Below are 115,343 nucleotides of genomic sequence, written 5' to 3' on the forward strand. Positions count from 1 at the left end.
GCAAATGCGAGCCGGCTTCCTTGTCTTCGACAGGCGGTTGAACAAGGCATCATACAAACATAAAGCGTATGGATCGTTAACACCCTGTCGTTTCGGGTGCTTCGATCCATACGCTTTTTTAAGGAAGGGGTTCTTCCCCTAATTCTTAAGATACAAACGGGAGCTTGCCTCCCAAATCTCGCCCGGCGCCAAACCGAACAGACCGATCTCGTCCGCAGGCAAGTCCGTGTTCGGTGCATTAACCAGGTTGATCTGCGGTTCAGGACAGAAAAATTTTCGGGACGCCTTGCTGTTCCATACCATCCACTGCTTATACGAGTTGCCGACATCGTAAACGAATGTTTTGCCAAGCTTGGTATCCGTCAGCTCCATGCGGTTTCTGCCGTTTTGCGGAACGGCCGTATAATGGTTGTCCATCGAATCGAAATAGGGATTCACGCCGCCCGTGCGAAGCAGCTTTTCTTCTGCCGTCAGCGCTTGGAACTTGCCGGTCGGCAGCATTCGGTCGTTCATCTCCCACCGCTCGCCAATGGTGATTCTCACGACGCAATCATCCGCCGTGCTTTCCGGGGCAAAGGGAGCATTGATCGCCGTATGGAAAGCTAGCAGGCACGGCATGCTGCTGGTACCCTGATTCCGTATAAACACATGCTGTGCCAGGCCGTCCTGATTCAGCGTGTAGCGAAGACGGAAGGTGAAGCGGTGCGGAAGCATGGCATACACCGGATGATTCTCGTCAACCGTGACGGAGACCACCACATAACTCTCAGCCTCGCTGCTGCCATAATCCTCGACACTCCAAGGGGTCGTATGTAAAAAACCATGGAGGTGATTGCCCGTCTCTTCTTCGTTTACCGGGAATTGATAGGTTTGTCCGTTCCAAGGAAACCGTCCGTCCTCATATCGGTTAGGCGGAAACAGAACAGGAATGCCGTGAACGCCCGGACTGGCTTTGAATGCTTCCATTTCGTTCTCTTCCGGCTCGCGCAGGAACCGGTAACCGCTTACGTTATCCCTGAAAGCGATGAGATTGCCTCCGATTTCAGGCAATATCGCCGCTTCATAAGGGCCATGCTGGAGCCAAACCGCACGCTCTCCCTGATACGATCCTTCATACGCTTTGTGGTTCATCGGGTGATCTCTCCTCTCAAGTGTGAACGTATATAGATTATCATACCAGTGCCCTTACTTCTATATGTTCGGGGTAGACGGGCTGACCCATCCCCCCCCTCTCACGGCCGGCCATTTAAGACGAAAGTTTGGCTTTTGAAGCGTTTGGCGGAATCGGAGCCTGGGCCGGCGGTTCGTTGGCTGCCGGCTGTTCGGCCGAAGCCAGCTCCTCATCCAGTTCCCTGGTGTACTCGGTTCTCTGCTGTTCGTTCCAGCCCAGTACGGTAGCCATATAATTGATCACGGGCACCTTCCATTTTCTCGTCCAGTCGATATGAAACAAGAGAGACCCCGTGCGACGGATAAAAAAGTCGGCCGGCTTCGATGCCATCTCGTGCTCAATGGCATACATCAGCGGAACCAATACCGACACCGGAAGCGCCGATGCCTCCGCCTGATCGGAGCCTTCCTTGGCCAAACGGAACAATTCCGCTGCGTTTGAGCCGTACATTCGCGCCCAGTGCTCGGCAAGCTTGCGGTCAATTCCTTGCGCCGCGCCGATCTCCGTCTGCTTGCGGACAAAATCCGGAAATTGGCTGGAACCGCCAACCTGACCGCCGGAAATCGGCAGATTCTTCGTTACGCTGGCGCCATATGCCTTACCGCCGCTTTCTTGAATCCGTTTCGCTACCAGGTCAACGACGGTGTCGGCCATTTTCCGATATCCGGTCAGCTTGCCTCCGGCAATGGTGATCAGGCCGGAGGGGGATTCCCAAATTTCATCCTTGCGGGAAATTTCGGACGGGCTTTTGCCTTCCTCCAGAATCAGGGGCCGGACTCCGGCCCATCCCGATTCAACGTCTGCCGGACTTAGCTTTACGCCCGGAAACATATAATGGATGGCCTTCAAAATATAATCCCGGTCTTCCACCGTGATCAAGGGACGTACGGGATCCGCCTTGTAAACCGTGTCGGTTGTGCCGACATAGGTTTTCCCGTCCCGGGGAATGGCAAACACCATCCTGCCGTCGGGCGTATCGAAGTAGACCGCCTGGCGAAGCGGGAACCTGGATTGGTCGATGACCAGATGAACCCCTTTGGTCAGCTGAAGCATCTTTCCCTTCCTGGACTTATCCATTTCGCGCACTTGGTCCACCCAAGGTCCGGCCGCATTTACGATTTTGGTGCCGGAGACGGACTTCACAGCGCCGCCGAGCATATCCCTTACCGTAACCCCGGTAATCCGCCCATTCGCATCATAATTCAGCGACTCCGCCTTGGCGTAGTTAAACAGAACCGCCCCTCTGGCGGCCGCCTCCTTCATGACCTCCAGCGTCAGCCTGGCGTCGTCCGTCCGGTATTCCACGTAATAGCCGCCGCCCTTCAGGCCCTCCTGCTTCAGAAGCGGCTCCCGCTTCAATGTCTCGGATGCGGACAACATGGATCGCCGTTCTCCCCGCTTCACGCCGGCCAGGAAATCATACACCATCAAACCGATGGAGGTACTGAATTTCCCGAAGGTGCCGCCCTGATGTATCGGCAGCAGCATCCACTCCGGAGTCGTTACGTGCGGTCCGTTCTCGTACACCACGGCCCGTTCTTTGCCTACCTCGGCCACCATGCCGACTTCAAACTGCTTCAAATACCGCAGCCCGCCATGCACCAGCTTGGTGGAACGGCTGCTCGTTCCCGCCGCAAAATCCTGCATTTCCACCAGCAGCACCGACATGCCGCGCGTGACCGCATCCAGTGCAATCCCCGCACCCGTGATTCCGCCGCCGATCACGATCAGATCGTAGGTGCCCTCTGCTATTCTTTGAAATCGATGCCCGCGGTCCAAACTTGAAAACGACTGTGACTGCTCCACATTGAATCCCTCCCAGTATGCTTTACCCTGTTTTTATCTATCGTTACCCTTCCCCAGAAAAAAGACAGCAAAAAAGAGACCACGAACACGCGGTAACAACCCCATATCATGAGGTTTCCGCGCCTAGTGGTCTCTCCAAGTCTCCAGACATCTATTCACTTATTGATCATTATACCATATAAAATGCTAATGAAAAGCCATTGCTGCATAAACGGCTTTTTTCCAGCCGCCGTATAATTGCTCCCTTGCGCTTTCCTCCATGGTTGGTTTGAAGCTTTGCCCCATGCTCCACTTGCTGCATATCTCCTCCTGATCCTTCCAGAAGCCGACAGCGAGCCCTGCCAGGTAAGCTGCACCGAGCGCCGTTGTCTCCGTAATGTCCGGCACTTCCACCGGAACGTTCAGGATGTCGCTTTGGAATTCCATAAGAAAGGTGTTGGACACCGCTCCTCCATCCACCCGCAGGGATTCGATATGAAAGCCCGAATCCTCTTCCATCACGGAGAGCACATCGCGCGTTTGATACGCAAGCGACTCGAGGGTTGCACGGATGAAATGCTCCTTCGACGTGCCTCGCGTCAGGCCGAAGACCGCCCCCCGCACATCGCTGTTCCAATACGGACTGCCAAGACCGACAAAAGCCGGCACCACATAGACGCCTTCGGTGGATGGGACCCGTCTTGCATAGGGCTCGCTGTCCTTGGCTTCGCGGAACATTCGAAGACCGTCGCGCAGCCACTGTATCGCGGAGCCCGCCACGAAAACGCTGCCCTCAAGGGCGTATTGTACACGGCCATCCAGTCCCCAGGCGATCGTGGTGATCAGCCCATGCTCGGATTGAACCGGCTTATCGCCGGTATTCATCAGCATAAAGCTGCCTGTTCCGTAGGTCGTCTTCACCATGCCTTCGGAGAAGCAGGTCTGGCCGAACAGCGCCGCTTGCTGATCGCCGGCCGCTCCGGCAATCGGAACCTCTCGCCCGAAGAAGTGATAGGATGCCGTATTGGAATATATTTCGGATGACGGCCTGACCTCAGGCAGCATGGCCTTGGGTATGTCCAGCAGCTGCAGCAGCTCCTCATCCCATTTCAATTCATGGATGTTATAGAGCATCGTACGCGATGCGTTGGAATAATCGGTGACATGCACCTGGCCGCCCGACAGCTTCCAGATCAGCCAGGTGTCGATGGTCCCGAATATAATCTCTCCTCGCTTGGCCCGTTCGCGCGCACCGTCCACATGATCGAGGATCCATTTGATCTTCGTTCCCGAGAAATAGGGATCGATCAGAAGTCCCGTCTTCTCCCTGACCGTCCCGTCATGGCCTGCTGCAATGAGCTCCTCGCATATGCCGGCCGTCTGGCGAGATTGCCATACGATGGCGGGATATATCGGTTCACCGCTCTTGCGGTCCCATACCACGGCGGTCTCCCGCTGATTCGTAATTCCGATGCCGGCAATCTGCTCCGTCTTCACGCCCGCTTCGGATAAGCAAGTCGCAATGACCGCCAGAATCGAGCCCCATATTTCGTTGGCATTCTGCTCCACCCAGCCGGGCTTCGGAAAATACTGCGGAAATTCCCTTTGAGCGGAGTGAACGATTTGCCCTTCGCGGTTAAACAGGATCGCGCGCGAGCTTGTCGTTCCTTGGTCAAGCGCCAGAATGTACTTCTCCAAGCATCTTCTCCCCTTTCTGCTTATGCATTTAACCAAAGATAACGTGCAGATGGAAACGTTGTCAAATCCATTATTCCATGAAAGAGAAGCCCAGCAGGTCCTGCAGCAGGACCGAAGCCGCACCCATTAGCTTGTCCTCCTCGCCCAGGGAAGCCAAGCCGAAAACCATGTCATCCTTCAGAATCGGCATCGCATGCCGGTCGATATATGCGCTGACCATGTCCAGCAATTCCGGATTTCCATGCGCCAAATCCCCGCCTAATATCAACGCCTCGGGATTAAACATGTTCACCAGGTTGACGATGGCCGCTCCCAAGTGCTCGGCCACTTCTTCATTCAGATCCCTCGCCAGCTTGTCCCCCTTGCGAAGGGCTTCCTTGAATACGGACGGAACAATTTTACTGTAATCCCCTCCACTCAGCTCCTGGATCAGCGTCGGCCTTCCCGTTGCGATCGCCGTAATAATGCGGGAATACATAGCAATCCAGCTGATATAACTGTCGAGGCAGCCTGCATTGCCGCATTCGCAGCGGATTCCGCTGCGATTCACGCTCGTATGCCCGAATTCACCCGCACCGCCATGCTTGCCTCTTAGGAGATGATCGTTAATCAAAATACCGGAACCAAGCCCGTCCCCAATGGATATATAGATCAGATTCGCGAACGCGTAATCGCCGAACCGGCGTTCGGCCAGCACAACGGAATTCATGTCATTCTCAACCCAGGTCCGCATTCCGTAGCGGTCTTCAAATATCCGTTTCAGCGGAACATTCGTCATCCGCAGTTTCGTGTTATAATGCACGACGCCCTGGCTGTCGCTCACAATGCCGGGGACGTTAATGGAAATGCCGACGCACCGTTCCAGGTCCTCCTGACCTGCCATGAAATCATCCATCAGGTGCAGCAGCCGCTCGATAACCGCTTCTCCCTGGAGTCCGGCTATAGGGTGCGTTTCCTTTGCGAGCACCTTCGCCTCCAGATTCATCCGGGCCAGGATCATGACCGAATTCGTTATGCTTACGGCTAACAGAAAGTGATTATCCGGATTGAATTTAAGCAGTATGGGTTTTCTCCCGCCGCTGGAGGAGCCTGTTCCAATTTCGGAAACGTAGCCTTCCCTGATCAGTTCTTGAACGGCCGATGCCACCGTGGAGGGACTCAGCTTGTTTTTTTGGCCAGTTCGATTCTCGATATAGGGCCTTCCGTACGGATCTTGTTCAGCACCTTGGACCGGTTTAGCGCCTGGATCAGCTTGTGATTGCCTTTTTTCATATTGTTCAAGCAAGTTCAACCTTTCTATGGGTTCTTCATTGTAGTGCGACTTTCTGTATCGGAAAAATGAGGTTAGAACCACTATAACATTTTCAACGAGCGGATATAAACTTATTCCATTCATCGAAATAACATACGGCGTAAGATTTGATAATGACTCTCTCATATTGTGAAAAAAAGAATTTAAAAGGATTTGAAATCGCTATCTTGAAAAATAAACAAGGTGATTATATAATCTTTCGCAATAGAAGCTGGTTATTCTGTCAAGAAAGATAGCATTGAGATGTTAACTTTTTTCGACTAATGGAATAACTATCGCTTTTTACACTCAAACACAAAGGGGGCGCTTTGGGGGATCGATTCACTTCGAACAAGCCACACGACCAACCACGCTTGATCAAAAACCATGTGAATTCAAGGAGGGTTATTTGATGAAAAAAAGAATGTCTGTCCTGATTTCGGTACTGTTCGTGTTCTCCGCCCTGCTGTCCGCCTGCGGAGGCGGCAATGCCTCCGGAGGAGATAATGGCAAGAAGGTTATCAACGTTGCCCTATGGGACGAAAATGTGCGGGACACGCTGGACAAATCCATCAAAATTTTCAATGAGAAGCATCCCAATGTACAGGTGAAGGTGACCTACACCCCATGGGCGGATTATTGGACCAAGCTGAAAACCAGCCTCGCCGGCAACAGCGGTCCCGACGTCTACTGGATGAACGGACCCAACTTTCACTCGTATGCCTCCTCCGGTCTGATCAAAGACCTGTCCCCCCTGATCGAGCAAAGCGGGCTCGATACCTCGGTTTATACCGAAGCGCTCGTCGATATGTATACCTATCAAGGCAAGCTTCACGGACTTCCTTACTTCCAGGATTCCGTAGGACTTTTCTACAACAAAGAACTATTTGACATGGCCGGGCTGCCCTATCCCGACGATACCTGGACCTGGGAAACGGTAGAAGAGAACGCAGCCAAGCTGACGGATAAATCGAACGGAATCTACGGCTATATTACGCCGATCGACAGTCAAATCGGTTATTACAACTATATTGCCCAGGCCGGCGGATTCGTGATATCCGACGATAAAAAAACGTCCGGTTACGATACGCCGGAAGCTCTTTCGGCATTCAAATGGCAGCAGAGCCTGATTGAAAAAGGCTACTCTCCGAATGCGCAGCAGCAGCTTGAAACCAAGTCGCGCCAGCTGTTCGGATCGGGCAAGGCCGCCATGTTCCCGGGAATCTCCGTCAACTCTCCGGAACTGCACAAGCTGCTTGGCGACAAGCTGGGCGTCGCGGTTCTGCCCGCCGGAAAGGAAAAGGCGTCCATCGTCCATGGACTCAGCTGGGCCATCAACGGCAAAACCAAGGTCGAGCAGGAGTCCTGGGAATTGATTCAGATTCTATCCGGGAAGGAAGGACAGGAATTGCTGGCTGACTCGGGCTTCTCGATGCCTGCTTACAAAGGCACGGAGGGTGGCTGGCTGAAATCCATTCCTTCGCTTGATCTGCAAGTGTTCGTCGACAGCCTGGAGTTTGCCGTCCCGTATCCCGTATCCCAAAAAACCGCAGAGTGGCAGGACGCGGAAGTGAAGGAAATCCAGGCCGCCTTCCTCGGCAAGAAAACGTTTGAAGAGGCGTTGAAAAATGCAGGTGAGCAGATGAATGCCATCCTTGCGACGGAAACCAATTAACGAACAGCCCTTCCAATACGGAACCTAAGAAAGGACGGTGCAGCCTGTGAGCTCTCCCATCACTGTGACCACGAAACCTCCTGAAACGACGGCCAAGCGAAAGGTCGGGAAACTTGCCTTTCACGAAGCCATGTGGGGATACATCTTCATTCTGCCTGTCGTGCTGGGCCTCGGTCTGTTCTACATGGCACCTTCCGCCGCCTCCCTGTTTCTGTCGTTTACTTCCTGGGACGGACTGACTGCCCCCCAATTCATCGGGCTCGATAACTTCGCGAATTTGATGAAGGACGACAAATTCACCGGCTCCATGCTGAACACGATGCTGTATACCATCGGTACGGTACCGTTATCCGTTGCACTGGCAACGGTGCTGGCGGTGCTGCTGAACCAGAAGATCAAGGGTATGGTCTTCTACCGCACGTTCTATTTCATTCCCGTCATCACCATGCCGATCGCGGTCGGCATGGTGTGGAAATGGTTGTACAATTCCGAATTCGGATTAATCAACCATGTGCTGGGCGTCATGAACCTGCCGCAGCCCAACTGGCTGTTTGACGAGAAATTCGCCTTGTTCTCCATTGTGCTTGTCAGCGTGTGGAGCAGCATCGGTTATAACGCCGTTATTCTGCTCTCGGGTCTGCAGGGCATCTCCGGCAGCTACTATGAAGCGGCTTCGCTTGACGGAGCGGGGACGCTGTATAAGTTCTTCCGGATTACGCTGCCTCTGCTCACGCCCAGTTTGTTCTTTGTCCTGGTCATGTCCTTCATCAATTCGTTCCAGGTGTTCGACCTGATCTTCATCATGATGGATCAGCAGACCACGATGCTCGAGTCCACCCGGACGGTGGTATACAGCATCTGGGAAGACGGATTCAAATACTTCAACATGGGGTACGCTTCGGCGCAAGCCTTCATTCTCTTCGTGGTCATTCTGATCATCACCATGATTCAGATGTACATTCAGAAGCGCTGGGTCCATTACCAATAACAGGAGGTGCGTAGACGTGACTACTTCAACCCAAGCTGAAAAAGCAAGCCGCCTGGCGGTACACATCCTGTTAGCCGTCGGGGCGCTGCTCATGATCATGCCGTTTCTGTGGATGATCTCGACATCCTTCAAGTCCTTTGCCGACTCCATGTCCGTTCCACCGAAATGGCTGCCTGTGGAATGGCATCCGGACAACTACCTTCGTGTCATCCAAACCATTGATTTCGGCACTTATTATTTGAACACCGTCATCGTGACGGTGGGTCGCACCGCGGGCCAGCTCATTCTGTGCTCGCTTGCAGCCTATGCTTTCGCCAGCTTGAGGTTCCCGTTCAAGAATGCCATTTTTCTCGCCCTCCTGGCCGTATTGATGGTACCTTCCCAAGTCGTTATGATTCCGAGCTTTGTCATCATGCGCGAGTTCAACTGGCTCGACACGTTTTACGTGCTCATCGTACCCGGCATATTCAGTGCCTTCGGCACGTTCTTGTTAAGACAGTTCTTCATGACGCTGCCGAAGGATCTGGAGGAAGCCGCCAAAATCGACGGCTGCAGTTATTTCCGGATCTACTGGAATATCTACTTGCCGTTATCCAAGGCCGCACTCGTCTCGCTGGCGATTTTCACCATCTTAGCCTCATGGAACGATCTGCTGTGGCCGCTCATTATGACGAGCTCCGAGGAGATGCGAGTGCTTTCGATCGGGATATCCAGCTTCCAGGGGCAGCATTCCACCGATTATCCGCTGCTGATGGCCGGGGCCTTGATGGCCACCCTCCCCATCATTATCCTGTTTATCTTCCTTCAGCGATACTTTATTGAAGGCATCGCCATGAATGGGATCAAAGGATAACCGACTGAATCAGCCCACCATGTAAAAAAGGAGTGTACGATAAATGTTACACGTGTTAGTCATTGGTGCAGGCGCCATGGGAAAAACCCATGCCGCCGCCTATGCTTCAATGCCGGGAGTGAAGCTTGCCGGCATTGCCGATATCCGGCTGGAGAAAGCGAGGCAGCTTGCGGACGAATATGAAGCAGGCGCCTATCGTTCGATCGAAGCGGCGGTAGAGGATTTGGGTGCAGGTCAGATCGATGTCATCGACGTCTGCCTGCCAACCCCGCTTCACAAGGACTACGTTGTCAAAGCGGCGGACATCGGCAAGCATGTCATATGCGAGAAACCGCTGGCAAGAACCGAAGAAGACGCGCGATTCATGATCAACTACTGCCATGATAAGGGTGTACGCTTGTTTGTCGGTCATGTGCTGCGCTTCTTCCCGGAATACGTGAAGGCCAAGGCGCTGCTCGATCAAGGCAGCATCGGGAAGCCTGCTGTCATCCGGGCTGGCCGCGGCGGCGGTTATCCGATCGGCTGGAACCATTGGTACAGCGATTTTGGAGCGAGCGGCGGCATTACGCTGGATGCGATGATCCATGATTTTGATTACCTGCGCTGGTGCTTCGGAGAAGTTGAGCGCGTCTATGCCAAGGGGCTGAACGGCCGCCACCAGGCTCAGCTGGATTATTCGCTGGTGACCCTTCGCTTCCGCAGCGGCGTCATCGCTCATGTGGAGGGCACCTGGGCCCATGACGGCTTCTCCATGAATTTGGAGATGGCAGGCACGAGCGGCATCATTGACTATGATAGTGCCAAGGACAGCCCGCTTCTCTTCAAATCGCGGAGCAGTGCCGCGACGATTCCCGGCGTCGCCGTTCCGGAAAGCCCGCTTGAACGCAGTCCCTATTACCGGGAACTGGAACACTTTATGTCGTGCATCCGCGACGGAAGCGAGCCGCTGGTTTCCGCCGAAGACGCCTATGAGGCGCTTCGCATCGCACTTGCCGCTCTAGCCTCCATGGCCGCAGGCGAGCCAGTGGTTATCGGGGACGCTGCGCTTACCCTCACCTCGACATGAAATAAACGCTATCGATGTATTATCTGGAGAGCCCGCAGCCTGCAGATTTTGTTGCTGGATAAGGAGGGCAAGCCTCTGCGGGATATACTTTCTTATCACTAAACAAGGAGAGAAAGCCATGAAATTGGGAGTGATCAGCTTTGCGCATATGCATGCGTTCAGTTATGCCAAAGCCCTTCTCGGAATTGAAGGCGTGGAGCTTGCCGGCATTGCCGACCCTGTAGAGGAGCGTGGCCGGAAATACGCCGAGCATTTCGAAACCGCCTATTATCGGGATTATCGCGAGCTGCTGGACCAAGGCTTGGACGGCGTCATCGTGACATCCGAGAACGCGCATCATAAGGAACACGTGCTGGCCGCCGCTGCGGCCGGGGTTCATGTGCTCTGCGAAAAACCGCTATCGACCAACATACAGGATGCACAGGACATGATTCATGCCTGCAAAGCTAACGGCGTGCTGCTGCAAACGGCATTCCCGGTGCGTTACAATACAACGGTCGTGCGGGCCAAGCAGATGATCGATGAGGGGAAATTAGGCCGCATTCTGGCCATGAAGGGAACCAACCGCGGACGCAATCCCGGCGGTTGGTTCATCGATCCGGAGCTCTCCGGCGGAGGAGCCGTCATTGACCATACCGTGCACGTCGCCGATATTATGCGCTGGATCACCGGTGCCGAGGTCAAGGAAGTGTACGCCGAGGTCGACCATCTCATCTCGGAAACTCCGATTGATGACAGCGGCATCCTGACCATGGAATTCGACAATGGCGTATTTGCTACGCTGGATTGCAGCTGGTCCCGCAACAAGGAGTTCCCGACCTGGGGCGACGTCACCCTGGAAATCGTCGGTTCCGCCGGGACCCTCAGCGTCAATGCCACCAGTCAGAAGCTGCACGTATATACCGATGAATCCGGATACCGCCATCAGGCTTGGGGCGACAGCATGGATGCCAGCCTGATCAGGGATTTCGTAGATGCCATCTCCTCCGGTGCCGCGGAGGCATCCGTTACCGGCGAGGACGGGCTTCATGCGCTAGCCGTGGCCGTAGCCGCCTACCGATCGTCAGCAGACAAGCGGACGATCGCGATGTCGGAGCTGTGATTGGATAACCGGCACAGAAGTCGTTTTCTCGTCGTATACGAGAAGACCTTCTGTGCTTTTTTTCATAGCGGATCCGTAAATCCTGGCCCAAATGAATGCTTGAATAATATGGATGGCGGGGCTATAATCACGTGTGAGTAATCGAGTTACCGGAACTTGAAGCCAACATTTTATACGATCGGGAGTGAAGCAACCTATGATTAAAGCAGGCGTGATGGGAGCGGGCGGCATGGGCGCCGTTCACATTAAAAATCTTCACGGGAACGAACATGTCCAACTGGCCGCGATATGCGATACGAATGAAGCGTTAGCCAAACAGCAAGCCGAGCTTTACGGCGCGGCATATTACACGGACGGCAGCACGATGCTGGAGCAGGAGCCGCTCGATGTGCTGTATGTGTGCATTCCGCCGTTCTGCCATGGCGACATTGAAGAGCAGGCAGCTGCCAAGGGCATTCATCTGATGGTGGAGAAGCCGCTGGGGCTGGACGTCGAGTCCGTTCGCCACAAAGCCAAAGTCATTGCTGAAAGCGGAATCATCGCCGCCTCCGGTTACTGCCTGCGGTACCTGGATACGGTGGCGATCGCCAAGGATTTTCTCAAGGACAAAAAAATCGGCATGGTCCGCGCCCACTACATCACAACGCCTGTGCCGACACCATGGTGGCGCAAAAAGGCATTGTCCGGCGGGCAGCTGGTTGAGCAATCCACGCATACCATGGACTTGGTCCGCTACCTGTGCGGCGACATCACCCGCCTGTATGCCGATATGAAACTGCTGCTGGTCAACGACATTCCGGATCTGGACATTCCGGATGTGGGCGCCATCCAATTCGTCTTGGATTCGGGGGCCGTCGGCCATATGCAAACCGGGTTTATCCAGTTCGATCACCGCAGCGGTATCGAGATCATGGGCCGGGATTTCCGGGTCGTCCTGGACGGAACCACGCTCTCCATCGTAGACAAGGAGAAGGAAGTGGTGTACCGCAGCAAGACGGACTTTTACAAAAATCTTACCAATGCCTTTATTGACGCTATTCGGAGCAATGACCCGAGCCTGGTGCTGGCATCCTACGAAGACGGCTTCAAGACGCTGGAAGTGACGCTGGCGGCCAATGAATCCGCCGAGACCGGCCAACCTGTAACGATTCAGCCATAATGCAATAAGGGCGTTCTCGCGGTCTGCAGACTTTGAGGACTCCCTTTTACTTTTCGTTTAACAACATGTTTCGTTCTGTTCATGCAGCGCAGTAAGCAGCCGCTTCACTGTCAGAGCTTCTTGCCGCTTGGTTATTGCTGGGAGCGTGAAGATGCCCGCTCCACTCTTATAATCCAAGCGAAATGTATTTTACCTCCAGGAACTCCTCCATTCCGTAATGCCCGCCTTCCCGGCCGAGCCCGCTCTCCTTAAAGCCGCCGAACGGCGCTTGCGCTGTCGAAGGCACCGGATCATTCACGCCTACTATTCCGTAATCCAACGATTCGGCAATGCGTACCGCTTCACCCAGATTTTGCGTAAATACATAGGCGGCCAAGCCATACGGACTGTTATTGGCACGCTGCACGGCTTCGTCTATCGTTTCGAAAGTGGTAATCGGCGCAAGGGGTCCGAAGGTCTCCTCGTTCATGCACTCCATGTCGTCCGTAGCGTTCATGATGACCGTGGGCTCCACATAATTGCCGCCGAGCTCGGGCAGGGCTTGACCGCCTGCCAAGACGATGCCGCCTTTCTCTTTCGCATCCTTGATCTGTCGTACGACTTTATCCGCGGCTTCCCGATTAATCAAGGGACCGATATCAACCCCCTTCTCCATTCCGCTGCCTACCTTCAATTGCTTGACAAGCTCCGAAAACTTCGCAGCGAATTTCTCCGCGATCCCTTCCTGAACATAAACCCGGTTGGCACATACGCAGGTCTGTCCCCCGTTGCGGAACTTGGAAGAAATCAATCCGGCAGCCGCTTGATCCAGGTCCGCCTGATCGGTCACGATAAACGGGGCATGGCCGCCAAGCTCCAGCGATATTTTCTTGACGTTGGCCGACGCGCCGGCCATCAGCTGCTTCCCTACTTCGGTGGATCCCGTAAAAGACAGCTTTCTAACCCGGCTGTCCTCTTGCCAAACGCTGGAAATGTCGCTGGAAGACCCGGTTACGATGTTAATGACCCCGGCTGGAATGCCGGCTTGATCCGCAAGCTCCACCAGCTTGATCGCCGTGAACGGCGTCTCGCCGGATGGTTTGATCACCACGGTGCACCCCGCAGCCAGGGCCGGCGCCACCTTACGTGTAATCATGGAGGCCGGGAAATTCCAAGGCGTGATGGCGGCAACGACGCCAACAGGCTGCTTCGTTACAATGATGCGCTGGCGGCTGGATGATCCGGGGATGGTCTCACCGTAGATTCGCTTGCCTTCTTCCGCGTACCATGCCACGAAACTGTTGGCATATTGTATCTCGCCCGCCGCTTCCTTCAGCGGTTTCCCCTGCTCCGTGGTCATAATCCTTGCCAATTCGTCCGTATGTCCCGCGATCAGCTCATGCCAGCGGCGCAGCAGCTCTCCCCGCTCGTTCGCCGTTCTGCGGGACCATGCCGGAAAAGCATCGGCGGCCGCATCGACGGCAAGCCGGGCTTCCTTCTTCCCGCCTTTGGATACGGTACCGATAACCGTGCCGTCCGCCGGGTTATATACATCCATCTGCTCCTCGGTCTCTATCCATTTACCGTTGATATAGATTTGATTTTGAAACATAACAAAAGACCTCCTAATCGATTCTTCATGACTGAGAGTATGTGATATCATGATTGACTAAACATGATTTAACTTAGGGTCCGTCCTGCCTATTATCCGATATCCACTTACCCTAATGCAAAAAAATAAAACACCGGAGCTTCGTCAAGAAACTCCAGTGCTTCCATATTCATAGCTAAGGTTCACCTATTTAACGGCTGCGTCTACTTCCGTGATCATTTCGGATACGGATGTCAATCCGCCTCCGGACAGATACCAGAAATCAGGGTTCAAATACACGATGTTGCCCTCTTTTGCGGCATTGGTTGTGTTTACAAGCTCGTTCTCGACAACCGCTTTGGCGCCTGATTCTCCTTCACCCGTGGCTACCGCTGCACCGCGGTCCACAACAAAGAGATAATCCGGGTTCATCTCAACGATGTATTCATTCGAAATATCTTTACCGTGCGTGCTGACTTCAATGTTAGGATCGACGGCACCGAAACCGAACACGTCATGCAGAATGCCGAAACGGGAGCCTGGGCCGTACGCGCTGATTTTGCCTTCGTTCGCCAGAATGATCAGGGCTTTCTTGCCGGTTGCAGTAGCCTTCTCATTCAAAGCCTTGATGTTCTCGTCGATCGTGGCAAGCTCTTTTTCAACTTCGGCTTCTTTACCGAAGATTTGACCCAGCGTATTCATGTTCTCTTTGAAGGATTCCATGTATTTGCTTGTGTCCACGCCCAGGAAGATCGTCGGGGCAATTTTGCTGAGTTCCTCGTAAGCATCCTGCTGTCTGCCGGAAATAATGATCAGATCCGGCTCGATGCTGTTGATTTTCTCAAAGTCAGGCTCTTTCAGGCTGCCCACATTCTCATATTTCTTGTCTTCGAATTTGGACAGGTATGCCGGGATATTCGCTTGCGGAACGCCCAAAACCTCAACGCCCAATTTATCCACGGAATCCAGAATGCCAAAATCGAATACGACGACGCGGGAAGGATTTTTCTTGACAGGCGTTTCACCCAGCTTATGGGTAATCGTGATTTCTTCGGATGCAGGCGGCGTTTCTCCCGCAGCATCGCCTCCAGCCGCACCGCTCGTTTTATCGTCCTGACCACAAGCCGCGAGCACAAGCGTGAACATTGCTACCATAAATAAAGCCAACCATTTTTTCATTCCTAACACCCCATTTTTTATATTTAAAATCTTTATAATTCAACATATATTTGAATTTATGGTTGAATATGTAATTCATTTTGGGCAGAGGAAACCATGCCGTCCTTTAACCAAGGCGGCCTAGTCCTTGTGCAGGGAGTGAGCTCGCTTCATCAGCTTCTCCCTGAGCCCATATCATATTTTCAAATCCCGAATCCTTGACGATTAACCGTAGTATACGCACACCCGATTGTCGTTAATCTCTTCGATCTCGATGTCCATGTCGTAGATGCCGCGAAGAACATTGCTCTGAATGATGTTCTCGGTTTTCCCTTCGCTTTCAATCGCTCCGTCCTTCAAGGCCACGATGTAATCCGAGTAGAAGGAAGCGAAGTTGATGTCATGAATCACGATCACGATCGTTTTGTTCAGGTCGGCGACAAGCTTTCGGAGAATCTTCATAATCTGTACGGAGTGTTTCATGTCCAGATTGTTGAGAGGTTCATCCAGCAGGATATACTCCGTGTTCTGGGCGATGACCATCGCGATATAAGCACGCTGGGTCTGACCGCCGCTGAGCTGATGAAGATATTTATGCTGCATATCCTCAAGCTCCATATAGGAGATGGCTTCATCCACGAACTTCTCGTCTTCCGCGTTCAATCGGCCTTGGGAGTATGGAAAACGCCCGAAGGATACAAGCTCGCGCACCGTCAGGCGGAGGCTGATATGGTTCGATTGCTTCAGAATCGAAACCTTCTTCGCCAGGTCCCCGCTTTTCCATTGACTGACCTCTTTGCCGTCCACCGTAATTTGACCGCTGTCCTTGCCCGTTAGTCTGCTAATCATGGACAGCAAAGTACTCTTACCGGCACCGTTCGGGCCGATAAAGGACGTAATTTGACCTTTCGGGATCGTAACCGACACGTTATCAACGACTTTTTTGCCGCCATAGACTTTCGATACGTTCGTAACCTGGATCATGCTTTACTCTCCTTTAGTAGCAGGTATATGAAGTAAACGCCGCCGATGAAGTTGATGATGACGCTTAGCGTAGTAGAGAACGTAAACACCCGCTCTACCACCAGTTGGCCGCCCACCAAGGCGATAATGCTAATCAGAATGGACGCCGTGATTAAGTGTGAATGCCGGTATGTTTTCATGAATTCATAAGCGACGTTGACCACAAGCAGTCCAAGGAACGTGATCGGTCCTACCAATGCGGTGGCCACCGAAATGAGAACCGCGACCACGATCAGAAGCCTCTTCACAACGTAATCATAGTTTACGCCCAGGTTGATCGCCTGGTCACGGCCCAGCGACAGTACGTTCAAGTACTTGGCAAACCGGGCAAAATACAGCAGGGTCAGCGCAACGACTATGACGGACAGGATGAGAAGCTCGGTCTTCACATTGTTGAAGCTGGCAAACATCTTGTCGGACACGTACTGGAACTCGTTCGGATCGATCAGCACTTCCATAAAGGAAGACATGCTGGAGAACAGGGTTCCAAATATCATGCCGATCAGCAGCAGGAAGTAAATATTGTTTCCTTCCCTCTGAAACAAAATCTTATATAGGATCCCGGCAAACAGGATCATCGCGCCGACATTGATCAAAAAGTTAACATTGCTGCCCAGTTTATACAGCGTGAAGGAACCGAAGACAAAGATCACGGTCGTCTGGATCAGGATATACAAGGAATCCAATCCCATCACGCTTGGCGTCAGTATCCGGTTATTCGTGACCGTTTGAAACACCGTGGTAGACAGAGCGATCGCCCCGCCGGTCAGAATAATGGCAAGAACCTTCTTGATTCGTCTTGGAAGGGCGTAATCCCAATTGCCGCCAAGATCAATGAACAGAAAGACTGCCACCAGGATGATTGCCGCCGCGGCCAACAGGCCGAGTTTGGCTTTATAAGTCATAATCCTTTCTCCTCATCAGTAAGAAAATGAATATACCGCTTCCGAGTACGCCCACGGTCAGACTAATCGGAATTTCATAGGGATAAATGATGATCCGGCCAAGGATGTCACAGAACAGTACGAACCCGGCCCCCAGCAGCGCGGTATGCGAAAGGCTTTTTTTCAAGTGGTCCCCTAAGTACAGACTGACAATATTAGGTATGATCAGACCAAGGAACGGAATCACGCCGACGGTCAGCACAACGGAAGCCGTAACCAGCGCAACGATGACCAATCCCAGGTTCACGACTCGCCGATAATGAAGTCCCAGGTTGGTTGCGAATTCCTCTCCCATTCCGGCTACCGTAAACTTGTTGGCAAACAGGTAAGCCAGAATCACAAGCGGGATACTGAGATACAGCATTTCATACTGGCCCTTCATGATCATGGAGAAATCGCCCTGCAGCCAAGCCGACATATTCTGTATAAGATCATATTTGTAGGCAAAGAAGGTCGCGACCGAACTGACGATATTACCGAACATAAGTCCTACCAGCGGGATGAAGATCGCGTCCTTGAACTTGATCCGATCCAGTATCTTCATGAAGATAAAGGTTCCTGCCAGCGCGAATACGAATGCCACGAGCATTTTGATAAGCGGGCCGCTTGTCGTAAAGACGAGCATGGCGACCAAGATCCCCAATCTGGCGGAGTCCATAGTGCCCGCCGTCGTCGGCGATACGAACTTGTTGCGGCTGAGCTGCTGCATGATCAATCCGCAGATACTCATGCTGACACCCGCCAATATGAGGCTGACAAGCCGGGGAATCCGGCTTACAAGCATAATATGCTGTTGTTGTTCTGTCATCGAGAACAGTTCCAGTGGCGAGATTTCTTTAACTCCAATAAATAACGAAATTATGGAGAGTACCACAACGGCTGCGAATAAGTATCTAATCTTCATGGCTCTTCCTTCTATGCGTATGTCTGTCGAAACCCGGCAGTCAGCAATTCCCCAACCATTCTCATTGAGATTGATTATCAATTGCGTTCTGATATGGATTATATCATTCTCATTCTCAGTCGACAAGTATAATTGAGAATGAAAATCATTTAATTTGTTCATCCAAGTATCATTTGTTCATGATTTGTTCATAATATGGAGTTTCGCCGAGATCAATTTTATATCGCTGAGGCTGAGCTGCTTAGATTCGGGGTTCCCGAAATACATACATATTGGAAGCTGATTTAATTCTCAGTAACCGGGTATAAAAAATATAAATTAACTTTCCTTCGAAGCGTTGACAATACCTCTAAGTTATATTAATATGCTAACATAATTATTATTTCTAACTAAACGTAAGTTAATGTGAAATGATAATTCAACGACAGCAATTCAACTCAACATGCATATTTGCTTGAATTAAAGGACATCTTTGTTATCAGGCTTATGCAAACATGATTACATCAGGAGGTTTTTTCAATGTCTAAAGATTTTTCAGCAGCACTTAAGCATCGTCGTTCCCATTATGCCATCAGCAAAGACCCGGTCATTTCCGACGAACGCATCCAGGAGATTGTTAATGAAGCCGTTAAATATACTCCGTCTTCTTTCAACTCCCAAAGCGCACGCGTCGTTGTACTGCTTGGCGAACAGCATGACAAACTGTGGAACCTGACCGAAGGCATTCTGAAAGAAGTTGTCGGAGACGAAGAGGCTTTCAAATCCACAGCTGAAAAAATGGGCGCATTCCGCGCTGGATACGGCACGGTTCTCTTCTTCGAGGACAATAACGTAGTTGCCGACCTGCAGCAAAAGTTCGCGCTGTATGCCGACAATTTCCCGGTTTGGTCGAACCAATCCAACGGCATGCTGCAATTCGTGGTATGGACGTCCCTCGAGGCAGAAGGCCTGGGCGCATCCCTCCAGCATTACAACCCGTTGATCGACGAGAAAGTGAAGTCCGAATGGAACATTCCGGAAAACTGGAAGCTGATCGCTCAAATGCCTTTCGGCAAACCGGTTGCAGATCCGGGCGAAAAAGAATTTGCGCCGCTTGAAGATCGCGTGAAGGTATACAAGTAAGCCGTAGCCGGCATAAGCCGCCTATCCAAGTCCAGAGGATTGGAGCAGGCGGCTTTTTTATGGTGCCCTGCCATTGAAAACCTGCCGCCAAAACGATACAATAACACAGGAAGCAGGCCTTTCGCCTTCTGATCTTCGGAAGTTCTTGGAGCCAGCTTGATTACCAACTGCATATTTGATGTTTGGCTGTACTAGGGGTGCCATGTGCTGAGAGACGGCGGGCTGCCGTTAACCCTTATCACCCGATCTAGATCATACTAGCGTGGGGAAGTGTAGCATTTATGTTTATTTTTTTGCGTAGGCATAACTGCACTTCTTCATGGGGTGCGGTTTTTTTGCGTGGACTTATACAATGGGGAGGAAAAAATTTATGAATGAGCTTGTATGCGGAACGAGCCGGATCGTGGGATGCCGGTTCTCGGTATTTCCCATGACGGATCGGTTCGTGGAAGTGATCACGGAGGCGCTTCGTTCCGTGGATTCGGAAAAGGTCTGGATCCAAACGGATGATGTAAGCACTTGTATTCGCGGACGTGCGGAGCATGTGTTTGATGTGACGAGAGCGATATTCGCTCATGCCGCGGCTAGCGGCGTGCACACGGTGTTTAACGGTACTTATTCTATCGGCTGCCCAGGCGATACGGATGCCGATGCGTATATGGACGAGGATTCGACCCGCTTAAACCACGATATCGGGGAACACGCCGATATCGAAACGGCCTGCCAATTCGCGCTTTACCCGATGGGTAGCGCCGATTACATGGATGTCATTTACGCAGAAGTGGATCGTGCGAAGGCAGCGGGCACATTCGGCGGAAGCGTTCATTACGCCAGCCGATTGGACGGGGCGTTGTCCCGGGTGTTCGGATCACTCGAAGACGCGTTCCAACATGCGATTCAATCCGACAGCAGCCATCTGGTCATGACCGCGGTGGTTTCGGCCCACAGCCCATCTCCCAAATCCAAAGCTTAAGGTCCTTTCCAACAGATAAAGGCCCGGCAAGCGCCGGGCCTTTATCGATTGCAGGCAAGAATATTGACGGTGTTTAAACCCAAGCACTCAAGATGATTACGAGCAGGATAAAGAGAACCAATATAGTTCCTACTGAATTGCCCCATGCGCCGCCGTATGCTCCGCTCATGAAGATCCCTCCTGGATTTAAAAGAATGACGTGAGTTAATCACGTTATTATCTTATTGCTTGTGGCGGGCGAGCGTCACGGCTAATGTACCCCCCTCTTTTTTTATGCAGGGCTTATTTATTCCTCATAACCGACCAGCAGCTTGCCTCCGTACGGGCTGAGCGCTTCCTCCGTCACTGCAATAAGGTCCGAAGGATCGTCCTCCCGATAAATCGCCAGAAGCGCTGCCTCCAGTCGATCCCCCATGGCTGGGCTATAGCCGTTGAACAAACGGAACAGCATCTTCCCTTCACCCGTCCACTCCCGGTTTGCCCTCAGCACGAATTCGCATAGAGTCGATGCTATTTTGTGTACCGTAAACCATTTTTCGCCTTCTCTGCGGGGACTTGTCAAGTCCAGCAAAAACTCGGTTAGCATGTAGCGGTATTCGGCAATATCGCTCGGCGACAAGGGCATGGGGCCGTAATTCAAATCACTCCGGGCATCCGCCCGAACCTCTTCTCCCTCAGGCAACGAACGCAGCACCGTACCTTCGGCGACCATCCGCTGTAAAGACGGATTCGCCGCCAGCACTCCCACGTCGAAATATTCGCGATAGGAGGATAAGGACAATATGAATATTTCCGCGATCCAGCCATGCGCTTCGATCGTCTTCCTGCTGAAGTCATGTCCGTCCCGTTCAATGACGATGATGTCCAGATCGGATTGTTCATTATATTCGCCACTGCTCGCGCTGCCGCCAAGTACGGCAAGCAAGCAGTCGGGATAATTTCGTTGCATGACGCGTATCGCTGCCTCCGTCGGTTCCAGTCTCATGGACGTTTCCTCCATTAATTCTCTCATCCGCCACAAAAAAGGGCTCAAAATATTAAATTCAACGAAAACCCCAAACGTACCTGAATCATATGGTAAATAAACGATTACCCGCATTGACGATGAAGGAAGAAGGGATAGATGAGATGAATTACATTCACATGCTCTCCAGATTAGGCATGGGCAGTGCCCACCCGGGAGGATTCGAGGCAACCCTCAGAATGCTGAAGAATTATCCCATTCAACCGGGCAGCCGCATTTTGGAGGTAGGGTGCGGAACCGGCAGAACAGCCTGCCATCTTTCGGAGATGGGTTATCAAGTGACCGCCATTGACTTGAACGAAAATATGATCAAGAAAGCCCGCGCAAGAGCCGAAGCCATGGGTATGGACGTAGAATTCCTGCAGGCAGATGTATGCGCATTGCCTTTCGAAGACAACCGGTTTGATCTGATCATGGCCGAGTCCGTCACCGTATTTACGGATACCTCGAAATCGCTGCCCGAATATTACCGCGTTCTGGATCGCGGAGGCGTCCTGCTGGACAGGGAACTGCTGCTGGATAAGCCGATGCCGAAGCCGAAGCTTAAGGAGCTGCTCGAATTCTTCGGCATTCCTAATCTGATGATGAAGGAAGAATGGGCGGGGGCCCTCATGTCTTGCGGTTTTAAGCAGGCAGAATTTTTGGAGTACAACCACTTCAACGAGCAATTAAAGGAAGAGCAAACCCGTCATCTGGATGCGTTTGAGCAGCGCGATAAAGGACTCCTGTTCGATGCTGCGCTCTGGGAAACGCTGTTCAAGCATGACCGCATGATTCTGGATAATACCGATTTTCTCGCTTCCGCCTTATTTCGTGCCGTGAAATAATCCGGCTTCATATCTATGCATCAAGAGGGGATCTGCATATGGCTATGCTTCCCCTCACTTCCATCACACTCAGTTCTTTCGACCTAATTCAACACTTTTTGTCAATTCGTTATATCTAGTTTAGCCCGTCGATGCTATAATCATGGTAAATATATCCTATGTTGTTGAGGAGGACTCATTCTTATGGCATGGTTCAACAGACTCCCTATGTCTCAAAAAATCACCGCAGCCTGTTATCTCATTGCCGCTTTGTTTGCGGTACCCATGCTGCTTGCGTTTATTCTGATGGGTAAAGCAATCATTGGCGTGGTCATCGTCGTGGTACTAACCGGGCTTACTTTTCCTCTTTCTCGTCTCATTGAGAAAACGCTTACGAACTCCTTCGCGGAAATTTCCAGCGTTTCCGCCAAAATCGCCAAAGGCGACTTCACCTTCCAGGTGGAGGAGGTTGGAGGCATGAACGATCTGAGCAGAACCTTCAACAGCATGGTGGACAAGCTTCGCAAAATATTGCAGGAAACCTCGGATATCACCCGTCAGGTGATGACGTCAAGCTCAAGCATCTCGATTAAAAACCAGGAGCTTATTCAAGTGATGAATCAAGTCTCCCTTTCCTCCAACGAGCTGGCCGTCGGCGCCAACGAAATTTCGGAAGACGTATCCGAAATGACGCACTCCATCCGTGAGATCGAAGAGAAGGTCAGCAATTATACGCATTCGACCCAAGAAATGAATACCCGGTCGATCGAAACGCTGGGACTGGTTGAACAAGGAAGGGATTCGGTAGCCAAGCAGTCTGCAGGGATGCAGCGAAACATTGATGCCACGGCCAAGGTTTCGGAATCCATCGATGCGCTGGCCCAAAGCGCCAGAGGAATCACGAAGATTACGGAGACGATCTCCGAGCTTGCCGATCAGACCAACCTGTTGTCCCTGAACGCATCCATCGAAGCGGCCAGAGCTGGCGAGCATGGCGCAGGCTTTGCCGTTGTCGCCCAGGAGGTGCGTAAACTGGCCGAAGAATCTACGTCTTCAACCCGGGAAGTATTCAATCTCGTTCGGAGCATCGAATCGGACATCAAACACGCGTCCCAAAACATCAAAATCAATGAGGAGGTCGTCAGGCAGCAGACCGAAATGATCCGCGAAGCAGAGCTTGTGTTTATGGAGATCGTAAACAGCGTGCAGTATATTTCGGATCAGATCGCCGCTTTCTCTAAGGAAAGCCAGTCCATGCTGGATAGCGCGCAGAGCATTTCTTCCGCGATTCAGAATATATCCGCGATCACGCAGCAATCCGCTGCCGGAACGGAGCAAGTGTCGGCCTCCATGAACGAAGGCATCTCGTCGATCCAGAAGATGGCTGAAGAAGCGGAAGCGATGAATAACGCCGTTTTCCGGCTGCAGAAAACCATCAACATTTTCAAATTTTAAGCAGCGAGTCAGTCTACATAAGCTCGCATTTATCGCATCTAAACTTAAAGGCCAAAGAATCTAACGAGATTCTTGGCCTTTTTATCATCCTATCTCTTGACGCTCGCTCCATAACCGCGCAAGGTTCACAAGCCGCCCTTCCTCAAATTCGGCGCGGTAAATATCAGGCAATGTCGTTCCCAGCCAAAAATGATAATCGAAGTGCTCATCATAACGCTGGAGTATGAGTGTCATGATATCGCCGTGCGTGCCGATCGCTACCCGCTTGCCTCCATATGCATTCAAAATGATCTCGAAGGCCCGGATCGCACGGCTTTGCGCGGCTTTACCGGATTCCCCTCCGGGGAAGGAGAAGGCCGGATCCTGGAACAGTTTCTTTTTGGCATCAAGGAAGGAATGTCCATGAAAATCGCCGGCCATCCGTTCTCTTAAGTCCTCCTGCTCCACAATCGGTAATCTTAAAGCGTCCGCCAATGGTTGGACCGTGTCCTTGGCGCGCTGATAAGGGCTCGACAGGATCGCGTCAATCCCTTCATCCAGCAGCATCTCCTTTATTCGCTCCGCAGCAAGCGATCCCTGCGCCGACAATCCACGAGACCGTTCCATCCCCACGATAAATGGCGATTCCGCATGTCTCACAAAATATATAATCGTCATTCTTCGATCCCCGCTTTTGGACTCGTCTCTAAATCGGGCTCCATCATCATCTCGACAAACGGCGTTAACGGCAGCAATCCCAGTGTGTCAATCGGAATCCATTGGGCTCCCAAGGAGTCTTGACCGTCACCGCCCGTTTGGATTCTAGCTTGGTCATCCAGCAGCTCGACATCATAAATTATGCCGATATGATGCAGTTCTTCCATCTGATTCGCTTCATACTGATACACGATCGTATAAGAGACGGCCGTCCGAATGCTTCCCTTAATTGAACCAAGTCCGGTTTCCTCCATAAATTCGCGCTGAAGGGTATGCTCCGGCCCTTCGCCGAACTCGATCGAGCCGCCTGGTAAATCCCACTTCCCCTTATGCGGCCCTCTCGCTTTCTGGATCAACAGGATATGATCATGCTGAATCAGTATTCCATAAACGCCGAGATGCGTATGTTTCACCATGGTCAATCCCCTCCTTTTCTCGCAGTAAAGGTCATCCATCGACTTCGGAATAGAACGTCTCTCCCATCCTTCACTTCTTGAATATCCTGCTGCACCTGCCGCCTCGTTAAGATTTCCCATTCCGAATACAGCTCGTCAAGGATAGAAAGGGCCCTTTCGGTCGACAGATTCAACTCGATTAACCCTTCTTCCTCCAAACCAGTCTCCCGATCGATTTCCTTCACTTCCGTACTCATCATGATGCAGTGAATGCCCTGGTCCACGGTTCCAGCCTGCATTTGTTTGACCTTACATACGAAGGCTTCTTCCGAGCTCAAATGCTCCAGGCATGAACAGGCAATGATGTAATGATATGACGCCTCGGTAATTTCGTAAAACTCTACGTCTGCTGCAAGTGCCTCGATGCTTGAGCTTACGCCGTACATCGCGGCATACTGCACCAGCTTGTCGATAGCCGATGGCAGCAAATCCACGCAGATGACCTGCCCGTTCGCCGATTGGATCCGCTGCGCAACCGGGATACTGTTGCGCCCGACGCCGCATCCCAGATCCAGGACCCGCATATCCGGAAACGGCAAAAAGTCCAAATGATCCAGGACCGTCTGAACGGGCTTGACCAACCAGCTCCCAGGTTCAAACAATACGGCATCTTCATACAATTTCTCGTGATACGACTTTTCCTTTTCTCGCGCACGGTCGAATATATTCAATGTTATAACCCCTTGTTTTTGCCGTTATCAGCCGCTTTCTAACAAATTCCACATAAGAATGCCTAAATCCTTGCCGAACAACGTATCTCTTACTTGGCAAACTCTTTTCTAATCCTCGATGATCGCTAAACGCGGCCACTGATTCTTCCATTGTTTCTTGCGTACCCGTTCCAAGTAATAGCTCCGCTTATCAAAGTTAGGACTTCTTCGAACCCGAAGCGCGAATAAATCCTCCAATCCGTAAGGACAGCAAAGCTCAAGCTCCCCTGCGACGTTCAGTCTGGCCCCGACCGCGGTGGCCGTCTCCGGCCAATGGGTTAGCGCTGCATGGGTCGAATGATAGGGCTCGTCTCCGTTCTTGGCATGCATTCTGGCCTGATTCTTGACCGACCATTTCGGGTTCGCCGTCGAGGTCCTTAAGTGCTGTTCCAGGGCAGCATCCCGTTCTTCGGACACATCATCCGAATCGAAGTAAACGACATCGATATCGGTATGCCGGTCCGTCCCGTCTAATCCATGCAGGATGTCCCATACATAATTTCGGATGTAACCTGCGGCAATATAACATTGCGGCAGGGCTAAATCCCGAACGATGCCCAAATCCGCCATCAATGGCTTGTGCTGCCTTATGTATTCCTTTAACCGTTCCTCTAACATGCCTTTCACCGCCCATGAATGGTTGATATGAATCCCAGCTTGCTTGTAATTGTGTCGTCTCCAGGTCCCTCACGTTTACGAACCCCGCCGAATATGCGCGAGTATGCCCCTGAGAACCTTAATCCGTGTAAAAAAGCATAGACCGCTTCACGAGGAAAACGGCCTATGCACTCTTAGATAAAACTATTATATTCCAAATAATCCCTGACTTCTAGTCCCTCCTTGTATCGGGAAGCTGCTTACACAGCCGCATCCACCCGCTCCTGCGATGCCCCGTCGCAGCGCTTGCACACTTTCAGGGCAGTCCCGTCCGATTTGGTCCGAGGATACAACAGTTTGGTCCGGGTACTCTTGCACACCGGGCATGTGCCGCGTGCGCGAGTTGGTAGGTTCCACAAGGATTTGCCTCTTTTTTGTTTTGCCATGAACAGATACCCCATTTCATAGATTCATTATCGTCACTCTTACATATATGAAAGGGTTCGGCATAACATGTCGGCAGCTCCCATGGAATCTTGCAATATATAACAAAAAGAGAAGGCATCCGTAAACGCCCTCTCTTAAGCAGCATGATTCATGTATTCATAAACGCCACAATCTCTTCCTTAGCCGGTATGGAGGATTGAGCGCCCGGACGGGTCACCGTCAATGCAGCAGCTGCGGTCGCAAACCGCAGCGCTGCTTCCGTATCCAGCCCCTCCGTGCGAGCCGCCGCATAAGCACCGATGAAGGTATCCCCTGCCGCCGTGGTATCCACGGGTTTGACGCGGAAAGCCGGAACGTTAAATCGCTCGCCGCGTGCATTTCCATAGAAGCACCCTAACTCGCCAAGGGTGATGATCACGTTGGAGGTACCTCTTCCGATGATCGATGCTGCAGCAGCCTCGGCCGAAGCCGCGTCCTCCACCCTCAGACCGCTAACCACGCCTGCTTCCGTTTCGTTTACAATCAAAGTATCCAGCAGCGGAAACACCTCGTGCGGAATCGTTCGCGCGGGGGCCGGATTCAGCCAGACGCGAACGCCTGCCTTGCTGGCCGATCGGATGACATGCTGTGTCGTCTCCCACGGAATTTCATTCTGCAGCAGCACCGCATATACGCCGTCCCAGTTCACTTCGGCGGCAACATCCTCTTCGGTCAGCCGCCCATTGGCTCCTTCCGAGAGCACGATATAGTTCTCGCCTTCTTCGTTGACCGTGATGATCGCGATTCCGGATGTGCCTGCCTTGGTGAGAACGGACGAGACGCCAACGCCGCGCTCCTCCAAGGAAGCAACCAAAGTGCTTCCAAAGGGATCCAGTCCCACGGCGCCGACCATGCTGCAATCAGCACCTGCCAAGGCTGCGGCCACAGCTTGATTTGCCCCTTTGCCTCCGGGAAAAAACTGTGCGTCCCTGCTGTGAATCGTTTCCCCCGGCTGGGGAAACTGCGCAACATTACTTACAACATCCATATTAATGCTTCCAATGACAACCAGCTTGCGCAAATTTAACCGCTCCCTTCTGTTAAACCGGCTTCGGCTCGAATGTACGGACGCGAACTTCCTTGATCTCGTTCTCGCCATCCTCCAGACAACCAAAACCGAACATGCCGTGAGCATAGGCGGTTTCCTTGCATTCCAGCACATTCTCTCCATTAATATACAAGATGAACCTGTCCCTCTCGGACACCAGCTTCAGGCGGTATTCTTTACCCAATGCCCAATCGTATTTTGCCGTAATCAAACGCTTGATTCCGAAATCCTGTTTGATAAACGATACGGAGTTCGGGCCGTCGAAGCCGGCCAGATAATGACGCATGACGCCTTGCGCCCTTGCAATAACACAATGGCTGGTGCCGGATATCGGCTTGATGGTCGCTTCAATCTCCATATCGCCGGCATAATAATTGCCGGAATAGGACGAGGTATCCCCTTCAGAGGAACAATGCAGGGCACCGTCACGCAGTTCCCATTTCCCGCGATGATGCGAGAATGGGGTGACGGAAGCGAACTCTTTGGCCTGCTTGGCAAAATCGATCGTATAGTCTGAAGCCCCCGCGATGCGGAATTGCCCGACGAACAAACTTCCGATGGCACGGTTCAAGAGCGGCGACGGGCTCTCCAAGATCCAGCCGATCTCATCGATCATGGCACCATCCGTATCCGGGATGACGAATTGCACCGCGTTCCACTCTCCGCACACGGGAGTCAACGCAGCCAAACGCACATCCTCCTGCGTATAGGTATTGCGCACATACGGAGTCAAGGTAACCGGTTCGCCTTCCCACTGATCCACATAAATGTGGGCGGATACGGTTTGTCCGCTGTAGGCCAGCGGCGCAAAGGTCGGCTTATACTTCTCATCGTTGAACTCGGCGCGCCGGTAGAACGGTTTGAAATAGATTTTGCTGCTGTCGCCTTCAACCAGTCTGTCAAAAACCACTTCCAGCGATCCTCTGCTGTCATAAACCTGTTTCGTCGAATGGCGAACGACCGGCGTTTTGAAGGAATGGCTCGTCCGGAAGCCATGCGTAGATCCCGGCAGGTCGAAATCAAAGTATACCTCGCCCTGCTTCACCCGACGAACCAGCTCTTCAGGTGCTTTCTCTCCGTTAAGACGATACCCAAGCAGAGCAAGCTCTTTGGCGAATGTCGGAAAATCCACCAGATTCAAATAGCCGGACACGCTGGAAGCCACGATGAAGTCATTGATCGGCTTGCGGTAATGATCCGGGATTCCCGCCAGACCTCCGTAAACGCCGAGGATCGTTCCCACATTGCCTGCATTGCAATCGGTGTCCCAGCCGCACATCGACGCGATCTCGACCGTGCGCGCAAAATCTCCCTCGCCATACAGAAGGGCAAGCGCGCACACGCCCGCATTCGGGATAATGTGGCATACGCCCGTATATTTATCGTATCCCCAGTGGTCCTCCAAATATTGGCGGCAAGCGCGGAAATCGGAAGGCTGCTCCCGGTGGAAGTCCATCACCGCATGGACCACGCGCGCATAGGTGGAGTCATCCGGAATCATGCGCAGGCCTTCCGCGATAATCTCATCCATGGATGAAGCATTAAAGGCTTTGGCTATGCAAGCGGCCATGAAGCGGGCGCCATACAGCCCGTTGCCGTCGTGGGAGACGCTGGCCGCTTTTTCCGCGTAATCCGCTGCTTTTTCCGCTTGCCCCGGGAACAGCAGACCCCAGGAATCGATGAAAATCTGGCCGCCGATCTGCTCCGCCATCTCCGTGCCGTTGACCTCGATCGAACCGGAACGAGGGGCCGGGATGCCTTTGCGCAGATTCACATAGGCGCGGTGCTCGGTACTGATATCCTCGCCGCCCCACCAGAACATGCCGATCCCTTCCCTAGCGTAATTGAGCCATGCCTTGCCCACATCCTCCGGCAAAAGCTCACGGTCCGTCGCATCGTCATACAGCGCGCGAATAAAGAAAACCGGACCGTTTGCGTCATCGTCGGCGGCAAAGGTTTTGTACGGCTTCACGTAATCCCGGATATCGCCGTATACGTCCCGAATGCGTTCATACGTCCAGGCTACCGGTTCGATGGGAGCACCGAGCCTTATGCCAATGTTCATGCCGATGAATCCCGCATATACCGTCTCTACATAATGTTTAGGTATCATTTGCTCTCCCTCCTGTTTCAACCATTCTTATACATCCGCTGAGTTCCAATGGCTTGCAAAAAACTATGGACTCACAATATTCTTCCGAGATTCATTGATGCGAAGATCCTCCTCGATGATCTTCGCGGCAATGCCGCTGAACCGGTCGGCGATGGCGCACAGGTCCAAACGATTTACCTTATTCAGATGTTCGATATCCTCCTTGCGGATGACCTCGCTGCCATACATGGCGCCCAGGATCACCCCGGCCATGACGCCGATCGAGTCCGTATCGCGCCCGGAATTAACCCCGTCCAGGATCGAACGGTAGTACTCTCCGTCATTGAGCACGATGAACGCCAGTGCCATCGGCAGCTCTTCAATCGACCATAGGCGGCTTGGCGTATAATGGTTGCTCGGGATGCCGACCTTGTCGATATGGCGGCTCACGTCGTCGCCCATCGGCGAATATTTAACCATGATCGCTTGCAATACCTCGATCACTTTGTCCATGTCATCCCGCTCCTGCCGCAGATCGCGCGCGGCTTGCGTCATCTCCACAATGGCAGCTTTCGTGCCGTCTTTCGCCAGGCTGATGGCGGTGCGGACAATATCGTCCACACTCACCCCTGGCTCAAAGGCCTTCGCCACGCAAGCGGCGAGCACGCCCGCGGCTTCCAGGCCGTAGCTGCTCTGATGACCCATCGCAAACAGGATGGCTTCATCATAAGCTGCTTTGGGATTGCCCGCATTAACGATCCCGATCGGGGCGATGTACATCGCCGCCCCGCAGTTCACCATATTTCCGATGCCGCCTTCTCTCGGATCGCAATTGGCCAGCACATGACGCATGAAGATGTATTTTTCCGGATAGAACAATCGGTCAATTATCAACGTTTCCTCATTCAGCTCAGGGACAAACGTCTTGCGGAACGCAATCTCCTTCACGAACTCGTTGCCCATATCATAGGCATCCAGATGCCTGCCCTCGGTAAGATACACGTTCATGAGCGCAATGGTCATCAGCGTATCGTCCGTGACAATGCCATCGCCCCTTACCCGGCCAAGCCGGACGTCGGGGGGCAGGTCCATCTTATGCCATCTTGTCATGAGGGATTCCACGCGTCCGTACTTGGACTTGATCTCCCCGTACGTCAATTTCTCGATTGGAGCTCCCATTGCGTCTCCGAGCGCGGTGGATATCACCACGCCCCTCACCCGGTCACGAAACGAAGTCATAGTTATAGGCTCCTTACTTGATGTTGTCGTTGGCGTATTTCGTTATCTCTGCTCCGCCTGCAGCATTCCAGGCTTCAACGAATTGGTCGAATTGGGACAAGTCCTTCTTGCCTGTAATAAAGTCCGTCGAATATTCCTTGTACAGATTGTTCATCGCATCCCAGTTCGCAATGAATTGCTCAGGGATGATGAAATTATTGTCTTCCGTGTAGAAATCGCCAGCCATTTTCAACGATTCGGTTCCAGGCTCACCCAAAAGCGGCGTTTTCAAAGGCGTCTCGGATTGGATCTCGGTCGGCTCCCAAAAACGCGCATACCATTCGCTGTAGTATTTCTCGTTCAGCTCGATCTTGCCGTCAACGACCTTATAATGCTCGTCTTCGAAACCGAGACGGTCCAGCATTTGCCCCTTCGGACTTGCAAGGTAATCAAAGACCTTGAACGCCACGTCTTTATGCGGAGACTGGGAAGAGATCGCAAGTCCTCTGGATTCCTTCGTCACGTCGGTTGCCCCGAAGCCCTGAGCTTCACCCTTGGCAGGCGGCAGCACGATCAGGTTAGCGTCATCTCCGCCGAGCTCCTGCATTCTTCCGTCGTACAAATCGATGATTTTGCCGGCTGTGCCCGTAATAACGGCAGCTTCTCCTTTATAGAAGGCATCTTCCTTCGTATCCCACTGCTTCGTAATGAATTGCGGGTCGAGCAGCCCTTCCTTGTAAAGCTTGTTGTAGAACGTCAGCTTTTCTTTTTCCTTCTGGGAAACCTTGGAGTATTCATAAGTGCCGTCGTCCTTCTTAAGCCAGGTCGTATCCAAACCGAAAGCCGTATTGAAAATGAAATTGATCTCGGCAATATCGCCTGCTGCCGTCAGCGCGTAACTCGGCTTGCCTTCACCCGGCTTCTTCTCCACCAATTCCTTGAAGAAGGCGTAATAATTGTCGACGGTCGGATTCTCCATCAAGGCTTTAGAGCTCTCCATGGCATTAAACCAGTCGGCCCGGATGACCGGGGTCTTCGGTGCGAGCGGTTTGATCCACAGCAGATACGGATAGCTTGCCATCCGCGTTTGGTTATGCGGCTCGATGATATCTTTAATGTAAGTGGATTTTTCAATGTAAGGCGTCAGATCCTCCAGCAGGCCTTGTTCGGCAATTTGCTGGTCGCCGCCTTGGAAGTAGATAATATCCGGAATGGTTCCGCCCAACAGCAGCAGATTCAGGTTCTCGGCATAACTGCCCTGTGCCAGATCCACAAGCTCGAATTTCACGTTCAAGCCTTCGTCTTCGGCCAGGGATTTCTCCAAGGTCTCGAAGAATTTAACGGAAACGGGATTCGCCGTTCCTTCATCCTTGTACACGATCTTCAGCGTAACCGGATCACCGCTTCCTTCAGGCTGCGCGGTCCCGGGCTCGGTCTGGCCCGCTCCCGGCGTCTTCGAATTCGATGTACATGCCGACATGACCATAACCAGCATGGCAACGATTAATAACAGGCTTAATTTTTTCATGTTCATCTTTCTCCCCTTTTTTGAATTTGAACATTCATGCCTTAAGTTAAGCTGCCTTCCTTAGCTTAATCCTTGACTCCGCCCTCCAGTTCGCCTTTGGCGTAATATTTCAAAATGAACGGATATAGGAATAACAGCGGCACAATCGCAATCATGATCGTACCTGCCTGCAGGGAAGCGAAATCAAAATTGATCGAGCTGTCGAACATGTTCTGGTTCCCGATCAGGGACGTATTGTCCTTACGGACAACAAACTGTCTGAGCACGACCTGCAGCGGCCATTTGGTCGGGTCCGAAATATAGAGCGTCGCCCGGAAATATTCATTCCAGTGATACACCCCGTAGAACAAGCCCAAGGTCGCCAGCCCCGGTTTGGAGAGCGGCAGGATGATGCGGCTGTACAAGCGGAAATGGCCTGCGCCGTCGATTCGGGATGCCTCCAGAATCTCCTCCGGAATGTCCTGAATGAACCGCATGAGAATAAAGAGATAGTATACGTTGATCGCTTTATACAGGATCAGCGAAGTTAACGTATTCATCAGTCCGAGATCCTTCACGAGCAGGTATTCGGGAATCATGCCCGGCTCGAATACCATAATGACGATCAGGAAAAACAACACGACCTTTTTCCCGATAAACTCGGTTCGGGCCAGCACGTACGCTGCCATGGAGGTCAGCAGCAGATTCAGGAATGTGCCTGCCACGGTAATCCATACCGAATTCAGAATACTGCCCGTGATCAAGGGATTGGACAACAACAGCTGGTAGTTGATCGTTGAGAATCCCTTCGGTATGATGTCCAGACCGCCCATCAGATGGGCTTTGCCGGGGTCGGTCAGAGACAGCGCCAGCAGATTCAGGAGAGGAACCAAGACCATGAGCGTAAATACAAACAACATCAGATAAATGACGATTTTGGAAATTTCAAGCCGTCTCATCGTAAATCCCTCCTTTACCAGACGCCCTTGCCCGAGAAGCGCTTCGATATGAAATGCGTGCCCAGGATGAGAATAATGCCGATCACGCCCTTGAACAGGCTCGCTGCGGTTGCATAAGCAAACTGCCCGTTTCCGATACCGATCCGGTACACATACGTGTCCAGAATATCGACCACGCTGATGATGGAATCGTTCATAAAGTTAAACACCTGATCGAAACCAGCATTCATGAAGAAGCCCAGATTCAGAATGAAGACGGTTACAACTGTGCTGTATAAATGAGGAAGCGTGATGTACCTCATCTGCTGCAGCCGGGTCGCCCCGTCGATCTTGGCTGCTTCATACAATCCTGGGCTGATCTTCATGATGGCTGCCAGATAAATGATGGAATCCCAACCCGCGCTTCGCCAGATTTCGGAGAATACGAGCACCCAGCGGATATGCTCCTTGCTGGTCATGTAATCCACGGATGGCAGTTGAAAGAAATTCGCAATCAGATTGACTCCGCCTTCGGCTGGGTTCAAGAGACTGATCCAGATCCCGGCAATCACGACCCACGACAGGAAATGCGGCAGATAAACCACGGATTGCACATATTTGCGGTATTTCGAGCTCCGAACTTCATTAATCAAAAGCGACAGCATGATCGGAATCGGGAACACGAATACGATTTTCATCAAACTGATGATGATGGTATTCTGCAGCACGCTCGTGAAGGCGGGAGAGCTGAACAATGTCTTGAAGTGCTTCCACCCGACCCACACATGATCCCCAAGAATCCGGTAATCCTGAAAGGCGAGTTTCATGCCGTACAGCGGAATGATGTGAAAAACAAAAAAGTAGAGCAGAGGCAGCGACAGCATCGCGTATAATACCCAATCCTGCCTTAAGCGTCTTAACACCTTCATGGGTTACCCCTCCTCCCCGTGTTCGATGGATAACTTCATGAGGGGAGCATGCTGCTGGGCACCGTACACGTCGCGGTCGCCGACGCTGCCCGACGATATGTCCCGCGACATCGTGATCTTGAAACCCAGCGCCTGGTCGAAAAACACCAGATGATGAATCTGCTCCTCCCGTATCTGATACAGCTCGCATATGGTCCGTTTCGATATGATGCCGGACTGTTTCACTCTGTCATATTGCTCCTTGGAATCAAACAACACGTCTAATGTAATTTCGAAGGGGCCCGAGTTTTTGCTTCGCAGCACCTTCGCCAAATCGCCGAGTTGAGTCATGGTTTGATCCTCCTTATCGATGCTCTATACGAAAAGCATTATTTTTCATTTCCATCAGGTGGTAGACGGAGAATTCATACACAGGACCGAACTCGATGTCGCTTGGCGCGAACGGAAACGCGAGATTTCCTGCCGTTGATTTCCGGCCTTCGTAGCCGTAGTGCAGGAAAGTGGAACGCACCGTCGCGCAGATGCTGTTTGCCAACTCCTGCGTCTTGGCCACCACTTCGAACATGACGCCGATCTCGTGCCCGTCGAACGACTCGGGCTCCTTGCTTCCGAGTACGCCGTTCTTGCCGTAGTTGTAGAATTGAATCCGATAATCCGATTCCGGAATTTCCCGGTAATATTCCCGCGCCTGGTTGCGCACATAATCTTCAACCTCTTCGAGCTTCCCGATGAGGATTGGGTCCCGGATCCCGGCGACCACGAAGGTTCGATACGCGACGCGCCTTGCGCCTTCCAGTTTGATGAAATATTTCTCCGCCGGAAGGTACCTGCTGCCCGTCACGCGAACGACGCCTTTCTCCACTTCCTCGAATCGACAGTTCTCCAAATCAAGCGTAAATCCGGGACCATGCAGAATATACGGATGTTCCTTCTCATAGAAGGTATGGGCGGCAACGCTGGTCGGGCTGCACGTCCGGTTCGGGTTAAGCGATTGAACGGTAAACGAATCATCGCTTATCGTGCCAAGAATGCTATCCTTGGTTGTGCCAGGTTCGGCGCATAGTGCGCCGCATTCCAATATTTTTCCCAGATGATAGGATAGCCCCGGGTCCTTGCCATGATAGATCCCGATCGCCGCGAATGGGGACGGATCATAAGCCCGGCCGCATACGATAATGTCTCCGCCTTGTTTAAGCGCTTCCACAATAGGTTCGTGTCCCATCTGAGCAACGATGCTGTTCGTGGAATCAATTCGCTCCCGGGTCAGTGGCGGTATGTTCGGGCTCAGTCCCTTGATTCTTCCTTCTTCGCTTGCCAGATGGATTTCCTCCTGCGTAAAATCCGCCCAGATAACGGACACTTTGGCCTGAAGACCCCGCTCATCCAAAATCTCATCAATGATATCCAGCGTCCAGTTCACATGGGTCCTTGCTCCCGAGCCGCCGGCCGATCCGATGATAATCGGAATTTTCCGAGGCAAACCCTGGGTGATCATGATGTCCAAGTCTTTCTTAACCGCGCGCTTGCTGACGATCGAAACGCCGGCGCCCAGCTTATGCGGTCCGCCATCCGTAGATCCTGCATCCACGACGATGCCGTGCAGTTCAAAGTCCATTCCGTTCATAAAGGATTGTTCAGGAAAGCCATATCCCAGCATGCCGCAGGGTGATAGAATTCGAATGTCTGTATTCATCTGCAGTCCCTCTCTACCCACATATTCACCCATGACCATTGGATAATTGGATTATCCAATTTGTGCTAAAAGGGGTGCATTTTCCCCCTCTTAAACATGAATGTGGTTTTTCTGTATGTTTTCTTTAACCCGGCTAAGATGGTTCAGCAAAGCCAACTTCGCTTTTACCGGATCCCGTTCCTTAATGGCTTGCATAATAAGTAAATGTTCTTCGTAGACCTCGCTCTTTCGCCCCGGTATCTGCGCTGTTTTGCTCAGCGTCCGCTGAAGCAAATCCATATGCAGTTCAATCATATTGACAAGGACCACGTTATGCGTGGCTTTGGCGATCGACAGGTGAAATGCCTGATCCGGCTTCGAGCGATCCTCCGCGTTCTGATCGATCTGTCCCCATGTCGCGAAGGCGGCCTCAATCTCGGCAATATCCTCATCGGTTGCGCGCTTTGCCGCCAGCTCCACGATTCCCGTCTCGAACAATTCCCGCGCCTCTAACAACTCGATGATGGTAGCGCGTTCAATGTTGTCCAGAATACGGCTGCGATCCTCGGCAACGTCCAGTGCCTTGCTCAGGAAACGTCCGCCGCCCGGTCTGGCTTCAATCAATCCTTCGCGCTCCAGAATACGAAAGGCTTCCCGCAATGTTCCGCGGCTAATGCCGAAGGACTGGGCCAACTCCCGTTCTGTCGGCAGGACATCACCCGGAGCCAGATTCCCTTCCAGAATCAGATTCTTGATCTGTTCGATAACATCCTCGTACACCCGATGATATTTAATCTTCTTAATGGTCATATGACTACCCTCTCTATCCCTACTTGCGCAAACGATAATTGGGTGATCCAATTAACCGCACGTTTAGCATAAACGCATCTGAATAGGCTGTCAAGCATTAAAATAGCGCTTTCATCGATAGAATTACGGTAGTTTTGACCTATAAGGCAGTAAAAACCGGATAATTGGGTCACCCAATCATCCGATCTTTTGGACGCTTGAGTGCCTCGAGATGGTGATCCATGGGACATAATAAATAACCCCGCTGTGGACGAAAATCCATGACAGGGTTTGTGCTCTTAGACTTCAAATTTATGACTGCAATCTCCGTTTGGTCCGTTGCCATCTTATATAACCATATAAGCCGCCCAATAGTACGAAGCCTCCGATCGCTGCTGCTGTTTGCCACCCGCTGCTCCGCTCCATCATTCCAAACGTTACCTGGGTCTGCAGGGTTTCTATCCGTTCATATTGCTTGGCCAGATCCAGATCCTGCGCATGTCTCTGTGTTAGCACCATCCCTTGCAGCATCATAAATGCAAAATATCCTATATATATCGCTGCGGCAAACAGCACGGATTCCATCGCCAGACGTTTACGCGTCAATATGATCCCCACCTCTCTCGTTCTAGTTTTCTAACCAATACCACCGTCTTTATATCCATTTCACAATCTCACTGATGACATAAGCCGCCGGAATGATCACGAGCTGGGCCAGCATCGTTCCGAAAAACCGCGAAACCATCAGCATCGTATACACCTTGCCCAGCTGTTCCCTCGCTTCCTCATTGCGGGTGGCTTTGTCCGTAATCAAACCAAGCTGGGGATCGATAAATATCGTTAAGATAATCGTTGCAATCCCGTTGATCAGTCCGGACGCTTGGGAGGCCATGGTGCTGTACTGGGGCACGAGATGTGCGGCATACAGGGATGCCAGGACACCCACCGTGTAAAAAGCCGTAACCACGATATTCAGCAAAATGAACCGTTTAGGTACGCCTAAGTAGCGAAACTGGCTCCACTTCAAATTCGGCTTCCTGATGTAATGCCGTGTATTCTTGAGCTGCCCAATGGTCACGCTCGATACAAGCTTCGGGATGGATCCGGCAACCTCCAGTTTACTGATAATGCGGCTGAACAGATTGACGAAGGTAGGAAACAATGCGATCGCGACAATCGTACCGATGGATGCGGCCAGCAATATCGCCCTGAAATAGGTGAGCACGTCAAACGAAGGATCCACTTTTGCATAATCTACGAATTTGCCCGTCAGCGGAGCTTGAACCAGGTTGGACGTTCGGGAAACCAGCACAATGATTCCGGTCAAGGATAACGCCACCGCAATTTTGTTCAACTTCACTCCGGCATATCTCGCAGAGTATGACAACGTCTCCGCCGTATGAATAATCATCGTCAGGACAAACACAACGATCAAGCTCTGTATCATAGAGGGTTCCTCCCCACCTGAGGTGCAGGCTAAGTCGTACCATATCATGTCATCGATTGAATCTGCAGTCTGTTTCTCCCTATATGTCTATCGCATTTACGGCCGGATTAGTACGTGCCCTCCCTGTTCTTGAAGCATGAATGCCGTCCGGTCATAGATCTGCTGCAATTGCTGCCGAGTGATCAGGCTTGCGTTATGTTCAAACGTCACATGGAACCGTGAATTACGGGCGGCAACGTATTGCAAATAGGCGTAGGCTTCTCCATAGTCCGCATCATGATCATGCTCCGGCAGCACCGGCAGATGATGCGTGAACTTGTCATTCTCGTATAATACGTTACTGTAATGGACCAAATAAATCCGGGACGCCATCCGATCGAGAAACGGGTATGGGTCAAAACCTTGAAAGGCCCTGCGAGCTATATCAAGCCTGGCCGTATCCAGCACAAACCCGATGTCGGGATAAGCATGAAAGCTATCGATCAGCACATCCCCGTAATCTCCAAAGAAATCATGCTCTAGCACGATGCGCTGCCCATAGCGAAGCTGGAGTTCACAGAGAAACTCGAATAACCGCTTCGACATTTCCCGGAATTTTCCTTTGCCCAATTGGTTGTAATTGTAACGATCCTCGGGGCCAGGAAGTCTCGGGTACGGCGTGAAAGGCTCCTGAAAGACCGGATAAAACGGATAATGAAAGAGCATATAATCTGCCCCCACACTGGAGGCTAACTGAACCTCTGCCGAGATTTGTTCAAGCGCTTCCCGAAAGACCTCGGGTTCGGGTGCATTGACTTGAGGCAACCGATATCCCGCTTCACGAAGAATCGGGGCATGAACACCGAACGCGATTCGCTGGTTACTGCAAAAATCGCTAACCTCAACCAACGCCTCCCGATTCGGAAAGCCGCATATTTCCATCCCGCTAATATGCTTATCCGCAAGCCGTTCCCATCGATCTTCCGTAAACTGATCCCACATGCCTATCTGTAAACGGCGCTGAGTCATGTGCTCAGCTTCTTTCGAATAAGACGAATTTGCCCGCGATGGTTGATCTCGTCCTCAAAGACGTGGAACCACATAAAATAGTAATTTGCTTGCTTGTTATACCAGAATGGCTGCTCGATATAAAGCCATTCATCCGTAACCGACCGGAACAAGTCGAAGGTCCGGTTTCGGACTTCGTTTAACCGCTCGATATAATAATCGAGGTCATGGCCTCGTATTGCGGCTCTGCCTTCATCGCCCAGATTGAGGGCGGGCCCCCATTTCCGCAGCTCATCCTGGCTTAATTCGCGCTCTTCGAACGTGCTGGCCTGATAGGCATATTCCACGGCGGCAGCATGCAGCAGCAATGCACCGATCGAATTCCCCCCTTTTTCTGCGACGAAATCGAGCTGCTCCATGGTTAAACCCTTGACCTCTTGCAGCGTCGTGAACCTGGCATAATTCATCATCGACAGCAAGCGGCTAATATCCGGTGAATAACCGGGAAGGTCCGCGATGAGCAAATGCGGGTCATTCTGAAACATGTCCATCACCTTCGTTTCTTGGTTCTATGTACTTTCCTTACCGGGGCCGGCACGGAAATCACAACTCAGCCTGCCTTTATTCGCCCAAACCTATTTTAACATTATTTCCCTCCCGCGTATCCCGTTTCCTTCAGCAGATCACAATGTACATCGTTCAACGCACTCGCGTGGTGATATGCAAGAGGATAACGAAACGTGGGCCTCCTCCGGAACGGAGGAACCATGCATTAGTTTAAACTGCTGCTGCATCGATAATAATGGAACTAGAGGGTCTATGTCCGAAACTTGTCGCCTGAACAGGGGGATTCACATGTGGAAAATGGTGCTTTCCTACATTCCGGATTGGAAGGTTTTTATGCAAGGTTTTATCGCTTTTTTGGTTCCATATATCATCTCAAGGTTCTTTAAATGGGTTCATCACTCAAAGGAAGACTGAGGAAATGGCAGGTATCCACAATGAAACAACATGACCATGAAAATAACAAAACATTGGATCCCGCTCAAAGCTTACGAGAGCGTTTTACGGGAAAATTCGCCTTGGATCTTGAACTGGTGAGAAACGAGATCGGCCATAACTCGGATGTGCGCATTAGGGAGTTTTACATTGGAGGCACTGGCATTTGTGCGGCCATCATATTCGTAGACGGATTGTCGGATAAAGAACTCATCGACAAACACATTATGAATTCGCTTATGGCGAGTTTCTTCGAAAAAAATGATCAGGATCCATCCCTTGTGCAAGGAGTCATCTCAAAAGAGTTTATTAAAAATCAAGTTCTTACCATTAGTGAAGTAACAGAAGCGCTTCATGTTCATGATTTGGTGTCCAAAATATTGACAGGTTCGACTGCACTGTTAGTGGATGGCGTGCAGAATGTGCTCATACTCGGTACAACCAAAGGGAAATCGCGCAATGTTGAAGAACCGTCATCGGAGCCATTGGTTCGAGGTCCGCGGTTAGGTTTCACGGAATCGTTAAGTGATAATACCGCCCTTTTACGACAGCATGGAGACAACACCAACTTATCCATCATCAAGTTTCAAGTAGGAGAACGTTCAAAAAAAGAACTTGTCATCGCCTATATCAAAGATATGGCGGATCCTGCCTTGGTGGAAGAGGTGCAGGAAAGAATCAAAAAAATCAATATAGATGATGTACCGGAATCAGGCTATGTGGAGCAGCTCATCGAGGATAATTATCTCAGTCCTTTTACACAAGTACAGAATACGGAACGTCCCGACCGTGTTTATAGTGCCTTGATGGAAGGACGAGTTGCCATCTTGTTGGATGGGACGCCTTTCGCTTTAATCGTTCCGGTTTCATTAAGTATGATGCTGCACTCACCAGAAGACTATTATGATCGCTGGTTGCCGAGTTTTCTCATTCGCCTATTACGTTATTTCGCGGCCCTTATATCGCTTTTTGGTCCCTCCTTGTATATTTCGTTTGTCTCGTTTCACCAAGGGCTGATCCCTACTAAACTGGCCTTATCCATCATGGGCACGAGGGAAGGCGTACCGTTTCCCGCCATAATCGAAGCCCTGATCATGGAAGTGGCCATCGAGATTCTGCGTGAGGGTGGTTTGCGATTGCCTAAACCTATTGGTCCGGCCATGGGTATCGTTGGCGGATTAGTCATAGGGGAAGCAGCCGTACAAGCGGGGATTGTCAGTCCCATTATGGTGATCGTGGTGGCATTGACTGCCATTTCTTCGTTTGCCGTCCCTCAATACAGCGCTGGAATTACGTTTCGCATGCTTCGATTTGTAGCCATGTTTTTCGCTGCTGTCTATGGATTGTACGGGGTCGTTCTGTTTTTCCTTTTCCTTTGCAGCCATTTAGTAAGGTTGAAGAGTTTCGGTGTTCCCTTTATCACTCCGGTCGTTCCTTATCGAGTAAGTGATTGGAAAGACTTTATGATTCGAATGCCGCTTCTGAAGATGAAACGCTTTCGGAAGGCGATACATAAGAAAGATTCCATCCGCTAAGGATAGCTCTTTATGAAAGGAAATAAAACAACATGATGGGTAGTTCAAAGGGCCAAATTACGAATTTGCAGGCAGCGGTTATCCTCGTCAATTATATTCTTGCAGCCGGGATCCTCACCCTCCCCCGCACTTCCGTGGAGAAGGTGCAAACACCCGATGTGTGGATCACCGTTATTTTGGGCGGGCTCATCGCCATGCTCGTAGGGCTGATCATCGTGAAATTAAACCAGCGATACCCCGAAAAAACCTTCTATCAATACAGCCAAGAAATTGTAGGAAAATGGATGGGCGGGTTCCTCAGTTTACTTATTATCGGTTACTTTTTTACACTTTCTGCATATGAAGTCAGAACGATGGCAGAAGTAACCGGCCTTTTTTTGCTGGAAGGTACCCCCACCTGGGCCATCATCCTTCCTTTTATGTGGATAGGTCTTTATCTGATCATAGGAGGAATAAACACGATCGCCCGTTTGTTCGAAATCATATTCCCTATTACCATCGTCATTTTTTTACTGGTTGCCTTTTTGAGTTTAGGCATATTTGAGCTGGATAATCTCCGTCCCGTGTTAGGATTGGGAATTGTCCCCATGCTAAAGGGAATAAAGACAACCGCTCTCGCTTTTTTAGGTTCTGAAATTATGCTGCTCCTTGTTGCGTTTATGAAACAGCCGGACAAAGCCGTAAAAGTCGTTCTAGTTGGCGTATTCATCCCTTTGCTCTTTTACGTCATCACCGTTGTTATGGTCATCGGAGCCCTATCGATCGATGGGGTGGTCACGAGTACATGGCCTACGCTGGAGCTTATGCGAAGTTTTGAGATCCCCGGTTTGATCTTTGAACGGTTTGAATCTTTCTTGCTTGTCATATGGATTATGCAAATATTCACGACCTTTACCATTACCTACTATGCGGCTGCTCTAGGGCTGGCCCAACTCTTCAAAAAAAAGATTCACCCATTTGTATATGGCTTGGTTCCGATTATTTACGTCATTGCCATGGTTCCAAAAAATATCAATGACCTATTTAAACTTGGGGATATGGTCGGCAATGTCGCGTTAGTATTATTTACCGTACTGCCGGTCATCTTACTTCTAGTATCGAGCGTGAGAGGTGGAAAAGCTTGAAGCACATGACGATACGAACCCTCTTCAGTGCGCTGTTGGTCCTTACGCTCCTACCGCTTACTGGATGCTGGAGCAATAAAGAAATTGAAGATTTGGGCCTCATTGTAGGTACTTCGTTGGATTTGGAAAAACAGGAGGAGTCTCGGGAAGAGTCTGCGGGACGAGCAGGGGGGCCTCCTCGCCGGGATCGAATTACGATAACCAATCAATTTGTCACCGCAGAGACAACAGGCAAAGGCACAAAAACCGGTTCTTCACCACAAAAAGCTTATAACAACGTTTCCGAAACAGGAGATACGATCCTGCCGACCTTACGCAATATGGTTTTAAGAATCGAAAAGCACGCATTTGCCGAGCATTCCAAAGTGATTATTGTTGGCGAGGATCTTGCACGCACCTTGGATCTGCAAAAGATCTTGGATTTTTTTATCAGGGAACAGGAGATGAGGCCAAGCGGACTCCTTCTCATCGCTCAGAACCGTGCGAGCAAAACGCTAGAATCGAAAAAGCCGATGGAAATTCCAGCGTTTAAACTCGTTGAAATGACACATGGTCACGAAAGAACCACCAAGATTTTACCCCCGACTACACTGACCAAGATTGAGGGGAAGCTGCATTCAGGGACCAGCTTTCTTTTGCAAAATGTCGTCTCGTCGTCGAATGGAGACATAAAATTTTCAGGAGCTGCCGTCATTGAAGGGAAAACGAAAAAACTACGCGGTTTTTTGAATGAACAGGAAATCGAAGGCTTAACGTGGATAACCGGAAAGGGGAAAGGCGGTTTGGTTAAAAGCGTGGATAAAAAGACGGGCCAGCCTATTATATACGAAATATTGTCTATGAAAAGTAAAATTAAACCTCATGTTGATGGAAACGACATCTCGTTTAATATAGAAATTGAGTCTGAAGGAAGAATCGCCGAGCATTGGGTGGTTTCGGAGAAAACTATGGAAACTGAGTTTTTGAAAAGAACGGAAAAAGCGATTGAAAAAGAGGTTGAGCGTTTGGTAAAGAATGCACTCGATAAAATTCAACATGAATACAAAACAGACGTTTCCGGTTTCGGAAACAAATTGAGAATCAAGTATCCTCATATATGGAAGACAGCCAAAAAAGATTGGGATCAAACCTTTAGCGAGGTTCCGATCAAGCATGAGGTCAAAATAACGATCAAAGATTATGGGACGTCCGATGAATGAGTCCGCTGTATATTCTTCTTCATCCCAATGGTGAATCGCCGAAAGCCCAGTTTCTCGTAATAGGGTTCCAGACCTTCCTCACACATTAGTTGCGGGAAGACCCGGGACTTCTCGCAATGTTCAACCAATCGATGAAGAATCTGTCGGCCAATCCCTCTGGACTGATAATCCGGATGTACGCCTAATCCGCATATAACGCCTGTGATCACCCCGTCGGAAATCACGCGTCCCATGCCCACTAATTTCTGTCCTTCATACGCATAGACGGCATACCAGCTATGCAAGCACATCGTTTTCAATTCGGTAACGGACAGATGAATAGAGTTCCAACCAAGCGAAGCGTACAGAGCCTCCAGTTGCTGAAAATCCTCTGGGGGCTCTGAGGTATAGAACACAGTTTGTTTCATACAATCACCATCCTTTAGGATATGGTTACCGGGTATGCCATCACGCTCATTAAAGCATTCTCCGCCTGAGTGGAATCGAGGCGGCTGTATTGAACGAACACAGGTGCACTGCTTATAACTTCCATGGCATAGGGAATACCCGAAGGAATGCCTTTCCCTTCGTCCGTTTGAAGCGAGCTGGTCCGTATGTGCTTGGTTCTTCTTGCTTGCACGATGGTTTCCATTCCCAGCAATGGATCTCGATCCTCGAAGTAAGCATGAATCGTAACCACTACGTCCTGCTCGGTTAAGTTCAAAACACAGACGGATTCATGACTGGTTAGTTCTCCGCTGCTTTCGGGAGGGATATACCCGTCGGGAATAATCCATTGTTGTTCACCTTTTGACATGCGTTTCGCTCCTCGCTCGTATGATTTAGGGTGTTTTGAATAGATTCGCTGCGGGCGCCGAAGTTCCTCTTTTTCAGGAAGGGACCCGGCATGTTACCGCAGAAACAGGGACAACGGCTGGAGTCCAAGATTCTTCAAAGCCCCAACCACCATATCGGCCAATTGGGCCGCTCCGCGCTGTTGAAAATGGGTATTGTCCATTACGCCCTGCGGGAAACGAAGAAATTCCCCCGGCCTTCCCCACATAAACACGGATTTGGTCCCTTCCGGACCCAACCGGTTAAAATACTCCAGACTCAGCGCCGCCAAATCGACCAAGGGCACCTGCTCCTCCGCGGCCAGCTCCCGAACGGCCGTAATATAATCGCCATGCGTGTCCTCCAGCCTTCCCTTACCATCAAAATAGCGGCGGTGAACAGGGGTAACCAGGATCGGAGTCGCCTGTTTCTCCAGGCAAACGTCCACGTACCGTCTTAAAAACTCCCTGTATGTCGAGTTAGGTTCCGTATACCTTCCCTCGTCGCGCTTCTGATCGTTATGGCCAAACTGAATCAGCATATAATCATGGGGTTTCATCTTCTCCCGGATTTGCTCCAGGATTCCCTCCGCAATAAAGCTCTTGGAGCTTCGGCCGGAACGTGCATAATTGCTCACGGCCGCATCCGCTTTTATGAATGCGGGCAGCATTTGCCCCCACCCGGCATAGGGATATCCGTCCGCAGGCTGGTTTGTTACCGTCGAATCCCCAGCCAGAAACACCTGGCACGCATGCGGTGCAGGCAGCACTTCCAGTGCGTTAATTCGGGGAGCCCGCCCAGAAAAGTACAATACGATTTTGCCTTGAACCGCTGGCACCGTCATACTGTAACGTTCAAAGTGGCCTGCCGGGATGAGTTTCCCATCCAGCAGCATCTGCCCTTCCGTCCCCCGAATGGAGGTTTCCGTATCAAACCAGGCATCGCCCATCAACAAATGCAAAGTGTACAGGCCATCCGCCACATCGACCTGATACGCAGCATTCAGCGGTATGATAAAATCACCCGTTAATACCACTTCCCCCGCCCGATTCGCGGGGGAGACATTGGATAGGGAATGGAATCCGTAGCCAAGCTCAGGACTATATAAGGTCTCAGCGGTTATTTTGATATGTTCATGGCCTGGCGCTTCCGTACCGAAATCGAATTTATACATGTTTTGCAACGAACTTCACCTCTCCCGGTCGAATTTCATCTAAGTCCATTATGGAACGGTAACCGCCGAACATACATTCAAATAACCGTCCTCCATGTTCAAATAACCGACTAATTAAAGAAGCGCCGCCCCGATTATCCCGGGTGTCGGAATAACCTCGCACGTATTGACAGCGTTTACAACCCGGTACATAATGTGTACACAACATTTTAGGACCAGCGCAAGGAGACGTTGCCGTGCAAAAATGGATGACGATCTATAAAAATATGAAAATCAAAAATAAGCTTTCCCTTCTTATCAGCCTAATCGTTGCCATGGCATTTGCGTTCGCCGTCATCGTCCAGCAGTATGCCTTCTCCATCTACGACGAGCAGCTGTACCTCAAATCATCCCAAGTCCTTCACCTGTCTTCCTCCGCGATTGAGTCAGAGCTCGAACGGGTCGAACAGCTATCCTTTAATATCATTACGGATACCCAGATCCAGAATATATTGCGTTCCATCGCCGGGAGCGAATCCGATTATGACAGGCTCATCCTCCGGCAGCATTTGGTGGACCGCCTCCTGAATTATGTAGGCTCCGAGCCCATGCTTTACTCTATTCACCTGATCGATTCATATGACCATCAACAGGACGTCGGCAGCGTCGTCCCGATTGATCCTGCCAAGAAGGAACGGATTCTTCAGCTTGCCGGGGACGCGGATGGAGAAGAACGCTGGATATACCCGGACGAAAGTGATCCGGCTCTTCTGCTTTCCCGGGAAATAAGATCCTATTCCGGCACATTATTCGATCTTAACTACTTGGGCACCATCATCATTCGCATCAATATGGACAAAATCGTTCGGAAATCTGCCGGAGGTGAAGGCGACCTGATCGTGACCTCGGGTGCGGATGTGATCTATCCCGCAACGCCGCACTTCGATCCGGCGGTTATTCAATCCTCCCTGTCATCCGGAAACGGGTACCTTACCCGGGAAATCGATGGCCACACCTACTTCATTGCGCATAACCGATCGGGCAACACGGGCTGGACATATATGAATGTCACGCCGTTTAACCAAACCTTCAAGCAAATCATATTCATTAAAGAGCTTGTCATCATCGTTTTCACCGTTATTTTCGCGGTTGCGATTCTGCTCGGCATCAGGTTCAGCCGGGGGCTGACACGTCCTATCGAAAGTCTCATCACCCGGATGAAACTCGCGGAAAAAGGAAACTTTGCGGAAGCCAACGTGCTGCCTCAGGACGCAGCTCCCGTCGCCATGAACGAGCTGGGACTGCTGCATCGCACTTTCCGTCTCATGATCGAGCGAATCAACGCCCTCATTACCGAAAACTATTCAAACCGGCTGTTGATCAAAGAGACCGAGTTTAAAGCGCTGCAAGCGCAAATCAATCCTCACTTTCTGTATAACACGCTGGAATCCGTGAACTGGCTGGCGAAGATGAACAAGCAGTTCCAAATCTCCGACATGGTGCAGGCTTTAGCCTTCCTTCTCCGAAACTCCGTCAGTTTGAAGGAGCCTATTCTGACATTAGGGGAAGAATTGGAGATCGTCCGAAACTACGTCATCATACAAAAATTCCGGTTCGAAGACCGCTTACAATTTACACTGGATGTACAAGAGCAGGATCTGCACCGCAAAATACCCAAGCTGTCCCTTCAGCCCCTGCTCGAAAATGCAATTCATTACGCGCTGGAGCCATCCGTTGACCCTTGTCGAATTACGTTGTCCTGCAAGGAGACGCCTTCCGCATTCTGCATCATCGTCGAGGATGACGGTCCCGGTATGGCGCCGGATACCCTGACGCGGCTGCGAAACGGCGATTTGGCCACCAGCGGCAACGGAATCGGACTGTTAAACATCGAAGAACGGATCAAGCTGGCTTTTGGCGACCATTACGGTTTATCCATCGACAGCGGACCGGGTCTTGGAACCCGCGTGATTCTGTCTTTACCCAAATAACGGAGGGATTCGAATGTACAAAGTACTGCTCGTGGACGATGAACGGATTATTCTGGACGGCATATCTCAGATGGTGGACTGGTCGGCATACCGAACCGAGCTGGCGGGTACCGCCCAGAACGGAATTCAAGCGTATGAAAAAATCGTCAGGGAGAGCCCGGATATCGTCGTTTGCGACATTCGCATGCCCGGGCTCGATGGTCTGGAGCTCGTTGCCAAGACCTACGCCTCCCATCCTCATATCAAATTCGTGCTGCTGTCCGGCTTCGGCGAATTCGAGTATGCCAACCGCGCCATGCAATACGGCGTGAAGCATTACCTGCTGAAGCCGACCGACGAGGACAAGATCGGTGGAGCGCTGAAAGAGGTCATCGACGAGCTGACCCAGGACCGGAACAAGGAAACGTTTGTCCAGGAGATGAAGGACCGGCTCCGGAAGGTGCTGCCCCATGTCAAAGAACAGGTGCTCAAGGAGTTTGTCACCAACAAGACCTATGGGCGCCATGATCTGGAGGAGTACCGGAGCCTGTTCGAATACGATTTCGATCAGCCTGTGCGTCTTCTGCTGTTCCAGCTGGAAGGCTCCGTCGAATTCGAGCATCAATTCGCCGTGAAGAACATCGCCGAGGATCTGCTGGACACGACGCTGCTGAGTACGACGATCGGGCAGCAGGTCCTGGTGCTGATCGAGGACCGTAACGATCAGCAGCGGCTTCATCAGCAGCTCCAGGATATCCGCTGCACTTTTAAACAGTATTACAAAATGGACGTCACGATCGCGATCAGCAATCCCGGGCCTGTTACCCAGGCGCGGAGGCTGTACCGGGATACGCTGCAGTGCCTGAACTACCGGTTCTACCTGGACGAAAGCGGAATGATCACAACCGAGGATACGCTGCACGTCGGCGGTTTGGAAGGAAGCTTCGTCCTTGATGAGGAGCGGCTGTGCATGCCCGTCCGATCCGGCCATCGAAACGAAGCGGAGCTTGCCCTGACCGAGTTCGTTCAGGAACTGAAGCGTGCGCAGCTGAGCATCGAGATGACCAAATCCTATATCATTCAGCAATACGTATCCCTCATCCGGCTGACCGATCCGGACCAGATGCAGGAACGTTACGCACGAATCCCGGAAATCGCCGAGATGAGCACGCTCCAAGCAATTCAAGGCGTACTGGAAGAAACGGTTCGGGAAATCACGCTGCGAAACTTTGAACGGAACAAGGTCCAATACAATGCCATCGTGCGCAAGGTGGTGGAGATCATCGAGAACCAGCTGGGCAACTCGGAGCTTACCCTCAACCTGGTGGCAAACGACATGCTGTATATGAACGCCGACTATCTTGGCAAGCTGTTCAAAAAGGAGACCGGCGAGAAGTTCTCCAATTACGTGATGAAACTTCGGATGAAACGCGCAACCGAAATGATGCTCAGCGATCCCGATATCAAAATTTTTGAAATGGCGGAGCGGCTCGGTTTTGGCGATAATCCTCAATATTTCAGCCAAGTGTTTAAGAAACAGATCGGCTGCACGCCCTCCGAATATATGAAAAAGAGCGATTAACTTGTACGTACATCTCTGCTTTTTAAACAAACTGCACGGTTTTTTTCCTTACTCTTTCCCCTCGAAAACTAGATAATTGGGAATGTAAGCACTAACATTTGAAGCATTGATTTGTGGTCCATCAACAAAGGGGAGGAAATGGAATGAAAAAAATGTTAAACGCGGTCCTGATGTTTTCCCTGATCGGAAGCTTGATCGGCTGTTCGGGCGGCGGCGCTGCTGAACCGCCGGCAAACGGCGGAACCGGAACGGAAACGCCGCCGGCGGCTGCAAGCGATAGCAAGGATCCGGTCAAGCTCCGCATTGCGTGGTGGGGCGGTCAGTCCCGGCATGATTATACCTTGAAGGTCATCGAAATGTATGAGTCCCAGAATCCGCATGTCACCATTGAACCTGAATATGCCCCATTCGATGACTATTGGAAGAAGCTTGCTCCCCAAGCGGTGGCCGGCGGACTTCCGGACATTATCCAAATGGACATCTCCTACCTGAATCAATATGCAGGCCGGAATCAGCTGGCGGATTTGAAGCCGTTCACCGAGAGCGGCGAACTGGATGTCGCGGACGTCAGCGAGAATGCGTTGAGCGGCGGTGAGGTCAACGGCAAGCTGGTTGCCATGAACCTCGGCGTGAACGCACTCCAAACCACGTTTGACGTCGAGACGATGAAGAAGAACGGCATCGATATTCCGTCCAAGGAATGGACCTGGGACGACATGGACAAAATGGGGGCCCAAGCCAAAGAAAAAGGCCTGCAAATCGGAGGTTTTGCTTACCGGCATGACGTCTTCTTCCCGTACTATTTAAGAACCATCGGCCAGAAAATGTACAGCGCTGACGGCAAAACGATCGGGTACAGCGACGACCAGCCCTTTATCGATTACTTCACCCGCTACCAGAAATGGTACGACAACGGATATATCCTGTCTCTCGACAAGGAAGCCCAGAAGAAAGGCGTAGCGGAAGAGGATGAAATCGTCCTTGGCAATTCCATCTCGGGCACCGGCTGGTCCAACCAGTTCCTTGCCGTGGCCAATCTAGTAACCGACCGTTCGCTGGAGCTGAATCCGATGCCGGGTCCCGGAACGAAGGACGGTCTCTTCCTGAAACCTTCGATGTATTTTTCGGTCACCGAAACCTCGAAGCACAAGGAAGAAGCCGCCAAATTCATCAGCTTCTTCATCAACGACATCGAGGCCAACAAGCTGATCAAGGGCGAACGGGGCGTTCCCGTGTCCGCCAAGGTAAAGGAAGCGCTGAAGCCGCTCCTCTCCGAGAACGAAGCCAAAATTTTCGACTATGTCACTTGGGCTGAGGCCAACAGCACGCCAGGAGATCCGCCTAATCCGATCGGTGCGGTAGAGATCGAGAAGCTGCTGCGAGATCTCAGCGAACGCATCCTGTTCAAGAAAATCTCGATCGAAGATGCCGCGGCCGAGTTCCGCAAGGAAGCGAATGCCATCTTGGCCAGATCTCAGCAGCAATAACCAGGATACGGCTAGACAAGGCATCTCCCGCACGTCTTTCCCGTGCAAGAGATGCCTTTTTACATCAGTGACCCCTGCACGGGGCGCAACCAAATCTGAATCGTAGGGGTTGAAAATTATGAAGAGGCTCCGTGAGAACGAGCACATCACCGGTTACGTGTTTTCAGCGCCGTTCGTTCTTGGTTTTCTCATCTTTACCTTATATCCAATCCTGTCGTCCCTGTATTATTCGTTCACCAATTACAATCTGATGGAAGCGCCGAGATGGCTGGGCCTCGGGAATTATGAGCGGTTGTTTCTGGAGGACGACAAGATCGGCAAGTCCTTTCAGGTCACATTCACCTATGTATTCGCCAGCGTTCCCCTGCGCCTCATATTCGCCCTCTTCGTTGCCATGATTCTGAATACCGCAACCAAAGCCGTTGGGCTGTACCGCTCCGCCTTCTACCTGCCTTCCCTCATTGGGGGAAGCGTGGCCGTGGCCATCATGTGGCAGCAGATCTTCGGCGACAAGGGACTCGTGAACTCTGCCCTGTCCCTCTTCGGAATCCATTCCACGACCTCTTGGATCGGGAATCCCAGCACGGCGCTGTGGACGCTCATTGCATTGTCCATCTGGCAGTTCGGCTCTTCGATGATTATTTTTCTGGCCGGCTTGAAAAATATACCGAAGGATTACTACGAAGCCGCCAGCGTGGACGGTGCCAATGCGGTCCATCGCTTTTTCAAGATTACGCTGCCTATGCTCAGTCCGATCATTCTGTTCAATCTGACGCTCCAGACGATCTCGGCGTTCCTGACCTTCACCCCCGCCTACATTATTTCCCGCGGCGAAGGCGGCCCGCTGGATCAAACGCTGCTCTATTCGCTCTATTTATACCGCAAGGCGTTCTCGCATTTTGAAATGGGTTACGCGTCGGCTCTTGCCTGGATCATGCTCATTATCGTCGGTGTCCTGACCTTGCTCATCTTCAGATCATCCACCCGCTGGGTTCATTACGAGTCGAAAGGAGATTGACGGTTATGACCAAATCCAGACGTGTTCTCTACCATACCCTGGTCGGATTATTCGCCCTCGGCATGACCTATCCGATTCTGTGGCTGGTCGCCAGCTCGCTTAAGCCCAATCATGAAATATTCACGACGGCTTACAGCCTGATTCCGAGCCGGCTGGAGTTCTCGAATTATGCTACGGGCTGGAAGGGATTCGCCGGGACCACCTTTGGCACCTTCTTCAAGAACTCGTTCATCATTGTCATCATCTCCACCATCGGGGCCGTCGCCTCCTCGGCGCTTGTCGCCTTCGGATTGGCTCGGACCAAGTTCTTCGGACAGCAGTTCTGGTTCGCCTGCATGATGATTACGATGATGCTGCCCCATGACGTTGTGATCGTCCCGCAATATGTCATGTTCGCCAAATTCGGCTGGCTGTCTTCCTTCAAGCCGTTAATCGTTCCCCAATTCTTCGGCATTCCGTTCTTCATCTTTCTGATCATGCAGTTCATCCGCACGATTCCGAAGGAACTGGACGAAGCCGCCAAGATTGACGGATGCAGCAAGTACGGGATCTTCTTCCGGGTCGTTGTGCCGCTGATCGTGCCCGCTCTCATTACATGTTCGATTTTCTCCTTCTACTGGAGATGGGACGATTTCATCAATCCGCTCATTTATTTGAACAATCCGGAGAAATATCCGGTGTCACTTGCCTTGAAGCTATTCCTGGACGGGGAATCGCTTAATAACTGGGGCGGCATGTTTGCCATGGCTACCTTATCGCTGCTGCCGGTCGTCATCGTCTTCTTTATCTTCCAGAAATACATCGTGGAAGGGATCAGCACGACGGGATTAAAAGGGTAATCCATACACATAGATTCAATTGAATATGAAGGGAGTTTCTCATCATGCCTGCACTTGTATTTGATGATCAACAGATTGAGAATGTCATAGACCGCGTGGTTGACCGGACCTTTCGCATGGATTTCAGCTGGGATTGGCCGGGCGGGGTCGCCTTTTACGGGGTATGCGAAGCCTACAAGGCCACCGGCAAAAAGGAATATCTGGAACAGCTGAAAGCCTGGGTCGACGAAAATATGGAAGAGGGGCTGCCCAAGCTGTCCGTCAACGGCGTCTCCATCGGCCACTCCCTCCTGACGTTGTACGAGGTTTATGAGGATGAGCGGTATATCGAAACGGCGAAGGAAATGGCCGAGTATCTCACGCATGATGCGCTGCGTTTCGGCAATGGCATCTTTCAGCATACGGTGAACTCCGAAACGTATAACTTTCCGGAGCAGGCATGGGTCGATACGATGTTCATGGCAGGCTACTTCCTGCTTCGGATCGGCGTGATGCTGGACCGGGAGGATTACTTCGAGGATGGCTTGAAGCAGTATCACGGCCATGAGGATTGCCTGCAGGATCCCGTCACGAATCTGTATTACCACGGCTGGGACAACATCGCCGGCAACCATATGTCAAGTGTCTTCTGGTGCCGGGGCAATGCCTGGGCCGCCATCACGATGGCTCGTGCCCTGGAGCTTGTGCCGGTCACGCATCCGTCCTTCATGATCATTGAAGGCTCGCTGCGCGACCAGCTCAGCGCCCTGGTCCGGCTGCAGCATGAATCCGGCCTGTGGCATACGATTACGACCGATCCGCAATCCCCGCTGGAAACGTCCGGCTCGGCCGGCATCGCCGCCGCCTTGCTGACCAAAGGACGCATTTATAATAAATACACGCAGAAATCGATTGACGGCATCTTGGCCAAAATCGCCGAGGATGGTACCGTAACGGGTGTCTCCGCGGGAACGGCCGTCATGAAGGACGCCGCAGGGTACAGAGGCGTGCCCGACAAGCGAATTCAAGGCTGGGGCCAAGGATTAGCATTGACCTTTCTTGCGGAAGTGCTGAAGATCAGAAATAACCCTTATTGATTAAATGGGATATAGAAAAGGCAGGATGGAGAGGATCAAGTTCGCCTCTACAGCCTGCCTATAATGATTTTGCACCTTACAAGCGAATGGTATTGATTAATAATGATAAACATGAACCGACTGCACCCGATATACTTTCATCCCATATCATTGGTTTAGTCTCCCTGTCTCCCATCGCTAATCTTCACGATTACGCGTCTACGCTGTTTATTCATTCTCCCCTGTCTCGTCTTCTCCGTTATCCTTAGCTTGATCTTCGGTTTTCTTCGGATGCGGCGTTCCGTCAAGTCCGTAGACTTCGTCATAAGCGTCGAATATCTTCCTCGCAATCGGCGCGGCGCTTTGCGATCCGAAGCCGCCTTCCGGCACAACGACGGCCACCGCCAGCTTCGGGTTATCTCGCGGAGCAAAGGCGATGAAGACGCCGTTATCAATCTTCTGCCACTTTCCATTCACTTTAGCCTCCTGCTCGGAGGTTCCCGTTTTCCGGGCGAAGTCATATTTAAAATCATCAAAGGCTGCGAGACCCTGCGTATTCATCCCCCGCTTAATGGTCTGCCAGTACGTTTTAGGGAATTCGACCTCATTCAGGACCTCGCGCCCGAATTCCTTGACCACGTTGCCATCCTGATCCGTGACTTTGCTGACTAGCTGAGGCTTGACCCGCTTGCCTTCATTCGCCAGCATGACGGTGTATTGAGCAAGCTGTAGAGGGGTGTATTTACCCTGCTGACCGAAGGAAGCGTAGGCTAACGCCGCCAGATTACTTCCCGCTGCTTTTGTATCGGTATAATTTTTCAGTCCTTTATGCTCGTTGGGCAAGCCGCTCCCCGTTACGACGCCAAGACCAAACTTCTCCATATATTCATCCCAGACCGTAACGCCCTTCTCCCCGCCATACTTGCTGACTAGCCTTTTGCCAATCATATCAATCATAAAAGCATTCGAGGATTGCTGAATCGCTAACTGCGGTTTGATGGGTCCGTTTCGATGACCGCTCGAGTTGGAAATTCTCGTTTCGCTTCCTTCCCGACCTATGGTGGCGTACCCTTGATCAGGATAAGTGTCATTAATGCCAAATAACCCCTCATTAAGCCCGATCAGCACCGTCAGCGGTTTAATGACGGAACCGAGAAAAATCATGGACTCAAAGCCGTTTCCCGAGCGACCTGATCCATAGATCGTAATCGTGCCGTTTCCCGACGCGTCCACGACATCCTGCGTAATTTTGCCTCCGCTTTCCCATATATTCGGATCGTAATCCGGCATGCTGGCCATCGCGACCACATGACCGGTATCCACCTCCATGGCCACAGCGTATCCGGTTACGGCATCCTTATGAAGCTTTCCCGATACCGGATGAGTATGGAGATATTGGAGCTGATCCATGATGGCCTGCTCCGTAGCAAGCTGAATGTCTTTATGAATCGTGGTGTGAATATTATGGCCTTTTTCCGGAGCGACCATCGTCGGAACGCCATCCACCATATTCTGCGGATTGATCGGAATACTGAGATACCCGCTCTGACCGCGCAGTTCTTCCTGATACATCCGCTCCAAACCGTCATACCCCACCGATTCTTCCTCCGTGTAGATCATGCCGGGATTATCCTGATCCTTGTTGCTCTGATCGATATCCTCATATACTTTTACGGATTTAGAACCTTTGAACTTCCTTAAGTATCCGATTGTCTGAACGGCCACCGTATCCGGATCATAATGCCTTACATTCTCCTCCACGATCTGGATGCCGGGAAACTTGGCGCGGTTCTCCATGAAATAAGCGATCTCTTCCTTCGTCAGATCGGATTTGATGCGTCTGGGCTCATAACCATGCTGCTTGTTATATTCCAAATCCAGGTCGTCCATCACTTTTTTTACGGTCACCGGTTCCAAGTTCGGATCCCCATATTTGTTAAACGCCTGGACAAGCCGCTTCGCCATCTCCTCCGCTTCCGGCCGGTTTTCTTTTCCTTTGTCCGTCTTCTTGCTGTAATCCTTCATGAGCGTGATATATAAAGAATTTGAAGCCGTTGAGTATGCAAGCTTGGTGCCGGACGCGTCGATGATGGACCCCCGGATCGGCTGCAGCGGGAAATGCTTCTGCTCCCCCCCGGTTTCCTGGCTTGCCAGCTCCGGTCCCTCCACGAACTGTAATATGGCAAGGCGAACGATAATGACGCAAAAGATTAAAAATGCGCTGAAAAAGAAAATATTGATCCGTCCATGGAATTTACGCCTGGTTTCTGATTCATCCGGTACGTCTTTATAAGGTTTAAAGCCGATCACATTGTCTACGCTCCTTTGTTATATGGTTTAATCCAGCCAAGTCGGCAAATGCGGGTTGTTCTCGAATTCGAATATTCTCTTCAGCTGCTCCCTGGTATTCCGTTCTTCGGATAACGGCGGCAGTTCGTCCTGAGGGAAAAAACCGACCGCGGACGTTTCGGTCCCCACGCCTGCGGCTCCGCCCGTAATGTCGCACTGAATGAACATTTTGTACACGTGGAAGGCCGATGGCGGATGGTTATGAAATTTCTTATCCAATACGGCCAGCAGCCTCCCTGCACGCACGTCGTAGCCGGCCTCTTCCTTCACTTCCTTCACCACGACCTCCGCAGGGGATAAGCCGATGTCCGCCCATCCTCCCGGCAGCGCCCAGGCCCCGTCGGCCTTTTCCTTAACCATCAGCAGCTTTCCGTCTTGAAAAATAACGCCGCGGACATCCACCTTCGGCGTCTGGTATCCGGTTTCACTCGCAAACAGCGTACGGATCTTCTCTTCGCCTGCTTCGGTATACTCCTGCATGATCTGGATGCTAAGCTCCCTCAGCTGCTCAAACCGTTCCTTGTCATAAACGTCCCTCGTATACTCCAGTCCGGCCTGGCTGATGGCCTGCATCTCCTTGGCCCACGCTAACCATTTTATTGTCATAGGTTTCATCCTCTTCAAAGAAACTCATAATATATAACGCCTGCTATCCGTGATTGGTTTATAATGGAAGTGCCTGATTTCAAAATTATAACATATTTTCTAGCAAGTTATGAGACAAAGGATATAAAGGGGGGACAGCTGGACATGAAAAAAATGCGGCCGGTGTTATACATTTTTCTTCTAATCATGGTGTTCGGTACCGGGTACTACATCGGATCCAGATCGGAGAACGTAATACCGATCTCGAAGGAAAATGCCCGCAAAGCCATTCAAACCCTGTGGGTGAAGGCCGCCGAACCTCCGCTGCCCAAGGTAAGCATTGACGGCACCGAGATCCATCTGCAACGTGGCGGTTATTCCTGGTGCAACGGGGATAACTGCGCGACGACCGATGCGGCCCGTCCCAGGCTCGAGGATATGACGCCGGTTGTGGTCCAAGGCGGTGCCGACATTCAATCGACGCCACCCGACGGAATACATGGCTTCACCATCCTCAACCTGACGGATTCAGGTAACGATGGATATACCGTGCCGGCGAAAGCCGGCTCGTACCTGTACGAAATTCACTGCACATGGCCTCTGGATCAAGGAGAAGCCAGCTTTTATTTTGCGGTGACGGTTGAATAGACGTGCTCTGGATCGATTAACCAAGCATTTCCGCATCCGTCTGTCCATAAAAAAGAAACAGCCCGGCGCCAGGGCTGTTTCTTCGTTTCCATTATGAATTCGTTGTTTTCTTCTCTTCCCTTTGATTCGTACGGATTAAAGCATACGCCAACTGTCCGACCATTCCGAGGAACAAGCCCGTCCCGACGACGATGTAAACCATGGTGAAGGTTTTTCCGAGCGCCGTCTGCGGCACGAATTCCGGATGCCCTACCGTGCTCAAGGTCACCACGCAGAAATAAAGGGCATCCAGCACCGACAAGCCTTCTTGCCTGGTATAAAACATCGTGCCCGATAACAACATGATGACGATTAGCACAAACAGCGCCATGAAATACCGCTGTTTGAACGCTCGAAACAAACCGCTGAGGAGACGTTTTAACGTTAACAAAAAAGAGATCATCCGAGAACCGTCCTATTCTATATCTGGAGTATATGTTGCATACATCACATACACCCTATTATATCAGCGTTTATGCTTCGCGCCCATCGCTACGGTTGAACGGAAAGAATTTTCCCTTCGGCATCGATGCTTCGAAATATGAAGCCGCCGGTCTGGTCGGCAGGCAGCTGTTCATAATGGATGGCGTAGCCTTGCTCCACGTCGATTTCCATGTAAATCCCGGACAAAGCCTTCACCTGTTCCAGATCTTCGATCGGTTTATCGTCCCAGGGCTCATTGGTGACGATGATTTTCTTGCTTTCGGGTTCCGACGTCTCCACTGCCACCAGGGTGTCATAGATGCCGTCACCACGATGACTGGCAGACCAGGTTCGTACAAAAGGTTCATCTTCGGACTTGGGTTCCAGCGCGACCTCGTTCGTAATCTTATGCAGCAGTCCCCATTTGCTCTCCAGGACGTTGACGGTCTTAACATGGCCATCTTGCCAGACGATCAGCTTATGATGATCCTCTGACTTCTCGTACAGCTTATCCCCGGTATACGCAGGGTGAACGCGCCGTATCGCCTGCTCTTCATTGTATACATAGCCGTCCAGGAACAGCGGCAGGTAGCTGATGACGACCACAACGGCGGCCAGTATGAGAAACATGGCTTTTTTCAAAACAACAGCTCCTTGTCATCCTTGTGGAACGCGGTTCATCTTATCCGGCCGATTAGCCCTGAAGGGCAAGCAGCTCCCGAATTTCCGCTTCGGACCAGCTTGGAAGCGACTCTTCCCCCGGCTGAACCAGCTCCTCGATCAGATCCTTTTTCTTCTGCTGCAGAGCCACCATTTTATCCTCGATCGTATCTTGAGCAACGAAGCGTATGACCTGCACAACCTTCTTCTGACCGATACGGTGGGCCCGGTCCATCGCCTGCTGCTCGACAGCCGGATTCCACCACAGGTCATACAGGATCACCGTATCGGCCCCGGTCAGGTTGAGCCCCGTTCCGCCTGCCTTCAGCGATATCAGGAATACCTCGCGTTCCCCTTCGTTGAAGCGTTCGCACAGCTCCACCCGCTCCGATCCCGGCGTCTGTCCGTCCAGGTAAAAAAACGGAATCCCCCGATATCCCAGCTCTCCGGCGATCAGGTTCAGCATGCCTGTAAACTGGGAGAATACCAGCATCCGTCTCCCCGCAAGACGACATTCCTCGATCGTTTCCAGCAGCTGCTCAAGCTTGGCCGAACCGCCCTCGTAGCCATCCACGAACAGAGCCGGGTGACAGCAGATCTGTCGCAAGCGGGTAATGCCCGCCAGGATGCGGATCCGGTTCTTCTGGAAACCGTCCTGAGCCAAATGCTTAAGCGTCTCCTGCCGCAGTTTCGCAAGATAGGCGGTATACAGCTTCTTCTGTTCGATCAGCAGGCCCGAAGCCTGAATCGTCTCGATTTTCTCCGGCAGTTCCTTAAGCACGTCCGATTTCAGCCTGCGGAGCAGGAAGGGACGCACCCGTTTCACCACTGCTTCTTTAGGCAGTTCATGAAATGCTTTTCGATCTCCGAAAAGCGCCGGGAAAACGGCATCGTAGATGGACCATAATTCCTCCAGGCGATTCTCGACCGGCGTGCCCGTCAACGCAAACCGATAACGGGCATGGAGCGTTTTTACGACCTGAGCCGTTTGCGTCGCGTAATTTTTGAAGGCTTGGGCTTCATCCAGGATCAAGGTTAAGAACGGCAGCTTCGCATATCGCTGGATATCCCTGCGGAGGAGCGGGTAAGAAGTGATGACAACATCCGCTTTGCCTATATTCTGGATCACCTTCGCGCGCTCGGACAGCGTGCCATCGGCAATGACGGCCTTGATCTCCGGCGCAAACTTCTTAAGCTCGTTAAACCAGTTATAGAGCAGGGAGGCAGGAGCCACAATGAGCGCGGGTTCTTTACGCTCCCGGATCTCAGGCAGCAGGGACAGAATGAAAGCGATACTCTGAATGGTTTTTCCGAGTCCCATATCATCGGCCAAGATGCCGCCGAAGCGGTAATGGGCCATCGTCTTCATCCACTGGAAGCCAAACTTCTGATAATCCCGGAGAACCGTTTCCAGGCTGGCCGGCACGGCAAAGTCCAAATAATCCGGATTCTTCACATTCTGCAGCATCCGGCGCAGGGAACGGCCAAGCTGGACCGATGATCCCGAATCCTCCCAATCCAGCAGCTGAAGTCCTTGGACCGCCGGCAGTTTAAACCGCGTCCCCTCCCCTTCGTACAGCCAAGGTCCCACCCGGTTCATTAAAGCAACCATGGCCTGGAACTCCGCACTTTCCAGCGGAAGCAGCGCTCCGTTTCGCAGCCGGTGATATTTGCGCTTTTCTTCGAGCGATTTGACGATTTCCCGGATTTCGGCTTCGCGAATGCCCTCCATGTCAAACTTCAGTTCTAGCCAATCCGTCCGTTCATCGACCTCCACCCGAACCTTGGCTCCCATCGGTTCAGTGAGCACCCGCTCCTTCACCGCCGTCGTTGCATAAACAACCAGCAGCTTCTCCAGCTGCGGAATCGTATGATACAAAAATTCATATTCGGCATCCTCGTCATTCATGAAGAAACCGCCGTCAGTCCTGGCAAAAGAGGCGTTCTCCATGAGCTCCAGAATCCGCTGCTCCGTCTCTCCATCGCGAACGAGAATCGAGCTGCTGCTTCGTTTGGCGCGGTGTCCCTCCAGCGGATTGATGATGATGTCGCCGTATTGAAATTCGAGTCCGGCCAATAGCCGGCCGCGGACACGGTCCAGAAACAGCTTCGCTTTTAAAGGCGTTTTGACGATGCGGTCGGACACGGTCTGCGCCACATGCACGCTGCCCAGTTTCATCAGCCCCGGTACCACCCGCTCCATGATGGACTCCATCATCTCCGGCTGTATCCGAATATGCGGTGTGTTGGAAGGTTCAAGCAGCAGCTTCATCTCGGCGAGCCTTTTGCAAGCATCCATCTCAAGCTGTATCAGCCTGCCATCCGCAATGACGACCCCGTACCCCTCCAGCACGGTCATCCGCTCCAATCCATCGATCTTCATCAGATAGTGATCATCCGCAGCCTCATCGAACTCGAATTGCAGCGGGATCGGTTCCTGAGCGAACTCCAGCTTATCCGTCATGATTCCATCCATCGACAAGAGGGCACGAACCGAAGAATCGAGCGCATCCCGTACTTGAGGCCAAAAGGCAGGAGGAATGATCAGCATTCGGTCACCGTTCCCCTTTTTGCCAAGCGGAGCGTAGATGTTCACCGACTGTTGATACATGCTCTCATGATCGGAAATACGGATCAGCTCCTGCAGAAGCGTGTCATCCTCCTTTTTGAAGCTGTGCACCTCCGGATCGTAGGTGAAATTCTTCGTGAACACGCAGGCTGCGCCACGTTTCACGCACGCTAAGAACTCCCGAATCCGCTGTACGATGTACAAGCGTTTATTCCCGACTCGCAGCTCGACGCCGAACAGGTATTTCCGGTCCCCGTACGGATATAGCTTGAAAATGCACTCCATCTCCAGAACCTCTCGGGTATCAAAGCGGGACGTCGCCGCAGCCCTCCGACCTCCGGAATACGTGAACAATCCGAGCAGCTGGCTGCTGAGCAGCGCATCCCGTTCTCTCTCGTTCGAGCTTCCGCCATATTCCGGCGAGTGCCGGGGCGTTAACTGTCCTTCTTCCATGTTCACGTTGGCGGAAGGATGTAATAACGATGGAAAGGGGCGCATGGGAGCCTCGACCGTTTGTTCAATATCCCGTATGTTCAGGAGGAGTGCCGCAATATGCCTGCACCGCTTTCGGGAAAATCCGTAATCGATGCAGCTGCATTCCGTGTATACGTCCCCGTTCGAGTCAATCTCCGCATAGGCGATTCCCGACTCCTGATCCTTCACTTCAGCCTCGTATTTTCGAGCGTCCGGATCCTGCTTCAGCATCGATACATAACCATCTCTATATAAAACCCCGCCGCGATCGTAGGAGGTTTTTCCGCACAACAGTTTGATCACCCGTTCGGTCAGCTGGTAACCCATAACCACATTCCTTTCTCTATTGCCTGTTAAAAAACAGTATACCATTTTCTCATATCTTCAAAAAAAAGAACTCGCCGCTACGGCAAGTTCATGCGCTCTTTGTCATCGACTTTGGTCAATCGATCATAACGCTTGTTATTCCCATTCCATGCCCCGTTGGATATGATGAAGCCGACCACGATATAAATGGGAAAATAATAATAGTATCTTGTTACAAAATGTTCCGGGGTAAATCTGTCCTGATCCAGGAGCCAGGTCGCGGCAGCCCATACAGCATATAAAAACAAGCCGTGAGCCAGTCCTCGGGAAAATACGAATTTGCCTTTTCCCTTCCCCCGGATCTGCGTCCACCTGCGATAGAATCGCGCATCTCGCTCCATCCGATCCCTCCGCTTCAAGGTTTAGATACGTTTGTAATACAGCACCGTTCCGGCAAGCTCACCGTTAGAGGATATGGCATAATCGGGTATAACTCCAGCTTGGATGTAACCCAGAGACTGATACAGCTTGTTGGAAGGGTCCCCCTCCCGGGTATCTAAGACCAATAGGGTTCTGCCCTCTGCCTTGGCTTTCGGCTCCAGATGCAGCATCAGCGTTCTGCCGATACCTCCGCGGCGGGAAGCCGGATCTACCATCAATTTCGCCACCTCAGCCCGGTGCCTTCCATTCGCTTTCGTTGCGCACTGCAATTGAACCGAGCCGATCATCTTCCCATCCTGCATGGCTGCCCACAGGGTAACCCCTGGGCCAAGGGCATCCTTCCAGTAAGCGGAAGCTTCATCATAAGACAGCGGAGCTAAGAATCCCACCGATGCCCCATCTTCTACAACCCGAATCAATAATTCCGTCAATTGATGATGCGTGTCGGTTTCTAATCGGTCGACCTCCACAATCGTAAATTCCTGATTCATGATCGGACACTCCCTCTCTCATCTATTAAACCCATTCTATCCGTTCTGTTGCCATATGTAATCATGTTCTGCAAAGTCAAGCCATGCCGCGCGCTCAGATTCCCTTATCGTTTCAAGATGTCGGCCAGCGCTTCATTCAGCGTATCGTATGCAAAATGAAAACCTGCCTTGCAAAGTCTGTCCGGAATCACCCAGCGGCTCTTCAGCACGAGTTCCGTTTCCGTACGTATAAGCCTGGCCCCCAGCTCAAGCAGCCATTTAGGCGACGGCAATCCCATTCTGCGATTCAACGCAAGCCGAAGCTGCTCCATCAGTTCCTTGTTCGTCACCGGATAAGGAGATGCACCATTAAAAACCCCGCTCAGCTCTTCCTTCTCCTGCAAAAACAGAATCATGCGATACAGATCCTCCACATGGATCCAGCTGAACCTTTGCTTACCCGTACCTTGGACGCCGCCGAGCCCGAATTTTACCAAGTTAACATAAGGCGTCATGACACCGCCGCCAGGTCCCAGCACAATGGCAATGCGCAGGGCGATTTGCCTCGTCTGAGGCAATCGGAATGAGAAGAAAGCGCGCTCCCATTCCTTGGCAACCTCGACGGAGAAGCCTTCGCCGATCTCGCCCTGCTCCTCCGTCATCGGCTTATCTTCGGCATGGCGATAAATCGTGGCCGTGCTGGAATTAAACCAGGTACGCGGAGGAATACGGCAGGCCTCGACGGCGCTGCCGAGTATGTTCGTTGTCTCTGTTCTCGATTTCAGAATAAGCTCCTTGTTGTTTTCATTGTAACGGCAATTAACGGATTTGCCCGCTAAATTAATGAGCATATCCGCCCCCTCCAGGGCAGCGACGATGGCTTCGCGATCGTTCCATGCGATATGACCCTGCCGTCGGGAGATTATAAGTACCTGTGCTTGCTGCTCATTCGTGAATTTTTTCGCAAGATAAGTTCCGATAAAACCAGTTCCACCAGCTAAAACGATCTTTTTCATAGAATAGAATCAGCTCATTTCTCTATGTTTTATCCACGTCATATACTCCATTTGACCATCGTTTCTTCCAATATACCATTTTTTCAATAGAGAATAAAAAGAAAACACCCTCCTCATAGAAGGTGCTCCATTCATACGAAACCTACTTCCTTGGCATCGAAAACAAATACGTGGAGAAATCACGGTTAATGTAATCCTTAAAATGCCTCTTGTCAGCTACGGGAAAACGATCCAGTTCCTCTGTTGTCCACTCGCTCAGATGGGTCTCGAACTCATTGCCGTATTCAGCGCCCTGCGGCCAGTCTGTTCCAATCGGAATATTAAGCAGGACAAAGCGGGATTTTTCAATGCAGGTCTGCAGCAGGACGAGCGCCCGCTCTTTTGTAAAATGCTCCAGAACGTCACCCAGAATGATTAAATCGAATTGTCCCGGCTGGACCTGCGTTTGCAGATGATCGTAAGCATCCGCAACGTGGATTTTATTATAGAAGCATTCGTGGTAGGTATCGATATTGACAGGGTAAATCTCGATTCCTTCGATCCGCGTGTTCCAATACGCGCGAAATACGCGTCCTTCCCATACGTCCAAATACTCCCGGCAGATCATGCCCCAGCGGCCAAAACCTACCCCGATATCCAGAACGGACTTGGGAGCTACATAGCGGATCAGATCCACGCAATACGATAAATTCTGCCAGTTTGACGTCCCCATTCCCATACCTCCATTCGGAATCTTAACGCCCCAAATTCATCATCATATTCATCATTCGATTCATGACGCTCCCCGGCTCTTCCATTCCAACCTAATCCAGTGTATTCCTGGCCTTCCATTCCGGACTCGTCAGTTAACCATTTTCGTTGCACACATTTCGCTCATAAACAAAAAAAGATCCCCGAAGGGATCTATCCATTTAATAATGAGGTGATATGATTCTTCATGAACTGATAGCTGCCCTGATCATCCTTCTTCGCATAGAAACGAAGCCCGTCCAGCGCCCGAAATAGCTGATAGCACAGCAGCCTTTCTTCAAAATAGGGAATCTTCTCGCCTTGCTGCTCCATCGCTTCCTGCAGCCGCTTGGGAAATCCCAGCATCGGATACCACATATGAATAACGGAGACGTCCATCATGAAATCGCCGAACATGGCCATCTCCCAATCCACGATACCGGTTACGTTTTCGTTCTCTCCAAGCATGTTGCCCAAATGGAAATCACCATGGACAAGATAGCGCTCCGATGGCGAATAGCGAACAAGTTCAATCATCGTTTGGTAGATCTCTTCGAAAAACGCTTTTTCCAGAAAACTGTGCTCATACAGGCTCTGCCATCCATGGTAGAAACCTTCTTGCTCCGCATCGAATACAGACGTCAGGTGGTCCAGCCATGAACGATGAGCAGCCTTGCCTTCCGGAGTAATCCACCCGAAGCCCTCATGGGACTCTCCGGTAGGGGTCTGAAGGATCCGCATGAATTGCTGGACGATGTCGGGAACCAGCCCTCGAATTTGTGCCGGCTCAAGAGCGCTTATCGGCGTACCGGGTACTTTATCCGAGATCGAGTAATGGATATTCCCCACGCTTCCGATCTTATGGATTCGAGGAATGGGCAAGGATTGATCACCGTACATACTGTAGATTTTGTTTACTTTATGAAGGCTGTCCCCATTATCCTTAAAATGAATGACATAATCGGCATCGCCCTTACGATAACTGAATACCTTGCTTAATTCTCCCATCTCGATGGGGGTGACATTCAGCACCGTCTCTCCTTCAATCTGCTGGAGATGGCTTACCGCCTTATCCAAAGTCATCTCCGGCTTGAATGTCTTCATAACCCTTGCCCCTCCTTCGTCTCCGTATTCAGGTTCCTGGACGCATTCCATCTTCGATATAACAGAGGAAACAACTCATACAGATTACATGAGATACTTGATGCGGATATATGGATAGCAGAACCCGTCATGCCTTTATTCATGCTCATGAGCTTCCTTTTCCAGGCGGGATGCCTGGACATCAAAAGTTCAGGATCATATACATCGATCCCTATAAACTTCTCATTCTTAATCTGATAGATGTGAATGTTCTTGATTTCGCTCCACGCGACGGCTCCGGCGCTCGCATAGGAGGATCTATCAACGATTCCCTCCCGATGGATCAGAAGTGCAGGCTCCGATTGAACAAGCTTGACGATGGAAAACACCAGTCCCATGCCAAAAAACAACGCGCAAATGATTCCAACTAATACGATAAAGATGTTGCTCGAGGTTAACCCTCCGTACACTAACCCGCTGCCTACCAACACAAATGCCAGGGAACCCACCAGCATTTTGGTCACCTTGGGATAAATCTTGATTTCTTCTTGTTCCTGCATAGCTTGCACTCCCTGTTTCTATTTACAATATCTAGAGGATATCATCCGATCGTTATGAATCATAGCTAACCTCGAATTCTTTAACGAATACAGCCGTACCGGAAATATAGACGTCCATGGTCTCTTCAAAGCGATTCACTTGAACATCGACTCTACCGTCTTTCCCCATTTCCTTGCCTTGTTCAACGATAAATCGTGCGGAGAGGGCCTCGGGATTCAAATAGGTTAAATAGTAAGCTCCCATTACGCCTGACGCGGTTCCGGTTACCGGATCCTCGACGGTGCCTGAGTACGGTGAAGAGAAATGTCTGGCATGCATGAACGAAGACTCGTCGATCGTTTCCAGGCAAAAAGGGTGCAGAGAGGCTTTCGGATTGTCCGTTAATATATCCGGGAACATGGCATTATGAGGCACCATCCGCCTAAACGGCTCCAGCCCCTTAATCGGTACCAGCAATGTCCAAATCCCTGTGCTTCCATATACGATCGGCATTGCGAAATCCAAATCCTCGCGCTGCAGGCCCATGGATGATGCCAGGCGGTCAACATCTCCCTCAAAGGGCAGGAATTGAGGATGATCCTGCTTCATCTTCATGGTTAGCTTTCCCTGAGCATCCTGAAATTCGATCGGCAAATTGCCCACTCTTGTCTCAATCCACACGGTTTCTTTGTCAGGGAGCAGCCCCTTGGTCTTCAAGGCATACATCGAGGCCATGGTGGCATGGCCGCACAAATTCATCTCATGTCCGGGCGTAAAATATCTTAATCGGACATCTGCTTGCTCCGATTTTAATATGAAGGTCGTTTCATTGAACCCTACGCTATGGGCGATGGCCTGCATCTCCTTCTCTGTCAACTCGTCAGCGTTCAAGACCACGCCGGCAGGATTACCCATATTAGGCTGTATGGAGAATGCATCATAATGAAGTACGTTGATGGATTTCATGTCCTTTAGTTCCTTCTTTCAATAATGACTTAAATGGAGAACAAAATTTGAGAAGATTTTACCATTGGACATGGGTTAAATCCAGACCAAATTTACAATCAGCAGCCTTCACCCGGCAAATTTCGTTCCGCCGGTCCCGTTGCACGACACGTGCAAGCAAAAAAACGGTCTATGTGACCGGTTCTTTATAGAGAAATGAGCTTGATGATGCGATAATTCGTCATTTTTTGATACGCACGGGTTCAATTTGGCGCTCAACGGTTCATTTCGTAAGCCGACCTGAATATATATCTGGCATATTCTTTGGAATGGACTATACGCGGGGGTGATGTATTGATCGCTATCAGCCTATGCATGATCGTAAAAAATGAGGAACATCATCTGAACCGCTGCCTGTCCCGGATAACAGACATCGTGGATGAGATCGTCATTGTGGATACAGGCTCCACCGATCGCACGAAAGAAATCGCCCGGTCCTTTCAGGCGGTCGTTTATGATTTTGAATGGATCGACGATTTTGCGGCTGCGCGAAACTTTGCTTTTAGCAAGGCCAGCCAGGACTATATCCTGTGGCTCGATGCCGACGACGTGCTGCTTGAAGAAGACCGGATGAAACTAATAGCGCTTAAAGAAAACCTTACGCCCGACATCGATTCCGTGACCATGCTCTATCATTTGAGCTCGGACGAATTCGGCAATGTCACCTTCCGTCTGCGGCGCAATCGTCTTGTCAAACGAAGCCGGGCTTTTCGATGGATCGGGCCCGTCCACGAATATTTGGAGGTGTACGGTCATGTTCTGAATAGCGATGTTGCCATTACCCATCTCAGCTCGAATCATGATCCGGACACCGGCCGGAATCTCAGAATCTATGTGCAGCGCGAGGCAGCCGGCGAATCGTTCACCCCGCGGGATCTGTTCTATTATGCGAATGAACTAAAGGATCACCGTCTTTTCGAGAAAGCGATCGATTATTACGAACGATTCTTACATACGGAAAAAGGCTGGGTCGAGGATGTTCTCTCGGCCTGCAGCAGGCTGTCCGATTGCCATCACGAGCTCGGAAACGGGCAAGCCGCATTTGAATCCTCTCTCCGATCCCTGCAATATGCGCCGCCGCGGGCCGAATTCTGCTGCCGCATCGGTTACCATTTTCTCGAGAAAAACCAATATGATACGGCCATCTACTGGTATAAGCTGGCTACCGAGCTTGAGCTGCCTCCGGATTACATGGGATTTCATAATCCCTCCTTCTCCACATGGCTTCCCCATCTGCAATTGGCCGTTTGTTACGACCGAATCGGAGCTTATGCGCTTGCCAATCAGCATAATGATAAGGCGCTTGCCTACCGACCGGGCGATGAGACGATGCTGGCGAACCAAGAATATTTTCGAAACAAGCTGCAGGAGCTTCAGCGTGACGATGAGAGGCAGAGCTCATGACGACCCAGGGGCGAAGACGCGTTTTGATCGGCAGTCCTGTACGGCAGAAACCGGAGATTCTGGACCATTTCCTTACCTCATTGCTGCGGCTGGAACAAAATTCCCTGGAGCTGTGCTACTTCTTTATCGATGACAACAACGATGAATTATCCAGCGCCAGATTGAGCCGATTTATGAAAGAAGTTAACCGGGTGGTTATCCACAGCGCCCATACGCCTGATGATCACGAATATATCCGCGACGAGACAACCCATTATTGGAACGATCGATTGATTTGGAAGGTAGCCGATTATAAGAACAAGATCATTCAATATGCGCTTGACTTACGGTTTGACTATCTGTTTCTGGTCGATTCGGATTTGCTGCTGGCACCGCAGACCCTGATTCACCTCATCGCCACCGACAAAGAGATCATTTCGGAAATCTTCTGGACCCGTTGGCAGCCGGACTCACGTCCCCAACCCCAGGTGTGGCTCAAGGATGAATATACCCAATACGAACAACAGGCGGGCGAAACGTTGGACGAAGCCCAAAAGGAACATCGCTATCAACAATTCGTGAGCCGGTTAACGGAGGCCGGCGTGTATGAAGTCGGCGGACTCGGAGCTTGCACTTTAATCAGCCGCCGGGCTCTTGTGCGCGGGGTTAACTATAAACCTATCTACAATTTGTCCTTCTGGGGAGAGGATCGGCATTTCAGCATTCGGGCGGCTGCGCTGGGGTTCACCTTGTATGTAGATACGCACTACCCGGCTTACCATATCTACCGTGAAAGCGATCTTCACCATGCCGGACTGTTCCTGAAGGCTACGGATAAGACTACATCCATCCCCGAGGTTACGCGAAGCTGTTTCGAGGAACGAGAAGAGGGCTGTCTCAGCCCCATTGATGCGAATCGCCGCAAGGCCCGCCCATCGCTCACCCTGACGATGGTTCTGAAGAATGAAGGCCAACGCTATCTGCGGCAAGCGCTTGAACGGCATCGGGACTACATTGACCAAGCCGTTATTATCGATGATGCAAGTACGGATAACACGCTGGATGTATGTATGGAAGTTTTGAAGGGAATTCCGCTGCGTCTTATCAGCAACGAGGCATCCTTGTTTCACAACGAGGTTGAGCTGAGAAAGCAGCAATGGCGCGAAACTTTGAACGTTCATCCCGAATGGATTCTGAATTTGGATGCGGACGAATGGTTTGAGTCTTCCTTTACGGCTGAGCTTCCTTCCATGCTGAAGCAAAACGAGTTCGATTTGTACTGCTTCCGGCTTTATGATTTTTGGAACGAAACCCATTACCGGGACGATGAATTCTGGAGCTCGCATAAAACCTATCGCCCTTTTCTTCTGCGTTACCGTCCCGAAATGAAGTATTGCTGGAAAGAGACGGCCCAGCACTGTGGAAGGTTCCCGGCGAATGTATTCGATCTTCCCCACCATCTTTCAGCTATTCGCCTTAAACATTACGGGTGGGCCAAACCGGAATACAGGCTGGAGAAGCTCAAGCGTTATCGTCAGCTTGATCCTGAAGCGGAGTTCGGCTCGAAAGAACAGTACGACTCCATTCTGGATGAATCGCCTGCACTTGTTGAATGGATGGAATAACGAATAACCATAAGAGGAAGCGATAGAATTGAAAATCATTCATACCCTGCCCTTATTCATTCGGGAGAGCTCGCGCAAGAATGATTTACACATGGCCAGCCTGGCGTTAAGCAGTCTGCAGCGTTCCCGGGAGCATAGGACGGTTCTGTTTAATCAAGGATGCCTTACGAATGAAGAGCTGCAAGAATGGCTGCAAACGTCAGGCCTATCCGGTGTTATTCTCGGGAACGGAGCGAATATCGGTATCGCTGCCGCCAGGCAAGCCTGTTTTGAATTCATATGGGAGCACTTCCCTGAAGCGGGGTACATCTCCGAAATTCATGTCGACATGCTCTTTCCTCCGGATTGGCACGAACCTCTTCTTCGTTATCTGGAATGTAACGACGAACCTATGGTATCGCCCGGCATCGTTACCTCAACCGGAGAACTGCAGCCCTTGGGTGAGTTCATTGTTCTTCCGAAAACACCAGGTGAGCTCAGCGAAACGCTCCAGCGGCTGTCAAGAAAAGGGATTGCGGATGGATTCGTGCATCCGGTCGTTCACCGTGCGGAAGCCCTTCGCCATATTGGAGGTTATGATACTCGATTCTTATCCGGCAAGCAGGGCTATGAGGATGACAGTCTGCTTCTGGGCATGCGGTATTATATGGGAACCCGCACGGCATGGAGGCCGAAATGCTGCCTGGCCTCCTGGGTATACCATGCAACCATGGCCCAACGCATGTCGATGCCGGACAAATACATCGAATTTTCCATGAACGAGACTGGCCTGTTTCATCAATACGGGGCGTACGGATTGAGAGAACTGGCTGAGATTCACAACGGCTCCGGTGAGTTCCACCAGCTGTTTCGCAAGTACACGCCAGAACACAAAGGGGTGACCGAATGATATGCTGCCGGATGAACGCCAGAAGAAGATTTGGGATCAGCTATGGTCCCGGGAGGTATCCTATCACTGGGATTCACTAAGCCAAACCATCTACGATAAGATCATGGAGGTTACAGGAGGCATCGAAGGGAAGCGCATACTCGAGGCCGGTTCCGGAACGGGCAAGATTTCGCTGCGCCTGGCTGCTGAGCATGCGGAAGTGACGCTGGTCGACTATTCCGAGAATGCGCTGCACAACAGCCGGAGCGCCTTTTATAGCGCGAAGGTTCCGGGCACCTTTGTTCTCTCCGATATTAGGGAGATGCGGCTTCCTGACCAGCACTTTGATCTAACCTGGAATGCGGGGGTGCTGGAGCATTTTGAGGAAGAAGAGCGGATCGCGATATTAAGAGAAATGAAACGGGTTACCAAGCCGGGAGGAACGATGCTGATCCTCACCCCTTTTGCGGAATGTTTGCCGTATCGTGCGGGTAAAGAAGCCGCCGAACAGCTGGGCACCTGGATGTATGGCACGGAGCATCCCGCCTCCACGCTCAGAAATCAATTTGAGCGGTGTGGTGTAACGTTGATCGAGGAGAGCAGCATCGGCTTTTTGAACAGTTTGGATTTTCTTGATTTCATCCGGGATTCCCAGACCGTCAAGCATTGGCTGACGATGTGGTACCATAGACTCCCTGAATACGAGAAGCGCAATGTGCCCGGATACCTGCTCGTCAGCGTTGGAACGGTTGGACCGTTACCCGAGGCTGCCGAGCGGCAATGCACGCAGCCTCTTGATGATGATCTATCGCCTGACGAGAAACTGTCCCGTGCCCAAACGATTATCTCTACCTATCATGCCAAGCGGAATGGGAGCCACTATCTGTCTGTTTATAAGGATGAAGAAGCCAGCTACTGGTACCCGCTGCTTCCGATCCTGGACTCGTTGCTTGTGCACCGGGGCACCCGTGTACTGGATATCGGCGCTGCTTACGGTACGCTGCTAATGTACAGCGTATTGTCCGGAGCTCAGGCATACGGCTTGGATCACATGGCGGATTACTGGTCCGTGGAACTGGAACAGGACTACGGGATCCGGTGGAGTCAGTGCAATGTAGAAGCCGAGGATATTCCGGGAAACGAACGGTACGATATCGTTCTCTTTACGGAAGTGCTCGAGCATATGAATTACAATCCGATACCGGTTCTCCGGAAAATCCATGACAAACTGATGCCTGGCGGAAGCCTGCTCATCTCAACGCCGTGGAAACGGCATTTTGCGCCTGCTCGTCACGATCCTGATCTCCTCGATATGCCTTACTACCGGATAGGAGACGGTTTTGTTGATGCCGAGATGAAATATTATTCGATCGATGAAATATATGTACTCGCCGAAGCGACGAATTTTCAGGTGAAATCGCTGGAGATCTATAACGGCCATATACTTGCCTGGTTTCTGAGAACGCAGCAGCCTGGAATTTGACCTTATCCCGCTTTACCCAGAAAGATTCTTATGAACAGACAACAGCCCGGCTCATCTTTAGAGCCGGGCTGTTGCAGCATGCTGTCCTAACTATTTCACAGAGACGGTAATGGTTACGGTCTTCGAATTGTACTGCCCCTTAATGCGGGCGGTTCCCTTCGCGATCGCTTCAATGCGTCCATTCGTTACTTTGGCCACGCTGGAGTTGCTGGTTGTCCACACGGCGGTGTCCCCAACACTCGTTTTTGCGCCGGTATCATATTCGGCCGTAACCGTTACGGTTTTGACGTCACCGGGCTTCAAGTTCAGTTTCTTCTCGCTGGCGATCAATTTCGTCATCTTCGGAACCACGTTTACTTTAACGGTGACTTCTTTGCCTTGGTATGAACCCGTAATCGTTGCTTTACCCTCGGCAACCGCTTTAACGGAGGTTCTGGATACCGTTACGATCGCGGTGTCCGAAGAACTCCAATTCATCTTGGATGAGAGCGAAACCGTTTTGCCGTTGCTGTAGTAGCCTGTAACTTTAATCGATTTGGATTTCTTGATGTTGAGGTCAATATTCTCCGGGTCTACGACAAACTTAACGACTTCCTGTTCAACCACGACCGGAATCTTGACCTCTTTGTTCAAATATGTGCCTTTCAGCGTTGTCGAGCCTTTCGTTAAGCCCTTGATCGTACCGTCTTTAATGACAGCCGCAGATCCTGTCAGCGACCATTCGATGGAAGAGGTCACATCGCTCTCTTCGCCATCCTCGAATACGGCATTTACTTTCGGCAGCGCGTTGCTTCTGCCTATAACCAGCTGATACTCCTCTACATCCGGCAGCAGCACCAGCACTTTTTCGTTAACCGTAACCGGCAGCGTCGCTACTTCTCTGGAACCGATCTTACCGGTGATTGTTGCTGTACCGGCATCGATGCCTTTGATTTTGCCGTCTTCGGTCGTTACCACATTCTCATCGCTTGATGTCCAGGTCACCGCACTGCTGAAATCCTCTTCCTCGTCGTCCAGAAGCGTTCCCGTCACCTTAGGGAAGGATTTGGATTCGTCTTTCAGCACATCCACCTTCGTGTCCTCTGTTTCAAACTTGGTTACCGTCGGATACACCTTAACGGTAAATTCTTTGCTGATTCCGAGGTAGCTCACCTTGATGGTGGAGGTTCCCTTAGCTCTTGCCGTAATCACGCCACCGTTGACGGATACCGCCAGCGGATTGGATGAGGTCCATTCCCCGGCCACGTCGATGGATTGGGAAGCCGCATTACGAACCTTGGCTTTTACCGTAATCGAATCGTTCATAAACAGAACCGGATTCTTGACGAAATCCGTCTGATCCAGTATCAAAGCTTCATATGGATTGCGCACATACACATCCAGCTTGGCAGTCGAACCCAGATAGCTCACGCTGATCGTGGATTTACCCAATGCCACCGGCTTCAGCTTGCCATCCTCAACCGTTGCTACGGAAGTGTTGGACGATTTCAACTCTATCTTGTCCGTTACGTCCGTACCTGCATCGGTCTCCGACTGCTTGGCGAACACTTTAAGATCCACAGGCGCATCACCGACTAGCAGCTCCTGATCCTCACCCGGAACGATCGCAAGCTTTTGGTAAGGAGCGACGACTTTGACCGTAAAGGAAGCTTTGAGCCCTTTGTAATCCGCAGTCACGGTTGCGCTGCCCAGTCCTACGAGGGTCAGTTCCCCTTTGCTTACTTTCACTACGCTGTCATCGGAAGTGGTCCACTTCGATTCCGTTGTCACGTCGTTCGTTCCGTCAGCCAGTGCTTTAACGGTTAAACCTTCCGTTCCAAGCTTATGCTCCACTTTATCCGGCTGATCCAGCTTGAACTCGTCGATGGCAAATTTGACGTCGACATCAATCGTTTTGATTGCGCCTTTGTATTTTGCCGTAATACGAGCCGTACCCTTCTCCAGCGGAATAATGAGACCGCCGTCAACCTTTACGATCCTCGTGTTGGACGAAGTCCACGTCGTCTCATTGGTTACGTCCTTCTTCGTGGAAGATCCTTCAATGTTAGCCAATACGCGAAGTTGTTCCGTTGTTTCATTAACGGTTAAGTAAATTTTGCTCTCGTTCGTATCAAATTCAATCGATGTTACGTCCCCGGAGGCGGCGAATACGCTGGTTGGAAAAACCATCGCCAACATCATCACAACGACAAGAAAGATCTTCGTTGTCTTTCTGTTTAAGCTCATTTATTTCTCTCCTTTGTACCTTCTGTCTCGCAGGCTTTTTTTCCAGTCTATCTGTATATCGACAGTCCCGGATTAAATCGTTACCTTCTGAAGCCAAAATGGGCACAAAGTAGGATATTTTCCCATCTGCGGTTGTTCATTAAAATAAACTCCTCAGCTTAGTTGAATGAGTTTAACATTGTTCCACAGATAATGGATGCCTGAGTAAATCGTTAAGGCTACTGCGGCAAGCATGAGCAATTCGTCCACTTGGACCATCCTGATGAACGTAAACGGAGCGTTATCCAGCAATACCGCTGCAATGGCTGTGACTTGAAGGACCATTTTCAATTTGCCGAGCCTATCAGCAGACAATGCGATTCCCTGCTCGGAGGCGACCATCCGAAGTCCCGTAATGACGAACTCCCGGGCGATGATGGCAACGGCGATCCAAGTCGCAACCATGCCGGATTGAACCATCATAATTAAGGCGACCGATATGAGCAGTTTATCTGCGAGCGGGTCCAGCAACTTTCCAAGGTTCGTGATTTGATTCATTTTCCGTGCAATGTAACCGTCCAGCTTGTCCGTAGCCGATGCAAGAATGAACACGCCCAGCGCGATGTAGGTTCCATAAGCATGAATGAATCCGAAGAAGCGGCTGTTCTCGGTCAACCATAACGGATACTCGGCAAAAAATAAAATAAAGACGGGAATCAATAATATTCTGGCTATCGTTATGCGGTTGGCAAGGTTCATCGGCTCATCTCCTCGATCTGCAATTGGAATCGTTCCTTCCCCCAACTATTCGGTATCGTAAAAGGTCATGTGCTCTTTATCCGCTCGGTAATAGTCCAGCCTGTCCTGCAATCCGCCCGTATGAAACTCGAACATGTGGCCGTCCGGATCCAGGAAGTAAATCGACTTCTTATCCTTCTCGTCCCTTGCCCTACCCGGCAAAATCTCCACTTGGAGCGATTGAAGGCGAACCAGCGTCGGTTCCACATCCTGCTCATCGATGGTAAATGCAATATGCGTATAGGTTCTGTTTGCCGTGGTTCGGTCCACGTCTTCTTCGTTTAGAGCAATCCACAGCCCGTTCAGATCGAAATAAGCCAGCTTTCGCCCTCTGACCAGAAGCTTGGCTCCAAACACGTCCCTGTAAAAAACAATGGACCGTTCCAAGTGCGAAACCGAAAAGCAGAGATGGTTAATGGCCTGCAGATTCATTGTTCGGCGGCTCCCTTTCTATATAGATTCAATGATGTCCAGCACATGCAGCGGTTGACGGATCTTCTCATACCCGCTCTCCATAAACGTATTGTACCAATAGGCGTGATATGGCATTAATTCGGCACTGCCCGCTCCTCTCAGCTCATCTGAACCGCCATCCCCGATAAACAGGGCTTCCTCCGGTCTTACGGATAAGCGCTCACAAGCCAATCGATAGATTTCTGCATTCGGCTTGGCTACCCCAACCTGATAAGAGAAGATAACGTCATCGAAGTAGGGGGCCAATCTGCTCTGGCCAAAAGAAACCACCTCTTCTTCCGAGCAATTGCTGATCAAGCCCAGCCTCAGTCCCCGTTCCCGCAGAAGTTCCAGCATCCTGCAGATCTCCTTCGAGATCGTATGGAAAGGAATTTTCTTCTCGCTGACTCTCGACTGATATAGAAATTCCACGTGTTCCTGAGGATAGGGCAAACTGCGAGATTCCAGAATGTCGCGGATCACCGAATGATAGTCGGGAAAATGCCCATTCATTCTGCGCTCCGAACGAGTGCTCCACTCCTGTTTAAACTCTGCGTCTGATAGCCCGAGTCTATCCATATAATCATAGGATCTCTTAGATACCCGCTTGCCGTCTGCAAACTCCGTGATTAACGTCTCATATAAATCGAAGAACACCGCCTCGACTGGCATACCCTCCGCTCCCTTCGTTAATCGGCGAGACCTGCCGCCTGTGGTATTCTGGCCGGATACCGCCTAACCATTTCCTCCAGAACGTGCCCTGTCTTTTCATCCCATATCTCGCTTAATTCAAACGTCCCCTCTTCGAAAAACAAAGGAAACCTTCGTTTAAACCAATCCTGCATGGGCAAATTCAACGCCTCTTCTCGATCCACCCATAACAGTTCCCCTTCGGGAGGATGCTCAAGCAGCTCCCCTTCAAAGGAAGTGGCCAAATAATTAAATACCATGTACCGAAGCCCCGTATTCGGTTCACAGGATTCTTCAAGACCTTTATAGATGATGTCCTTCACAATCAAGCCGGTTTCCTCCCGAACCTCCCGAATGGCTCCGTTTACAATGCTTTCCGGAAAATCCACCTTGCCGCCGGGGGCAATATATCCGGGGAATCCTTTGTCATCCGGTCTGTTCATCAGCAAAATTCTGCTTCCGTCTTGTATCATGCACATGGTGTACAGCTTCACTTCGGTCTGCAACCTCATCCCTCATTCCTGTCCGATCTGCTTGGTTATAGTATACAACCCCAAGCGCTGGAAGACGATACGATGGACGGAGATTCATGTATATCTGTTGCCACTATTCACCGGTTGTTAATCCTCGTCAAAAAAAGGCCGGAGCAGCTTCTGCTCCGGCCTTAACGGCAATGTATGATCCACCTGGTTGGATCTTCGCTTTACGCGGCCATTCGCATGTCGGCCGAATACCCGCCATACATCATATAACTCGCGGTCGGCGATTGAACCTCCATCGGAGCCATGCTTCCAATGGCCGATGCCCCGCTGCTGTTCCATTGAATCAGCCTAACGACAGCTTCGACATCCCCGGATTGGTATGCCTCTGCCAATGCCTGAAGATTCAGGGTCATCTCTGCCTCTTCCGGCATAGCCAATCCAAGCTCCTCTTCCTCCGGGTTCAACGATTGCAGCACCTTTTGAGCTCGATGAAGGGCCGCTTTTACCGCTCCGTCCGTCGTTTGCAGCATATTCGCGGTTTCCGAAATGGAATATTCGTACACCTCACGAAGCAGCAGCACCGTTCGCTGCAGGGGAGACAAATGTTCCATCAGCCATTGAAAGGCGAACTCGATGTTCAGCTTGCTGTCCTCGTTCGAGGCTTCTTCTTTAGGCAATACGTGCTCCAGCTTCTCATCCAGAATTCGTCGATAGGTTTGATCCCGGCGGACCCGGTCAATCCATGTATTCTTGGCGATCCGAATCAGGAGAGCTTCGGGATTGGCATGGCTCCGCTGCTGCAAATGCTCCAGCGCCTTGATCCATGTGTCCTGCACCAGATCATCGGAATCCCATGAGGAGTTTGTAAGGGACAGACAATACCTGTGCAGGGCAGCATTCAGCTCCGCCAGGCCCTGGTCGGCCGCCGTGGTGGCGCTCGGTCGATAGATCGTCATCGGAATCCAACTCCTTTCCACATCTCGGTAGGATATCTTATAGGTAAACGAATGAAGCGTGCTTTTCGTTACGCTGTCATCAAAAATATATTTCGTGGTTTCTTTCGTATCTTTTGCAGCGGTCTCTTCGTTTACTTGCTGAATCACGAAAACCTTACGAAGATGGAGGATGAAACCATGAATTTTGTTCCTTATGTTGTTGAACAAACCAACCGTGGCGAACGATCATACGATATTTATTCCCGGCTGCTGAAGGATCGGATCGTGTTTGTGGGCGCAGCCATCGATGACGCCATCGCCAACAGCATTATCGCGCAGCTGTTGTTTCTTGCGGCCGAGGACCCCGAGAAGGATATCCATATGTACATCAACAGTCCGGGCGGCTCGGTATCGGCGGGCTTTGGCATTTACGATACCATGCAGATAATCAAACCTCAAGTCAACACCATCTGCACGGGATTCGCCGCATCATACGGTGCGATCCTGCTGCTGGCTGGCGCCAAAGGCAAGCGCCTCGCTCTGCCGAACAGCGAAATTATGATCCATCAGCCGCTGGGCGGTGTACAGGGGCAGGCCACCGATATCGCTATTACGGCTAAACGCATCCTGAAAACCCGTGAGAAGCTGGCGCATATTATATCCGAGCGCACAGGTCAGTCCGTCGAACGCGTCGAAAAGGATATGGAGCGGGATTATTTTATGTCGGCGGAAGAAGCGAAGGAATACGGGATCATTGACGACATCGTCACCAAACTGTGACGCTATCCGATGAATGCCCATGATCCGATTAACCCCGATACTCTATTTTATTCACAAGGAGTGAACCGTATATGCTGAAAAATTTGCTGAATCAGGAAGTGAGCATCTATTTTACGGATGGAAGTTATGTGCGAAACGGCACGCTGGAGGAAGTAGGCGAACAATTCATCCGATACAAAGATGAATATGAGATGCTGTACGTACCGTTAACCGCGATCCGCTACGTTTCGGTGAATACCAAGGAACGGGACAAACCGAGAGTGGGCTTTGCGCCAACTTCTTGATAAAACAACAAGAACCGCATGGGCTCTTAAGCTCATGCGGTTCTGTTTGCATCATGCTTTATTTTGTCTACTATGAATGAAACCATGCGCTGTTTGCAGACCTCGTTCTGCTCCCTCTGATGATGGCCGATAAATGCCAGCGCATGAACGACGGAGTAAAAATCAATCAGTGTCCGCTGTTCCCGGTCCGCTCCCCACTGCCTGCATAACGCCTCTACGTAGGCCATTCCCCGGTCTCCGATATCAGAGACCACCGCCGTTTGGGTGAGGGCAATCATGTACAGCGGGTCTCCATAACAGACCCAATCGAAATCCACGATACCTTGCAGCGTGCCATCGGACACAATCACGTTCTTGATCGTGAGATCATCCAGGAAACAGACAGGCTCTATGCGGTCGAAATCAGGCTCGTATCGCCGCTTGATGTGCTGCAATTGAACGATGATGTCCGGAGCAACCTCACCGGTTATGTTGCCGATATGATCGCGGATATCACGATCGATGATCTCCGCCCAGGATGTAAAAGGCCCCTGCTCTCCGATCGGAACCCATCCGAATCCGGTGCCCAAGGGAAGCTCGGACACCTTGCGCTGGAAAACGATGATCTGTCCGGCGAGATCGTCCAATTGTTCATCCGTCATGCCCTCAAGCTCATATCGCAGATCACGGCCCGGAACATGCTCCAGTATCATGTAAGCATAGGGGACCTTCTGAAGGGACACATCCGTTCGAATCACACTTGGCACCGGCAAACCCAGCGATGATAGGATCGCTATGTTGTTTGCAGTATGCTTCAGGACGTCGGGCTTGCGATTGGTTCGTAGAATGATTTGCCGGTCCGGAAATGTTACGCTGTACACCTGATTGGTATGGCCGAATGACATGGGCTCGACCTTAAGCGGCTGAATGCCGTATACCTCTGTCATCAACTCTTCGACGTTCAACTTGAACACCTGCCTTAACGGTTACTGATTCGCCTCCCGGATACGTCCCAGCTGTCTGATATGCAGGGTCTCGTGTATCGCTATAAAGTGGGCCCACTGTGCAGCATTCAGCTCGAATCCATACGGGTGAAGATCGTGCAGATCATTCGTATTTCGCTCGGCCAGCTTCGTTATGATCTGCTTCGTTGTTTCCCGTACTCGATTCAGCTTATCCATCGCTTCATCATAAGATAATACACCGGTGGGCATGGCCTGTTCAGGGGCTTTAATCTTTTTGCCGATGATGCCGCTGGTGGACAGAATCTCGCTGACATCAGTCACTTTTTCTTCCAATGGCTCTGAGGGCTGAACGGGTTCCCGCTCAAGCATTTGCTTCAATTGGTATTGAATCATGGTTTCAAGCTTCCCCAGATGCTCTACAATCTCGGTTACGCTCCAACCGTTGGGAACCTCGCGCAACCCCTTGTCATCCGGACCGAAAGACTCAAGCACCTTCGTTAATTTCTGACGAACCTGATCCATGTAAGGCACGATATCCTGGAATTTCACCATATTTACATCTCCTTGTAAGTCGTATCGCTATATGTCTATATAAACACAGTGCTTTCCTTTATATCACTCGGTTCCGGACCTGTTCAAAAAAGCACCACTTACAGTCAACGATCGAAAAAGCCCCGTGATTCGCTGACGATGAAAAAAGTTGCTTCGATTCACACCTCTTCATAATGTTCTACAACAGGGAACGGATCGTAAAAGTGATGCAGCCGTTGTTTCCAGTCCTGATATTCCGCGGATTCCCGAAAACCTATCGTGTGATCCTCCAGGGTCTCCCATTTCACCAGCAGAATGTACTTATGATCATCCTCCAGGCATCGCTTCAGCTCATGATGGATGTAGCCCTTCATCTTCGAGATGATTCCTGACGCGACTTGGAAATTCCGTTCAAAATCCGCCGTTTGTCCCGGCTTTATCTGCAGCATGGCGACTTCGAGTATCATACAAGCTTCCCCCTTTGTATTTAGTTAAGGTATTACGGCTTTTCTATCCTTTATACTCAAGCTCAGGAGAAGCCTGGAATGCAAAAACGCCATCCTCATCCGTCTCCAGACGATAAACCTTCCGAACCGCATTCAGGTTTAACCCGCCATAAATATGCGGATACAGCTGATTCAGCTCATATAAATCCTCAAATATGATCTCCGCGTCCACTTGATCTTCTTGAATCCCCAGAACGAGCAGATCGGTTCTGCCTGTGTAAATTGTGTTAGCTACGCCGCTGACTTGCGCCTCGGTCGAGCAGTGAATAAATCGGTCCGTCTGCAGGCTTGGCGGCTCGTACATGTCCTTACCTTGCGCTTCCATCCATGCTTGCTTCGAAATAATATGATAGATCATTCCGTCCAGTCTCCTCCGTCTATTTTCCGTTAATCTTGACACACTTGCGATAGAAAAACCAGATCCCTGATACGTGATTTCAAGGTGACCTGCTTTTCGGATGAACTATAAAAGAAGACATCCTTCAAGATGTCTTCTTCACTATCGTATATCGGTCCTCGTCAAAATCCTCGTAGGTTACGGTGTAGACGGATTCCCCCAACGAGGACGCCAGCTGTCCATTGATAAAAACGGCGCATGCCTGCTCATCAATGCCGATGCCGTGACGCACTTTCCCTGTCTTCATTCCCAGCAGCAGGTTGGACTGGTCGTCCCACTCCGTATAGTGAACGCTGATCAAGACATTTGAGAACAGCCCTACGCCTTGCTTAAACATCATGATGCCTTGTTCATTATCAAGCGGGGATATCAGGCATGTCTCCGGAAGAATTAGGGCACCTGCCGAATTGCCGGCAATCGGAACGCCATTCTCATAGCGGTCGATTAACAGCTCTTTAAAAGGCCCCGTCGCGAAATAGTGATGGTATTTCTCCGTGTTACCCCCGCCAATAAATATTCCCGTGGCCCATGACAGCACCTGCTCAGCGTGTCCCATGTCCAGATTCCCGTCTTCATCGGGAACGATCACTCTCACGTTCTGGGTCATTCCCGCTTCAGTCCACATCTGCTGAAACAACGGAACATAATCCTCCCAACCCGGCCGGTTCATGATGCACAACGCAATCCTGGCATGAGAACCGCCCGCTTGCTCTAGAAACTGTCGATTCGCTTCGGCTTGAAAGGAATGTCCACCGAGCAAAAATAGATATCGATCCTTCAAGATATCCCCCCTTACTTTTTCTTTCGCGGATCCCGTTTGTAAACAGAATACAGCAGTACGGATATAAAATAGATCGGCAGCAGGATGATGCCAATCACGGCGCTTAACAGAACGATGGATAGCTGGCCGCGCTCAGCGATATCGTCATAATTCATATAACCGTATACAATCCAGACCAGCCAAACCAATGTAACGGCATAACCTATTTTATAAGGTAATCTCACAGCATCAATCACATCCTAGAAGTTGTTTGCTTGACACATTCATAAACATTTCGAATACAACATCTCAACAAACTCATGTTGATTCCGTTCCATCCATTCTTTTCTGATCATAAGTTGCTTCAACATAAGTTGAAAATAGGAGGTGATGTTCCTTCCGGCCAAATGCTGTCCGATATAGATGCTTAATAACGAAACATAATATAACTGCATGGTATAGGGAATCCAATCGATCTCTGCACGGGTTAACCTCATTTTTTTTCGATACTCATCTAAAAATAATTCGACCTTCGTCAAGGTCTGGTCCTCATGCTGAAGAAGATGGTTTAGACAGATGGATAGTTCCCATATCCGTATGTCCCTAGCGGCAAAATCAAAATCCAATACACCACTCATCTCCCTGGACTGGGGATCGATCAAGAGATTAAAAACTAAAATATCATGATGGACCATTTGCTTTGGCAGTACATTCAATTCAGGTGCACGGTTAAACCCACATTCATAGTATCCTTGCAATACAGCTATCTGTTCGGCATCAATCTCAAATGGAGGGCATACCAAAAACTCATTAATTTTCGTCTGATTGGCTAGAGAATGGAGGTTGTAAAAATCATGGAACGCAATCGCAGGATAAGCTACATCAACGGAATCCGATTCGAATTGTTGAAGAGCATATGATATTTCCCCAACTGTCCGCCCATAACTAAGGACATCGGACATGCTGGATAGGTCAGGAACCTCTCCTTCGATAAACCGTGTCAGGGAGCCCAGGGAACCATCCGATAGAACCACGTAATTGGCATCATCCTTACTGGAAACGAAACATGGAATATCAAACGATAAGCAACAACTCTCCAGATAGGCTGTTAGTCCAACCTCAAACCGTAATCTCTCTTCATTCTTTGTGTGACGATTGTATATTCTCGCGACGTATTTCTTTTGGTTCATTACGACAATTCGGGAATCATTCGTCATGCCGAAAGGCACGGTCTCGATCGAAGACACAGGGCCATGAAAATAATGCTGTAACAGCTCCTGAAATAAGTGTTCCAATATCTATACACCTCTTTTCTGATCAGCGCGCTCCCCCTATGATCGATCTTATAAAACCCCATCCTGATTCATGGTCTCACTCAGCAACTGCCCCTCCATTCGGGGAATTTTTTTTGGGGGGGAGTTCCTCATGCAACATATTTCTCTGACGATCATTAGACGCCTTGCTCCTCCCTATAATGACTGACATCCCCATGCAGAAGGATGGAAGGGACGTCATCGGTCAGCTCGATCTTGCTCAGGCATGTCGGATGGATGTAAGGCAGATCCCACAGCCGATCCAAACTTCTCCCCTCAAAATAAGCCATTAACAGCTTAACCACCACGGTATGCGTGACCAGCAAAATACGAGAGCCCGGATTTGAAGCGACGATTTCGTTCAGCTTGTTAACCGCACGCTCTCTGACCTCGAGAAACGTCTCACACCCCTCGACACCGAACAGCTCCGGATGATTCCAGAAATGATCCAACTGCTGAGGATACATTTCGCGGATCCGTTCCTGCATCTCTCCTTCCCATCCCCCCAGATTAATCTCTCTGAATTCATCACATGCCGTAATTTGCACATTCCGGTTCCCCTTGATGAGCTCGGCCGTATGGTATGCCCTTGAACTGGTACTGGAGAAGATGAAATCAAATGGTTCATGCTGCAAGGCTTCGCCGAGCCATTCCGCTTGCTGAATGCCCAGCTTCGTCAGCGGCGAATCCATATGACCTTGAAAACGATGCTGCACGTTCCACTCGGTTTGTCCGTGTCTGACAAGATAAATGGTGGTTGTCTCTTTCATGTTCCTTCCTCCCTACCTAGTGAGTCATCGTCGATTACTCTAAGCGGTCACCTTGTCGTATGGCATAAGCCAGCTTGTAAAGATCCGCGATATCCTGCCTGCCCGTCTCCTCCAATCGCTTCACGGCTTCCTCCAGTTCAACCGCCTCCACTGCGATGACCTGCTCCCCATCCTCGGGATTCAGCGGCTCCCCAACGATGCGTACATCCCCGTACCCAACCAATCGGACAAAATGAGGATGGGGAATATGCGGCCGATAAGGTGTCTTGCTGCTGGACTCGCAGCGAAACTGGCCAAAGACCCGGTATGACTCGAGTTCTGCGCCTAGCTCCTCCCTCACTTCCCGCCGGAGTCCCTCGATATAAGCCTCGCCAGGCTCCAAGGTTCCGCCAGGAAGCTCCCAGCTGCCGTCCGCTATCTGAAAAATAACGCAGCGTTCCCCGGCGAATGGAATAATCGTGACATTGCTGACCATCGATTCATCGAAATCTTCGCCCAGGGCAAACCGGGCTCGCACCACGCCCCAATGGATATCATTCGATAGGGCCGGATACAGGGTTAGATCCGTGCTTTTTCTCATAAGCGTAATCCTCCAGCCTTGCAGATATTCATGCAACCTATGTAGCGTTGTAGTCGCGGACCATAAGCACCTGCTCCATCGAGCTGGCGAACCCAAGCGCCTCCAGCACATCCACCAATTCCTTATGCGAAGCCCGGATATTGAATGCGGATCGCTTGCAAGTGGAACCAGGCTGCATCATCTCGAGCGCTGCTGCCTTCAACACGGCTATGGCATCCCGGTAACCAGGAGCGGTTTCGCAGCGGAACAGCGTGGTCGCCTGCAAACGGCCCGCAGCATCGAACGCACGCTTAAACAAACCGTAGCCCACAAGTTCTTCCCCTTCATAAACAAGCACGCACTCGCCGTCCTTGATACTGGCAGCGTCTGTCTGCCAGACTTCGCCGGATCGATAGAAGTCTGCGGAGGCGGCCTCCGCGGCTAGGCCTCTGACCAACGTAAACGAGGTCGACGCTTTCTGCTGATCCTGCGCCTCTAACGATTGTTCATTTGTCATGATGAGCAGCCGATCGATGATTTCATATCCGACGCTTTCATAGAGGCGAATCGCGGCCGCATTCGTGCTGATCGCCTCTAAATAGGCACGACGCACGCCCTGCTCCTTATAGAGGGCGTCGTTTTTCTCCATCATGGATCTGCCGATTCCTTTGCCCCGGAAATTCGGAGCTATTGCCGTCCCTCCGTTACGCGCAATGGTTACGCCGTCATCCAATCGAAAACTGTTCATGACGATGCCGGCCGGTACGCCATCCACGTAACAAGCGAGTGAGCGCTCCAAACATAAGCCATCATTCCCGATCCGGGCAATGAAGCGGTCCAGCGGCATGGAAGCGTTCACCATATAGCCTTCAAACGAGAGATTCCACAGCTCGGATACTTCCCGAATCGGAAGCTCGCTTAACGGTTTGTACGTAATCATGTTCTTTATTCCTCCTGGTATATGGGCATTAAATAAGTGTGGCACATTGGGAGATGCTTACTATGAAAAACATGCAGGAAACACCTGGGTATGTACCCACTCGTGTGCTCCTGCATGTCTTTGCATAACTTATTTCGATTTAAAGAGCTGCATCGTCCACGCTGTCCAGCCAAGCTTCGATGCTGCCGATGACGGAAGTGACGCAGCCATCCTCGAATGGAGAGATCAGGCCTGCCACCTTCACCAGTTCAGTGAAGGATTTGCTGCCGCCTTGACGGCAGAGGTGCAGATAATCCGCCCATGCCGCGGATTGGTCCTCGTGCATCTTCTTCCAGAATTGGAATGCACAGATTTGAGCCAGCGTATAGTCGATATAATAGAACGGCGAATTGAAGATATGTCCTTGTTTATGCCAGAAGCCGCCTTGCTCCAGATACGCATTATCATCATAGTTCCGGTGCGGCAGATATCTCCGCTCGATTTCACGCCATGCCTGTTTCCGTTCGGCCGGCGTAGCATCCGGATTCTCGTAAACGAAGTGCTGGAATTCATCAACCGTTACCCCGTAAGGAATGAAGATGAGTCCGCTCGCCAGATGGTCGAAGCGGTATTTATCCGCCTCGTCCTCAAAGAAGCGGTCCATCCACGGCCATGTGAAGAATTCCATGCTCATGGAATGGATTTCGCATGCCTCATAAGTCGGGAATCCATACTCCGGTACCTCGAAACCTCTGCTCTCGTACACTTGGAACGCATGACCGGCTTCGTGCGTCAGCACGTCAATATCGCCGGAAGTCCCGTTGAAGTTGGAGAAGATAAACGGTGCGCCGTACTCGCTGATATAGGTACAGTATCCGCCGCTCTGCTTGCCTTTTTTGGCAACCAGGTCCATAAGGCCGTTCTCCTGCATGAAGGTGAAGAACTCGTGAGTTTCCGGAGACAATTCCTCGTACATCTTCGCGCCGTTGTTCACGATCCAATCCGGGTCGCCCTTCGGCGTGGCATTCCCCGATTTGAAGGAAAAATTCTCGTCGTAGTACAGCAGTTGATCCACATCGATCCGCTTCTGCTGACGTTCTTTCAGCTTGGACGCAACCGGAACGATATGCTCCAGCACCTGGTTCCGGAAATTAGCCACCATCTCCGCATTGTAATCCGTGCGGGCCATGCGAGCATAACCCAGCTCCACATAATTGTTGAAGCCAAGCTTCTTGGCAATCTTGGTTCTCACCTTGACCAGATCATCATAGATGCGGTCGAAGGTGGCTTCGTTCTCGGCCATGAAACCGCTGGAAGCCTCCATTGCGCGTTTGCGCATATCGCGATCCGTCGATTGCTGGAACGGAATCAGCTGCGACAGGGTGCGTTCTTCGCCTTCGAACTGAATTTTTGCAGAAGCGATCAGCTTCGCATATTCCGTCGTCAGCTTGTTCTCCTGCTGCAAATCCTCGATGATCTCAGGGCTGAAGGTTTTGAGCGATAGCTCAGCCAGCTGAAACAGCTGCCGTCCCCATTTGTCCTCCAGTTGGGCTCTGAATTTCGAATCCACGAGGGCCCGGTAATAATCCGTTATGTATTCCTGGATGACCGGTCCGTTCTCGTCGAAGAAATCCTGCTCTGCCTTATAGAACTCGTCGTTCGTATCAATCGAGTGACGGATGTACACCAGTTGACTCAGGGTATCCATCTCGCTGCGAAGTTTGTTAATACGGGTCATCGCCTCATCCTGTTCCTCGTACGTGCCGGCGGAGGTGAAGGCGTTCAGTTGTTCCTTGAACTTTTGCTCAAAAGCTTTTACGTCGGGGCGTTCATAGCGATACTCGCTGAATTTCATAAGATACACCTGTCCTTTCCAAAATAAAAAATGCATCCTGGCGTTTGATCGCATGGCTTCAAATCACCAAACTATATGTAAATTCTATATACAAATCCGAATATCCTTCACAGTCTATGAAATTCTATACACCCCGATTGGTTACGTCATGATCTTAAGTCCGATGGCTGAAGCGAGAATCAAAGCGATGAAGAACATACGGCGCCATTCCTTCGGTTCTCCAAACGCGAACATCCCCAGCAGCGTGCTGCCTGCTGTCCCCATTCCCGTCCAAATCGCGTAGGCGGTTCCCATGGAAATGAAATTCATCGCATACGTCAGCAGCAGGAAACTGGAGCCAAGCGAACAGGCTAAAAAAACGTAGGATCCCAAGCTGCGGTGCAGGGTTACCCGTCTTAAAGCAATAACACCCAGAACCTCGCACAACCCGGCTGCAATCAGAGCGATCCATTCCATTAGATGCCACTCTCCTTCGCTTGACGATCCGTATCCTTCGTGACCAGCTTAAGCCCCAGCACGCCTGCGGCCAGCATGCCAATCAGTAGGAGCTTGACGGGATTCGCTTCCTCGCCAAACACGAGAATCTCCGCCAGCACCGTGCCGGCTGTGCCGAGTCCTGTGAAGATCACATAGACCGTGCCGATGGGAAGCTTCGCCGCGGAGTCCAAAAAAACTTTAAAACTGAATACGATCGATGCGATGGTGATGACCCACTGCCACCATACATCGGAATGTTTTAAACCGGATACCCAGACAACCTCCAGCGCTCCCGCCAATAATAAGAGCCACCATGCCTTCTTCATCCCCCAACATCCCTTCCACTCTGTATTTGTTTAAATCGGTTTATGATGTCGTTGTGATTGTAATCCAAATTTGGCATGCCGTATAATGATCATTAATAATGATGTCATCATTTTTAGTGATGCCTGAAGGAGAGAGGAAGGTTTAGATGGAGCTTACCGATCTGAAGGTTTTTCTGAGGATTGCCGATGAAGGAAATATCACCCGCGCCGCGGAGCAGCTTGGGTATGTGCAGTCGAATGTAACGGCCCGGGTCAAAAAACTGGAGAATGAATTGGGGGTTCCCTTGTTTAACAGGCACTCCAATGGAGTAACCTTGACGGAGAAAGGGCGTATGTTCCTGGACTATGCGTGTACCATCATCAACCTGTCCGAAGAAGCGGTGAGAGCCGTGCAGGAACAGCCGTATCCAAGCGGTTCATTAGCCATTGGCGTCGTGGACACGGTTCATTGCGGGCACTTCATTCAATCCTTGTCCGACTATCAAACCATGTACCCTGACGTCACGCTGTCGCTGTTGACTGGCAGCTCTTCGGAGCTGATTACTCAAGTTCTGAACTATCAGCTGGACGGGGCTTTTGTGACAGGAACCATTCCGACAAAGCTGGCAGCCGATTATATTGAAGAGGATGAAGTCATGCTGCTGACCAAATCCAAAGAGCAGCCCTTTCCCGATCTTGCGGTGACCAAATGGGCCGTAGCCCCCGCGGGATGTCCGTTTCGAAGCGCCCTTGAAGCATGGCTGCTAAGCGAAGGCATTCCGCTAACCAATACGATAGAGGTCTCCTCGTTGGAAACCCAGCTCAGCATTGTACGGTCAGGACTTGCGGCTGCGCTGCTTCCCAGCTCCGTCTTAAGCGGAGAATATGCCAATATGGGCAGCTATCAGGTCCCGGAAGCCTTCCGGCACACCTCGACTAGCCTGGTCCGGCGCAACGACCGGTTCAGGAACAAGGCGTTTTCTGCTTTTGCCGAGCTGGTTAAGGTCAATTTTGAGATGAAGGAAAGATCATGAGTTATACGTAGGCCTGAACATCACCATGACATTTATCCAGCGTGAGATGCAGTCGATATTTTTCCTCTTGAACAAATCGTCTGGCCGTTGAAATGTTTCGTAATGTTCATCTCAAGCCTAATCAATATTCCCTGCAGCTATAAGCTCATCCATTTTGAACAGGGAATGCAAAGTAAGACCGGCTTCCTCCAGTCTCTGTCTTCCTGCCGGATTACGTTCAATGACGCAGATGACATGCTCGACGACCGCTCCAGCTTCTCTCAATTCGTGAACGCTTAACAAGATTTGTCCTCCGGTCGTCACCACGTCCTCAATCACACATACGCGTTTACCCTTAATGTCCGAACCTTCCGCCAATTTGCAGGTGCCGTATTCCTTTGCTTTTTTTCTTACAAATGCGGACGGAGTGCCTGACTTCAAGGATAGCGCAGTTGCAATCGGAATTCCCCCCATTTCAAGTCCTGCTAACACTTCCGTATCTTCAGGAATAAGCCCGACCAGCTCCTCAGCTACTTGGGCCAGAATAGCGGGATCTGACTCAAACAAGTATTTATCAAAATACTCATGAGACGTTTGACCCGAGCGTAAAGTAAAGGTTCCCGTTAAATGGGTTACATCATAGATTTCCTTTGCCAAGTTCAACGTCATCATGGTCCTCCCAGTGTGGATATGATCGTATTAATTCCCGCCAGTTCCATCTGCTCCTCGATATAATGCGCAACGCCATCCAGCTCATTCGAGTCGACAATATGATCAGCCAGGTGCTGGATTGTCTCGTGCGCATTCCGGACCGCGATCCGGGTGCCTCCGGCCTCGAACAGGCCGACATCATTGATGTGGTCGCCGAACACCACCGTGTTCTCCAGATCAATCCCCATGTGGGCGGACCATAATTGGAGGCCGCCTCTTTTGTTTGCTTTGGCATGGCTGAATTCGAGGAAGTAGTGGTTGCGAATGTAATAATCCGGCATCATATGCGCATGAATCACGTCGCCGTATAATGCCGTGACCTCTTGCCGAATCGGCTCCAATTCTTCATGTAATCCGATGTAGGTAAGAGCCAATGTCCGGTAATCCGGCGGACACTTCAGGTTCTTCACTTCCAGGAACCGCGGATCATGGGGGCGGCCGGCATAGAAGGTCATCTCTCCCTCTCTGCGCAGCGTCTCATGCAGAACACGCTCCCGCTGGTCCTTATCGAGCGAGAAATAAAAGGGTGTAATGCCGTGCTTTTTCCCAACGCCGATAATCTCATTCGAAATGTCGCGCTCCAGCCAGTATCCATCCACAACGGTTTGATTCGACCCGTCATATATCAAAGCGCCGTTATATAGAATCACGGGGTATTTCCACGGGATATCCGAAACGACGCTCTGAGCGCTAATATAACCGCGGGCAGTCGCAAACGTGACGATCAAGTCCCGCTCCAATGCATCCGTGACAACGTTCATCGTATAGGGTGATAAGGTTTGATCCGATCGCAGAAGCGTCCCGTCGAGATCCGTAATATATGCTCTTTTTTTCATAGTGAAGCAGTCCTCCTTCGCCGTCGGTATGTGACAAAACCCAGCCTTAGAATAGCTCATGCCAAGACTGGGCCATACGTGTGAGTTAGACGTCTTCCATGATTATACAACTTTCGAGATGAAGATGGTAAAGCTTAATTGCTTATTTCGCTTCAATGTACGTTTATTTCTGAGCCAGGACTGTTAGCGCAGCATCGGGAAGGCTTCACCGCTCGGAATGAAGGCCCCCACCGGGCAAATGAGGCCGTTGAATCCTATTTGCTCGAGGAGCAGCGAATCGGTAGAGTATCGGAGTTTGTTAAACCGAGATCCGCTGCGGACATGCTGCTGGGAAGCTGCTATCAATATGCTTTTCAACTAAACTTTCTAGGCCTCCCCTTGTCCGATGAAGATCAGAATGAGTATGTACATCGGGTGTTGGATACATTGTTTGCAGGCATTGGGAACGAATGAACGGAGAGTAGGCATGACTTGCCCTTTCTTTGGTCCTTACACACCGAGAATCAGGTATCCCAGTGTCATAAATAGAAAAAGAAATAATAGCAGCACGGAGTGACCTACAATGGCTGTAATACCGATTCGTGATAGTTCACCACGAGTAATGCTAATGAGTGCCAACAGAATCCCCACTGGCGACAACAGAAGAATCGACGCATACGACAGTCCCTGTAAGGGAGTGCCTGCCTCCGGCGGAAACATGAAGCTGTACAGCGTGAACAAGGTGATGCAGATAAATAATGTCAGAGACACATGGGACAAATACCATCTCATCACGTAACCTCGGCCAGCATGCCCGACAGAATACCGGCTCTGCGAACGACCCCAGTCTTTTGAGGAATTTCCCTTATAAAACTCAGCATAGGGTTGGCACCTCCGAAAATTATTTAGTGATACGCGGCTGAAGATACCCCACGACTTCTTGTATGTCCTGAATCTCGGCAAACGGAAAAACTCCCATGCGGTTCATTCTCGCGATGTCCCCACGATATGCGATAAATGGAATTCCGGCGCTCTCGGAGGCCTTGCCGTCCACCCAGGCATCTCCGACAGAGAGCCACTCCTTTGGCGAAGTGTGCGAAAAATGCTGGAGTACCGCCATATATCCATCCGATGCAGGCTTTAATAAACCCATGGCTTCCCTGCCGATAATGAGATCGAAGTAATGAGCAATCCGGTTCTCTTCTAATGCAGTCATCGCTGCTTCTATCGCATTGTTCGTCACGATAGCAAGATGCAGCTGTCCATGTAATTGCTGGACGAGCTCCATAGCTCCATCTTCAAGTTTTGCTCCCATCATTCCTTGGATTTCATGTTCCTTGGCAATATCCCACATCATACAGCTCAGCTCTTCCGACAGCTGCCCCGTATTCATGGCTTCAGCTATGATGGTTGAGGTGGTATGGGTATCCATGGACAGGCCTGGGGGCAAAATGCTGTGATCGCACAAAAAGGCATAGATATCCCGCTTCATTGCACCAAAATCAATGCTGGAATGCAGCAGCGTGTTATCCATATCAAAGACAATCCCTTTTATCTTAAACTCGATATCTAATCAACTCCCGTCATGGTAACGCCATGAATGGCTGCTCCGCTAGGTAATCCTGACTTGGGTATGGCGACCAAGGATGTGACGCTTGCCTGGCCGGGGTAACCCTCTGTCACATCATCCTCATATGAAGCTAAAGTGATGTATAGATGATTCTTTTGATCCCCTATCTTTTGGTCGGTCATCTTCAAGGATGCAATCCGAAAACCTTTTGCCGAAGGAAGCTGCCCACCGCTGACCAACAGATAAATTTCCTGATCCGTTTCCTTAAGCACCCATCCGCCGGGAGCTCTATTTATGCCGTCATCATAAAGCTGTTGAATATCCGGATCAAGGTGCTCAACCGAACGGTGCTCCCAGGTGAATTCCGGAGCCGTTTTGGTATATAGGAGCTGCGTGTACGGAACTTGCATGTATTTGATCTCAGCGGCTTTGCGCGCTTCCTCCATCACAGTTTGTGCTTCTTTGGAATCATTACTTCTCTGCCCATGGCACCCAGCCATCAATAACATTGCAGCAATCATGGTGAGCATTAGCCTTCTGCTGATACTTTCTCGCATATCCTTGTTAACCCCTTCATTCCCTAGTCATAGACAACTTCCGTACCGGCGATAAAATCGTGCAGGGAACGCTTATCCTCGCGCAGCGCAACCATAAAGATGCTCACAATAATTCCAATTCCAAGGGTTAACGCATACACGATTCCCGCCACGAGGTTGCGAAGCAGCATCGTCCCGAGGCCCGGCGGCTCAAGAAAATCGAATTTGCGAATACGAATGCCGCACATGCGCTTACCGATCGTATACCCATTCCAGTACACTGGCACCAGGATACCGTATAAACCGAAGATCAAGTTACTGATCGGCTCGTTCTCATAATTCCCCGTGATAAGTCCAGCTATGATCGTTAGCGGAAGCGACACAATAAGTCCATCCAGAATGTTGGCTCCTAGCCTGATCCAAAAGCCGGCCACTTGGTTATCGGTCATCTCGACTCCCCCTTAAATTCACTCCATACTCAAAAAAAAGACTTCCTGCCGACACTTCATTTGTTATGAGGCGGATCGAATTCCTTCCAGTTCTTCTTGATCTTATTCAAATCTTCCGAATGCCATCTGCCGATACTCGGACCTAAGAAACACAAGATGCCGACAATCAGGCTGATCCAGCTTAATACCAACGGGCCTTTGCCTACATAGGTCAACATCGAATCAAACATCTCTTTGCTCCATGACGTCAGGTTGGATCCGAATATGGCAGCTGCCAGATACCGCATACCATACAAGAACACCGATATGCAGATAAAGATCATACCCATCGCTTTATGGTTCATAGAACGCCTCTTTCCACACAACATTTTCCAAATCCCTGATATCATTGTAAGCTTCGGTGCTTGATCGAACAATAGTTTTTCCACTTTTCCCCATGCCGTTGTCATCAAACGAAGGAGTAAATAACCTTAACACGCAACAACATTCGCGATACAAAAGAAAGGAATGACCTCCTACGTTGTAGTGAAGCCATTCCATTCAATTCTGCTTGTTATACACTATTGTGCCGTTGGCCGGAATATGCAGCTATCCGCTCCTCCATTTCCTGACGACTCCCAGCAAACCATAACCAAGGGTAACGCCGATCGAGTTCAACATAAAATCATCCACATCCAGACTGCCCCGCCTTGAGATCAACTGTATCATTTCGAGCAAGAATAACCCGGTCAAAAAGAAACCCAGCATTTTACGGAAGCCCACCCGAAATGCAAGCGGAATCAGCACTCCAAAGGGTACAAACACAGCGATATTTCCAACCATATTGATCAGGGAATCCATCCCGCGAATGGGAAAATAACTGGCCATCGTCGAGAATGGCACCAGGTTGTAACTGTATTCCGGTTTCTTTATCCTTCCGAATCCCCAGATCATCCAGTAAGACAACAACATGGTATAGCCGAGAAGGAGAATGTGGGCAGTTAATCTTATATGGGATTTCATCTCAGGTCTCCCCAGCAATTCACGAATATTTGTCCAAGACAAAATCCTCGATCATTTCAATATTTCTGCGATCCATAGCATACTGTCTGATGTGTTTCTTAATATTCGGATACAAAATAATGTCGTCCAGCTGCTCGAGCGGTATCCATTTCACATCGGTTTGATTCGGATCTGGCGCAGCCGGAAGCTTCGGAAAGGACCCTTCAAGCGGATAACATTCGAACACGATGTATAACGTATGGATGCCCGATATGTTATCTCTGGACTGTTTATGCGGAGCATACTCGTACACGAATGCGACAGGCCCCACCTGCGCCTCCAGCGTGGTTTCCTCACGCAATTCCCTCAAGGCTCCCTCCACGATCGACTCCCCCGGCTCGGCCCCGCCCCCTGGCAAATTATAATGCAATCCGTTCTCATCTACATACTCGACTAATAACACAGACTCATCCCTCAGAACCAAGGCTGTCGGTCTCACTCGTATGTGGTACGTCATCATAACCACCTCTCCCGGCTTACAAAAAACGGCCGAACGTACTTGATCTGTCTATCATACAATCAACGCGGCCGATATGGAAATATGATGTATCCTTTCCTCAGTATCTCGCTAGTCAGTATATCCCGTGTTTGTTCTGCTATCATTCACGTTCGATCACTATCATCCAGTCTCACGTTTTCTCCCGTTTCGCGGGAAACATTCGCCGCCTCCAGAAAACGAACGATCTCCAGCGTTTCGGACAAGGGAACATCGGAAACGCCCGTCGTGAACATCTTCATAATCTGATCCAGCAGACTGGCGTAATATGGCTTGGGGTGCTTCATGATGTCCACGAAGCTGCTGGCCTCCGCGCGATGAACGGTCAACCCGAAGCGGTCGTTGCCTGCCCGATTGCCCCGTATCGTTCCGATTCTCCCGTCTTTCCAAACCGCCGTTAACACTTCATGCCGCTCCGTTGCGGCTACATGGACGCTTACGCAACCGGGCCCGAGAACGCGGTACAGCATTTCAGCCGTATGAATGCCGTACCAGAAAAATCCCGGCTGCGTAGGTTGAAGGGGAAGCGGTCCCGCGCAATCCACGCCAATGATATCATCCACTCCGCCGCGAGCCAATTCATCCTGTAATCCTTGCGCATACCGGAGAGATGAGCAACTCATAACGGTTACCTGATACTGCTCCGCTAATTCGGCAATTTCCCTTGCATCCTTACTGCTCACCGCAAACGGCTTATCAATAAAAACCTGTTTGCAATAAGGAGCAATCGCGCGAAATAAAGACAGATGCGACCTTCCATCCACCGCTTCCAGCATGACGGCATCGACCTGTTTGGCCACGTCTTCCGGACTCTCCAATATCTCCGTTCCCCATGCCGCGAGTTCCTTCGTATACCCCTCCACCCGGCTTATGCTCAGCTCAAAGTCCGGCGACCCTCCGGGAAAAGCTGCCGTCACCCGTGCACCTGGAACGTGATATGGATGCGACTTGTCATGGAGCATTTTCGAAAAAATGGAAACATGGGATGTATCCAAACCAATCATACCGATTTTCATAGTCATAAGTTCATTCTCCTTTACCTTCAGCATTTTAGATGATCTCGCTGGCTTTTCCATTCGCTACATGACTAAGGATATCCAGCAGCCGGACAAAGGCTTTTCTTTCACCCATCATATCATCCTGCACGACTAAAGGACGTGACTTTAATTCGTCTTTTAACCTGCACCTGGACCCAATACTAAAAGACCGCCTCCATCTGTCAACCAGATGAGAGGCGGCCTTTCACATTTGCTTATAAATGTGTTATGTAATTGTATAATGCGCACTTCAATATGCTAAGGCTCCATCCTCCACTTGATCACGAAGAAGCGGTTGGCCATAGCCACGATAGCGAACACGATGGCAAAGGTAATAAAACCAGAGTCGATCAGGCAAGCAACGGCGGTCGCAAATATGAGAAATTCAATAAGCAGCACGACGGCAAGCGGCAACTTGACTTTTGCCTTCGGCTATATGGTCATGCCCCAGATGACGGCTGTCAGCAGCGGCAGTCCAATCCCGAGAGCTACCTGTGCCACGAGTCCGGAACCAAAATGGAAGCCCCAGTAACCTATCGAAAACAACAAAATCAATTCCAATATAAATCGGAGGGCGAGATTCAGTATTTTGAACATCGAGGAACACCTTCCGTTTCATGTCATGCACCTATTTATACTACAGGCATTAAAGCTCGATTTGCTCCAAATGATGGAGCAGGTGATCGACATAATCGTTAAACAACCACTCCAGCGTGACCTCCGTTTTATCGGGCAGCACGCATTTCTTCTGGAAGTCGGATGAATCGGCTCTTTGCATGACCCGCAGAATCATCCGGTTAACCTGCTGCCACAGTACCAGAACATCCGCTTGATTATATCGATTCTGATAATCGTTCACCTGGACCCAATCGTTCTGCGCGTAACCTTGAATCGCAATAGGGTAGTCCGACACCAATATTTTTACAAACCGGATATGGTTATTGACCGCCGAATCGCATAGATGGCCCAAGATCTCCTTTTTGGACCATTTATCAGGCGTAAGCTTCAGATTGAATTCCACCTCGTCGATTGCCGTTACAATTTCCGTTACTTCAGAAATCAAGGATTCCAGCTTCATAATGGATTCCATGCATTTTTCCTCCTTCTCGTTCATGATTCTATTCGTGTAATCGGCAGGCCCATGAAATCACTGTAATGCTTAGCCGCCTCCCGAAACGCCTCTTCTCGATGGCCCAACGGAGAGAACGGGCTTAACGTGATTTCGATGCCGCTGCGCTTGATCTCCCGCTTCCAGATACCGACCACTTCTCCTCCAGCGACCATGATGGGTTGGAAAATCCCGTTGCGAAAGGGAGCGATTTGGGCATCATGCTCTGACTCGATAATTGCGCTGCGATCCTTGTACCCCAAGTAATATTCATCAAAACCCGGAAGCAGAACCACCGAATCCGTATCAGCGGACGCGGCCGACCCAGCAACAGAGCTCCAGTATTCCGTGCCGTTGACAAAATCTAAACGAAGATCTGATTTGACTGCCTCAAAGCCTCGTTTAGCGTCCGTCAGCGTCAATCCGACCCACCATGCAAAATCCTGAACCGTTGCGGGCCCGTGTCCTGTAAAATAGCGGAGCGCAAGCTCTGCCAGCGATTCTTCTAGCGTCAGCTCCCTTAAATTCGGGACCCACTCATCGAGCAGCACGAAGCTTTGCTGTTTGCCTTCATGCGGGCCGAAACAGATCATGCCGGTCCGTCCCAAATATCCGAGAATGTAGTAGCCGCGTCCATTCTTGGTGCTGATCCCCGCATCCTCGAGCAGCTCCATTAGTCTGGGACGGGATACGGGCGTACAGCCACTCAACGCATCGCTGATTAGCGTCCTGCACCGATGGAGCGTACTTCCGTCAAGCTCAAGTTCGGCCTGCTTCTTCTTATCATTCGTAAGAAAACGCGATTCCGTCAGCTTCAACATCCACTTGGTATCCTCGGCAGGCACGAAGAAAATCGTTCCACGCATCGGCCAAGTCAGCACGATTTTGCGATCGTTCAGGGCCTGCTCCACATCGGATAGTTTGGCGGACTGCGCACGTAGACCGATTCCCCATACCGCTTGGTGGTAATCCTGTGCCTGAACAGCGCCTAATTCTCTTACAACTTCTACCGGGCTCACATGCTTCATCCCTGTTATGCGCTGATTGTAGAGCCGTTGATTCGCTATGGTTTGACTTAGCACATCCATACACTCTCCCAGGCCATGAATATTGTTTCGTCGAAAAGCTATGATTTCAAATCCGGAATGGACATCCAGGCCCGATCATTCTGCCAGCTCACCTCGACCGGCGTCTCAAAGAACGAGGTCAAATTGCCGCTGGTCAGCATGTCACGGGAACGCCCCTTCCGGAAGACAGTGCCCCGGCGGATGAGCAAGGAGTGTGAGAAGATCGGCAGGATTTCTTCGATATGGTGGGTAACGAACAGCAAGGTCGGCGCATCGGGTTTTGAAGCCAGAGCCGTAATGCTGGACAGCAGCGCTTCCCTCGACAGAAAATCCAGTCCGTTACAGGCCTCGTCCAGTATCAACAGCCTTGGAGAAGCCATAAGGGCCCTAGCGATCAGCAGCTTCTGCTTCTCCCCTTGCGAACAAGTTTCATATGTACGACCCAGCAGATGAATACAATTAAAATCCTTCATCAGCTGCTCGGCCTGTTCCCGGTCAGCTTCATCCACCTTCTGATATAGGCCGATCGAGGCGTGTTTGCCGCTAATCACGACATCTAGCGTGGATTCGCTCGGCCGGATTCTTTCCTGCAGCGAGGAGCTGACCCAGCCTATCGATTTACGCAATTCTCTTAAATCCACCCTGCCAAAACGATGCCCGAGCACCGAAACCGTACCGCTGGTCGGCCAGATGTAACCATTAATCATATTTAAAATGGTGGTCTTCCCGGAGCCGTTCAGTCCGAGCACCGCCCAATGCTCCCCTTGCTGCACGGTCCAATCCACGCCTGTAAGAACGGTCTTTTGCTCCCTTCTCCAGGTTACGTCATCCAGTTCAATCATCTTGCTCATTGCTGCTCCCTCTCCTTCTTCAATCTGCTGCGCCATTTCGTTTCTCTTTTCAAGGATTATACCAGCAATTACATATTCCTCAATAAAAAGATGAAATCCAGCCTTGTGATCAGCTAGGCTCATTGATTTGATAATCTACTTCTGCTCGTTCTTCTCTGGAGATTGAATTTGGGAGAAGACATTCCTATATAGTGGAGGTATGTAAACATGCTACTAATCGATCAAGGCATTGCCATGCTGAAAATTTCCGCAGCCATGATGGGACGCATCGAAACGATCCACCCGACATTCCTCTGGGATCATCAGAATTTGGTGCTTATCGATTCCGGCTATCCCGGCCAGTTCCCGCTGATTCAGGAGCAGATATCGGACTGCGGCTTTTCTGTTCAGGATGTAAGCAAAATTATTATAACACACCAGGATTTGGATCATATCGGCAGTTTGCCAGCTATCATCCAGCACTGCAAACAAGCCCCGGAAGTGTACGCCAGCGAAATCGAAAAGCCTTATATCGAAGGCGATACAAGGCTTGTCAAATTATCGCCCGAGGCTATCGCGCAAGCGCTGGCTTCGCTGCCGGATAACGTGCCGCTGGATTGGAGGAACGCGTTTAAACACATGCTGGAGAACCCGCCCACGTCACCCGTGAACCGCATGTTGCGCGACGGCGAAGAGCTGCCGTTTGGCGGCGGTATCATCGCGATCCAGACGCCGGGCCATACCCCCGGCCACACCAGCTTATACCATATACCGAGCAAAACCCTGATTGCCGCGGATGCGCTGAACGTCAGGGAGGGACAACTGATCGGGCCGGATCCGGCAGCCACTGTCGATTTGGCGTTAGCCCGGCTCTCCTTGCAGAAGCTCACCCACTATGACATCCGCAACGTGATCTGTTACCACGGCGGGTTATTTACGGACAATCCCAACCAGCGCATTCGTGAATTGGCTTATGTTTAAGCGTTTGTCGGTCCACTGTCGATCAAGAAGACCTCACTTCACTTCTTTCGTTCTTCTGTCCGTCGATCCAGCTAATCTCAAGGTGCCACGTATACGTGCCGCCGGCCGGCACTTCGGCCGCTGCCTGACGATGCATGGCATACGAGAGATCATCGAGCAGCCCCGTCGCAGGCTCCAGCGCAAGATGGTACTGTCCCTGATAGCCGCCATAGTTCGCCCAAATCGCTAAATAAGGCACCTGCTCTTTAGGAAACGTCATGCGGAGTCCTTCTTCCGCAACCGGATCGTAAATGGAAGCTTGCCCATCCGGCAGCTCGCCAGCAAAATAAAACTTCTCCGCCGATGCTTCTAGCCTGCTCTCGGTTCGATTCAAGCGGATATGGGGCTTTTCATCCCATGGCTGCGGCCATTTCCGAATATCGCCGGATTCTCCCAATCGACCGTTCGCCGAGTACGATACGATGATCTCCCTCAGCTCGTTGGGAACGATAATCTCTGCGCCTTCATCGATCTGAAACAACGGATGCGCGGCCCACAGGAAACAGAACGGGAACGGACACGGATTATGAACGGCATAATCGATCCGTAGGGTATCTTCACGGGGGAAGGAGTAGGTTTTGCGCAGCTGATAAGGTATTCGGATTCCCTGCACGCTGCAGTGCAGCTGTTCTTCCTCGGTGTGCGCCTTCCATGGAATGGACCAGACCTCGCCATGATCCGGAAGCTCCGTTCCTTCCCATGGATACGCGGGATACCGGCAGTCATTGATCGTTGGAAACATTTCGTCCCACCCGCTGCCGTCCCGCTGTCCAAAGGAGCTTGCATACCCGTTCGTTTCCAGAGCTCCAGCAGGCTGCACCAGCCATTCCCGGCCAGTCTTTCGATTGCGAAGCGAGATGACCCTGCTTCCGAGTTCAGGCACCAGGACCATCTCCATCACCTCCGTGCGCCCTGTCCAAACCTCATATCCATCCAGCATCCCTTTGCTCCAGATCATCTTCGTCATCCTCCTCCGTTGTAGTCAAGGCATTACCCGGAATGCACAAATGCTCAAGGACCGTTCATAACGGCCCTTGAGAAGGAAGTGTCAATCTCTTACGTCAACCTCTTGCAAAGCGACAAATGCAACGCAGCTCCTTGATGGTGAGACTCCAGCTGCAGCACCTCGCGGAACAGCTTCTCCGCGGACTGCCGGTCACCGAGACCAAGATGCCCAAGCCCCATCATGTAGCGGCAATGAATTTCGTTTCTTCGGTCCAGATCTTCATCAAACACCAGAAAGTCCGGCAGCGATACGGCAAAGTAATCGATGCTCTGAGGCTCGAATATATGCTTCTCCCCGTAATCGATCAGCTTGTTAAACCGGCTGCGGGCTTCATTCTCTCGGCCCAGTCTCCGCAGCGCGGCCCCTTGATAAAAAATCATGTGCGGCGGCTGATCGTTGTAATACATCGCGCTGGCCGGCTCATCCAGCCCCTCCGAGGCTTTCATGAAGTACGCCTCCGCCTCTTCGGACCGGCCGAGCCCTTCGTATGCGCAGCCCAGGTAATAGTCGATGTTGTTCTCCTGCGCTCCCGTGAGCTTCCCTTCATTGATGTTGAGCGGATATTGCTTGGCAGTAAGGAGCTGCTCTATGGCTTCCTCGCAGCGATGCTCCCGAAGCAGCTGCTTCGCCAGCTCCACCCGGGCCAACACATACTGGGCCGGAACCTTGCCCTCGCCGCCTTCCCATGGGTGAAAGTTGCGTTTCAGAATCAATGCCAATGCCTCCTCATAACGATTCAGCGTATTGTGCAGCGTCAAATATTCCAGATATAAATCGTCACGCTGCTCGACCAGCTCCATGTGCTCCTCCATCCCTTTCAAGCGATCGGCCGGAGCATGACCGAGCTTTTTATACAGCTGGTCCAGCTCGTAGAAGACCCTGGCGTCCGCCGGATTCAGCGAGAAGGCGATTTGCAGGGATGCCAATGCTTTATCGCGGTCCTGCCTCTTGTTATAGTAAGCGAGCGCCAGATTCCGATGCGGCGTAGCGAAGCTGCCATCCAGAGCGACGGAAGCTTCCCAACTGCTTATGGCTTCATCGTAACGCTTCTTGTCGTACAGCAGATTCCCTAAGTAGTACATCGCCTTCGCATCCTGCGGCTGTATGCTGAGCGCCAGCTTTAACGTCACGTAGTCATGCAGGGAATTCGGGAAACAGTACGACGGATCGGCTTCCGAGGCCAATCGGTAGCAAGCGGATGCCTCTTCCGCCCGGTTCATCTTCATGAGTGCACTGCCTTGGTAGTAATAAACCATCGGATAGACGGCAGATGCCGCACGGCGTTCGAGGCGCTGCAGCACATTCAAAGCGTCGCCATATTGGCCTGCATCCGCATAGTCCTGAGCTATGGCGATATAGTTGTGCGGATTATCGCGCAAGAGCTGGGCAAGCGATTCGTAAACATGCCGGCTCTTGTCCCCTTGATTCCGTTCTTGATATACGGCTGCCAGCTCGTTCATCGCACCCGCATCCATGGGATCCAGCTTGAGCGTTTCCTCAAGCCATGACTCCGCATCCGCCAAGCGTCCCAGCTTTCTTAAGACAACGCTCTTGAGATGCCGCGCCTTATAATTACGGTACTGGGCAGCCAGGGATCGTTCGATCAGCTCGAACGCCTCCTCATATTCCTGCTTCTCGCAGGCAATCTGGGCTATAGCGAGATAGCCGGCCCCTTGCCAAGCCCCCGACCAGACCGATTTGTACAGATAAGCGTACGCTTCATCCAAACGTCCCTGCCACTTCAAGGCTTTGCCCAAATGATAGAACGGTTCGCTGTCATAGGGCCGGGCGTTATGGCGGGTCAAGGTTTCAATGGCTTTTCTAAAATAAACCTCACTCTGCGTAAAGCACCCTCTGCGCAGCAGGAGCAAACCATAGGCATTGTTCAGCCTTGCGTCTCCCGCATCGCGCCTTAGACCTTCCACATAATAGGCTTCCGGTTCATAGGTTGCGTGCCGATACTGCTCCAGATGCTGCCCTGCCAAGAACAGCGCTTCGGTATTCTTCAGCTCCTCCGGCTTGCCAATTGCCGTAGCCGGGTCCGGCGTTCGCTCCAAGGTACGCGGCTTGGGCTGGTAAGCGACCAGCTCTTTGCCGTCCGCAGCGAATACCGCCACCCGCACATCTTCTTCCCTGACGCCGGGATCAAGTTCGATCTCGGCCTGGAAGGTGTCGGCCGGCGCCAGCTTGACTTTCCGTTCCAAATAGGTGCGTCCCGCTCCGGTCACCAGGATGCGAGCCCCTTCCCTAACCGAGGTGGCATAGACATGGACAACGGCCTTATGGTCGTGAACTTCGAGATTTACGGCGGCGTCAATGGACGCGTTCTTCACCAGCCCGATGTCTTTATAGGGCATGAAGTACTGTTTGAAGCTTTTCTCCTCATACGGCGCCAGCCAGGTGAAATCGGGCTGGTTATCGGTATACACGCCGGTCATGAGCTCAATGTACGGACCGTCTTCGTCGGTCAGGTTGCGATCCCAGGCTTGGCCGAATTCGCCGTGCCCCCACGTCCACTGTTTTTTGCCGGGAGATATATGTTTATTGGCGACATGCAGAATTCCCGCTTTCAAGCCATGGTCGTATCCGCCGACGAAATCGTAATCCGAATGATAGGCCATATAGGAGGTCGGAACGGGAATGTTGCGGTACATGGAAATATCGACGCCCGCCGAATAGTCCTGCTTATAATACGTGCCGGTTGCAATCGGAAATTTGGACACGTCCCGCTTCCCATGGTCGAACACCGCATGAACGTCCGGCGGAAATACGGACTGGGTATGATCGTTGACCGCTACGGCCGGATTCGCCCACCACAGAAAGGTCTGCGGCTCCGAAGTCCGATTGTACATTTGCGCCTGAATTTCAAGATACGCCTTGCCCGGATACAGCGTGAAGCCGGTAGACACCTTCGTGCCGTACATCCGGTCGATCTCGCCGACCCATACCGTCTTGCTGCCATCCGGGTGATCCGTTAAGCTCCACTCCACCTCGCCAAAGGTGTTCGGCCGGTGATGCTGCGGCCAGTTGAACTCGATCCCTCCGGATATCCATGGACCCGCAAGGCCCACCAAAGCCGGCTTGATCACTTGATTGTGGTATACAAAATCATAGTTGTTGGTTTTATCGATAGCCCGGTAGATGCGGCCGCCAATCTGCGGCATGATCTGAATCTGCACGTACTCATTTTCAAGGAAAATGATCCGGTAGGGCTTCACTACTTTCTCATCGTAAATTTTATCGATGACCGGCAGCGGATAGACACGCCCCGAGCTCCCCTGATATACCCGTTTCTCCAAAAACATCGGGTTCAGGTCCGGCTTCCCCACTTCATACGTGGGAATCTCCACGGTCTCTTCCCGAACGCTCACTTGCAGCTGTTTTGTCATGATTCGTCATCCCTCCATTGATATCAGCATTGGCTGCTTCATGTCTCTATTTTATAAGCACGTCTGCACGCAGAGCCATTGACGATATCATGTTCATGATGGATTATATTCTGATTATCTTGCCCTCCATCAGGTTGACAAGGCTGCCGTCCCGATTCATAGTAAAGCTATGGATACCATACGAAAACCAGACGGATTCGAGTCCCAGAAAATCATTGTCCTCCCGGATCATATTATGAAGGAGGCTGCCCACCATCCGCTTGTTGAACCGCTGCACATAACCGACATCGGATACTTTCCGCGTGCGCTTCATCACTACAGGGAACGCCCGGAGGGCAGTGGCGCGTACATCTTAATCTACTGCGTGGAGGGGGAAGGCTGGTACCGGTTGAACGGCGGCAAAACCTATTCTCTGCTCAAGGGGCAGGCGGTTGTCATCCCGCCGGATACGCCGCATGAATATGCTTCATCGGAGTTTCATCCCTGGAGCATTTACTGGTGGCACATGAAAGGGACGCATGCAGGTTTATTGTTCGAGGGCTTTACCGGCGCAGCCGAACCCGCCATCGTTCCGGTCGACCAATCAAGGAGCATCGTGGAGCTGTTTCAGGAAAGTTACGAGCTGCTGCAAAAAGGGTATACGCTCAACCATATCATCCATGTCTCGCAGTTAGCCGGCCACTTGGCGGCCGTCATCCGCCTCGCCCGGCTCCAACCGCAGCGGGGGCAGGATCAGCATAATAAGCATGACATGGAGCAGACGCTTCGGTTCATGACCGAGCATCTGGAGGGCCATGTGAGCCTGAAGGAGCTGGCGGCCTACGCCAATCTGTCCATTCCGCACTTCACCTTCCGGTTCAAGGAAGCGACGGGCTACTCCCCCATTGATTACTATCTGCGGCTCAAAATCCAGCGAGCCTGCCAGCATCTGGACCTGACCGGCCAGAGCGTCAAGGAGATCAGCCACCGTCTCGGCTTCCAGGACCCCTACTACTTCTCGCGGCTGTTCAAAAAAATCATGGGAAAATCCCCTTCCGAATACCGAGATACCCGGAAGGGGTAGGCCCCTTATTGCCTCTTAGCTGCAGCGCGTTATTCGTAACGTCGCTGCTTGTTCTTTTTTGACGTCGTTTCCTCGAAGGGACCATGCCCCTGCACTTTCTCCCGAACTCGCTCCTTAATCATTCAATAATGAAAGAATTTGTGCATCTTTCGCCTACAGGCCCGATTTCCATCAGGATACAATGGGAGCTATCAATAGGCGAGAGGTGATTAATCATGAATGCACAAACGGTACAGTCGTCGGACAAGGCCGGACTGTACAAGGGCATGAAAGCGGTTGCCAAAACACTCAAAGGGCGCTGGAACGCGCCGATAGCCGGCTACCTGTTCATCGCCCCCTGGCTGCTGGGCTTTCTTATTTTACAGCTGTGGCCCATTATCCAGTCCTTCTATCTATCCTTCACCGAGTATTCGCTGCTGGAGCCGGCCCGCTGGATCGGGCTCGAGAACTACCAGGATATCGCTCAAGACCGGCTCTTCTTCAATTCGCTGAAGGTGACATTTCTGTACGTGATCGCTTCCGTGCCGCTGAAACTGCTGGTCGCGCTGGTTGTAGCCCTGCTGCTGAACCGGAACATCCGGGGCATATCCTTCTACCGGACGATCATTTACCTGCCGTCCCTGATCGGCGGAAGCTTGGCGGTGGCCGTGCTGTGGCGCAATATTTTCGGCTTGAACGGCTTCATTAATCAGCTCGCGATATGGGTCGGAATCGCCCCCAAAAACTGGATCGGCACCCCCTCCACCGCCCTCGGCACCCTGGTGCTGCTGACGGCCTGGCAGTTCGGTTCATCGATGATTATTTTCCTTGCCGGTCTTAAACAAATCCCAAGCGAGCTGTATGAGGCTGCCTCCGTGGACGGGGCCTCTCCGCTCCGCAAGTTCATCCGGATTACCTTGCCCATGTTATCCCCGGTCATCCTGTTTAATCTGATCATGGGCATCATCAACGCATTCCAAATGTTCACTTCGGCTTTTGTGGTCACGAATGGAGGACCGGTCAATTCAACCGAGATGTTTGCCCTGTTCCTGTACAACAAAGCCTTCGGATCACTGCAGATGGGCTATGCCTCGGCCTTGGCCTGGATACTGCTTGTTATCATCGGCATCGCCACGGCCCTTAATTTTATCGCGTCCAAATACTGGGTCTTCTACGAAACCGAAACGGAGGGCCGCAAATGACAGGTGCTCATAAAAAACAAAACTGGCTGGTCCATGTGCTGATGATCGCATTCTGTTTTGTGATGTTTTATCCCGTGCTTTGGTGGATCGGTGCCTCCTTCAAATCGACGCCGGAAATCAGTCTGCCCACTCTGTTCCCAAAAGTATGGTTGTGGCAAAATTATACGGAAGGCTGGATGGCGCTGCCCAAGTATACCTTTACACGCTTCTTTATGAACAGCCTCAAGCTCAACGTGGCGACCACGATTTTACACGTCATTTCAGCCAGCCTGGTGGCTTTCGGCTTCGCGAGACTGTCCTTTCCGCTGAAGGGGTTATGGTTTTCCATCCTATTGATGACCCTGATGCTTCCGGGACAAGTCACGCTCATCCCGCAGTATACGATGTTCCATTCCTTCGACTGGATCAATACGTATCTGCCGCTGATCGTCCCGTCGGCCATGGGCGGAGCGTTCTTTATTTTCCTGATTGTCCAGTTCATCCGCGGCATTCCGCGGGAGCTTGATGAGTCGGCAAAAATCGACGGCTGCACCTGGTTCGGCATTTATCTGCGCATCATCATGCCGCTGACCCTGCCGGCACTCATCACGGTTACGATTTTCTCGTTTATTTGGGGCTGGGACGAATACTTTGGGCCTCTGATTTATCTGAACACCGTGGACAAGTATACCGTCCCGCTCGCGCTCAGGATGTTCATCGACTCCCAGTCGGCCGTTCCGTGGGGGCAGCTGCTTGCCGTATCCCTGCTCTCCGTTCTGCCGCCGGTGATCATTTTCTTTCTGGCGCAAAAGCATTTCGTGGAAGGGATCGCCACATCCGGGCTGAAAGGTTAAGGTTCAGAGCGGTAAACGGATAGCTGTGCCGCGTTATTTCCAGCTCTTCTTCAGGTAACGGTTAAGCCGGGCAATCGCGATCATCCGGCTTCCGCCATCATGGGCATTGAGGCAGCATTGCGAATGCTGTGTCCTCATGACTTCCAAAGGAAGGAGAAAACGCATGAATCCGTTTCGCACGTTCCGCATCGATTACGTTTTTTTCTTCAGCTTTGCCGGTTATATCGCGATCCTCATCACGATTATGATGATTGTCAGCTATCGGTTCTCAGCAGATGAGCAGGCGGACAGCGCCTCCAAGTACCAACAGGCGGTGCTGCAGCAGCTCAACAAACAGCTTACCGACCAGATGAGCGCTGTGGAGCAAACCTCGCTCGCCGTGTCCATCAACTCGCCTCTGGTCAACTATGTAACGATGAAAGGAGATTATTATGAACGCAAGACGGCCAGGGACGAGCTGAACCGGGATTATTTGGCGCCGATGCTGAACAGCTCGCGCTCGATGTTTTCCTTTCAGATTTATATGAGCGATCCGCTTCAGGTCGATCCCAACGCCAACATTCAGTACCTCCCGCTCGCCTCGGCCAGCCGGGAGAGCTGGTATCCGGCCGTCGACAAATCCGATTTTCTCTGGATCGGCCAGCGGGAGGTCGGTTCGCCGCAGGGAAAACAGCAGGTGATCAGCTTTGTCCGTAAAATCACAACGCTGGACGGTGTGAACCGGGGAATTCTGATTATCAATGTCCGGGTTAAATTTCTGCGGGAAATTCTGACGGAAGACAACTCCTCGGCCAGCCGGCTGCTGCTCGACTCCGGCGGCCGGATGATCATGCACACCCGGATTGCTCCGCCGCCCGGGGAAATCAATGCCATCCTGGAGCGGGTCAGCGGGGACACCGGCCATGCGCATCAGCTGCTGGCCGCCGCCGGCTCACTGCCGGAGAAGAACATGCTTACCGTGTGGTCCCGGACGTCCCCGGGCAGCTGGATGCTGGTGGAGCTTACGCCCTGGAAGGAAATCACCAGCGGGAGTGTCCGCCTGGCGTGGACAATGGCCGTGGTGGGAGCCGCCGCCATTCTGCTGTCCCTATTCTTCACGTTGTTCCTTTCCCGGAATTTCACACGGCCGATCCGGAGGCTGGTTCAGCTGATGCAGGCGTTCAATCCAGGGAAGCGCGGGCAGCCGCTGCCGACGGAATACCGCAACGAATTCGGCAGCCTGTTCAGCGGCTACCGCAAGCTCACCGAGCGGATCGAAACGCTGTATCAGTCGCTGGAGCAGCAGTATAAAGCGCAGCGCGAAGCGGAGATTAAGGCGCTTCAAGCGATGATTAACCCTCATTTTCTCTACAACACCCTGGATCAGCTGAACTGGATGGCGCTTGAAGCCGGCCAGGAGAAGATCAGCCGCGTGCTCGAGCTGATGGGGCAGATGTTTCGCATCGGCCTGTCGGGCGGCGAATCCATGATTCCGATTCAGGAAGAGCTTCTGCATGTTGATTGCTATCTGAGAATCCAACAGTTCAAGTGGGGCGAAGGATTGGAATGGCACATCGATTGCCCGAAGGAAGTACAGCATCTGATGATTCCGAAGCTGACCCTGCAGCCCTTTGTGGAAAATGCCATTATGCATGGTTTTCATGGCAGACGCCAGGGCCAGATCCATCTGACTTGTGCGGTAGAAGACCGAGGCATCCGGATTTGGATTCGGGACGACGGCATCGGGCTGCGTAAAGACTGGAAAACGCGAAAACGCCATCCGACGGGCGGATACGGCATCCGCAACGTCACCGAGCGCATTCAGGTTTTTTTCGGCCCGCCCTTTGGCGTTTCGCTTCGCAACCGTACCGATGCGCCAGGCACCGAAGCGGAGATCTATTGGCCCAAGCTGAATCAGCAGCGCAATCACGAAGGGGGAAGAATACATGTGGACCATCGCAATCGTGGATGACGACCGGCAAGTGCTTGGCGGCATGTCTCGGCTGATCCCTTGGGAGCAGCTCGGAGTAAGGCCCGCCGGGGAGGCCATGGATGGCGAAGAAGGACTGAGCCTGATTGAAGCAAGCCAACCCGACATCGTCATCACGGATATTTATATGCCGGTCATGAACGGCCTCGACATGATCGAACAGCTCCGTAAGCAGCAGTACACCGGCAAAATCATCATTTTGAGCGGGTACTCGGATTTTGACTACGCTCGTAAAGCGCTGCGGTTACAGGTCGACGATTATTTGCCCAAGCCGGCCTCACCGACCACGATCCGCGAGGTGCTGCAGCGCGTCACCCGCGAGCTTGCGGAACGCCGGGCGCTGGAAGACAGGGAGAGGGAGCTTCAAAACCAACTCATGGAGTATGAGCCGTATCTGGAAAGGGAATGGGTCAAATCCGTCCTCACCGGAGGGACTTCCTCCCCGTTGACGGATCCCTCCCGTATGCTGGAGCGGCTCGGGTGGAAGAATGCCCAATTCATGATGCTGGCCTTGGAAATCAAGCGGCAGGGACGCATGGAAGGCATCTCCGTCCGGGATTGGCACCTGTTCCGTTTCGCCGTAGGCAACACGGTGGAGGAGCTGGCCGGGCAGGACGGGCTGCGCAGCTATTTCCTGGAGCTGCATAGTCACCATATGGCACTGCTGCTGTATAAGCCCCTCTCCTGGCCGACGGAAGCGTTCCGCTCGGAAGTTCTGGCGCTGGCAGGGCGAATCATTTCGTCCGTGCATCGATTCCTCAAGGTCAAGCTGCACATCGGCGCCGGTCTTCGCAAGGACGACTGGCTTGCCATCTCCGACTCCACCGAAGAAGCGTTTCAAGCACTCGCCGAGCGTCGCGAACCGGATGTCGCCCTTCCCTGTGTCTACGTATATAACGAAGGCGGCTTCCGGCATACGGCACCCCGGAACGTGCGGCCGGTGCGATTTTTCCAGGAGATGACCGACGCCGTGCGGACCTTTGACGAGCCCAGAGCGCTGCTGGCGCTGGACGACTTCTTCCGCAAGGACAGCGGCGCGGCTCAGCTCCAGCCCGACGAGCTTGCCGCCATCGGAACGCAGCTGTTTGCCATCCTCTCCTTTACCCTGTACGAGTCCGGCATCCGGCTCGACGATGAGATATCCCTTACAGGCTTGACCAAAGAACTGGGGCAATTGGAAGATGCCCAGCAGTGGAAGGCATGGATAGCGGAAAAAGTGAACCGAATCTGTTCGCGTTACACGCCGAATGAAAACCTCAAGCATAAGGAAACGGTCGATTATATCATCCAATACATTCATGAGCATTACGCCGAGAACATCCATCTTCAGGATGTGGCCGACCAGGTCTATATCTCCAAAAACTATCTCAGCACCTTATTCCGCCAGTTTACAGGTGAAACCTTTGGCGATTATCTAACCAGGGTGCGAATGGAAAAAGCCAAGAGCATGGTGCTCGAGAAAAAGCTGCTGATCGCCGAAATCGCCGAGCGGGTCGGTTATCGGAATGTTCCGTACTTTACCACCCTGTTCAAAAAGCATACCGGACGCAGTCCCACCGAGTTCCACAAAGCCTAAACGGATAGTCCCGTTTACTCCTGGCGACTGAGCATCTCGCCCCCCTTCATTCGATCATCGTAAAATACTGAAATGATTTGTTGATTTGTCCCCTACGAGCAGGACCCTGGACTTGGTACGGTAAAGGAAGAAGATCAGTTACTTAAGGGAGGTTCATTTCCAATGAGAAAATCATGGCACCGTCTCGCCGCCGGCGCTGCGGCTGTGCTGTCACTGTCCCTGGTTCTTTCCGCCTGCAGCGGGATCAAGAAAGAAGAAACCGGATCTGCGGTGTCGGGAGACGGCAAATCCATCAAGCTCCGAATCATGTGGTGGGGCTCTCAGGCCCGGCATGACGCAACTCTGAAAGCGCTTGATCTGTACTCTGAAAAGCACCCGGGTATCACGTTCGAACCGGAGTATCAGTCGTTCGACGGGTATCAAGACAAGCTGTCGACCCAGTCCGCGGGGAAAAACACGCCGGATATTTTCCAAATGGATGCTGCCTGGTTCAACGATTGGGCGTCCAGCGGACGGCTGGACGATCTCCCCTCCATTCCGGCGGACCATATCGATAAGGTGCTGCTCGAGACAGGCACCTACCAGGGCAAGCTGTACGCAATGCCGCTTGGCAACAACGCCTGGGGCATGGTGTACAACAAGACGATGATGGACAGCCTCGGCGTTCAGCCGCCGAAGACATGGGACGAATTTTTCGCCATGGCGCGCGACCTGAAGCCGAAGCTGGCTAAGGACCAATACCTCACGCGGGACCTGACCGCGGATGGCGCATTCTACATGTCGTATCAGCTGAGCATGGGCAAAGGCTTCTCCATGAGCAAGGACGGAAAATTCCATTATGACGAGGCTACCTGGAAGGATTGGATGAACAAATGGGCGGAGCTGCGCAAGGACCAACTCGTAACACCCCCTGACGTGACCGTGTCGGATAAAGCGCAGGACGCGCAAATGGACCTGCTCATCCAGGAAAAGATTCTGCTTCGGGGCGCGCATGCCGCGGAATTCGGCGGAACGGATGCCTTAAAACCCGGCGTGATGGCGTTAACGACCCAGCCGGGGGGAACGCAGGCCGGCGGCTGGCTGAAAGCCTCCATGTACTGGAGCGTCAGCCCCAACAGCCAATATAAAGAAGAAGCGAAGGAGTTCATCGACTGGTTTGTCAACAGCGAGGAAGCCGGAGAAATTTTGGGCACTTCGCGGGGGATTCCGGTCAACAAAACCGTAGCCGATGCACTCCAGCCCAAATTTACGGACGTCGATAAAAGCTCCCTCGGCCTGATTAACGAGGTGTCCAAGGACGGAGCCGCATTTGACCCCGGCCCCGGGAATAAGGGCGGCTGGGCCAACTTCACGAAGGAATACGATAACATCACGCAGTCGATCATGTTCGGTAAAATCAGCATCGACGAGGGCTGGGACCAGATTGTCAAATTGAGCAAAAGCCTGGAGTAATCCATGCCGTTAAGCTGTTGTTTTTGTTTGGATAGAACCGCCACGCGGAAGCGGTGGCACACCAAAAAGCACCTGAACGTATCGGGTGCTTTTTCTCGCGATCTAATATCATGCATAACATTGAAGTTAACATGGAAGGCAACGGCAAAAAAACGCCGCATTGTCTATTAGACAACGCGGCGCTTTCTATTTTAGGATATCTTATCCCTGTTTCAGAATGCGATACACCAAGCTGTCAAAATCCCCGCGCAGCGGCAGCTCAACGCCGATGTTCATGAGTGCCCTGCCGCTCCACGTACCTTCAAGCCCCTCGATGCCATACGACTGATCGGCTTGCAGTCCGGTCAGACGCAGTCGCGGCAGCGGTTCGCCCAGCTTCTGGCTGTGCAGGAACGCAAACAGCACGTTGTCGCTGCCGTCTTCGCTGCCGTACTGCACAGCCGTTACGCCTTTATGCCGAATCGAGTCCAAGCGATACTGACTGCCGAACTGAACCAGATGGCGAATGGATTTATACTGTGCCACATATTCGGCCGATTCCGCAATCAGCTCATCGCTCCACTCATTCAGGTTGGAGCCGATGCCGAGCGTTCCCATCATGGCGCTGTGGAAGCGGTATTTGAGGGAGACCTGTCTGCGATTCATCCCTGTCGGCGACTCCGTCACCCAGCAGGTCATCATCCGCGGAGCATACGTGTACGAGAAGCCCTCCTGAATGCTGAGGCGATCAAAAGCATCGGTGTTATCACTCGGCCAGGATTGGTCGGCGTATCGGAAGATGCCAAGATCGATGCGTGCTCCGCCGCCGGCGCAGGTTTCAAACGCCACATGCGGGAACTTGCGCCGCAGCTCCGCCCAAATCTCGTACAGGCTCTGAACGTGGCGAATCCAGATTTCCTTCTGACGGTGAAGCGGATGATCCTTCATGCCGGGTTCGGTCACCGTCCGGTTCATGTCCCATTTAATGAACTTGATGTCATGCTGCTCCAGCAGGTCGGTCATAAACTGCAAAATGTAAGCCTTAACCTCCGGCTTCGAAATGTTCAGCAGCAGCTGATTGCGAAGCTCCGAGCGCTCCCGCGTCTCGAAATGGTACACCCAATCCGGGTGCTCCCGGTACAGGTCGCTGTCCGGATTGACGGCCTCCGGCTCCACCCAGATGCCGAAATCCATGCCGAGCTCATGCACCTTGTCAATCAACTCGCCGAGACCGTTCGGGAACTTCTCCCGGTTCACGAACCAATCGCCTAGCCCGGCGCGATCATGGTTGCGCCCGCCGAACCACCCGTCGTCCACAACGAACAATTCCACACCCAAACGCGCGGCTCTTTCGGCCAAAGCCATTTGATCGTTGGCATTGACATCGAAGTATGTTGCCTCCCAAGAGTTATACAGGACAGGTCTCGCTTCGCGGCCCGGCAGAACATCCGAATATTGATAGCGATGCAGCTGCCGGCTCATCCCGCCAAAGCCCCCGCTGCTGTATCCCCCGACGAAGCTTGGCGTATCGAAGGCTTCTCCCGCTCCCAGCACCCACTCGCTGTCGAAATCGTTGATGCCTCCGGTCACCCGGACATGCTCGAACACCGTCCGCTCGGCCGTGATCTTCCAGTTCCCGCTCCAGGCCAGCGCGCCGAACCATACCTGCCCCGCCGACTCCGTGGCGAGACCGTCATCCATCGCAAACCAAGGGTTAGCATGGCTGTCCGTAAAGCCCCTGCGGGATTCCAGCACCTTCTTTCCTTCGGTGAGAAAGGTGCTGCGCAGCTGAAATTCGCCTGACCATTTTCCCGTCACGTGCGTGAGGCGGTAATCCGCCAGATAGGGGATGACCCAAGCCGCGGATTGCGCATTTTCCAGCACGATATCCGCCTCGCCGCGGTTGACGATCCGGGCCGAACGTTCGATCAGGTCGGACTCGGGAATCGCCCGGTAGGACAGCTCCACTTCCAGCGGATACGCTTCATCCTTCATGACGATGACCAGCGTCTCCCTGCCTTCCGTCTGCAGCGTGCGGTGCCCGGCATAACGAACCGCCAAGTCGCGCACGCCATCCGGCATGCGGACCTTCAGGCTGGGCTCGCTGTATTTGACGCCGCCCCAGAAGCTGTATTCCTCCACCTCCGAATGGACTTCCGCGTCAAACGAGCTGTGCGATCTGGGCCCCAGCAGCGGCGCCGCGTCTTCGATCGCGATGGACTCTCCCCAGTATAGATGCTGCAGGTTGCCGCTGTCGTTGATGCCGAACAGATAGGAGCTGTTATCGGTTTGTATCGCAAACACGCGAAACTGTTCTTGGTATTGAATGGTCACAGAATATCATCCTTCCGATTCGTGTTGATCTGGTTTATGCCTGCGCAAGAAAAAAAGGAGGAGTCAAAAGACGAAGCATCTTTTGACTCCCCTTGGT

The 115,343-nt window shown here is 51.5% G+C and carries 116 protein-coding genes, 1 pseudogene and 1 riboswitch; of the genes and pseudogenes, 35 read left to right on the forward strand and 82 right to left on the reverse strand.

The window, feature by feature from the left end; all coding sequences use genetic code 11:
- Positions 1 to 138: 138 nt before the first annotated feature.
- From HMPREF9412_RS02735 to HMPREF9412_RS33555, 5 genes are all read right to left on the reverse strand, one after another.
- Entirely contained in the window at positions 139 to 1,131 is a 993-nt protein-coding gene (locus HMPREF9412_RS02735; protein ID WP_009589912.1) for an aldose 1-epimerase, read from the reverse strand.
- 115 nt (positions 1,132 to 1,246) lie between these two features.
- Positions 1,247 to 2,977, reverse strand: coding sequence for a glycerol-3-phosphate dehydrogenase/oxidase (locus HMPREF9412_RS02740; protein WP_009589973.1), 1,731 nt, complete (start codon positions 2,975 to 2,977; stop codon positions 1,247 to 1,249).
- Between the two features lie 186 nt (positions 2,978 to 3,163).
- A complete protein-coding gene (glpK, locus tag HMPREF9412_RS02745) occupies positions 3,164 to 4,654 on the reverse strand; it encodes a glycerol kinase GlpK (RefSeq protein ID WP_009590054.1) in 1,491 nt (496 codons plus the stop codon).
- A gap of 70 nt (positions 4,655 to 4,724) precedes the next feature.
- Positions 4,725 to 5,801 (reverse strand): ROK family protein, encoded by a 1,077-nt coding sequence (locus tag HMPREF9412_RS02750; RefSeq protein ID WP_254663986.1) that lies wholly within the window; start codon positions 5,799 to 5,801, stop codon positions 4,725 to 4,727.
- A gap of 11 nt (positions 5,802 to 5,812) precedes the next feature.
- Positions 5,813 to 5,935 carry a hypothetical protein gene (locus tag HMPREF9412_RS33555; RefSeq protein WP_302621987.1) on the reverse strand — a complete coding sequence of 41 codons (123 nt, stop codon included), beginning with the start codon at positions 5,933 to 5,935 and terminating at the stop codon, positions 5,813 to 5,815.
- Positions 5,936 to 6,357: 422 nt separating this feature from the next.
- Here HMPREF9412_RS33555 and HMPREF9412_RS02755 point away from each other — a divergent pair, with 422 nt between their 5' ends.
- The 6 genes from HMPREF9412_RS02755 to HMPREF9412_RS02780 all read left to right on the forward strand — a co-directional run bounded on the left by HMPREF9412_RS02755 (position 6,358) and on the right by HMPREF9412_RS02780 (position 12,788).
- Positions 6,358 to 7,620 carry an ABC transporter substrate-binding protein gene (locus tag HMPREF9412_RS02755; RefSeq protein ID WP_009589846.1) on the forward strand — a complete coding sequence of 421 codons (1,263 nt, stop codon included), beginning with the start codon at positions 6,358 to 6,360 and terminating at the stop codon, positions 7,618 to 7,620.
- Positions 7,621 to 7,666: 46 nt separating this feature from the next.
- Positions 7,667 to 8,608, forward strand: a complete 942-nt coding sequence (locus HMPREF9412_RS02760; RefSeq protein ID WP_036671097.1) for a carbohydrate ABC transporter permease — start codon at positions 7,667 to 7,669, stop codon at positions 8,606 to 8,608.
- 16 nt (positions 8,609 to 8,624) lie between these two features.
- On the forward strand, positions 8,625 to 9,461 hold the full coding sequence (locus tag HMPREF9412_RS02765; protein ID WP_009589889.1) for a carbohydrate ABC transporter permease: 837 nt from the start codon (positions 8,625 to 8,627) through the stop codon (positions 9,459 to 9,461).
- A 43-nt stretch (positions 9,462 to 9,504) separates the two neighbouring features.
- Positions 9,505 to 10,527, forward strand: a complete 1,023-nt coding sequence (locus tag HMPREF9412_RS02770) for a Gfo/Idh/MocA family protein (protein WP_009589793.1) — start codon at positions 9,505 to 9,507, stop codon at positions 10,525 to 10,527.
- A gap of 118 nt (positions 10,528 to 10,645) precedes the next feature.
- A complete protein-coding gene (locus tag HMPREF9412_RS02775; protein WP_009590008.1) occupies positions 10,646 to 11,629 on the forward strand; it encodes a Gfo/Idh/MocA family protein in 984 nt (327 codons plus the stop codon).
- A 196-nt stretch (positions 11,630 to 11,825) separates the two neighbouring features.
- On the forward strand, positions 11,826 to 12,788 hold the full coding sequence (locus tag HMPREF9412_RS02780) for a Gfo/Idh/MocA family protein (RefSeq protein ID WP_009590016.1): 963 nt from the start codon (positions 11,826 to 11,828) through the stop codon (positions 12,786 to 12,788).
- Positions 12,789 to 12,954: 166 nt separating this feature from the next.
- On the opposite strand, the gene HMPREF9412_RS02785 is transcribed toward HMPREF9412_RS02780, so the two are convergent.
- The 5 genes from HMPREF9412_RS02785 to HMPREF9412_RS02805 form a co-directional block, all read right to left on the reverse strand.
- A complete protein-coding gene (locus HMPREF9412_RS02785; RefSeq protein ID WP_009589958.1) occupies positions 12,955 to 14,379 on the reverse strand; it encodes an NAD-dependent succinate-semialdehyde dehydrogenase in 1,425 nt (474 codons plus the stop codon).
- Positions 14,380 to 14,565: 186 nt separating this feature from the next.
- A complete protein-coding gene (locus HMPREF9412_RS02790; protein WP_009589901.1) occupies positions 14,566 to 15,537 on the reverse strand; it encodes a siderophore ABC transporter substrate-binding protein in 972 nt (323 codons plus the stop codon).
- Positions 15,538 to 15,741: 204 nt separating this feature from the next.
- Positions 15,742 to 16,500, reverse strand: coding sequence for an iron ABC transporter ATP-binding protein (locus HMPREF9412_RS02795; RefSeq protein ID WP_009589818.1), 759 nt, complete (start codon positions 16,498 to 16,500; stop codon positions 15,742 to 15,744).
- Entirely contained in the window at positions 16,497 to 17,444 is a 948-nt protein-coding gene (locus HMPREF9412_RS02800; protein WP_009589942.1) for an iron chelate uptake ABC transporter family permease subunit, read from the reverse strand. Before HMPREF9412_RS02800 ends, HMPREF9412_RS02795 begins: the two co-directional genes overlap by 4 nt.
- Positions 17,434 to 18,387 (reverse strand): ABC transporter permease, encoded by a 954-nt coding sequence (locus HMPREF9412_RS02805; RefSeq protein ID WP_009589824.1) that lies wholly within the window; start codon positions 18,385 to 18,387, stop codon positions 17,434 to 17,436. The genes HMPREF9412_RS02800 and HMPREF9412_RS02805 overlap by 11 nt, the downstream gene beginning before the upstream one ends.
- Before the next feature lie 519 nt (positions 18,388 to 18,906).
- On the opposite strand from HMPREF9412_RS02805, the gene HMPREF9412_RS02810 reads away from it, so the two are divergent.
- Positions 18,907 to 19,509, forward strand: a complete 603-nt coding sequence (locus tag HMPREF9412_RS02810; protein WP_009589776.1) for a nitroreductase family protein — start codon at positions 18,907 to 18,909, stop codon at positions 19,507 to 19,509.
- A 183-nt stretch (positions 19,510 to 19,692) separates the two neighbouring features.
- Positions 19,693 to 19,795: riboswitch (TPP riboswitch) on the forward strand.
- Between the two features lie 84 nt (positions 19,796 to 19,879).
- The gene (locus HMPREF9412_RS02815; protein ID WP_009589863.1) at positions 19,880 to 20,482 is read left to right on the forward strand and encodes a YkoF family thiamine/hydroxymethylpyrimidine-binding protein; all 603 of its coding nucleotides are present in this window, start codon (positions 19,880 to 19,882) and stop codon (positions 20,480 to 20,482) included.
- Positions 20,483 to 20,555: 73 nt separating this feature from the next.
- Here the strand turns inward: HMPREF9412_RS02815 and HMPREF9412_RS31905 are convergent, their stop codons facing one another.
- Both HMPREF9412_RS31905 and HMPREF9412_RS02820 read right to left on the reverse strand, forming a co-directional pair.
- Positions 20,556 to 20,651, reverse strand: a complete 96-nt coding sequence (locus tag HMPREF9412_RS31905; RefSeq protein WP_015736424.1) for a hypothetical protein — start codon at positions 20,649 to 20,651, stop codon at positions 20,556 to 20,558.
- A 117-nt stretch (positions 20,652 to 20,768) separates the two neighbouring features.
- Positions 20,769 to 21,467 carry a nucleotidyltransferase domain-containing protein gene (locus tag HMPREF9412_RS02820; RefSeq protein WP_036671101.1) on the reverse strand — a complete coding sequence of 233 codons (699 nt, stop codon included), beginning with the start codon at positions 21,465 to 21,467 and terminating at the stop codon, positions 20,769 to 20,771.
- Between the two features lie 143 nt (positions 21,468 to 21,610).
- Between HMPREF9412_RS02820 and HMPREF9412_RS02825 the strand changes: the two genes are divergently transcribed.
- Together HMPREF9412_RS02825 and HMPREF9412_RS02830 are read left to right on the forward strand one after the other, a co-directional pair.
- Positions 21,611 to 22,333: a class I SAM-dependent methyltransferase gene (locus HMPREF9412_RS02825; RefSeq protein ID WP_036671102.1), complete on the forward strand. Its 723-nt coding sequence runs from the start codon at positions 21,611 to 21,613 to the stop codon at positions 22,331 to 22,333.
- A 183-nt stretch (positions 22,334 to 22,516) separates the two neighbouring features.
- Positions 22,517 to 23,767, forward strand: a complete 1,251-nt coding sequence (locus tag HMPREF9412_RS02830; RefSeq protein ID WP_009589820.1) for a methyl-accepting chemotaxis protein — start codon at positions 22,517 to 22,519, stop codon at positions 23,765 to 23,767.
- A gap of 84 nt (positions 23,768 to 23,851) precedes the next feature.
- Here the strand turns inward: HMPREF9412_RS02830 and HMPREF9412_RS02835 are convergent, their stop codons facing one another.
- The 18 genes from HMPREF9412_RS02835 to HMPREF9412_RS02915 all read right to left on the reverse strand — a co-directional run bounded on the left by HMPREF9412_RS02835 (position 23,852) and on the right by HMPREF9412_RS02915 (position 39,883).
- A complete protein-coding gene (locus HMPREF9412_RS02835) occupies positions 23,852 to 24,424 on the reverse strand; it encodes a histidine phosphatase family protein (protein WP_009589890.1) in 573 nt (190 codons plus the stop codon).
- Positions 24,421 to 24,879: an NUDIX hydrolase gene (locus HMPREF9412_RS02840; protein WP_009589975.1), complete on the reverse strand. Its 459-nt coding sequence runs from the start codon at positions 24,877 to 24,879 to the stop codon at positions 24,421 to 24,423. The genes HMPREF9412_RS02835 and HMPREF9412_RS02840 overlap by 4 nt, the downstream gene beginning before the upstream one ends.
- Positions 24,880 to 24,881: 2 nt before the next feature.
- A complete protein-coding gene (locus HMPREF9412_RS02845) occupies positions 24,882 to 25,589 on the reverse strand; it encodes a class I SAM-dependent methyltransferase (protein ID WP_009590037.1) in 708 nt (235 codons plus the stop codon).
- Between the two features lie 108 nt (positions 25,590 to 25,697).
- On the reverse strand, positions 25,698 to 26,246 hold the full coding sequence (locus HMPREF9412_RS02850; RefSeq protein WP_009590047.1) for a nucleotidyltransferase family protein: 549 nt from the start codon (positions 26,244 to 26,246) through the stop codon (positions 25,698 to 25,700).
- A 239-nt stretch (positions 26,247 to 26,485) separates the two neighbouring features.
- On the reverse strand, positions 26,486 to 26,671 hold the full coding sequence (locus tag HMPREF9412_RS31910; protein WP_074961828.1) for a hypothetical protein: 186 nt from the start codon (positions 26,669 to 26,671) through the stop codon (positions 26,486 to 26,488).
- Between the two features lie 149 nt (positions 26,672 to 26,820).
- Positions 26,821 to 27,732, reverse strand: coding sequence for a ribokinase (gene rbsK / locus HMPREF9412_RS02855; RefSeq protein WP_009590049.1), 912 nt, complete (start codon positions 27,730 to 27,732; stop codon positions 26,821 to 26,823).
- 19 nt (positions 27,733 to 27,751) lie between these two features.
- Positions 27,752 to 29,872 carry an ADP-ribosylglycohydrolase family protein gene (locus HMPREF9412_RS02860; RefSeq protein WP_009589811.1) on the reverse strand — a complete coding sequence of 707 codons (2,121 nt, stop codon included), beginning with the start codon at positions 29,870 to 29,872 and terminating at the stop codon, positions 27,752 to 27,754.
- Positions 29,873 to 29,935: 63 nt separating this feature from the next.
- On the reverse strand, positions 29,936 to 31,090 hold the full coding sequence (locus HMPREF9412_RS02865; RefSeq protein WP_009589899.1) for an ADP-ribosylglycohydrolase family protein: 1,155 nt from the start codon (positions 31,088 to 31,090) through the stop codon (positions 29,936 to 29,938).
- A gap of 13 nt (positions 31,091 to 31,103) precedes the next feature.
- Positions 31,104 to 32,597 (reverse strand): extracellular solute-binding protein, encoded by a 1,494-nt coding sequence (locus HMPREF9412_RS02870; protein WP_036671103.1) that lies wholly within the window; start codon positions 32,595 to 32,597, stop codon positions 31,104 to 31,106.
- 65 nt (positions 32,598 to 32,662) lie between these two features.
- A complete protein-coding gene (locus tag HMPREF9412_RS02875; RefSeq protein WP_009589953.1) occupies positions 32,663 to 33,535 on the reverse strand; it encodes a carbohydrate ABC transporter permease in 873 nt (290 codons plus the stop codon).
- A 14-nt stretch (positions 33,536 to 33,549) separates the two neighbouring features.
- Positions 33,550 to 34,443, reverse strand: coding sequence for an ABC transporter permease (locus tag HMPREF9412_RS02880; protein WP_009589957.1), 894 nt, complete (start codon positions 34,441 to 34,443; stop codon positions 33,550 to 33,552).
- 3 nt (positions 34,444 to 34,446) lie between these two features.
- The gene (locus HMPREF9412_RS02885; protein WP_009589826.1) at positions 34,447 to 34,773 is read right to left on the reverse strand and encodes a DUF4387 domain-containing protein; all 327 of its coding nucleotides are present in this window, start codon (positions 34,771 to 34,773) and stop codon (positions 34,447 to 34,449) included.
- A 13-nt stretch (positions 34,774 to 34,786) separates the two neighbouring features.
- The gene (locus HMPREF9412_RS02890) at positions 34,787 to 36,136 is read right to left on the reverse strand and encodes an acyclic terpene utilization AtuA family protein (protein ID WP_036671104.1); all 1,350 of its coding nucleotides are present in this window, start codon (positions 36,134 to 36,136) and stop codon (positions 34,787 to 34,789) included.
- A gap of 90 nt (positions 36,137 to 36,226) precedes the next feature.
- The gene (locus tag HMPREF9412_RS02895) at positions 36,227 to 36,925 is read right to left on the reverse strand and encodes a FadR/GntR family transcriptional regulator (protein WP_009589963.1); all 699 of its coding nucleotides are present in this window, start codon (positions 36,923 to 36,925) and stop codon (positions 36,227 to 36,229) included.
- A 291-nt stretch (positions 36,926 to 37,216) separates the two neighbouring features.
- Positions 37,217 to 37,510: a hypothetical protein gene (locus HMPREF9412_RS02900; RefSeq protein WP_254663987.1), complete on the reverse strand. Its 294-nt coding sequence runs from the start codon at positions 37,508 to 37,510 to the stop codon at positions 37,217 to 37,219.
- Between the two features lie 49 nt (positions 37,511 to 37,559).
- Positions 37,560 to 38,351, reverse strand: coding sequence for a lipid II flippase Amj family protein (locus HMPREF9412_RS02905; RefSeq protein ID WP_009589794.1), 792 nt, complete (start codon positions 38,349 to 38,351; stop codon positions 37,560 to 37,562).
- A gap of 96 nt (positions 38,352 to 38,447) precedes the next feature.
- A complete protein-coding gene (locus HMPREF9412_RS02910; RefSeq protein WP_009590023.1) occupies positions 38,448 to 39,359 on the reverse strand; it encodes a TIM barrel protein in 912 nt (303 codons plus the stop codon).
- On the reverse strand, positions 39,356 to 39,883 hold the full coding sequence (locus HMPREF9412_RS02915; RefSeq protein WP_009589904.1) for a DinB family protein: 528 nt from the start codon (positions 39,881 to 39,883) through the stop codon (positions 39,356 to 39,358). The genes HMPREF9412_RS02910 and HMPREF9412_RS02915 overlap by 4 nt, the downstream gene beginning before the upstream one ends.
- A 456-nt stretch (positions 39,884 to 40,339) precedes the next feature.
- On the opposite strand from HMPREF9412_RS02915, the gene HMPREF9412_RS02920 reads away from it, so the two are divergent.
- The 3 genes from HMPREF9412_RS02920 to HMPREF9412_RS02930 are packed head-to-tail and all read left to right on the forward strand — an operon-like array spanning position 40,340 to position 44,195.
- Entirely contained in the window at positions 40,340 to 41,872 is a 1,533-nt protein-coding gene (locus HMPREF9412_RS02920; protein WP_009590001.1) for a spore germination protein, read from the forward strand.
- A gap of 32 nt (positions 41,873 to 41,904) precedes the next feature.
- The gene (locus HMPREF9412_RS02925; RefSeq protein WP_009589869.1) at positions 41,905 to 42,996 is read left to right on the forward strand and encodes a spore germination protein; all 1,092 of its coding nucleotides are present in this window, start codon (positions 41,905 to 41,907) and stop codon (positions 42,994 to 42,996) included.
- A 5-nt stretch (positions 42,997 to 43,001) separates the two neighbouring features.
- Positions 43,002 to 44,195: a Ger(x)C family spore germination protein gene (locus HMPREF9412_RS02930; RefSeq protein ID WP_036671119.1), complete on the forward strand. Its 1,194-nt coding sequence runs from the start codon at positions 43,002 to 43,004 to the stop codon at positions 44,193 to 44,195.
- Here the strand turns inward: HMPREF9412_RS02930 and HMPREF9412_RS02935 are convergent.
- The 3 genes from HMPREF9412_RS02935 to HMPREF9412_RS02945 form a co-directional block, all read right to left on the reverse strand.
- A complete protein-coding gene (locus HMPREF9412_RS02935) occupies positions 44,174 to 44,602 on the reverse strand; it encodes a GNAT family N-acetyltransferase (protein ID WP_009589798.1) in 429 nt (142 codons plus the stop codon). The two genes, HMPREF9412_RS02930 and HMPREF9412_RS02935, sit on opposite strands and share 22 nt — an antisense overlap.
- A gap of 14 nt (positions 44,603 to 44,616) precedes the next feature.
- On the reverse strand, positions 44,617 to 44,991 hold the full coding sequence (locus HMPREF9412_RS02940) for a sensory rhodopsin transducer (RefSeq protein WP_009590050.1): 375 nt from the start codon (positions 44,989 to 44,991) through the stop codon (positions 44,617 to 44,619).
- Positions 44,992 to 45,084: 93 nt separating this feature from the next.
- Positions 45,085 to 46,191 carry a rhamnogalacturonan acetylesterase gene (locus HMPREF9412_RS02945; protein WP_009589880.1) on the reverse strand — a complete coding sequence of 369 codons (1,107 nt, stop codon included), beginning with the start codon at positions 46,189 to 46,191 and terminating at the stop codon, positions 45,085 to 45,087.
- A gap of 227 nt (positions 46,192 to 46,418) precedes the next feature.
- Between HMPREF9412_RS02945 and HMPREF9412_RS02950 the strand changes: the two genes are divergently transcribed.
- From HMPREF9412_RS02950 to HMPREF9412_RS02975, 6 genes are all read left to right on the forward strand, one after another.
- The gene (locus HMPREF9412_RS02950; RefSeq protein ID WP_009589804.1) at positions 46,419 to 48,152 is read left to right on the forward strand and encodes a cache domain-containing sensor histidine kinase; all 1,734 of its coding nucleotides are present in this window, start codon (positions 46,419 to 46,421) and stop codon (positions 48,150 to 48,152) included.
- A gap of 13 nt (positions 48,153 to 48,165) precedes the next feature.
- On the forward strand, positions 48,166 to 49,713 hold the full coding sequence (locus tag HMPREF9412_RS02955; protein ID WP_009590041.1) for a response regulator: 1,548 nt from the start codon (positions 48,166 to 48,168) through the stop codon (positions 49,711 to 49,713).
- Positions 49,714 to 49,856: 143 nt separating this feature from the next.
- The gene (locus HMPREF9412_RS02960; protein ID WP_009590006.1) at positions 49,857 to 51,200 is read left to right on the forward strand and encodes an ABC transporter substrate-binding protein; all 1,344 of its coding nucleotides are present in this window, start codon (positions 49,857 to 49,859) and stop codon (positions 51,198 to 51,200) included.
- Between the two features lie 118 nt (positions 51,201 to 51,318).
- Positions 51,319 to 52,218, forward strand: coding sequence for a carbohydrate ABC transporter permease (locus HMPREF9412_RS02965; RefSeq protein ID WP_009589786.1), 900 nt, complete (start codon positions 51,319 to 51,321; stop codon positions 52,216 to 52,218).
- 5 nt (positions 52,219 to 52,223) lie between these two features.
- A complete protein-coding gene (locus tag HMPREF9412_RS02970; RefSeq protein WP_009589991.1) occupies positions 52,224 to 53,057 on the forward strand; it encodes a carbohydrate ABC transporter permease in 834 nt (277 codons plus the stop codon).
- Between the two features lie 44 nt (positions 53,058 to 53,101).
- Positions 53,102 to 54,133, forward strand: coding sequence for a glycoside hydrolase family 88/105 protein (locus tag HMPREF9412_RS02975; RefSeq protein WP_009590052.1), 1,032 nt, complete (start codon positions 53,102 to 53,104; stop codon positions 54,131 to 54,133).
- Between the two features lie 207 nt (positions 54,134 to 54,340).
- Here HMPREF9412_RS02975 and HMPREF9412_RS02980 read toward each other — a convergent pair whose 3' ends face one another.
- Positions 54,341 to 56,422 (reverse strand): peptidoglycan D,D-transpeptidase FtsI family protein, encoded by a 2,082-nt coding sequence (locus HMPREF9412_RS02980; RefSeq protein WP_009590013.1) that lies wholly within the window; start codon positions 56,420 to 56,422, stop codon positions 54,341 to 54,343.
- A gap of 27 nt (positions 56,423 to 56,449) precedes the next feature.
- On the reverse strand, positions 56,450 to 57,067 hold the full coding sequence (locus HMPREF9412_RS02985) for an NUDIX hydrolase (protein WP_009589905.1): 618 nt from the start codon (positions 57,065 to 57,067) through the stop codon (positions 56,450 to 56,452).
- 144 nt (positions 57,068 to 57,211) lie between these two features.
- On the opposite strand from HMPREF9412_RS02985, the gene HMPREF9412_RS02990 reads away from it, so the two are divergent.
- Positions 57,212 to 57,694, forward strand: coding sequence for a hypothetical protein (locus HMPREF9412_RS02990; RefSeq protein WP_036671105.1), 483 nt, complete (start codon positions 57,212 to 57,214; stop codon positions 57,692 to 57,694).
- Positions 57,695 to 57,785: 91 nt separating this feature from the next.
- Here the strand turns inward: HMPREF9412_RS02990 and HMPREF9412_RS02995 are convergent, their stop codons facing one another.
- The 10 genes from HMPREF9412_RS02995 to HMPREF9412_RS03040 form a co-directional block, all read right to left on the reverse strand.
- Positions 57,786 to 58,136: a potassium channel family protein gene (locus tag HMPREF9412_RS02995; RefSeq protein ID WP_009589965.1), complete on the reverse strand. Its 351-nt coding sequence runs from the start codon at positions 58,134 to 58,136 to the stop codon at positions 57,786 to 57,788.
- 89 nt (positions 58,137 to 58,225) lie between these two features.
- The gene (locus tag HMPREF9412_RS03000; protein WP_009589840.1) at positions 58,226 to 58,798 is read right to left on the reverse strand and encodes a hypothetical protein; all 573 of its coding nucleotides are present in this window, start codon (positions 58,796 to 58,798) and stop codon (positions 58,226 to 58,228) included.
- Positions 58,799 to 58,850: 52 nt separating this feature from the next.
- Entirely contained in the window at positions 58,851 to 62,186 is a 3,336-nt protein-coding gene (locus tag HMPREF9412_RS03005; protein WP_009589895.1) for a DEAD/DEAH box helicase, read from the reverse strand.
- A 77-nt stretch (positions 62,187 to 62,263) separates the two neighbouring features.
- Positions 62,264 to 62,566 (reverse strand): hypothetical protein, encoded by a 303-nt coding sequence (locus tag HMPREF9412_RS03010; protein WP_009589791.1) that lies wholly within the window; start codon positions 62,564 to 62,566, stop codon positions 62,264 to 62,266.
- Between the two features lie 21 nt (positions 62,567 to 62,587).
- Positions 62,588 to 63,097 carry a GNAT family N-acetyltransferase gene (locus tag HMPREF9412_RS03015; RefSeq protein ID WP_009590012.1) on the reverse strand — a complete coding sequence of 170 codons (510 nt, stop codon included), beginning with the start codon at positions 63,095 to 63,097 and terminating at the stop codon, positions 62,588 to 62,590.
- Positions 63,098 to 63,201: 104 nt separating this feature from the next.
- The gene (locus HMPREF9412_RS03020) at positions 63,202 to 64,092 is read right to left on the reverse strand and encodes a TIGR01777 family oxidoreductase (protein WP_009589995.1); all 891 of its coding nucleotides are present in this window, start codon (positions 64,090 to 64,092) and stop codon (positions 63,202 to 63,204) included.
- A gap of 142 nt (positions 64,093 to 64,234) precedes the next feature.
- Positions 64,235 to 64,804: a methyltransferase domain-containing protein gene (locus HMPREF9412_RS03025; protein ID WP_009589841.1), complete on the reverse strand. Its 570-nt coding sequence runs from the start codon at positions 64,802 to 64,804 to the stop codon at positions 64,235 to 64,237.
- Between the two features lie 191 nt (positions 64,805 to 64,995).
- Positions 64,996 to 65,925 (reverse strand): phosphotransferase family protein, encoded by a 930-nt coding sequence (locus tag HMPREF9412_RS03030; protein WP_009589984.1) that lies wholly within the window; start codon positions 65,923 to 65,925, stop codon positions 64,996 to 64,998.
- Positions 65,922 to 66,464, reverse strand: coding sequence for an STM3941 family protein (locus HMPREF9412_RS03035; RefSeq protein WP_009589892.1), 543 nt, complete (start codon positions 66,462 to 66,464; stop codon positions 65,922 to 65,924). The genes HMPREF9412_RS03030 and HMPREF9412_RS03035 overlap by 4 nt, the downstream gene beginning before the upstream one ends.
- A gap of 52 nt (positions 66,465 to 66,516) precedes the next feature.
- A complete protein-coding gene (locus tag HMPREF9412_RS03040) occupies positions 66,517 to 67,410 on the reverse strand; it encodes a PhzF family phenazine biosynthesis isomerase (RefSeq protein ID WP_009589835.1) in 894 nt (297 codons plus the stop codon).
- Positions 67,411 to 67,743: 333 nt separating this feature from the next.
- Here HMPREF9412_RS03040 and HMPREF9412_RS03045 point away from each other — a divergent pair, with 333 nt between their 5' ends.
- From HMPREF9412_RS03045 to HMPREF9412_RS03060, 4 genes are read left to right on the forward strand one after another with little or no spacing between them, the layout of a single operon-like run.
- Positions 67,744 to 68,853, forward strand: coding sequence for a glycosyltransferase (locus tag HMPREF9412_RS03045; RefSeq protein ID WP_085981254.1), 1,110 nt, complete (start codon positions 67,744 to 67,746; stop codon positions 68,851 to 68,853).
- Positions 68,850 to 70,457 (forward strand): glycosyltransferase, encoded by a 1,608-nt coding sequence (locus tag HMPREF9412_RS03050; RefSeq protein ID WP_009589902.1) that lies wholly within the window; start codon positions 68,850 to 68,852, stop codon positions 70,455 to 70,457. The genes HMPREF9412_RS03045 and HMPREF9412_RS03050 overlap by 4 nt, the downstream gene beginning before the upstream one ends.
- A gap of 28 nt (positions 70,458 to 70,485) precedes the next feature.
- A complete protein-coding gene (locus tag HMPREF9412_RS03055) occupies positions 70,486 to 71,346 on the forward strand; it encodes a hypothetical protein (RefSeq protein WP_009589801.1) in 861 nt (286 codons plus the stop codon).
- A gap of 1 nt (position 71,347) precedes the next feature.
- A complete protein-coding gene (locus HMPREF9412_RS03060) occupies positions 71,348 to 72,808 on the forward strand; it encodes a methyltransferase domain-containing protein (protein ID WP_009590045.1) in 1,461 nt (486 codons plus the stop codon).
- A gap of 90 nt (positions 72,809 to 72,898) precedes the next feature.
- Here the strand turns inward: HMPREF9412_RS03060 and HMPREF9412_RS03065 are convergent, their stop codons facing one another.
- From HMPREF9412_RS03065 to HMPREF9412_RS03090, 6 genes are all read right to left on the reverse strand, one after another.
- Positions 72,899 to 75,034: an Ig-like domain-containing protein gene (locus tag HMPREF9412_RS03065; protein ID WP_009589988.1), complete on the reverse strand. Its 2,136-nt coding sequence runs from the start codon at positions 75,032 to 75,034 to the stop codon at positions 72,899 to 72,901.
- Between the two features lie 153 nt (positions 75,035 to 75,187).
- The gene (pgsA, locus tag HMPREF9412_RS03070) at positions 75,188 to 75,772 is read right to left on the reverse strand and encodes a CDP-diacylglycerol--glycerol-3-phosphate 3-phosphatidyltransferase (RefSeq protein WP_009589943.1); all 585 of its coding nucleotides are present in this window, start codon (positions 75,770 to 75,772) and stop codon (positions 75,188 to 75,190) included.
- Positions 75,773 to 75,817: 45 nt separating this feature from the next.
- The gene (gene fosB / locus HMPREF9412_RS03075; RefSeq protein ID WP_009589881.1) at positions 75,818 to 76,243 is read right to left on the reverse strand and encodes a metallothiol transferase FosB; all 426 of its coding nucleotides are present in this window, start codon (positions 76,241 to 76,243) and stop codon (positions 75,818 to 75,820) included.
- 18 nt (positions 76,244 to 76,261) lie between these two features.
- Positions 76,262 to 76,936 (reverse strand): HAD family hydrolase, encoded by a 675-nt coding sequence (locus HMPREF9412_RS03080; protein WP_009589930.1) that lies wholly within the window; start codon positions 76,934 to 76,936, stop codon positions 76,262 to 76,264.
- Between the two features lie 17 nt (positions 76,937 to 76,953).
- The gene (locus tag HMPREF9412_RS03085) at positions 76,954 to 77,466 is read right to left on the reverse strand and encodes an 8-oxo-dGTP diphosphatase (RefSeq protein WP_009589845.1); all 513 of its coding nucleotides are present in this window, start codon (positions 77,464 to 77,466) and stop codon (positions 76,954 to 76,956) included.
- A gap of 191 nt (positions 77,467 to 77,657) precedes the next feature.
- Positions 77,658 to 78,392 (reverse strand): RNA polymerase sigma factor, encoded by a 735-nt coding sequence (locus HMPREF9412_RS03090; protein WP_036671122.1) that lies wholly within the window; start codon positions 78,390 to 78,392, stop codon positions 77,658 to 77,660.
- A gap of 162 nt (positions 78,393 to 78,554) precedes the next feature.
- Here HMPREF9412_RS03090 and clpP point away from each other — a divergent pair, with 162 nt between their 5' ends.
- Both clpP and HMPREF9412_RS03100 read left to right on the forward strand, forming a co-directional pair.
- Entirely contained in the window at positions 78,555 to 79,151 is a 597-nt protein-coding gene (gene clpP, locus HMPREF9412_RS03095) for an ATP-dependent Clp endopeptidase proteolytic subunit ClpP (protein WP_083829901.1), read from the forward strand.
- 71 nt (positions 79,152 to 79,222) lie between these two features.
- The gene (locus HMPREF9412_RS03100) at positions 79,223 to 79,435 is read left to right on the forward strand and encodes a hypothetical protein (protein ID WP_009590043.1); all 213 of its coding nucleotides are present in this window, start codon (positions 79,223 to 79,225) and stop codon (positions 79,433 to 79,435) included.
- A 32-nt stretch (positions 79,436 to 79,467) separates the two neighbouring features.
- Here HMPREF9412_RS03100 and HMPREF9412_RS03105 read toward each other — a convergent pair whose 3' ends face one another.
- The 13 genes from HMPREF9412_RS03105 to HMPREF9412_RS03165 all read right to left on the reverse strand — a co-directional run bounded on the left by HMPREF9412_RS03105 (position 79,468) and on the right by HMPREF9412_RS03165 (position 88,792).
- Positions 79,468 to 80,379 (reverse strand): phosphotransferase family protein, encoded by a 912-nt coding sequence (locus HMPREF9412_RS03105; protein WP_009589946.1) that lies wholly within the window; start codon positions 80,377 to 80,379, stop codon positions 79,468 to 79,470.
- A 21-nt stretch (positions 80,380 to 80,400) separates the two neighbouring features.
- Positions 80,401 to 80,931, reverse strand: coding sequence for a DinB family protein (locus HMPREF9412_RS03110; protein ID WP_009589928.1), 531 nt, complete (start codon positions 80,929 to 80,931; stop codon positions 80,401 to 80,403).
- A 158-nt stretch (positions 80,932 to 81,089) separates the two neighbouring features.
- Complete coding sequence (locus HMPREF9412_RS03115) at positions 81,090 to 81,377, reverse strand: antibiotic biosynthesis monooxygenase family protein (RefSeq protein ID WP_009589843.1); 288 nt, start codon at positions 81,375 to 81,377, stop codon at positions 81,090 to 81,092.
- A 43-nt stretch (positions 81,378 to 81,420) separates the two neighbouring features.
- Positions 81,421 to 81,774 carry a DUF952 domain-containing protein gene (locus HMPREF9412_RS03120; protein ID WP_009589936.1) on the reverse strand — a complete coding sequence of 118 codons (354 nt, stop codon included), beginning with the start codon at positions 81,772 to 81,774 and terminating at the stop codon, positions 81,421 to 81,423.
- A gap of 124 nt (positions 81,775 to 81,898) precedes the next feature.
- Positions 81,899 to 82,594 carry a cyanophycinase gene (locus tag HMPREF9412_RS03125; protein ID WP_009590022.1) on the reverse strand — a complete coding sequence of 232 codons (696 nt, stop codon included), beginning with the start codon at positions 82,592 to 82,594 and terminating at the stop codon, positions 81,899 to 81,901.
- Between the two features lie 11 nt (positions 82,595 to 82,605).
- On the reverse strand, positions 82,606 to 82,818 hold the full coding sequence (locus HMPREF9412_RS03130) for a hypothetical protein (RefSeq protein ID WP_009589787.1): 213 nt from the start codon (positions 82,816 to 82,818) through the stop codon (positions 82,606 to 82,608).
- 39 nt (positions 82,819 to 82,857) lie between these two features.
- Positions 82,858 to 83,868: a phosphotransferase enzyme family protein gene (locus HMPREF9412_RS03135; protein WP_009589874.1), complete on the reverse strand. Its 1,011-nt coding sequence runs from the start codon at positions 83,866 to 83,868 to the stop codon at positions 82,858 to 82,860.
- A gap of 155 nt (positions 83,869 to 84,023) precedes the next feature.
- On the reverse strand, positions 84,024 to 84,656 hold the full coding sequence (locus tag HMPREF9412_RS03140) for a histidine phosphatase family protein (RefSeq protein WP_009589931.1): 633 nt from the start codon (positions 84,654 to 84,656) through the stop codon (positions 84,024 to 84,026).
- A 34-nt stretch (positions 84,657 to 84,690) separates the two neighbouring features.
- On the reverse strand, positions 84,691 to 85,236 hold the full coding sequence (locus HMPREF9412_RS03145; RefSeq protein ID WP_009589986.1) for an NUDIX hydrolase: 546 nt from the start codon (positions 85,234 to 85,236) through the stop codon (positions 84,691 to 84,693).
- A gap of 37 nt (positions 85,237 to 85,273) precedes the next feature.
- Complete coding sequence (locus HMPREF9412_RS03150) at positions 85,274 to 86,155, reverse strand: GNAT family N-acetyltransferase (RefSeq protein WP_009589970.1); 882 nt, start codon at positions 86,153 to 86,155, stop codon at positions 85,274 to 85,276.
- A gap of 139 nt (positions 86,156 to 86,294) precedes the next feature.
- Positions 86,295 to 87,989, reverse strand: coding sequence for a M3 family oligoendopeptidase (locus tag HMPREF9412_RS03155; protein WP_009590014.1), 1,695 nt, complete (start codon positions 87,987 to 87,989; stop codon positions 86,295 to 86,297).
- Between the two features lie 141 nt (positions 87,990 to 88,130).
- The gene (locus HMPREF9412_RS03160) at positions 88,131 to 88,445 is read right to left on the reverse strand and encodes a DMT family transporter (RefSeq protein ID WP_009589782.1); all 315 of its coding nucleotides are present in this window, start codon (positions 88,443 to 88,445) and stop codon (positions 88,131 to 88,133) included.
- Positions 88,445 to 88,792 (reverse strand): DMT family transporter, encoded by a 348-nt coding sequence (locus HMPREF9412_RS03165; protein ID WP_009589879.1) that lies wholly within the window; start codon positions 88,790 to 88,792, stop codon positions 88,445 to 88,447. Before HMPREF9412_RS03165 ends, HMPREF9412_RS03160 begins: the two co-directional genes overlap by 1 nt.
- Positions 88,793 to 88,938: 146 nt before the next feature.
- On the opposite strand from HMPREF9412_RS03165, the gene HMPREF9412_RS03170 reads away from it, so the two are divergent.
- The gene (locus tag HMPREF9412_RS03170; RefSeq protein ID WP_009589997.1) at positions 88,939 to 89,805 is read left to right on the forward strand and encodes a LysR family transcriptional regulator; all 867 of its coding nucleotides are present in this window, start codon (positions 88,939 to 88,941) and stop codon (positions 89,803 to 89,805) included.
- Between the two features lie 117 nt (positions 89,806 to 89,922).
- Here the strand turns inward: HMPREF9412_RS03170 and pyrE are convergent, their stop codons facing one another.
- From pyrE to HMPREF9412_RS33630, 3 genes are all read right to left on the reverse strand, one after another.
- Positions 89,923 to 90,456 (reverse strand): orotate phosphoribosyltransferase, encoded by a 534-nt coding sequence (gene pyrE / locus HMPREF9412_RS03175; RefSeq protein WP_036671106.1) that lies wholly within the window; start codon positions 90,454 to 90,456, stop codon positions 89,923 to 89,925.
- Positions 90,453 to 91,331 (reverse strand): HAD family hydrolase, encoded by an 879-nt coding sequence (locus HMPREF9412_RS03180; RefSeq protein ID WP_009589769.1) that lies wholly within the window; start codon positions 91,329 to 91,331, stop codon positions 90,453 to 90,455. Before HMPREF9412_RS03180 ends, pyrE begins: the two co-directional genes overlap by 4 nt.
- Before the next feature lie 183 nt (positions 91,332 to 91,514).
- Entirely contained in the window at positions 91,515 to 91,688 is a 174-nt protein-coding gene (locus HMPREF9412_RS33630) for a hypothetical protein (protein WP_368072370.1), read from the reverse strand.
- On the opposite strand from HMPREF9412_RS33630, the gene HMPREF9412_RS03185 reads away from it, so the two are divergent.
- Entirely contained in the window at positions 91,608 to 91,784 is a 177-nt protein-coding gene (locus HMPREF9412_RS03185) for a hypothetical protein (RefSeq protein WP_368072368.1), read from the forward strand. The genes HMPREF9412_RS33630 and HMPREF9412_RS03185 overlap by 81 nt on opposite strands.
- A 36-nt stretch (positions 91,785 to 91,820) precedes the next feature.
- On the opposite strand, the gene HMPREF9412_RS31915 is transcribed toward HMPREF9412_RS03185, so the two are convergent.
- From HMPREF9412_RS31915 to HMPREF9412_RS03245, 12 genes and pseudogenes are all read right to left on the reverse strand, one after another.
- Positions 91,821 to 92,102, reverse strand: a complete 282-nt coding sequence (locus HMPREF9412_RS31915; RefSeq protein ID WP_009590007.1) for a hypothetical protein — start codon at positions 92,100 to 92,102, stop codon at positions 91,821 to 91,823.
- A gap of 109 nt (positions 92,103 to 92,211) precedes the next feature.
- Complete coding sequence (locus HMPREF9412_RS03195) at positions 92,212 to 92,877, reverse strand: HAD family hydrolase (protein WP_368072369.1); 666 nt, start codon at positions 92,875 to 92,877, stop codon at positions 92,212 to 92,214.
- Positions 92,878 to 92,879: 2 nt separating this feature from the next.
- Positions 92,880 to 93,410, reverse strand: coding sequence for a hypothetical protein (locus tag HMPREF9412_RS03200; RefSeq protein WP_254663988.1), 531 nt, complete (start codon positions 93,408 to 93,410; stop codon positions 92,880 to 92,882).
- A gap of 50 nt (positions 93,411 to 93,460) precedes the next feature.
- Positions 93,461 to 93,865: an RDD family protein gene (locus HMPREF9412_RS03205; protein WP_009589894.1), complete on the reverse strand. Its 405-nt coding sequence runs from the start codon at positions 93,863 to 93,865 to the stop codon at positions 93,461 to 93,463.
- A gap of 56 nt (positions 93,866 to 93,921) precedes the next feature.
- Positions 93,922 to 94,209, reverse strand: a complete 288-nt coding sequence (locus HMPREF9412_RS03210; protein ID WP_009589954.1) for a hypothetical protein — start codon at positions 94,207 to 94,209, stop codon at positions 93,922 to 93,924.
- Positions 94,210 to 94,453: 244 nt separating this feature from the next.
- Positions 94,454 to 94,867: a VanZ family protein gene (locus HMPREF9412_RS03215; protein WP_009589876.1), complete on the reverse strand. Its 414-nt coding sequence runs from the start codon at positions 94,865 to 94,867 to the stop codon at positions 94,454 to 94,456.
- Between the two features lie 19 nt (positions 94,868 to 94,886).
- A complete protein-coding gene (locus HMPREF9412_RS03220) occupies positions 94,887 to 95,363 on the reverse strand; it encodes an NUDIX domain-containing protein (RefSeq protein ID WP_036671128.1) in 477 nt (158 codons plus the stop codon).
- A 146-nt stretch (positions 95,364 to 95,509) separates the two neighbouring features.
- Positions 95,510 to 96,424, reverse strand: a complete 915-nt coding sequence (locus HMPREF9412_RS03225) for a Gfo/Idh/MocA family protein (protein WP_009589998.1) — start codon at positions 96,422 to 96,424, stop codon at positions 95,510 to 95,512.
- Between the two features lie 273 nt (positions 96,425 to 96,697).
- Positions 96,698 to 97,036: pseudogene (locus HMPREF9412_RS03230) on the reverse strand (YrdB family protein).
- Between the two features lie 49 nt (positions 97,037 to 97,085).
- Complete coding sequence (locus HMPREF9412_RS03235) at positions 97,086 to 97,529, reverse strand: DinB family protein (protein ID WP_009589834.1); 444 nt, start codon at positions 97,527 to 97,529, stop codon at positions 97,086 to 97,088.
- Between the two features lie 20 nt (positions 97,530 to 97,549).
- Complete coding sequence (locus HMPREF9412_RS03240) at positions 97,550 to 98,635, reverse strand: winged helix DNA-binding domain-containing protein (protein WP_009589937.1); 1,086 nt, start codon at positions 98,633 to 98,635, stop codon at positions 97,550 to 97,552.
- Between the two features lie 38 nt (positions 98,636 to 98,673).
- Complete coding sequence (locus HMPREF9412_RS03245) at positions 98,674 to 99,465, reverse strand: ABC transporter ATP-binding protein (RefSeq protein ID WP_036671129.1); 792 nt, start codon at positions 99,463 to 99,465, stop codon at positions 98,674 to 98,676.
- Between the two features lie 207 nt (positions 99,466 to 99,672).
- On the opposite strand from HMPREF9412_RS03245, the gene HMPREF9412_RS03250 reads away from it, so the two are divergent.
- Positions 99,673 to 100,425: an MBL fold metallo-hydrolase gene (locus HMPREF9412_RS03250; protein WP_009589790.1), complete on the forward strand. Its 753-nt coding sequence runs from the start codon at positions 99,673 to 99,675 to the stop codon at positions 100,423 to 100,425.
- Positions 100,426 to 100,447: 22 nt separating this feature from the next.
- Here the strand turns inward: HMPREF9412_RS03250 and HMPREF9412_RS03255 are convergent, their stop codons facing one another.
- Positions 100,448 to 101,422 carry a hypothetical protein gene (locus HMPREF9412_RS03255; protein ID WP_009589971.1) on the reverse strand — a complete coding sequence of 325 codons (975 nt, stop codon included), beginning with the start codon at positions 101,420 to 101,422 and terminating at the stop codon, positions 100,448 to 100,450.
- Positions 101,423 to 101,520: 98 nt separating this feature from the next.
- Positions 101,521 to 104,859: a DUF5107 domain-containing protein gene (locus HMPREF9412_RS03260; protein WP_009589948.1), complete on the reverse strand. Its 3,339-nt coding sequence runs from the start codon at positions 104,857 to 104,859 to the stop codon at positions 101,521 to 101,523.
- A 169-nt stretch (positions 104,860 to 105,028) separates the two neighbouring features.
- On the opposite strand from HMPREF9412_RS03260, the gene HMPREF9412_RS03265 reads away from it, so the two are divergent.
- From HMPREF9412_RS03265 to HMPREF9412_RS03290, 6 genes are all read left to right on the forward strand, one after another.
- Positions 105,029 to 105,922 (forward strand): AraC family transcriptional regulator, encoded by an 894-nt coding sequence (locus HMPREF9412_RS03265; protein WP_009589784.1) that lies wholly within the window; start codon positions 105,029 to 105,031, stop codon positions 105,920 to 105,922.
- Between the two features lie 215 nt (positions 105,923 to 106,137).
- The gene (locus tag HMPREF9412_RS03270) at positions 106,138 to 107,103 is read left to right on the forward strand and encodes a carbohydrate ABC transporter permease (RefSeq protein WP_009589829.1); all 966 of its coding nucleotides are present in this window, start codon (positions 106,138 to 106,140) and stop codon (positions 107,101 to 107,103) included.
- Entirely contained in the window at positions 107,100 to 107,936 is an 837-nt protein-coding gene (locus tag HMPREF9412_RS03275) for a carbohydrate ABC transporter permease (RefSeq protein WP_009589859.1), read from the forward strand. The genes HMPREF9412_RS03270 and HMPREF9412_RS03275 overlap by 4 nt, the downstream gene beginning before the upstream one ends.
- A gap of 163 nt (positions 107,937 to 108,099) precedes the next feature.
- Positions 108,100 to 109,887 (forward strand): cache domain-containing sensor histidine kinase, encoded by a 1,788-nt coding sequence (locus HMPREF9412_RS03280; protein WP_009589815.1) that lies wholly within the window; start codon positions 108,100 to 108,102, stop codon positions 109,885 to 109,887.
- Entirely contained in the window at positions 109,862 to 111,481 is a 1,620-nt protein-coding gene (locus HMPREF9412_RS03285; protein ID WP_009589907.1) for a response regulator transcription factor, read from the forward strand. Before HMPREF9412_RS03280 ends, HMPREF9412_RS03285 begins: the two co-directional genes overlap by 26 nt.
- A gap of 162 nt (positions 111,482 to 111,643) precedes the next feature.
- The gene (locus HMPREF9412_RS03290; RefSeq protein ID WP_009589952.1) at positions 111,644 to 112,933 is read left to right on the forward strand and encodes an ABC transporter substrate-binding protein; all 1,290 of its coding nucleotides are present in this window, start codon (positions 111,644 to 111,646) and stop codon (positions 112,931 to 112,933) included.
- Positions 112,934 to 113,134: 201 nt separating this feature from the next.
- Here the strand turns inward: HMPREF9412_RS03290 and HMPREF9412_RS03295 are convergent, their stop codons facing one another.
- Complete coding sequence (locus HMPREF9412_RS03295) at positions 113,135 to 115,246, reverse strand: alpha-galactosidase (RefSeq protein WP_009590048.1); 2,112 nt, start codon at positions 115,244 to 115,246, stop codon at positions 113,135 to 113,137.
- Between the last annotated feature and the right edge of the window lie 97 nt (positions 115,247 to 115,343).

Origin of the sequence: Paenibacillus sp. HGF5 (genome assembly GCF_000204455.1) — a bacterium.
GTDB classification, from domain to species: domain Bacteria; phylum Bacillota; class Bacilli; order Paenibacillales; family Paenibacillaceae; genus Paenibacillus_AQ; species Paenibacillus_AQ lautus_A.

Coding starts and splice junctions, on each gene's coding strand:
- HMPREF9412_RS02735 (WP_009589912.1), bottom strand. CDS start 1,131: ATGAACCACAAAGCGTATGAAGGATCGTATCAGGGAGAGCGTGCGGTT.
- HMPREF9412_RS02755 (WP_009589846.1), top strand. CDS start 6,358: ATGAAAAAAAGAATGTCTGTCCTGATTTCGGTACTGTTCGTGTTCTCC.
- HMPREF9412_RS02770 (WP_009589793.1), top strand. CDS start 9,505: ATGTTACACGTGTTAGTCATTGGTGCAGGCGCCATGGGAAAAACCCAT.
- HMPREF9412_RS02775 (WP_009590008.1), top strand. CDS start 10,646: ATGAAATTGGGAGTGATCAGCTTTGCGCATATGCATGCGTTCAGTTAT.
- HMPREF9412_RS02780 (WP_009590016.1), top strand. CDS start 11,826: ATGATTAAAGCAGGCGTGATGGGAGCGGGCGGCATGGGCGCCGTTCAC.
- HMPREF9412_RS02785 (WP_009589958.1), bottom strand. CDS start 14,379: ATGTTTCAAAATCAAATCTATATCAACGGTAAATGGATAGAGACCGAG.
- HMPREF9412_RS02790 (WP_009589901.1), bottom strand. CDS start 15,537: ATGAAAAAATGGTTGGCTTTATTTATGGTAGCAATGTTCACGCTTGTG.
- HMPREF9412_RS02795 (WP_009589818.1), bottom strand. CDS start 16,500: ATGATCCAGGTTACGAACGTATCGAAAGTCTATGGCGGCAAAAAAGTC.
- HMPREF9412_RS02800 (WP_009589942.1), bottom strand. CDS start 17,444: ATGACTTATAAAGCCAAACTCGGCCTGTTGGCCGCGGCGGCAATCATC.
- HMPREF9412_RS02805 (WP_009589824.1), bottom strand. CDS start 18,387: ATGAAGATTAGATACTTATTCGCAGCCGTTGTGGTACTCTCCATAATT.
- HMPREF9412_RS02810 (WP_009589776.1), top strand. CDS start 18,907: ATGTCTAAAGATTTTTCAGCAGCACTTAAGCATCGTCGTTCCCATTAT.
- HMPREF9412_RS02815 (WP_009589863.1), top strand. CDS start 19,880: ATGAATGAGCTTGTATGCGGAACGAGCCGGATCGTGGGATGCCGGTTC.
- HMPREF9412_RS31905 (WP_015736424.1), bottom strand. CDS start 20,651: ATGAGCGGAGCATACGGCGGCGCATGGGGCAATTCAGTAGGAACTATA.
- HMPREF9412_RS02820 (WP_036671101.1), bottom strand. CDS start 21,467: ATGAGACTGGAACCGACGGAGGCAGCGATACGCGTCATGCAACGAAAT.
- HMPREF9412_RS02825 (WP_036671102.1), top strand. CDS start 21,611: ATGAATTACATTCACATGCTCTCCAGATTAGGCATGGGCAGTGCCCAC.
- HMPREF9412_RS02830 (WP_009589820.1), top strand. CDS start 22,517: ATGGCATGGTTCAACAGACTCCCTATGTCTCAAAAAATCACCGCAGCC.
- HMPREF9412_RS02835 (WP_009589890.1), bottom strand. CDS start 24,424: ATGACGATTATATATTTTGTGAGACATGCGGAATCGCCATTTATCGTG.
- HMPREF9412_RS02840 (WP_009589975.1), bottom strand. CDS start 24,879: ATGGTGAAACATACGCATCTCGGCGTTTATGGAATACTGATTCAGCAT.
- HMPREF9412_RS02850 (WP_009590047.1), bottom strand. CDS start 26,246: ATGTTAGAGGAACGGTTAAAGGAATACATAAGGCAGCACAAGCCATTG.
- HMPREF9412_RS31910 (WP_074961828.1), bottom strand. CDS start 26,671: ATGGCAAAACAAAAAAGAGGCAAATCCTTGTGGAACCTACCAACTCGC.
- HMPREF9412_RS02860 (WP_009589811.1), bottom strand. CDS start 29,872: ATGATACCTAAACATTATGTAGAGACGGTATATGCGGGATTCATCGGC.
- HMPREF9412_RS02865 (WP_009589899.1), bottom strand. CDS start 31,090: ATGACTTCGTTTCGTGACCGGGTGAGGGGCGTGGTGATATCCACCGCG.
- HMPREF9412_RS02870 (WP_036671103.1), bottom strand. CDS start 32,597: ATGAAAAAATTAAGCCTGTTATTAATCGTTGCCATGCTGGTTATGGTC.
- HMPREF9412_RS02875 (WP_009589953.1), bottom strand. CDS start 33,535: ATGAGACGGCTTGAAATTTCCAAAATCGTCATTTATCTGATGTTGTTT.
- HMPREF9412_RS02880 (WP_009589957.1), bottom strand. CDS start 34,443: ATGAAGGTGTTAAGACGCTTAAGGCAGGATTGGGTATTATACGCGATG.
- HMPREF9412_RS02885 (WP_009589826.1), bottom strand. CDS start 34,773: ATGACTCAACTCGGCGATTTGGCGAAGGTGCTGCGAAGCAAAAACTCG.
- HMPREF9412_RS02890 (WP_036671104.1), bottom strand. CDS start 36,136: ATGAATACAGACATTCGAATTCTATCACCCTGCGGCATGCTGGGATAT.
- HMPREF9412_RS02895 (WP_009589963.1), bottom strand. CDS start 36,925: ATGACCATTAAGAAGATTAAATATCATCGGGTGTACGAGGATGTTATC.
- HMPREF9412_RS02905 (WP_009589794.1), bottom strand. CDS start 38,351: ATGATACAGAGCTTGATCGTTGTGTTTGTCCTGACGATGATTATTCAT.
- HMPREF9412_RS02910 (WP_009590023.1), bottom strand. CDS start 39,359: ATGACTCAGCGCCGTTTACAGATAGGCATGTGGGATCAGTTTACGGAA.
- HMPREF9412_RS02915 (WP_009589904.1), bottom strand. CDS start 39,883: ATGTTTCAGAATGACCCGCATTTGCTCATCGCGGACCTTCCCGGTTAT.
- HMPREF9412_RS02920 (WP_009590001.1), top strand. CDS start 40,340: ATGAAACAACATGACCATGAAAATAACAAAACATTGGATCCCGCTCAA.
- HMPREF9412_RS02925 (WP_009589869.1), top strand. CDS start 41,905: ATGATGGGTAGTTCAAAGGGCCAAATTACGAATTTGCAGGCAGCGGTT.
- HMPREF9412_RS02930 (WP_036671119.1), top strand. CDS start 43,002: ATGACGATACGAACCCTCTTCAGTGCGCTGTTGGTCCTTACGCTCCTA.
- HMPREF9412_RS02935 (WP_009589798.1), bottom strand. CDS start 44,602: ATGAAACAAACTGTGTTCTATACCTCAGAGCCCCCAGAGGATTTTCAG.
- HMPREF9412_RS02940 (WP_009590050.1), bottom strand. CDS start 44,991: ATGTCAAAAGGTGAACAACAATGGATTATTCCCGACGGGTATATCCCT.
- HMPREF9412_RS02955 (WP_009590041.1), top strand. CDS start 48,166: ATGTACAAAGTACTGCTCGTGGACGATGAACGGATTATTCTGGACGGC.
- HMPREF9412_RS02960 (WP_009590006.1), top strand. CDS start 49,857: ATGAAAAAAATGTTAAACGCGGTCCTGATGTTTTCCCTGATCGGAAGC.
- HMPREF9412_RS02965 (WP_009589786.1), top strand. CDS start 51,319: ATGAAGAGGCTCCGTGAGAACGAGCACATCACCGGTTACGTGTTTTCA.
- HMPREF9412_RS02970 (WP_009589991.1), top strand. CDS start 52,224: ATGACCAAATCCAGACGTGTTCTCTACCATACCCTGGTCGGATTATTC.
- HMPREF9412_RS02975 (WP_009590052.1), top strand. CDS start 53,102: ATGCCTGCACTTGTATTTGATGATCAACAGATTGAGAATGTCATAGAC.
- HMPREF9412_RS02985 (WP_009589905.1), bottom strand. CDS start 57,067: ATGACAATAAAATGGTTAGCGTGGGCCAAGGAGATGCAGGCCATCAGC.
- HMPREF9412_RS02990 (WP_036671105.1), top strand. CDS start 57,212: ATGAAAAAAATGCGGCCGGTGTTATACATTTTTCTTCTAATCATGGTG.
- HMPREF9412_RS02995 (WP_009589965.1), bottom strand. CDS start 58,136: ATGATCTCTTTTTTGTTAACGTTAAAACGTCTCCTCAGCGGTTTGTTT.
- HMPREF9412_RS03005 (WP_009589895.1), bottom strand. CDS start 62,186: ATGGGTTACCAGCTGACCGAACGGGTGATCAAACTGTTGTGCGGAAAA.
- HMPREF9412_RS03010 (WP_009589791.1), bottom strand. CDS start 62,566: ATGGAGCGAGATGCGCGATTCTATCGCAGGTGGACGCAGATCCGGGGG.
- HMPREF9412_RS03015 (WP_009590012.1), bottom strand. CDS start 63,097: ATGAATCAGGAATTTACGATTGTGGAGGTCGACCGATTAGAAACCGAC.
- HMPREF9412_RS03020 (WP_009589995.1), bottom strand. CDS start 64,092: ATGAAAAAGATCGTTTTAGCTGGTGGAACTGGTTTTATCGGAACTTAT.
- HMPREF9412_RS03025 (WP_009589841.1), bottom strand. CDS start 64,804: ATGGGGACGTCAAACTGGCAGAATTTATCGTATTGCGTGGATCTGATC.
- HMPREF9412_RS03030 (WP_009589984.1), bottom strand. CDS start 65,925: ATGAAGACATTCAAGCCGGAGATGACTTTGGATAAGGCGGTAAGCCAT.
- HMPREF9412_RS03035 (WP_009589892.1), bottom strand. CDS start 66,464: ATGCAGGAACAAGAAGAAATCAAGATTTATCCCAAGGTGACCAAAATG.
- HMPREF9412_RS03040 (WP_009589835.1), bottom strand. CDS start 67,410: ATGAAATCCATCAACGTACTTCATTATGATGCATTCTCCATACAGCCT.
- HMPREF9412_RS03050 (WP_009589902.1), top strand. CDS start 68,850: ATGACGACCCAGGGGCGAAGACGCGTTTTGATCGGCAGTCCTGTACGG.
- HMPREF9412_RS03060 (WP_009590045.1), top strand. CDS start 71,348: ATGCTGCCGGATGAACGCCAGAAGAAGATTTGGGATCAGCTATGGTCC.
- HMPREF9412_RS03065 (WP_009589988.1), bottom strand. CDS start 75,034: ATGAGCTTAAACAGAAAGACAACGAAGATCTTTCTTGTCGTTGTGATG.
- pgsA (WP_009589943.1), bottom strand. CDS start 75,772: ATGAACCTTGCCAACCGCATAACGATAGCCAGAATATTATTGATTCCC.
- fosB (WP_009589881.1), bottom strand. CDS start 76,243: ATGAATCTGCAGGCCATTAACCATCTCTGCTTTTCGGTTTCGCACTTG.
- HMPREF9412_RS03080 (WP_009589930.1), bottom strand. CDS start 76,936: ATGCCAGTCGAGGCGGTGTTCTTCGATTTATATGAGACGTTAATCACG.
- HMPREF9412_RS03085 (WP_009589845.1), bottom strand. CDS start 77,466: ATGAGGTTGCAGACCGAAGTGAAGCTGTACACCATGTGCATGATACAA.
- HMPREF9412_RS03090 (WP_036671122.1), bottom strand. CDS start 78,392: ATGACGATCTATCGACCGAGCGCCACCACGGCGGCCGACCAGGGCCTG.
- clpP (WP_083829901.1), top strand. CDS start 78,555: ATGGAGGATGAAACCATGAATTTTGTTCCTTATGTTGTTGAACAAACC.
- HMPREF9412_RS03100 (WP_009590043.1), top strand. CDS start 79,223: ATGCTGAAAAATTTGCTGAATCAGGAAGTGAGCATCTATTTTACGGAT.
- HMPREF9412_RS03110 (WP_009589928.1), bottom strand. CDS start 80,931: ATGGTGAAATTCCAGGATATCGTGCCTTACATGGATCAGGTTCGTCAG.
- HMPREF9412_RS03115 (WP_009589843.1), bottom strand. CDS start 81,377: ATGATACTCGAAGTCGCCATGCTGCAGATAAAGCCGGGACAAACGGCG.
- HMPREF9412_RS03120 (WP_009589936.1), bottom strand. CDS start 81,774: ATGATCTATCATATTATTTCGAAGCAAGCATGGATGGAAGCGCAAGGT.
- HMPREF9412_RS03140 (WP_009589931.1), bottom strand. CDS start 84,656: ATGAAAGAGACAACCACCATTTATCTTGTCAGACACGGACAAACCGAG.
- HMPREF9412_RS03145 (WP_009589986.1), bottom strand. CDS start 85,236: ATGAGAAAAAGCACGGATCTAACCCTGTATCCGGCCCTATCGAATGAT.
- HMPREF9412_RS03150 (WP_009589970.1), bottom strand. CDS start 86,155: ATGATTACGTACAAACCGTTAAGCGAGCTTCCGATTCGGGAAGTATCC.
- HMPREF9412_RS03155 (WP_009590014.1), bottom strand. CDS start 87,989: ATGAAATTCAGCGAGTATCGCTATGAACGCCCCGACGTAAAAGCTTTT.
- HMPREF9412_RS03160 (WP_009589782.1), bottom strand. CDS start 88,445: ATGGAATGGATCGCTCTGATTGCAGCCGGGTTGTGCGAGGTTCTGGGT.
- HMPREF9412_RS03165 (WP_009589879.1), bottom strand. CDS start 88,792: ATGAAGAAGGCATGGTGGCTCTTATTATTGGCGGGAGCGCTGGAGGTT.
- HMPREF9412_RS03170 (WP_009589997.1), top strand. CDS start 88,939: ATGGAGCTTACCGATCTGAAGGTTTTTCTGAGGATTGCCGATGAAGGA.
- pyrE (WP_036671106.1), bottom strand. CDS start 90,456: ATGATGACGTTGAACTTGGCAAAGGAAATCTATGATGTAACCCATTTA.
- HMPREF9412_RS03180 (WP_009589769.1), bottom strand. CDS start 91,331: ATGAAAAAAAGAGCATATATTACGGATCTCGACGGGACGCTTCTGCGA.
- HMPREF9412_RS31915 (WP_009590007.1), bottom strand. CDS start 92,102: ATGAGATGGTATTTGTCCCATGTGTCTCTGACATTATTTATCTGCATC.
- HMPREF9412_RS03200 (WP_254663988.1), bottom strand. CDS start 93,410: ATGCTCACCATGATTGCTGCAATGTTATTGATGGCTGGGTGCCATGGG.
- HMPREF9412_RS03205 (WP_009589894.1), bottom strand. CDS start 93,865: ATGACCGATAACCAAGTGGCCGGCTTTTGGATCAGGCTAGGAGCCAAC.
- HMPREF9412_RS03210 (WP_009589954.1), bottom strand. CDS start 94,209: ATGAACCATAAAGCGATGGGTATGATCTTTATCTGCATATCGGTGTTC.
- HMPREF9412_RS03215 (WP_009589876.1), bottom strand. CDS start 94,867: ATGAAATCCCATATAAGATTAACTGCCCACATTCTCCTTCTCGGCTAT.
- HMPREF9412_RS03220 (WP_036671128.1), bottom strand. CDS start 95,363: ATGACGTACCACATACGAGTGAGACCGACAGCCTTGGTTCTGAGGGAT.
- HMPREF9412_RS03225 (WP_009589998.1), bottom strand. CDS start 96,424: ATGACTATGAAAATCGGTATGATTGGTTTGGATACATCCCATGTTTCC.
- HMPREF9412_RS03235 (WP_009589834.1), bottom strand. CDS start 97,529: ATGGAATCCATTATGAAGCTGGAATCCTTGATTTCTGAAGTAACGGAA.
- HMPREF9412_RS03240 (WP_009589937.1), bottom strand. CDS start 98,635: ATGGATGTGCTAAGTCAAACCATAGCGAATCAACGGCTCTACAATCAG.
- HMPREF9412_RS03245 (WP_036671129.1), bottom strand. CDS start 99,465: ATGAGCAAGATGATTGAACTGGATGACGTAACCTGGAGAAGGGAGCAA.
- HMPREF9412_RS03250 (WP_009589790.1), top strand. CDS start 99,673: ATGCTACTAATCGATCAAGGCATTGCCATGCTGAAAATTTCCGCAGCC.
- HMPREF9412_RS03255 (WP_009589971.1), bottom strand. CDS start 101,422: ATGATCTGGAGCAAAGGGATGCTGGATGGATATGAGGTTTGGACAGGG.
- HMPREF9412_RS03260 (WP_009589948.1), bottom strand. CDS start 104,859: ATGACAAAACAGCTGCAAGTGAGCGTTCGGGAAGAGACCGTGGAGATT.
- HMPREF9412_RS03265 (WP_009589784.1), top strand. CDS start 105,029: ATGGATACCATACGAAAACCAGACGGATTCGAGTCCCAGAAAATCATT.
- HMPREF9412_RS03270 (WP_009589829.1), top strand. CDS start 106,138: ATGAATGCACAAACGGTACAGTCGTCGGACAAGGCCGGACTGTACAAG.
- HMPREF9412_RS03275 (WP_009589859.1), top strand. CDS start 107,100: ATGACAGGTGCTCATAAAAAACAAAACTGGCTGGTCCATGTGCTGATG.
- HMPREF9412_RS03280 (WP_009589815.1), top strand. CDS start 108,100: ATGAATCCGTTTCGCACGTTCCGCATCGATTACGTTTTTTTCTTCAGC.
- HMPREF9412_RS03285 (WP_009589907.1), top strand. CDS start 109,862: ATGTGGACCATCGCAATCGTGGATGACGACCGGCAAGTGCTTGGCGGC.
- HMPREF9412_RS03290 (WP_009589952.1), top strand. CDS start 111,644: ATGAGAAAATCATGGCACCGTCTCGCCGCCGGCGCTGCGGCTGTGCTG.